This is a genomic window from Chromobacterium sp. Ag138, assembly GCF_055181315.1.
In genome coordinates this window covers 264,151-349,542 of sequence record NZ_JBUPWA010000001.1, presented here as the reverse complement: position 1 = coordinate 349,542, position 85,392 = coordinate 264,151, and the positions used below count along the sequence as shown (strand labels likewise).

The window sequence follows — 85,392 nt, the reverse complement described above, 5'->3', positions numbered from 1 at the left end:
GGCGGCGTCGAACTCCTCCCGGCTGCGGTACAGCGTCAGGTTGCCGTGCCGCCGCCAGAGGTGGCCAAGACCGGCTTGGGCGATCAGCCCGGCGTAGTCGTCGTTGACCCGGCCCAGCAGCGCGGCCAGCGCCTGCGTCAGCTCCGCCACGCGGCGCGGCCGGCTGGCGGCCAGGAAGCGCAGCAGCCAGGGCGCCAGCGTGGGCAGGTAGCGCCAGCGCAGGGCCAGCGGCCCCAGCGGGTCCAGCATCCAGCCGGGCACCTTGCGCAGCACGCCGGGTTCGGCCAACGGAATCACGTCGCTGACGGCGAAAGCCCCGGCGTTGCCGTAGCTGGTTTCCATTGCTGGCTCGCCGCGGTCCAGCAGCGTCACCTCGAAACCCGCCAAGCGCAGCTGCAAGGCGGCGGCGATGCCGACCACGCCGGCGCCCACCACGATGACGGCTGCGCCGGGCGCGAGAGCGGGCGCCATGGCTCAGCCCTCCCGCCCGCCATCCAGCAGGCGGCGCAGCGCCAGCGGGTTGGCCTGTTGCAATGCCTGCGGCAGCAGCGCGTCCGGGAAGTCCTGGTAGCAGACCGGCCGCAGAAAGCGCTGGATGGCCGCCGTGCCCACCGAGGTGGCGCGCGCGTCCGAGGTGGCCGGGTACGGCCCGCCATGCACCATGGCGTCGCACACTTCCACGCCGGTGGGCCAGCCGTTCGCCAGAATGCGGCCGGCCTTGCGCTCCAGCGTGGGCAGCAGCGCGTGGGCCAGGTCCAGATCGCCTTCGTCCAATTGCAGCGTGGCGGTGAGCTGGCCTTCCAGCTGCTCGGCAAGTTGGCGGAACGCCCCCGCGTCCCGGCATCGCACGATCAAGGCGGCGGCGCCGAACACTTCGGCCCGCAACGCCGGCTTGGCCAGGTAGTCCCCGGCGTCGGCCAGCCACAGTTGGGCCTGGCACTGGTTGGGCCCAGTAGCCGGCAGGCCAGCCACCAATTGCCGGGCATGGCCGGACAGCGCGTCCACGCCGGCCTGGTAAGCGCGGAAGATGCCGGGCGTCAGCATGGTTTGCGCCGGGCTCTGCCGCAGCAGCGCGGACGAGGCGGCGATGAAGCCGTCCAACGCCGGGCCCTGCTCGGCGATGATCAAGCCGGGATTGGTGCAGAACTGTCCCGCGCCCAGCGTCAGCGAGCCGACGAAACCCTGCGCCAGCGCCTCGCCGCGCGCCCGCAGCGCCGCCGGCAGCAGAAACACCGGATTGGTGGAGCTCATTTCCGCAAACACCGGAATCGGCTCCGGCCGGCTTTGCGCCAGCCGGCACAAGGCCAGGCCGCCGCCGCGCGAGCCGGTGAAGCCTACCGCCTTGACGCGCGGATCGGCCACCAGCGCCTGCCCCGCCTCGCGGCCTTCGCCGAACAGCAGCGCGAACACGCCGGCCGGCAGTCCGCATTTTTCCGCCGCCCGCGCGATGGCCCGCCCAGCCAGCTCGCTGACGCCGGGATGGGCGCTGTGGGCCTTGACGATGACCGGGCAGCCGGCCGCCAGCGCGGAAGCGGTATCGCCGCCAGCCACTGAGAAAGCCAAGGGGAAATTGCTGGCGCCGAACACCGCCACCGGTCCCAGCGCCACCTGGCGCTGGCGCAGGTCGGCGCGCGGCAGCGGCTGGCGCTGCGGCAAGACGGGGTCTACCCTCGCGTCCTGCCACTCGCCGGCCCGCAGCGTGCGGGCGAACAGCCGCAGCTGGCCGCAGGCGCGGCCGCGCTCGCCCTGCAAGCGGGCGCGCGGCAGGCCGGTTTCAGCCATCGCGCGTTCTATCAGCGCATCGCCCAACGCTTCGATCTCGTCGGCGATGGTTTCGAGAAAGCGCGCCCGCGTTTCCGGCGCGGTTTCGCGGTAGGCGTCAAACGCCTCCCAGGCCAAGGCGCAGGCCTGCTCCACCTGTTCGCGGTCCGCGCCGGGGTAGTCCGGCTCCAGTGCTTGATCGGTGGACGGGTCTATCGCCCGGATCACCTCGCGGCGGCCTACGACGGCCTGCCCGCCGATGAGCATCTTGCCTGTCAGATTCATCATGTTTCCTGCGCAATAAGGGGCTGGCCGCGCCGCAATGGCGCGGCGGGGATGGGATGTCAGGCGACGTTCTGCTCGGCCGACCAGTTGCGGTACCACTCGCGGAACAGCGCGTACTGGGTTTCGGCATAACGGCGCTGGGCGGCGCTCAGCGCGTCGCTCTCGTTGAAATGCAGCGCGTATTCCTTGTCGCCGTTCAGCACCATCAGGTGCTTGTAATACAGCACCAAGTCGCAGCCCTCGTCGAAGGAAGACAGCACGGCCAGCGCCGATTCCAGCTCGCCAGCGCGGCGGCGGGCCACGGCGTCGCCCATGGCCGCCGCCCGGCTCAATGCCACCAGATGCAGCACTTCGCGCGGCAGCGCGTTGCCGATGCCGGTGATGGCGCCGGTGGCGTTGCAATTGACGAAGCCGTGCACCACCTGGGTGTCCACCCCCACCATCAGCGTGACTTCGTCATCCTGGGAGGTGATGTGCTCGGCGGCGTAGCGCAGGTCGGCGGCGCCGCCGAACTCCTTGAAGCCGATCAGATTGGGATAGGCGCGGCGCAGCTCGAAGAACAGGTCGGCGCGGGTGGCGAAGCCATAGTAGGGGCTGTTGTAGATCACCGCCGGCAGCTTGGGCGCGGCGGCCAGAATGGCCGAGAAATGCGCCTTTTGCGCGGCCGGCGACGCGCCGCGCGACAGCACGCGCGGGATCACCATCAAGCCATGCGCCCCCACCCGGGCGGCGTGGGCGGCATGGGAAACCGCCTCGCGGGTGTTGACGGCGCCGGTGCCCACGATGGTCGGCACGCCGGCGGCCGCCAGCCGCGCCACGCCCTCCTGGCGCTGGGCTTCGCTCAGCAGCGGCCAGTCGCCCATCGAGCCGCAGTACACCACGGCGCTCATGCCCAGGGATACCAGCTCCTTGCCCTTGGCCACCAGCGCGTCGAAATCCGGCTGGCGATCGGCGGTGCACGGGGTCATCAGCGCCGGGATGCAACCGGTGAAAATGTTATCGCTCATTGTCTTGCTCCTTGCGGCATTCATTCAGGTGGTAAAGGTAACGAGAGGCGCGGGCTCAGATGCCCCACGCGAAGGGGTCTTGCTCGTCGATCAGCAATGTGGCGCGCGCCGTGATGTGGGCGCGGCCGGTGATGTAGGGGCGGATGAAATCGCCTTCGCGCTGGTAACGGCCGATGAAACGGCTGCCGGTGATGCCGGCCTGCACCCACTCTTCGCCTTCAGCCAGCGTGCCGTCGGCGGCCAGGCAGGCCAGCTTGGCGCTGGTGCCGGTGCCGCAGGGGGAACGGTCGTAAGCCTTGCCGGGGCACATGACGAAGTTGCGGCTGTCGGCGTGTTGGTCGTCGGCGAACAGCTCCACATGATCGATGCGCGCGCCGTCGGCGCCGGTGACGCCCTGCGCCTCCAGCGCCTGCATCGTGGCGCAGCTGAACGCGCTCAGCGCCTCGACATTGTCCAGCCGCACGCTCAGGCCGTGCTCGGCCATCAGAAAAAACCAATTGCCGCCCCAGGCGATGTCGCCGGCCACCGTTCCATGCCCGGGCACCGCTACCGATACCTGCCGGCGGTAGCGATAAGCCGGCACATTGCGCAGCGTCACCGCGCCATCCTCATGCAAGACGGCGTCCACCGGCCCCACCGGGGTGTCGATCTTGTGGGTGCCGGGCGCGATGCGCCCCAGGTAATGCAAGGAGGCGATCAGGCCTATGGTGCCGTGGCCGCACATGCCGATGTAGCCGGTGTTGTTGAAGAAGATCACCCCGCAGGCGGCGTCGGGCGAAACCGGCTCGCAATACAGCGCCCCCACCAGCACATCGCTGCCGCGCGGCTCCAACAGGCAGGCGCGGCGCCATTGGTCGTGCAGTTCGCGCAACGCATCGCGCTTGTCCGCCATGGAGGCCCCCGCCAGCGCGGGAAATCCGCTCAGCACCAGCCGGGTGGGTTCGCCCCCGGTGTGGGAATCGATGATCTCCACCTGTTTCATTCGCTTGTCCATTTTCAAACCCATCCAGTCCGGCCGACCGCGCCGTCATCTCGCAGGCCGTTGATTCCATTGAATCTCCGCGCCGCGTCGGTATTCGCTTCCACCCCGCTAGCATGGCGGCGTTGTCGCCGACAATCTTGATGGTTATCATCAGTTGCGATGACGAAATCGGCATAGTTTGCGTTTCAGAGGGCTTGGCGAGCGGGATAGGCTTGATGCTTGGCCAGGCGGCAGAGCATTCGGGATGGCGAGGCGGCGATGGACGCCGACGGTCAGGCGCGGCGCTTGGCGCGCCAAGAAAGGCGGGAGGGATGACGAGCGAGACCGTGGAAAAAATCGCCCGCTGGCGGGACGAAATCCGCCCGGCGACGATAGACCAGCTGCTGGCGGGCATCGCCCCGCTGTTGCCGGTGCTGGACCTGATCCCCAATGCGGCCATCTTCATCAAGGACAGGCAGGCGCGCTATCTCTGCGCCAACCAGACGCTGGTGCAGCGCTGCGGGCTGAAGGATTTGCGGCCGCTGCTGGGCAAGACCAGCGCGGAAGTGTTTCCAGCCCAGCTGGGGCCGGCGTATACGGCGCAGGATCTGAAGGTGCTGCAAGACGGACTGGTGCTGGAAAGCCAGCTGGAACTGCATCTGTTCAAGAACCGGGAGCCGGGCTGGTGCCTGACCTACAAATGGCCGTTGCGCGACCGGCAAGACGAAATCATCGGCCTGATCGGCATTTCGCTGGACCTGCAAGCGGCCAGCAAGACCCACCCGGCGTACAAACGCCTGGTGGCGGTGGACGAGTTCATCCGCCGCAACTTCAGCCAACCGGTCACCATGGCGGAGCTCACCGGCATCGCCGGCATGTCCGCCGCCCAGCTGGAGCGCTACTGCAAAAAGGTGTTCCACCTGTCGCCGCGGCAGATGATACACAAGGCCCGGCTGGAGCACGCGCACCGGCTGCTGCATGAGGACATGGCCATCACAGAAGTGGCGCTGCGCTGCGGCTATGCCGATCACAGCGCCTTCAGCCGGCAGTTCAAGGCCTTGACCGGCCTCACCCCGCGCCAGTACCGCCAGCAGCTGGGCAGAAGCGATGCCGGGCCGGCTTCGGATGCCGAATAGCCAACGCGGGGTTCTGAGACCGGCTGCGTTTGTCGCGGCCGTGGGCCTGGCAGCCAGTCCACGCAACCTCTGGCGGCGGCCTCGGTCATAATGCGATGAGCCACATCCTGAACATGGAGCGTTTGATGAAGTTTCTCCTGCCCGCCGCCGCCTCGCTGCTGGTTTCCGCCGCGGCCATGGCCGATGCGCCAAGCAAACCCGTCATCACCGGCAACATCCTGCGTCTGGATTCCGCCTGCGATTTCACCGAAAGCAGCCTGAACATCCAGCGCGACAACCTCTCCCTGAGCGCCACGCTCAACAAGCCAGCCGCCGCGCGCCTGCAGCAGGCCACCGGCGACTTCCTGAATCAAAGCATGGTGGTGGTGATCAACGACGTGCCCGTCAGCGCCCCGGTAGTCCGAGCCGTGATCAACACCGGCAAGGTGCAATTCGCGCTGGGCCGCGACGCCGCCGACAAGCTGTTGCCCACCCTGCTGGAAACCACCTGCTACCAGGAAAAGCCGCAGGCCAAGTAAATCGGCCGCCAGGCCTTGCGCGTGGACAGCGGAATGCTGGTTTCGCTGGATGCGCATCCAGCCCCGGATGCGCCTGGCTGCCAACTCCGGCTTCACCGTCGCCGTATAGCCGACGACCACCCCGCTCTCTTCCAGCCTGGCGATGCGATGCTGCGCCATCGCCCGCCGCACGCCCAGTTTCTCCGCCAACCCGGTGACGGAGATCGGCGCGTCGACACGCAGCAGCCGCCTCCGGCAGTCTTGCCGCCGGATCATGCTGTCAGCTGGGCGCATCCAAGAACGCTGCCGGCTTCCATGACGTTCCTCCCCGCCCATCCTGCCGCGCGCGCCCTGCCGCAATATCGGTAAAAACACTTAAATATCAATACCTTATCAAAAGTACAGGTTTCATGAGCGTCCAGCCGGCAGATGATAATGGCTTGTAAACAATTTGTTAGGCGTTGTTTACAAATATCGTTGCCATCTGCGCGCCGCCCACTCATCACCGGTCCAAGCGCTTGCGTTTCCATTGCGGAAAGCGCGTTCGCCGTCCAGCCGGAAGACTTCGGTGCAGGAGGGAAATCATGTATCAAACAGCTGTTGCAGCCGGTTCGCCGGTCAACACCGCCCCAAAGTCCAACGATACCGCCCAGGCGCAGCAGACGATGAGGCGGCTGGTGACCGGCGCCTGGCTATCCCAAGCCATCGTGGTGGCCGCCGAGCTGGGCCTGGCGGATCGCCTGGTCGAAAAAGAACAGTCGGTCGACGAACTGGCCGCCGCCTGCGGCGCGCAGCCGGATGCCTTGTACCGCCTGCTGCAGACTCTGGGCTGCGCAGGCCTGTTCCACGAAAGCGAAGGCCGGCGATTTCGCAACACCCCGCTCAGTGAAACCTTGCGCAGCGATATTCCCGGCTCCCTGCACAGCCTGGTCCGGCAGATGGGCATCGACGCGATCTGGCGCGCCTGGGGCCACATGCTCTACAGCGTCAGAACCGGTCGGAGCGCCTTCCATCACCTCACCGGCCAAACGCTGTTCGAATACATCGGAGAACACCCTGACGCCGCCGAAATCGTAGACAGCGCCATGGTCAATCTGAGCGAACAGGAGGCTCCGGCGCTGGTTGGCGCCTACGACTTCCCCGACGCCGGGCTCATCGTCGATGTCGGCGGCGGACGCGGCCTGCTGCTGGCCGAAATCCTCGCGGCCGCGCCGTCGGCGCGCGGCATCCTGCAGGAGCTGCCGCATGCGGCGGAGGCCGCGCGCCGCCTGCTAGCCGAGCGCGGCCTGGCCGAGCGGACTGAAGTCGTCATCGCCGACGCGCTGGAGTTCGTGGTCCCCGGCGGCGATCTCTACATCATGAAGCACATCGTTCATGACTGGGACGACGAACACGCGCTGCGCTTCCTGTCCAACTGCGCCGCGGCAATGCGGCCGGACAGCAAGCTGCTGCTGGCTGAAATGATACTGGCGCCGCCTAACGAACCTCATTTTTCCAAGCTGCTCGATCTGCACATGCTGGTCAACTATCCCGGCGGGCGGGAACGCACGCAGGAAGACTTCCAGCGCCTTCACCTCGCCAGCGGCCTTCGACCAACCCGCATCCTGCCCACCGCGGGACCATTAAGCCTGATCGAAAGCGTCAGGCGCTGACCCCGGCCAGACCAGCTCCGCCCCGCCCTCGCGGGTCTGACAGCCATTTTGCCCATCGTGTCGAGGAGTTGAACATGAATGCCTCACTTGCCCCGGTGCCGCGCTCCGCCCGCGAGACGGAACAAGCCACCCCGACCCACATCGGCGAATTGCTGACGCGCGCCGCCTGCGCGCAGCCCGCGCACGGTCTGCGGCTGATCTCGGATCCCCGGCGCGGCCCGGAGGAAATCAGTTATCCCGCGCTGCTCGATGCCTCGCTGCGCCTGCTGGCGGGCCTGCAGGCCAACCGCCTGGAACCCGGCAGCCGCATTGCGCTGCTGCTGGAGCAAGCCCGAGATTTCATTCCGGCATTCTGGGCCTGCGCGCTGGGCGGCTATGTGCCTTGCCCGCTGGCCCCCATCAGGAACGATCCGGAGCGCTGGGAAAAACACCTGGGCCATATAGACCGGCTGCTGGAACACCCCGCGCTGATGGTCAAGACGCCCGCCGGCTTGCACACCCATGGCCTGGACACGCTGGAGTTCGACCAACTGCTGCAAAACGAAGCCGCGGGCAAGATCCAGACCCCATCATCCGACGCGCCCGCCGTTCTGGTCCTGACCTCGGGTTCCACCGGCAACGCCAAGGCCGTCATCCTCAGCCACGCCAATCTGCTGTCCAGCCTGGCGGCCAAAACGGAAAGCCTGGGCCTGACGTCCGACGACATCGGCTTCAACTGGATTTCCTTCGATCACGTCGCCGCGCTGATCGAGGCGGTGCTGCTGCCGGCGCATGCCGCCATGAGCCAGACGCATGTCGACGCCGAGCATATTCTCAGCAGCCCGTTGACCTTCCTGCATCTGTTGAGCGAACAACGCGCCACCCTCACCTTCACGCCCAACTTCCTGTTCGGAGAAATCAACCGCGCTCTCCTCCAGGCCCGCCCTCCGCTGCCAGCCTTCGATCTATCCCGCCTTCGCCGCATCATCTCCGGCGGCGAGGCGGTAGTGGTGGAAACGGCAAGCCATTTCCTGCGCCTGCTGGCGCCGCATGGCCTAGCCGCCACGGCGATATCCCCTGCATTCGGCATGACCGAAACTTGCGCAGGATCGGTGTTCTCCCACAGTTTTCCCGCGGAGGACGCCGGTTTCGAGCTCGCGGCTCTGGGCACCCCAGTCCGGGGAATGGAGTTGCGCATCGTCGACGAAGCCGATCAACCGCTTCCCGACGGACAGGCCGGGGAGCTGCAATTGCGCGGCCCCATGGTTTTCCGGGGCTACTACAACAACCCCGATGCGACGCGCGCGGCCTTCTCCCGCGACGGCTGGTTCCGCAGCGGAGACATCGGCCAACTGATCGACGGCAAGCTGCGCCTGGTCGGCCGCAGCAAAGACAGCATCATCGTCAGCGGCGTCAATTACTTCAGCCAGGAATTGGAGCTTGCCATCTCGCAGCTGGACGGCGTGGAAAAGCTGTTCATCGCCGCCTTCCCCACGCGCCCGCTCGGAGCCGAAACCGAGCAGCTGGTGCTGGCCTTCTCCCCATCCTTCCCCATTGAGAATGGGCTTCGCCTGCATCAAACGATGATCGCCATCCGCAACACCACGCTGCTGCTTTGGGGCTTCCGGCCCGCGCTGGCGCTCCCGTTGCCCAAGGAGGCCTTTCCCAAAACCAGCTTGGGCAAGATCCAGCGCGCGCTGCTGCGCCGCCGCCTGGAAGAAGGCGCGCTGGACGCGCATATCCGCCATGCCAGGGATGTGGCCGCGCATTACTTCGGCAAGCTACAACCAGCCGAGGACGAAACTGAGCAGACCGTCGCCGCCATCTTCGCGGACATGTTCAGCCTGCCTCGCGACACCATAGGCGCAAACAGCAGCTTTTTCGACCTGGGCGGCAGCTCTCTGGACATCTTGAAGCTCAAGCACATGCTTGAGCAACGCTTCGACAACGGCGCCTTGCCCGTGCTGGCCATCTTGACCCATCCCACCGTTCGGGAACTGGCGGCGCGGCTGGATGCCCGCGATGAGCGCGGCGAAACCGGCAGCTATGATCCCATCGTCACGCTGCAAGCCAGCGGCGCCAAAACCCCGCTGTTCTGCGTGCACCCTGGAGTCGGCGAAGTTCTGGTTTTCGTCAGCCTGGCGCAATATTTCGTCAACGAGCGCCCTTTTTACGCGCTGCGGGCGCGGGGCTTCAACGACGGCGAAAGCCATTTCACCGACTTCAACGACATGGTGGCCACCTATGTCGCCGCCATCCGCAAGCGGCAGGCGCGCGGCCCTTACGCAGTCGCCGGCTACTCCTATGGCGGCGCGGTCGCTTTCGAGATCGCAAAGGCGCTGGAAGCCGCCGGCGAACGGGTGGATTTTGTCGGGATCTTCAATCTGCCGCCGCACATCCGCCACCGGATGAGCGAGTTCGATCCGGTCAAGGGAGCGGTCCACCTCGCCTTCTTCCTGTCGCTGATCGACCGCAAGCAGGCGGACGAGCTGCCAGACAAGCTGCGCGCGCTGCCCGACCAGGATTTCCGCCGCTGGCTGATAGCGCGCGCGCCGCCTGAACGCTTGGCCGAGCTGGACCTTGATCTGGAAAAATTCACCGCCTGGTCGCTGCTTGCCCACTCGCTCACGTCGATGGGGAGCCGCTATCAACCCAGCGGCAATGTCCGCTCGCTGAGCGTGTTCTACGCCCACCCGCTGTACGGAAACAAGGCCGACTGGCTGAGCAACGAGCTCAGGCGCTGGGACGACTTCTCCCGCGAGCCGAATCGCTATATCGAGGTGGACGGCGAACATAACACCATGCTGGACACACGACACGTGGCCGGCTTCCAAGCCGCGCTGAGGCAGGAGCTCGACCGCGCGTTGAGTGGTCTGTGATCCGGAAGGGAGCGGCGTCAGCGGAGGCCGCCCTCCCTTCAATCCAGACGGCAGGACAGAAAAAAGGCCGCGCAAGGCGGCCGCAAAGGGGTAGATGGTTGAATGTCACGAACACGATCATTCAATTAATAACAATTTAGCACATAGGCATTCTCTGGCAAGCTTGCTTGACTTAATTTTTATTAAGAAAAGCTTGATTATTTACAAAGCAATTACATTAAATTTGGCAACTTTACTGACTTTTATGCCGATTACTTGGCAATCAATGTCCAAATTTCAATGAAAACAGGATGTCGCTGACCAGGGCCGATCCCAGGAAGGTGCCGCTGAACACCAGGATGGCGATCACCAGCAGACGCAGGCCGTCGCGCTTGAAGATGGCCGCTTCGCGCCGGGTCACAGCCAGGCCGGCATAAGCCAGCACCAGCGTCGCGCAGGCCAGCACGTCCACCTGGCTGAAGCACTGGTTGCGCCACTCGCCGCCTGGCAAGCCCGGCAGGCTGGCCAGCACGCCCAGGATGGACAGCCAGATCAGGGTGGGGATCTTCAGCGGCAGCCAGCGATTGAGCAGGCGGCTGGCGAAACAGATGCCCAGCACCATCGCCACGCCCGGCAGCACCGCGGCCAGTTCCTTCTTGGGGCCGATCAGGTGGCTGAGCACGATGATGGCGCCGGCCATCAGCAGGTTGGCGGCGAAAGCGCCCAGGCCCAGCTCGGGCTCTTCCGATTTCAGCAGCTCGGCGTCGGCGGCGTCCATCCGGATGGCGGCTTGCGGCCTGGGCGCGCGCAGGCGGCTCAGCAGCGCGTACAGCTTGTTGGCGAACGGCAGCGCCACGTAGATGCCGAACAGCACGCCGGTGGTAGTGGTCAGCAGGTTGCTGGCCGCCGCCAGCGCCATCAGCGTGTCCTTCTGCTCCGGCAAGGCGGTGATCAGGGTGCCGGCGCAGGCCGCCATCATGCTGCCGCTGCCGACGCCGCAGGCGATGGCCAGCGCCTTGTCGCTGAACAGGTTCCAGGAATGCACCACCGGTACGATCAGCGAGAAGAAAATGGTGCCGAACATGGTGCCGATCGCGTAGACGCTGAGCGCACCCATGCCTTCCGGGCTGCGCAGGCCGTAGCGCTCGGAGATCACCGCGATATTGGGTTCGCGGTCGATGGAAAACGTCGCCCCCACCGCCTCGCGGCCCATGCGGAACAGCAGCACCGCCACCGGCATCGCCACCAGCGCGGTGGCGACGTTGCCCAGCTCGTGGAAGATCAGCACCGGCCCGGCCGCGACGATGGCCTGGAACTGCGGCCCCAGCAGCGTGGCCAGCTTGGCCACCAGCGGCAGCACCGCGATGATGATCACCTGGCTCAGAGTGGCGCTGACGTCGCGGCTCACCCAGCGGCCGGCCAGCGGATTGACAGCCGGGTTGCACATCATGCCCAACACGAAGGCGTACAGCAGCGGCAGCAGGATGACGCTGCCCTTGCCCACCGAAAACTTCTGCACGTAAATCAGTTCGGCGACGATCACGATGCCTATCGCCATCAGGTGGGCCAGACGGTTGAATCCCGCGCCCGCGGCCACCCCGCCGCCCTGCAATTGCCCAACACCCGCATGCGCCATGCTTTTCTTCCCGTTATTGTTTTGCGGCCGCGGGGGCCAACGTGGTTTCCACCAGCTTGATCCAGTACGCCGCGCCTATCGCCAGCGCCTGGTCGTTGAAATCGTAATGCGGGCTGTGCAGCCCCGCGCTGGGCGCCGGACCGTCCACCCCCAGCCAGGCATAACAGCCGGGACGCTCCTGCAGCATGAAGGCGAAGTCTTCGGACGCCATCGACGGCCGCATATTGGTGCGCACGTTCGCCTCGCCCAGCAATTCGGCGGCGACGTCGACCGCCCGCCAGGTTTCCGCCTCGGCGTTGATGGTGGCCGGATAGCGGTACCAGTAGTCCATCTCCGCCTCCACGCCCATCGCCAGCGCGATGTGGTCGACCAGCGCGCGCATCCGGCTCTCTATCACCGCCTGCACCGCGGGATTGACGTAGCGGACCGTGCCGCGCAGCAGCGCCTGCTCGGGGATGATGTTCCAGGTGGAGCCGGCCTCCACCTGGGTGACGGACAGCACCGCGCAATCCAGCGGATCGACGTTGCGGCTGACGATGCTCTGCAGCGCCGTCACCAGCTGGGCCTGGGCGGCCACCACGTCGCGGGTGCGCTCCGGCATCGCGGCATGGCCGCCCTGGCCGCGCAAGCGGATCTCGAACAGGTCGAAAGCCATCATCATCGGGCCCGGATGCATGGCCATCTGCCCCAGCGGCAGGCCGGGCCAGTTGTGCATGCCATAGATGCCGTCCACCGGAAAGCGCTCGAACAAGCCGTCTTCCAACATTTCCTGGCCGCCGCCCTCGTTCTCCTCGGCCGGCTGGAAGATGAACTGGACGGTGCCGTCGAACGCGCGGCTCTCGGCCAGATGCCTGGCGGCGCCCAGCAGCATCGCGCAGTGGCCGTCGTGGCCGCAGGCATGCATGCGGCCGGCGTGCAGCGAGCGGTAAGGCGCGTCGCCCTCTTCATGCAGATGCAGCGCGTCCATGTCGGCGCGCAGGCCGATAGAGCGCTCGCCGCCGCCGGCGCGCAAGGTGCCCACCACGCCGGTGCGGCCGATGCCGGTCGCCACCTCCAGCCCGAAGCTGCGCAGCAAAGCGGCGATCTTGCCCGCGGTGCGGTGCTCGTCGAACGCCGTTTCCGGATGGCGGTGCAGATCCTGCCGCCATGCCGCCATGTCCTGCACGGCGGCATCGGACAGCATCGCGAATCCGCCCAACCGCCCTTGCCTGTCTGCCTGCATACCCTTCTCCCGATTCGCGGCAGCCAAATCCAATGGACTGAATGATCAAGCCGCGAAAGTACCTTGTCATTATGAGCGGCGATTGTAAGCAAATGACAAACAATTCTCCAACATCATAGAATGGTTTCTTTGTTGCCTTTAAGGCAACACAACTAATCAGGATGAAACATGGAGTTCAATGATCAGCGCGTCCGCTACTTCTTCGAAGCGGCCCGGCTGGGCGGCGTGCGCGCGGCGGCGGACCGCATGGACATCGCCGCCTCCGCGGTCAGCCGGCAGATCCGCCAGCTGGAGATGGAGCTGGGCGCCACGCTGTTCGAACGCCACCGCCGCGGCTTCCAGCCGACCGAAGCCGGCCGGCTGCTGCTGGACTATCACAGCAAGCAGCTGAGCGAGCAGGAAGCGGTGATGACGGCGCTGCGCGAGCTGAAAGGCATACACCGCGGCCATGTGTCGGTGGTGACCGGCGGCGGCGTGATCAACGATCTGATCGACGCCATCCACCCGTTTTCCCAGCGTTACCCGCAGATCACGGTAGGCATAGACATCCGGGGCACCAACGACATCGTGCGCGCGGTGCTGGAAGACAGGGCGCACATCGGCATCGTGTTCTACACCGCGCCCAACCCTTTGCTGAGGGTGCATCGCAGCTCGGTCCAGCCGCTGTACGCGGTGGCCGCGCCCGGCCACCCGCTGGCGCGGGCGAAGCGCCCCATCGGCCTGGAAGAGCTGGCGCGGCACAAGCTGGCGCTGCCGGACGTCAGCTTCGGCGTGCGGCAGATCCTGCGCGACGCGGAAAGGGCCGAGCAATGCCAGCTGGAGCCCGCCATCGTCACCAACTCCTTCCGGGTGATGGTGGAATACGCGCTGACCGGACAGGCGGCGACGGTGCAGCCGTGGTTCTCGGTCCGCCGCGAGCTGGAAAGCGGCCAGTTGCTGGCCATTCCGATCGAACAACGCAATCTGCAGCAAGCCGAGGTGCACCTGATCACCCATCAGGGCCGGCGGCAAAGCCCGGCCGCCGCCAGGCTGCTGGAGATGCTGGCCGGCTCCATGCCGGCCTTCCGCAACGCCGCCGTTACGGTATAGCGTCGGCGAACGCTCGCGCCAGTTGCGCGAAGGCGCGGGCGGCGGCGCTGCGATAGCCGTCGCGCTTGGTCAACAGCGCGGCCTGCCGCCCCGGCAGGGCCGGCTCCAATGCCAGCACCGCCAGCCCCGGCTGGCTGGCGGCCACCGCCGCGGGCAGGATGCCGGCCAATCCGCCGTGGCGGATGATCTCCACCGCCGCGCCCATGCCGTTCACCTCGATCGCCGCCCGGGGCCGGATGCCGTGGCGGAGGCAGTAGTCGTCGACATGGCGGCGCGTGATGAAATCCGCGCTCAGCAAAACCAGCGGCGTCGCCTCCAGTTCCGCCAGGGACAAGGCGTCCCTCCTCCCCGCCAGCGGGTGCGCCTCTCCCGCCACCAGCGCCAGGCGCTCGTCCAGCAAGGGTGCCGCCTCCACTTCCAGCGTGCCCGGGGGCGCGAAGCCAATGCCGATATCGAAAGCGTCGTCGGCCAGCCCGGCCTCCATCGCCTCTTGCGACATCTCGCGCACGGTCAGCGTGATGCCGGGATGGCATTGATGAAAACGCGCCAGCAAGGGCCCCGCCAGCCAGGCGGCGAAGGTAGGGGTCATCGCCAGGCGCAGCTGCCCGCGCTGCAACGAGGCCACGTCGTGCAAAGCCCGTTTGCCGGCCTCCAGGTCCCGCAGCGCGCGGCGGGCGTAGACCCGGTAGGCGTCGCCGGCGTCGGTCAGCCGCAGCTGGCGGCCGCCCCGGTCGAACAACTCCGCGCCCAGCGCCTCTTCCAGCTGGCGTATCTGCTGCGACAGCGTTGGCTGGGAGACATGCAGCGCCTCGGCCGCGCGGGTGAAATTGAGATGTTCGGCTACCGCGAGGAAGTAGCGGATGTGTCGTAACAGCATGGATTCAAACTATTGGTTATTCCTATGAAAGTCATAATTTACCAGTCTTGGACCCAATAATAAAAGCGGCGCATCATCCGTTCATCGTTTCACCACACGGAGAACCGCCATGCAGGACATCATCGCCGGCACCCTCAAATTCCAGCGCGAGGCCTATCCGGAACGCGCCGAGCTGTTCCGCCGGCTCGCCGGCTCGCAATCCCCCGCCACGCTGTTCATCGCCTGCTCCGACAGCCGGGTGGTGCCGGAATTGCTGACCCAGCGCGAACCGGGCGAACTGTTCGTCATCCGCAATGCCGGCAACATCGTGCCCGGCTACGGCCAGGAGCCGGGAGGCGTGTCCGCCTCCGTGGAATACGCGGTCGCCGCGCTGGGCGTGGCCGACATCGTGGTCTGCGGCCATTCCGACTGCGGCGCGATGACGGCCGTCGCCTGCGGCAAGGATCTGACGGGCATGCCCGCCGTCGCCGGCTGGCTGCGCCACGCCGACTGCGCCAAGGCGATCAGCGACGCCGGCGAGCACGCCGGCCACGACGCCAAAGTGAGTGCCATGGCCCGCGAAAACGTCATCGCCCAACTGGCCAACCTGCGCACCCATCCCGCGGTGGCGCTGGCGCTGAGGCAGGGCCGGTTGCGCCTGCACGGCTGGATGTACGACATCGCCAGCGGCGACATCCAGGCCCTGGATCCGGAGCAAGGCCGCTTCGTGCCGCTGCGGGATTGCCCGCAGACGGCGGCCATGCTGGACGACGCCGTCCGCCGACCCTGAAACCGAAACCATCCCCCGCGCGGCGGCGCGCCCGGCCTTTCATGGCGTCCCCAGCCGCGCTCCACCCCAAGCAAGGAGAATCAATATGCAATCCCAATGCCAGCAAGCCCCGCGCCAAGCCCTGACCGACGCCATCATCGCCGCCAAGGCGCGCAAGCGCCTGAGCTTCGAGGAGATAAACCAGGGCACCGGCCTCAGCATCGCCTACACCACCGCCGCGCTGCTGGGCCAGCACGCGCTGCCGGAAGCGGCAGCCCGCCTGGTGGCGGACCGTCTGGAACTGGACGACGATGCCGCCGCGCTGCTGCAGACCATCCCGCTGCGCGGCAGCATTCCGGGCGGCGTGCCGACCGACCCCACCATCTACCGCTTCTATGAAATGGTGCAGATCTACGGCACCACGCTGAAGGCGCTGGTGCATGAGCAATTCGGCGACGGCATCATCAGCGCGATCAACTTCAAGCTGGACATCAAGAAAGTGGAAGACCCGGACGGCGGCCAACGCGCGGTGATCACGCTGGACGGCAAGTACCTGCCGACCAAGCCGTTCTGATTGTCCTTAAGGAACCGCAAGAGCGAGCCGCCGGCATTGCGTCGGCGGCTGAGCCGGCGACGCTAGCCGCGCGCGGGCTCCGGCGCGCGCTCGGCCAGCATCAGCGCCACCGTGGCCATGCCCAGCATGGCCGCCACGGCCCCGGTCAGAAACACCGCGCCATAGCCGAAGCCGTCGGCGAACAAGCCCGCCACCGGCCCGGTCAAGCCATAGGCCAAATCCTGGAAAGCCGCGAAGCCGCCCAGCGCGGAGCCGCGCAGATGGGCGGGCACGCGCTTGATCACCTCCACGCCCATGCCCGGAAACACCATGGAGCAGCCGACGCCGGTCAGCAGCGCCCCCAGCAGGGCGGCGGCCGGCGTGGCCGCGCTCCAGATCAGCCACTGGCCGACGGCCTCCACCGCAAGCGAGGCCAGCGCCACCTTCGCGCCGCCGATGCGGTCCGGCAGGTGGCCGCACAACACGCGCACCAGCACGAAGCCGACGCCGAAACCGGTCAGGCCCAGGCTGCCCCAGGCCCAGCCTCGGCTGGAGAAATATAAGGCGAAGAAGGCGCCCAGGCCGGCGAAGCCGACTCCTTGCAGAAAGACCGCCGCGCCCGGTTTGCCGATGCGCCCCAGGATGCGCAGAAAGGACTCCCGTTGGCCGGCATGCGGCGCGATGCGCGGAAACCTCCGGATCAGCAGCAACCCGGCCAGCGGCAGCAACGCGCAGGTAGCCATCAGCGGCTGGAAGCCCGCCTGCTGGAACAGCAGCAGTCCCAAGGGCCCGCCGGCGGCGAAAGCGCCGTACATGCCCATGCCCACCAGCGACATCACCTTGCCGGAATGGGCCGGCCCCATCAGGCCGATGCTCCAGGCCGCCATGCCGACGATGGCCAGACTCTCGCCCAGACCCAGCAGCAAGCGCCCGGACAACAGCACGCCCAAGGCCAGGGCCGGCTGATCGGCCAGCCAGGACGAAGCCAGGCAAACCGCGCCGGCCAGCATGTATAGGTACAACCCGCGCCGCATGCAGGCCTTGCCGCCCTGCTGATCGCACAGGCGCCCGGCGTAGCCGCGGGTCAGGATGGTGGAAAAGAAGGTGATGCCCACCGCCAGCCCGCCCAGCGCGTTGCCGTAATGCAGTTGGTCGATCACATAGATGGAGGTGACCGGCAGCGACATCGCCACCGCCAGATAAGACAGGAACAACGCCGCCGTCTTGGCCAGCAGGCGGCGGTAAGCTTGAGAAAATGTCAGGACTTCGGGCATGGACAGCGGTCTCCGCGCAGATCCCGGCCCGTGCGGCGGTCGCTTCAAGAAGGCAACGCACCGCGCCACGGCCGGGTGGCTAGGGTGCGTTGCTTGACGTAAACGCTTACGGCCGCAGGCTTGCGCCTGACGGCGGATATAGTTCGCCTAACTTATCATTTGCGCCGCCGTCACGCAAGCCCGCGGCCTCCCCGCCTGGCTTCATCCTGGCTCGCCGGCGGGCCCGGCTTCATTTCCGGCTGCTGAAGCAGCTGGCACATGCCGCCCATGCTGGGCACCAGGCACAAAGGGGTGCCCGGCGGCAGCCCGGCGTCCGGCGTTCCTTCCGCCACGCTGTCCGCGCCGCGGCTGGTTTCGAGCGGGGTGTAGTCCAGGCGCGGCAGCAAGGTCGGCGCCAGCACTTTCAGCACCTGCACCGGCAAGGCGCTGGTGAACCGGTAATCGGCCGCCTTGGGTCCCGCCACGTAGGCGACGATGGTGCCGAAGTAATGGTCGCCGATATAGAACACGAAGGCGCCGGAGCGGCTGACCACCCGCGCCGAGGTCAAGCCGCCGCCGCGCGAGAAGGTCTTGAAGCGGTTGTCGCCGGTGCCGGTCTTGCCGCCTATCAGCGTGTGTTCGCCCTTCTTGCGGTCGAAGGAACCGGCCACCCGGTGGGCGGTGCCCTTGTCCACCACTTCGGACAGCACTTGGCGCACCAGTTGCGGAATCTCGGGCGGCAGCACCCTCACCCCGCGCGTCGGCGCCTGCGCCAGCGAAGTCTCGTACGGCGTGGCCTCGGCGAAACGCATCTTGTCGATGTAGACGGTGGGCAGGCGCACGCCGTCATTGGACAGGATGCCCATCAGCTCGGCCAGGGCCGCCGGCCGGTCGGCCGAAGCGCCCAGCGCGGTGGCGTACGACGGCACCAGGGAGTCGAAGGGATAGCCCATACGCTTCCACGCCGCGTGTATCTTGCGGAAAGCGTCGGTTTCCTGGATCTGGCGGATGCGGTTGTCCTGGCCGCCCTTGTGCTTGCTGTTGAACAGCCACTGGTACACTTCCTGGCGCTGGGCGGCGCTGGCCTGGACCATCTCGCTCCAGCCCGCGTCGGGATGCGCGTGCAGATAGGCGACCATCCACAGCTCCAGCGGATGGACGCCGGCCAGGTAGCCGCGGTCGGCCAGATTGAAGCGGTCCGGACCCAGCTCGTCGTACAGCTTGGCCAGCGTCGCGGGCTCCAGCTTGGCCGGCGGATTGGCGTGCTTGGCGATGAAGGCCGCCATCGCCTGCTGGCCTTCCGTCGGGCGGATGCTGCGGAAGATCACCGCCAGCCGCTTGGGACTGCGCCGCGCCTTTTCCACCAGCAGCGCGTCGATCTGGTCCACGGTTTTGCCGCGGTACTTGTGATAGAAGCCGGCCATGAAGGTCTTGCCTTCCTTGTCGGCAAAGCGCTGCAGGTATTCGCGCCGGCGCGGGTCCTCCTTGTCGCCCATCAGGGTGTCGTCGTAGCCGGCCGGGTACATGTAGTAGCGGACGATGTCGCGCATCACCCGGATATAGACCAGGTTCACCGAGCGCTGGGTCGCCTCGCGCAGGGTCAGGATGCGGCCGTTGTCGTTCTTGTCGAAGTTCTCGAAGGTGTGGCGCCCGCCGCCGGTGAAGAAGCTCTCTCCCGGGCTGGCGCTGTACTTGCGCTCCAGGGAGGCGGCCAGCATCGCGGGCAGGCTGCGGTCGTCGCTCTGGCGCAGGTAGTCTATCGCCCAGCGCCGCAGCACCGGCTCATGCTCGCCCGACTTGATCTTGCCGAGTTCCTCGCGGCTCAGGCTCGCGTATTGCCGGTGCAGATCGGCGATCACTTCCAGGTAGGTGACCAGCGTGCGCAGCTTGGAGGTGGAGCCCAGGTCCAGCTTGGTGCCCTCGTTGATGTCGAAAGGCTGGTCGAAATTGTCGGCCTGCACCCTGACCTTGTTGCCGAACGGCGTGCGTTCGATCAGCGTGAAGCTGTAGGTCACGCCCTCCGGCGAGCCCTGCTGCAGCAGGAACTTGTCGCCCAGACCCACCGACTTGGCGTACTCGGGGTCGCGCAGCTTCATCAGGTGGTCGGTGACCGACTGCTGCAGCTGCGAATCCAGCGTGCTGTGGACCTCGACGTCGACATGGTCCAGATCGTACAGCCTGGGCATGCCAAGCATGCCGGCCAGCTTGATCCGCACCGCGTTGGCGCCCTTGCGCTCCACCAGCGACTTGACCGCCGGATTCACTTTTTCCTTCTGCTGCCGCAGCGACACCTTCAGCGCCGCGTCGCACAGCTCCTGCGAAATCACCTTGTCGCGCGCCATCAGCCTCAGATAAGAATTGGTCAGGTCTTCCAGCACCTTCATGTCGCCATTCAGGTAAGCGGATGGGCCACGCTGGGAAATCATCAGGCTGAACGCCTCCTTGAACACGGTGGCCTGCTCGTCCACCGTCAGCGGAGAGTCGTTGTCCAGCGTGCGGTTCATCTCGTCGAAGGAGCGGCCATACCAGGCCCACATGCCGTCGCCGATGCCGGATATCTCGCCGAAACCGGCGCGCGCCGCCAGCGGCACCGTGTTCAGATACTCCACCACCAGCTGGCGGCGGAAGGCGGTAGTGTCTTCGCCGTTGCGGTAAGCCCGCACCGAGGCCGACAGCATCTGGCGCAGCTTTTCCTTGGGCGAGCCGGTACGGCCGCCGGGGGAATGGCGGAACTTCTCGATCTGGGTGGCCAGGGTGCTGGCGCCGGCCGAATGGTAGCCGGGACGGAACAGGTGCAGGCTCTCGTCGGCCAGCGCCTTGCCGAAGCGCGACCACTCGATGGCCGGGTTCTGCTGCGGATTGCTCTCATCCAGCAGGGTGTGGTTTTCGATGTACAGCAGGCCGGCCACCAGCAGCCGCGGCAGCGATTCAAACGTGCCGTATATCCGCTGCGGATACTGCGCCTGGTAAATGGGCCTGCCGTAGCCGTCACGCACCAGCAGCCCGGCCTGATCCTTCTCGCGGTACGGCGGGAACAGGCCCAGCGGCAGCAACGGGCCGGTGACGCCTTGGTCGGTCAGCTTGATCAAATCGGGAGACTGCCTGGCCTGCGCGTCAATCGCGTAGCCGCGCTGTCCCAGCCGCTGCAGGAAGCGCGGCAGTTCGACATAGCCCATGCGCTGGTCGTAGGGGCCGCCGGGAGAGGGAAAGCGCATTTCCTTGCTCGGCCCCTGCTCCACCGCGAAGGTGGCGTGGCGGCCGGCGCGGCTGAAGAACATCGACTGGAAGTGGGATGTGTGGATCTCGTTCAGCAGCAGCGAGGCGCCCAGGCCGAACAATGCGATGCCAAGGCCGGCCAGCGCCCACCAAACGGAAGAAGACGGTTTGCCCTTGCCCAATCCGAGTTTGGCTTCCGAAGTGTCTATCATGATCAGTCGGCCCTCAGGGCCGCCCCCTTAGCAGGAACTGGAGAATGTCGCCGCCGCTCCGCCCCCGGGCGGCATCCTCTCGGATATCTCGCGCCAGACAGGCTTTATCTCACTATCGGACAGCCTTACGGCTTTACAAGCCCGGGACAACTCTACTCACAATTCCCCAGCGCCGACGCCCGTCCTCTTCGCCCCCCGCGGCCCTTCGGCTCAGGCCAGCACCCCCGCCGCCAGCGCGGACGCCTGGCCGGCGAACTTCACCACCTTGGCCACAGCCTCGATCGAACCCGCGGTCTGATCCAGCGCCGCGGCGGCCGCGTCGGCTTCCTGCGTCGCCTCGGTCAAGGCGTTGACGGCGGCGGCGTACTGGGCGGTGGTATGGTCCAGATCTCTGGCGATGGCGGCCAAGGCCTGGCCGGTCAGTTGTTCCTGCAAATCGGAACACTGGCGGCTGACGACGCCCGAGGTGTCCACCATCAGGTTGTTCAGGCGCGACGCCAAGCCGGTCAGCAGCTCGGCCAGATCATGACTGTCCATGGTTTGCCTCCTCGTCAACTATTCGGCAGGTCGCGGTACAGCGCCCGCAGGCGCCGCGCCTCCGCGATGAAATCATGCAGGCGGTCAAGCGGCTTGCCTGGCTGATCCAGGCTGGCGCGCAGCTGGCGATGCAGCTCCGGAAAGTCCCGCACCGCCTTGTCGGTGGAATCCAGCGCCTGCTCCAGCCTGTCGTAGCCGGCCAGCTGCGCGGCGACCTTCTGGTCGAAGCGATAACGCTCCCAGCTGTGATAAGGCGGGCGCACGCCGTCGCGGTTGACCAGCCCCAGATAGCGCAAGCGGATATCGAGCACATAGAGCTTCAAATCCTCGTCGACCCGCCCCATCATCTGCGCCAGCGCGTCCAACCCGGGCTGGGCGCGGTCCATCACGCGGCGCAAGCCCTCGCGGCGCTGGGCCGCGAGCATGGCCTGGCCCAAGGCGTCCACCGCGACGGCGACGCCGTTCGCCGCCTGGGCGTCCAGCGTCCCGGCCGGGAGGCCTCGCAGGCTGGCCGCCAAATCCTGCGACGCGCGGTCTATGTCCTCCATCTTGCCGCCGCCCGCCAGCTTGGCCAGCGCTTCCGAGTAGCAGCTGAGCGCGTCCAGCGCCGCCGTCACCCGGGACAGCGGCGCGCTCAGGTCGTAGCTTTCGCCCTGCGCGTTCACCAGCGGGAAGCCCTGCGCGCCCACCTTGCGATCCGGGTAGCCAAGCACGGCGCTGTCGCGCGCGTCGCGCTGCAATTGATCGAAGCTCGCCTGGGCGCCGCGGTTCACCTGGACGGCGGCGTCTCTCAAGGCGATGAATTTTCCGCTGTCGACGCTGCCGGCGCAGCCGGCGAGCAGCGCCAGAAGCAACGCGGCGGGCAACAGGAATGAAGGAGTGGACATGGCGCGACTCCGCGATGGACGATGACGGCCCGGACCGCCTGGCGGGGCCGGCGATGACATGTCTTCCAGATATAGTCCGCCATCAAACCAAGGCAAAGCGATAGCCGGCCGCTTAAGTAATACGCCGTATCCCCCTCTTGCCCATGAACGCCAGCGCCATGCCGGCGTGAACCGTCAGCGCGGACGCCACGGCTGGCCGCGCACCGCCAGCCGACGCGCCAGCAGCGACGCCGCCAGCGAGGCCAGCGCCGAACTGAGCACGATCAGCGTCGCCATCGCGGCGGCGGCGGCGGTGTCGCCGGCATCGTCCATGGTCACGATGGCCACCGCCGCCAGGCTGCGCTCCGGCCCGGCGATGAACACCAGCGCCGACAGCGTGGTCATCGCCGACACGAACAGGAAGCGCGACACGTCCAGCAGCGCCGGCAGGCAAACCGGCAGCGTCACCCGGCGCAGCGTGATCCAGAACGGCACCTTCAGCGCGGCGGCCACCGCTTCGAACTCGCCGTCCATCTGCTTGAGCGCGGTGGCGATGGTCAGATGGGCGGTGGTGTAGAAGTGGACGACGGTGCAGGCCGTCATCAGCGCCAGGCCGCCATACAAGCCGTTGAGCGGATTGTCGGGGTGGTTGAAGAAGAACACGTAGCCCAGGCCCAGCACCAGGCCGGGCACCGCCATCGGCAGCATCGCCAACAGCCGCAGCGCGCCTCTCGCCAATGGCGCCGCCGGCAGCTTCTCGCAGCAGTAGGCGCCCAGAAATGCCAGCGCCACGCCGATCAGCGCGGTGGCGGCGGCCATTTCCAGGCTGTTGAAATACGCGCCCCAGCCGCCGCCGTCCACTTGGTCGAAACGGTAGTGGGCCAGCGTCAGGCTGAGGTCGTACGGCCAATACTTGATGAAGGAAGCCGCCACGCCGACGCCCATCAGCGCCAGCAACGGCATGGCCATGATCGCCAGCATGACGAGCGAGGCCGCGTCCCGCGCCGGGGTCCTGGACGGCGAAAACGGCGTCGACCGCGCCGACATGGCCGCGCGCTGGCGGCGCGACATCGCGCGCTCGATGAAACAGGACAGCACCGCCGGCAACAGCAGCATCAGCCCCACCACCGCGCCGCGCGGGAAGTTCTGCTGGCCCACCACCTGCTTGAACGCCTCGACCGCCAGCACATTGCAGTCGCCCCCCACCACCTTCGGCACGCCGAAATCGGTGAGCACCAACGTGAACACCAGCAGCGCCGACGACGCCAGGCCGTAGCGCGCGCCGGGCAGCGTGATGGTGGCGAAGCGCCGCCAGGCGCCGGCGCCCATCGCCCGCGCCGCCTCGTACAAGCGGGCGTCGGCGACAGACAGCGAGGTGAAAAGCAGCATGAAGGCATAGGGAAAGGCATAGAACGCCTCGCCGGCGACTATGCCCCAGAAACCGTAGATAGACCCGCCGTCCAGCCAGCCTTTCAACAGGCCCTGGTTGCCGAACAGGTAAACCAGCGAGATGGCCGGCAGCAGCGACGGCGCCAATAGCGGCAGCAGCGCGATCTGGCGGAACATCCCCCTGCCCGGCGCGCGGCTGCGGCATAGCGCCCAGGCGAAAACGAAAGCCGACGGCACCACCAGCGCCGACACCGTCAAGGCCAGCAGCAAGCTGTTGCCGGCGGCGCGCATCAGGCCGGGCGAAGCCAGCACCTCGGCGAAATTGTCGAGTCCGGCGAAACCGCCGTCCATGGTCAGCACCGATTTGCCGAGGATGAACAACAGCGGCAGGCCCAGCGCCAGCGCCAGGCATCCCAGCAGCGTCCAGGCCAGGACGGCGCCGGCCAGGCGTTCGCCATCCACGCGCAGGGCGGCGGGCAGCCATCGTCTCGCCAGGCTCAGCATGCCGCTTCTCCCGAATAGGCGCGCAGCTGCGCGGCCGGCAGCTCCACTGGCACGATCTCGCCCGGCAGCAGCGGCTGGCGGTTCAGCATCGACGGGCATACTTCGGCGCGCAGAATCAGGCCGGGCATGCCTTCGGGGCGCAAGCGCAGCCGCGTCATCGCGCCGCCGAAGGACACATCCTCCACCCGCGCCAGCAAGGTATTGGCCGCCGGTTCCCAGCGCGGCTTGACGATGATGTCTTCCGGCCGGATGAACAGCGTCAAGGCCGCGGCATCGGGCAGATCCCGCGTCAGGCTCAGCACGCAGCCGCCGACCGCCGCCTCCCGGCCGCCACGGCGCTCGGCCGGCAGCCAGTTGGCGTCGCCGACGAATTCGGCGACGAAGCGGCTGGCCGGGCTGCGGTAGATCTCGGCCGGCGTACCCGTCTGCTCGATCCGCCCGGCATTCATCACCACCACCCGGTCGGCGATGGACAAGGCCTCTTCCTGATCGTGGGTGACCATCAGCGTGGTGACGCCCAGCCGCCGCTGCAGGCCCTTCAGCTCCTCGCGCAGCTTGTCGCGCACCCGCGCGTCCAACGCCGACAACGGCTCGTCCAGCAGCAACAGGCCCGGCGAGGTGGCCAGCGCGCGCGCCAGCGCCACCCGCTGCTGCTGGCCGCCGGACAGCTGCGACGGGTATTTGCCTTCCGAGCCCGGCAGGCCGACGATATCCAGCAGCTCGCGCACGCGGCGGGCATGGCCGGCCTTGTCGCGGCGCGGCGTCAGGCCGTAGGCGATGTTGTCGGCCACGGTCAGATTGGGAAACAGCGCATAACTCTGGAACACGATGCCGTAGTCGCGCTTGGCCGGCGCCGCGCGGGTGATGTCGCGGCCGGACAGGCGGATCGCGCCGGCGTCCGGCTGGTCCAGCCCGGCGATCAGCCGCAGCAGCGTGGTCTTGCCGCAGCCCGAGGGGCCAAGCAGACAGACAAACTCGCCCTTGCGGATGGAAAGCGAGGCTTGATCCAAAGCGGTGAAGGCGCCGAAACGGCGGCTGAGCGCATGAACGGATAAATGCTCGGACAAGCCGGACAGGCTATCGACCGGTTTCATCGGGTGCTCCAGTAAGCTGAGACAATGCGTGAAACAAGCCGCCCCCGGCATGGGGGCGGCTGCGGGGCGGCAGTTCACTCCTTCGGCGCGGCCTTGCTTTCATAGCGGCGCGACCATTCCTTCAGGATGGCGTCGCGGTTCTTCGCGGCCCAGCCGAAGTTGTTCTTGGACAGCCGCTGCGAGTAGTCGACCGGGATGAAGGGGTTCTGCTTGGCCACGCCCGGCATCGCCAGCACCGCGTAGTTCTGCTCGTACAGCTTCATCGCCGGCAGGCTCACCGAAAAGTCGGCCAGCTTCCTGGCGGCTTCCAGGTTCTTGGTGCCCTTGATGATGGCGGTGGCTTCCAGATCCCAGCCCAAGCCTTCCTTCGGATAGATCAGGTCGATCGGCGCGCCCTTCTCCTTCAGCTGCGCGCCGCGATATTCGAAGGAAATGCCGATAGGATACTCGCCGGCGGCGGCCATCTTGCACGGCTTGGAGCCGGAATGGACGTACTGCGCCATATTGGCGTGCAGCCTGTCCATGTAGTCCCAGCCCTTCTTCTCCCCCAAGGTCTGCAGCCAGGCGGACACATCCAAATAGCCGGTGCCGGACGAGGCCGGATGCGGCATCACGATCTGGCCCTTGTAGACAGGTTTGGTCAAATCGGCCCAGCTCTCCGGCTTGGGCAGATTCTTTTTCGCCGCTTCCACCGTGTTGAAGCAGATGGCGGCGGCCCATACATCCATGCCCGTCCATTTCGGCGGTTTGGCCTTGTCGACGAACTGCGGGCTCAGCTTCTCCACGCCCTTGGGCGCATAGGCCTGCAGCATGCCCTGCTGGTCCAGGATCATCAGGCTGGTGGCCGCCAGGCCCCAAACCGCGTCGGCTTGGGGATGGTTTTTCTCCGACAGCAGCCGCGCGGTGATCACGCCTGTGGATTCGCGCACCCAGCGGATGTCGATGTCCGGATTGGCCTTCTCGAACGCCTCCTTGTAATCCTTCACCTGGTCCGCTTCCAACGCGGAGTAGACGGTCAGCGTGGTCTTGCCCAGCGCCAGCGGGGACAGCAGCCCGGATACGGCCAGGGCGGCCGCGACAGCCATCTGCTTTTTCATCGACAATGCTCCTAGGGTTAGACGTATAGACAAATTTATCTACACATCGGACTGATTGAAACAAAACAGCGCAACGATAAGCGCCGGCGATGACAGGGCGGTGAATCCAGCATGAAGCTTGTCTTGCCGCGCTAGACCTATGCGGACGGAAAGCCCCGCGGCTCTTATCTATAGTGAAGGCAGGACACAGGCGACGACAGATGAATACAACCCCGCACAGCCATACGGCGCGACAAATTTCCCGCTCTCAGGAAACCGCGCTTCGCTCGGTTTCCGCGAGAGGGAGCGATGGTTGACTACGCGCGATGAAAACGGCGGCCTGAGTCCGGGCGAAATCCGAGCTAACGGAGCGAAGCAGACATGAAGTCGAGACGCCTGTCGGACAGCATCATCATCCGCCTGCTGGCGCTATCCCTGGCGATCATGATCTTCGGCGTGCTGTCGCGTTACTACGCGCTGAGCTCGTTTCTGCGGCAGGATCTGGGCCAGGTCGTATCCGAGCAGCAACTGGCGCTGGCCGGCTACGTCGCCCACGACATCGACGACAAGATCAAGCAGCGCAAGGCCTTGCTGTCCCGCCTGGCCACCGCGCTGCCTCCCGAGCTGCTGGACCAGCCAGACGCCCTGCGCGCCTGGCTGAAGGAGCGTTACCAGTACCAGCCGCTATTCTCCATCGGCTTGTTCGTGGTGCGGCCGGACGGCCGCTCGATAGCCGATTACCCGGAAGTGCCGCACCGGATGCAGGTCAACTACGGCGACCGCGACTACATCCGGCAATCCCTGCAAGGCCGGTTCTACATCGGCAAGGCGATCACCGGCCGCAACTCGGGCGTGCCGGTGCTGCCGATGTCGGCGCCGGTGCAGGTGGGCGGCGAAGTGCAGGCGGTGCTGGTCGGCGTCACCGCCATCGCCGCGCCGGGTTTCCTCGACTTGCTGCAGGAGTCCCGGATCGGCGACCACCGCGACAGCTTCCTGCTGATTTCCCCGCGCGACCATCAGATCATCACCGCCTCTCAAAGCGAGCTGACGCTGCAGCCGACGCCGGAGCCGGGGCGCGACCCGATGCACGACAAGGCGATGGCCGGCTATCGCGGCGCGGCGGTGGCGGCCACGCCGCAGGGAGAGGAGGAAGTCCGCGCCATCGTGCAAGTGCCCAGCACCGGCTGGCTGGTCGTCGCCAAGCTGCCCGGCCGGGACGCCTTCGCCACCGTGGCCCGGGTGCAGAGCTTCACGCTGCGCCAGGCGCTGATCGCCTTCGTCGTGTTCTCGCTGCTGGCCTGCGGCGGCATGTACATCGTGCTGCGCCCGCTGTTCCGCGCCGCCCGCCACGCCGACCGCATGACGCGGGGCGAGTTGCCGCTGGAGCCCTTGCCGATACATCGCAAGGATGAAGTCGGCTATCTGATCGCCTCTTTCAACCGCCTGCTGCGCAAGCTGGAAGAAAAGCAGACGGAGCTGGCGCAGATGGCCCACCACGACCCGCTGACCGGCCTGCCCAACCGCTTGCTGCTGTCCGACCGGCTGCACGTGGCGCTGGCGCAGGCCCAGCGCCGGGAGACCCGGCTGGCGCTGCTGTTCATGGACCTGGACAACTTCAAGATGATCAACGACACCCTGGGCCACAAGGCCGGCGACAAGGTGCTGTGGCAGGCGGCGCAGCGCCTGGCAGGCACCGTGCGGCAGAGCGACACCCTGGCCCGGATAGGCGGGGACGAATTCGTGCTGCTGTTGAGCGACCTGGACGACAAGGCCGAGGATATCGCCCACACCGTGGCCGGCAAATGCCTGGAAGCCTTCGACTCGCCCTTTCTGGTCTCGGGCACCTCTTGTCACTTGGGCATCTCCATCGGCATCGCCATCGGCGACGGCTACAGCAATCCGGACAGCCTGCTGCAGGCGGCAGACCAGGCGATGTACCGCGTCAAGAAAACCGGCAGCAGCGGCAGCGCCACCATCCACCTTTAAGCATCAGGCGCAACCGCCGTCATATTCCAGACGTCATCCCGACCAATCGTTTTGCAATCCGCGAGATCTCTGTCATGAGGCTACTGCAAACAATCAAGGTAGGACCCAGACTTACCGTCTCCTTCATGGTGCTGCTGGCTTTCCTGCTGGCAATCGCCGCCAGCGTGTGGGCCGGGCTGGCCCGCATCGAACAGGCCACCCGCGTCATCGTCAGCGAGGATGCCAGCAAACAGCAGGCGGCGGCGGATCTGGACCGCTACTCGCAAAGCGCCGCCCTGCTGCTATTGCAGATTGTGTCCACTCCGGAGCAAGCGCAGCGCGTGCCGCTGTACGCGGCGATGGACAACGCCAACCGCAAGAGCAACGATGTGCTGCAAAGGCTGAAAGCGCTGCCATGGAGCGCGGAGCAGGCTGGCGCGCTGCAAAAGCTGGCCGATCTGCGCGCCGCCTACGTCAAGGCCTTCGGCGCTACCGTGGATTTGGTCGAAGCCAACGACCCGGCGGCCCTGGCCAAGCAATACGACAGCCAGACACGGCCTGCGCTGCAGGCGCTGCTCAGCGCCACCGCTGATCTGGCGGCAGTCCAGCAAAGCCACATGAACGCGGAAATGGCCGATGTGCTGTCGCTGATGGGCGCCACCCGCGGCTTGCTGCTGGGGTGCTGCGTCGCGGCCGCGCTGGCTGGATTGCTGCTCGCCTGGGGCGTCACCCGCAGCATTACCCAGCCGCTGGAGCACAGCGTGGCGGTATTGGGCTTGATGGCCCAGGGCGATCTGCGCAGCGAAGTCCATGCCGCCGGCAACGACGAAACGGCGCAAATGCTGCGTCGCATGGGTCGCATGCAGGCGGAACTGGCCACCCTGGTGCGCGAGCTGCGCACCTCGGCCGACGTGGTGGCGGATACCGCCTCCTCCACGCGCGGCAGCGCCGCGGAAGTGGCCGGCGGCGTAGAACGCCAGCAGGCGGAAATCCATCAGATCAACGGCGTGGTCGGCGACTTCGCCGCCAAGCTGGACCACGCCGCCGCCACCGCCGATCAAGCCAGGCGCCAGGCCAGGAACGCCGCCGAACTGGCGGACCGAGGACAAAGCCTGATCGAAACCGCCTCGCGCGAGATTGGCCTGATCGCCGAACAGATCCAGGGCAGCGCTGAATCGGTGGATACGCTGCGCCAGCGCGCCAATTCGATGCACGGCATGATTGAGTCGGTCACCGACATCGCCGAGCAAACCAATATGCTGGCGCTGAACGCCGCCATCGAGGCCGCCCGCGCCGGAGAAATGGGCCGCGGCTTCGCCGTGGTGGCGGACGAGGTGCGCAATCTGGCCGGGCGCACCGCCCAGGCCACGCGTGAAATCAATCATGTGATCGCCGCGATGGACAGCCAGACGTCCGAAGCGATGGCGCGCATCCAACAAGGGCATCGCGAAATGGCGCGCGGCGTGGCGCTGATCAGCGAGATCGTCGAGCCGCTAACCGAGCTGAAACGCGGCGCCACCGCCACGGTGGGCGAGCTGGACCGGCTGGCCGTCGATATCGAGCAACAAGTGCGGGAAAGCCAGGCCATCGCCGGCAGCGTGTCGAAAATCGCCCGCTCCGCCGACGAAAGCCTCAAAGCCAGCCAGGATGCCAGTCTCAGCAGCGGCCGGCTGCAGGAGGTCAGCGCCGCGTTGCAAACGCAGATTCGGCGCTTCGTAGTGGACAGCTGATCAGACCGGCTGGCGCGCCAGCAGGGCCAGCAAACACTCGCCGGCCTCGGCCAGCTGGCCGTCGTTCCACAGCACCTCGCACGCGGGCGGCGGCGCAAAGCTGCCCGCCTCCACCAGCCGGCGGGCGATTTCCTCGACCGACTCCCGGCCGCGCGCGGCCAAGCGCGCCGCCAACACGTCAGGACTGGCGGTGATCCACAGCGGACGCAACGTGGGAAAACAGCCAGCCGCCAGCGGCAGCATCGAACGCGAACCGTTCACCACCACGTCCAAGCCCTGCGCCAGCCACATCGCTACCTCCACGCCCAATCCATAAGCCAGGCCGTGCCGCCGCCAGCACAAGGCGAAACAGCCTCTCGCCTCGCGGGCAGCGAACTCTTCCGCGCTCAGCGCCACGTGGTTCTCGCCGCCGGCATCAGCCGGCCGGGTGATATAGCGGTGGGCGAACATCACGCCCGCGCCTGGCGGCAGATGCTGTCGCGCATAAGACAGCAGGCTGTCCTTGCCGGCGCCGGACGGACCGATCACATACCACAGCCTCCCCGATTCAACCGCCATAACGCATCACCTCGCCGTCAAAACCGCAGTAAGCCAGATAATGGAAGGGGCCGCCCTGCTCGCGCTCAACAAACACAGCGACGCCATCGACTGCGAGCGCGTGCAAAACGTCGGCGAAATGGCGGCGCGCGCCCTGCTCCAAGGCCTTGGCCTGCGGCGATTCCTTGGGCAGCGCATCCGATAGCGTCATGTGGAAGCGAAACTGTTCGAACACATAGGGATAGCCCCAACGCCGATGCAGCGCTTGCTGCCGCGCATCCAGGCCAGCGCGCGCCTTGAGCGGCGCGGTTCGGTCGGCCAAGGGTTCCAGCGCCACGGTGCAGGCCGCGGCCAGCTCGTCCAGCTCAGGCACCGCGCCCCCAGGGCGCAATGCCAGGAAACGATCCAGCCAATCCACTTGCAGACTCAACGCAAACGGCCGGAACGTGGCGGCCAACTCGGCCACATGCCGCAGCAGCGTGTCTGCCCGGACATCGATCCGCAGCAGAAACGGCGCTTTCAAGGTGGCGTGCCAGCCATAGCGGGCGGCATCCCGGGTCAGCGTCGCCAAAACGCCGGCATCGATGCCGTCGATCTCAGGCTGCGCCAGCGCCTTGCCGCTGGCGGCATCGCCGCCCAGCCACTGGCAACCGGCGCGCCACAGCGGGCTGCCGGGTTTGGGCGCGTAATACACGGCGTAGCGCGTCATTCCTGCTCCATCACCAGTTGCACCAGGTCGCCGTTGAAGCAGGTGACGCCGTACTGCACCGGCGCGCCGGCCGCATCGACATTCAGCGACTTCACGTGCAGCACCGGACGATTCTTGGGAATGCCCAGGTAGTCGACTGTTTCCGTGTCCGGCAAGCGGGCGGTAACGCGGGTGAAGCGGCGGGTGTAATCGGCCACGCCGCACTCGGCCAGCGCGCGCGTCACCGAGCGATGCCTCAGATAGGCTTCCGGCAAGCCAGGGAAACGGGAGGCGGGGAAGAACAGGGTCGCGTAATCCACCACCCGTCCCTCCACCTTGCTCAGGGTCTTGATGCGGTACAGCGTATCGCCCGCCGCCACCTGCAGCAGCTCCGCCAGCTCGGCATTGGCCGGCACGGTGTCGCTGTTCAGGATGTCGATGTCCGAGCTGAGATTCTGCCGCGCCATGTTCTGCGAGAAGCGCGTGCGCTTGCTGATCGCGTAGTCGATGGCGTTGTCTTGCACGAAAGTGCCGCGGCCCTGCTCCACCCGCAGCAGGCCGCGCTCCACCAGCGTGGCCACCGCGCGGCGTATGGTGTGGCGGTTGACGCCGAAGCGGTCCGCCAGCTGCAACTCGGTGGGCAGCTGCTGGCCAGCCTGCAATACGCCGCCGGCGATATCCGCCGCCAGCGTTTCTTCTATCTGTCGCCACACGGCGACGCCGGAACCCCTCTCAATCATCACCTTCCTCCGTTTCGGCTTTCATCTGCGCCCGCCTTGGAAATGTCACAAAAACTTCATCGCCGCGTGCTGTTTGTCCTTCGATGCCCGCCATTATCATGCATACGTCTATACGTTTATATGAATCTTTCTTGAACCATGAGGCACACGATGGACACCTCCACCCGACAGCGTTGGCTCTCCGCGCTGGCCAACAGCCCGCTCCCGCGGCTGCAGGGGCTGCTGGCGCCTGCCCTGCCTCCCGATGTCCGCTGGCTGCGCCGCGCCGAAACCGGCCTGATGATGCTGCAAGGACGCAGCGGCGGCAGCGGCGCCCGCTTCAATCTGGGCGAAATCAGCGTCAGCCGCGCCAGCTGCCAGATTGGCGGCCATGTCGGCCACGGCTGGGTGCGCGGCGGCGACGGCCGCCACGCCGAGCTGATCGCCCAGGCCGACGCGCTGCTGCAAGACCCGGCCCGCCAAGGCGAGCTGATGCTGGCGTGGATTGCGCCGCTGGAAAGGGAACTCACCGAGCGCCGCGCCGCCCGCTCGCGCGAGGCCGCCGCCAGCAAGGTCGAATTCTTCACCATGGTGCGGGGGGAATGACCATGCGCAGCGCTTTTGCCCACCCGGTGGACGATGCCCAGCAGACTTTCCGCGCCGTATTGAGCGCGATGGCCGAACCCTTGTCGCCGCGCGTGTTGCCGGTATTGCCGCCGGCGCTGCCCGGCCTGAAGGCCTCCACCGCCGCCCTGCTCTACACGCTGGCCGACCAGGACGTCTGCGTCTGGCTGCCGGCGCTGCCGGACGACACCGTCGCCAGCTTGCGCTTCCACACCGGCATGCGCGTGGCCGAGCTGCCGGAACAAGCCGACTTCATCGTCATCGCCGCCGGCATGCCGCTGCCGGACCTGATGTGCCTGAAAGCCGGCAGCGCAGAATATCCGGACCGCTCGGCCACGCTGCTGATCGAGGTGGATGGCTTCGGCGCGGACCAAGTGGAAGGCAGCGGCCCCGGTTTCGCCGCGCCGCGCCGCTTCAGCGCCGCCGGACTGCCCCGAGACTTCTGGCACGCGTGGCAAGTCAACCACGCCCGCTTCCCGCTAGGCGTGGACGCCGTGCTGATTTCCGACACCCACATCGCCGGCCTGCCGCGCAGCGTCCACATCCGGGAGGGTTGAGATGTATGTAGCCGTAAAAGGCGGAGAAACCGCCATCGCCCGCTCCTGGGACTTGCTGGCCGCCGCGCGCCGCGGCGACGAGGCCGCGCCGGAGCTGACCATCGATCAGATCCGCCAGCAGCTGCGCCTGGCCGTGGCCCGCGTGATGCAGGAAGGCTCGCTGTACGACGAGGAGCTGGCCGCGCTGGCGCTGAAACAGGCCAGCGGCGACAGCATAGAGGCCGTGTTCCTGCTGCGCGCCTTCCGCACCACCTTGCCGCGCTTCGGCCAGACGCTGCCGCTTAACACCGCCGCGATGCGGGTGCGCCGCCGCGTATCCGGCACCTTCAAGGATGTGCCGGGCGGCCAGATCCTCGGCCCCACCGCCGACTACACCCAGCGCCTGCTGGACTTCGGCCTGGCGGCAGCCGCGTCAAAGATCGAACTGGAGCAGGCCGCCGCGCCGCTGCCGGACGCGCTGCCCGGCGTGCTGCAGCTGTTGGACCGCGAGGGCCTGATCGAGGCCGACCAGCCCCCGGAAGGCGACCCGGAGCCGGTGGACCTGACCCGCGAGCCGCTGATGTTCCCCGCCGGCCGCCCGGCGCGGCTGCAAAATCTGGCGCGCGGCGACGAGGGCTGGCTGCTGGGCCTCGCCTACTCCACCCAGCGCGGCTATGCCGAGAGCCATCCCTTCGCCGGCGAGATCCGCATGGGCGAAGTCAGCGTGACGGTCTGCCCGGAGGAGCTGGGCTTCGAGATCGACATCGGCGAGATCACGCTGACCGAGTGCCAGATGATCAACCAGTTCGCCGGCAGCAAGACCGCGCCGCCGCAATTCACCCGCGGCTACGGCCTGAGCTTCGGCGAGGCCGAGCGCAAGGCGATGGCGATGGCGCTGGTAGACCGCAGCCTGCGCGCCGAGGAGCTGGGCGAAACCGCCCACGCGCCGGCGCAGCAAGGCGAATTCGTGCTCTATCACAGCGACAACGTCGAAGCCTCCGGCTTCGTCCAGCACCTCAAGCTGCCGCATTACGTGGACTTCCAGGCCGAGCTGGCGCTGATCCGCCAGCTGCGCGCCGCCGCCGATCAGGAGAAGACCGATGACTGACGCCCGCGACGATCGCTACAACTTTGGCTTCCTCGACGAAAACACCAAGCGCATGCTGCGCCGCGGCCTCTTGAAAGCCGTGGCGATTCCCGGCTACCAGGTGCCGTTCGGCAGCCGCGAAATGCCGCTGCCCTACGGCTGGGGCACCGGCGGCATCCAGCTGACCGCCAGCGTGATCGGCCGCGACGATGTGCTCAAAGTCATAGACCAGGGCGCCGACGACACCACCAACGCCGTCAACATCCGCCGCTTCTTCGGCCGCGTGGCCGGCGTCGCCACCACCACGGCCACCCGCGACGCGACGCTGATCCAGACCCGCCACCGCATCCCGGAAACGCCGCTGAAACCTGGCCAGATCATGATCTTCCAGGTGCCGGAGCCGGAGCCACTGCGCACGCTGGAGGCCAGCGAGGTGGAGACGCGCAAGCTGCACGCGCACCAGGAATACGGCCTGATGCACGTCAAGCTGTACGAGGACATCGCCCGCTTCGGCCACATCGCCACCAGCTACGACTACCCGGTGATGGTGAACGACAGGTATCTGGCCTCGCCGTCGCCGATCCCGAAGTTCGACAACCCCAAGCTGAACATGAGTCCGGCCTTGCTGCTGTTCGGCGCCGGCCGCGAAAAGCGCCTGTACGCGATTCCGCCCTACACCAAGGTGGAAAGCCTGGCCTTCGACGACCATCCGTTTACCGCGCAGACCTGGGAGCAAGGCTGCGCGCTGTGCGGTTCGCATGACAGCTACCTGGACGAAATCGTCACCGACGACGCCGGCAGCCGGATGTTCGTTTGTTCCGACACTGATTATTGCCAGCGGGAGAAACAAGCATGATGGCGCCCATCCTCACGGTGAGCGGGCTGAGCAAGGACTACGGCAACGGCCAGGGCTGCTTCGACGTCAATTTCGAGCTGTACCCGGGCGAGGTGCTGTGCATCGTCGGCGAATCCGGCTCCGGTAAATCGACGCTGCTGTCCACCCTGGCTGGCCGCCTGGCCGCCGACGCCGGCAGCGTGCGCTTCGCCGACCGCGACGGCGCGACGCACGAGCTGACCCGCCTGCCCGAGGCCGAACGGCGTCGGCTGGCGCGCAGCGAATGGGGCTTCGTCACCCAGCACGCCCGCGACGGCCTGCGCATGGGCGTCTCCGCCGGCGCCAACGTCAGCGAGCGGCTGATGGCGCTGGGCCAACGCCATTACGGCCGGCTGCGGCAAACCGCCGGCGACTGGCTGGAAAAAGTGGAGATAGACCGCGCGCGACTGGACGACAAGCCGTCCGCCTTCTCCGGCGGCATGCAGCAGCGGTTGCAGATCGCCCGCAATCTGGTGACGCAGCCGCGGCTGGTGTTCATGGACGAGCCCACCGGCGGCCTGGACGTGTCGGTTCAGGCGCGCTTTCTCGATCTGACCCGCCGCCTGGTGCGCGACGCCGGCATCGCCGTCATCATGGTGACGCATGATCTGGGCGTGGCGCGGCTGCTGGCCCAGCGCACGCTGGTGATGCAGAAGGGCCGCGTGGTGGAGGCCGGCCTCACCGACCAGATCCTCGACGACCCGCAACACCCGTACAGCCAGTTGCTGGTGTCTTCCATCCTGCAGGCCTGAAATCATGAATCTATTGATAGACGCGCAAAATCTGAGCAAGACCTTCACCCTGCATCAACAGGGCGGGCTGCGGCTGCCGGTACTGACCGATGTCTCGCTGCAGGCGGCCGCCGGCGAATGCGTGGCGCTGGCCGGCCCATCCGGCGCCGGCAAGAGCACGCTCCTGAAGGCGCTGTACGCCAACTACCTGGTCGAAAACGGCCGCATCGGCGTGTTCCACCAAGGCGCATGGGTGGACATGGCCCGCGCGCTGCCACATGAAATCGCTGCCGTGCGCCGCCATACGCTGGGCTATGTCAGCCAGTTTCTGCGGGTGATTCCGCGGGTGTCGGCGCTGGATATCGTCGCAGAGCCGCTGCGCGAATGGGGCGCCGCCGACGCCGAGGCGCGGCAGGCCGCCGGCGAATGGCTGGCGCGGCTGAACATCGCCGAGCGGCTGTGGGGCCTGCCGCCGGCCACCTTCTCCGGCGGCGAGCAGCAGCGGGTCAACATCGCGCGCGGCATGATCGCGCCGCGGCCGATACTGCTACTGGACGAGCCCACTGCATCCCTCGACGCCGCCAACCGCGAGGTGGTGGTCCAACTGATGCGCGAAGCGCTGGCGCGCGGCGCGGCGCTGATCGGCATCTTCCACGACACGCCCACCCGCGACGCCATCGCCAGCCGCGTGTTCCAGGTCCCCTTGGCGCAACAAACGGAAATCGCAGCATGAAACAGATTCTGAACCATGCCCGCATCGTGCTGGCCGACCGCGTGATCGAAAACGGCGCGCTGGAAATTGAGAACGGCCTGATCGCCGCCATTCACGAACAGCCGCAGCCTGCTGGCGAAAACCTGGCCGGCGCGCTGCTGCTGCCCGGACTGGTGGAAATCCACACCGACAATCTGGAAAAACACCTGATGCCGCGCAACGGCGTGCTGTGGCCGATTCTGCCGGCGGTGATCACCCACGACGCCCAATGCGTGGCCGCCGGCATCACCACCGTGCTGGACGCGCTGGCGGTGGGCGATCTGGAAGGCGAAAGCGTGCGGCTGGACACGCTGCACAGCTCCTTCCAGGCGATAGATCAGGGCATGCGCGAAGACGCGCTGCGCGCCGACCACCTGTTCCACCTGCGCTGCGAGCTGGCCTATCCGGGACTGCTGGACGAGCTGGCGCCGCTGATCGCCCACCCGGCGGTGAAGCTGGTTTCGGTGATGGACCACACGCCGGGCCAGCGCCAGTACCGCGATTTGGAGCAGTACAAGAAGTACTACGGCAAGAAGAAAGTCGGCTGGAACGAAGACACCTTCCTCGCCGCCGTGGCGGAGCGCAAAGCCAAGCAGACCGAATTCGCCGGCCGCCACAAGCAGGCGGTGGTGGAGATGGCCCGGGCGCGCGGCATCGCGCTGGCCAGCCATGACGACACCGACGAGGCGCATATCGAGGATGCGCTGCGCGACGGCGTGGCGATTTCGGAATTCCCCACCACGCGGGAAGCGGCTGCGGCGGCCAGGCGGCATGGCCTCGCCACCGTGATGGGCGCGCCCAATGTGGTGCGCGGCGGCTCCCACTCCGGCAATGTGGCGGCGCTGGAGTTGGCACGACACGGCCTGTTGGACATCCTGTCGTCCGATTACGTGCCGGCCAGCCTGCTGCACGGCGCCTGGCTGCTGCACACGCAGGCGGGCTGGAACCTGCCGCGCGCCATCGCCGCCGTCAGCCTGAACCCAGCGCGCGCGGTGGGCCTCGCCGACCGCGGCGACATCGCCGTCGGCCAGCGCGCAGATCTGGTGGCGATGACGGCGCGCGGCGATGTGCCGCTGGTGCGCAGCGTATGGAAGCTGGGCGGGAGGGTGTTCTGATGTTCGACGCCATCGCCGCGCTGCGGCAACTATACCGCGAACACGGCGCGCGCCATTACGGCGAGGCGGTTTCGCAGTTCGACCACGCGATCCAGGCCGCCGCGCTGGCGCGCGACGCCGGTTGCGACGATGAGCTGACGCTGGCCGCCTTCCTGCACGACGTCGGCCACCTGCTGGAGCACGACGGCGTGGACACAATGGGCGACTACGGCGTGATGGCCCACGACCAGCTGGCGCGCGACTACCTGCTGCAGCTGGGTTTCTCGCCCCGGCTGGCGCGGCTGGTCGGCATGCACGTCGAAGCCAAGCGCTACCTGTGCGCGGTCGATCCGGCGTATCTGGCGGCGCTGTCGCCGGCCAGCGCCGCCACGCTGGGCTACCAGGGCGGACCGATGCGCGCGGACGAGGCCGACGCCTTCTCGCGCCTGCCGGACCTGGCCGACATCCTGGCGCTGAGAAAGCTCGACGAGGCGGCCAAGGACGGCGGCTGGAGCTTGGACGCGGCCGACTGGGTGTGGCCGCTGATGGCCGGCCATCTGGCCAAGCAGCGCCCAGGCGCGTAGTCGCCGTTACCCACTCACCACGCCAGCGGCCCCTTCTCGCCGTTGGCGTGCTCGCCGTAGTACAGCGAAGGCAGGAAGCGCGCCAGGCTGCTGAATTCATTGTAACAATGCTGCATCAGGCCCAGCCCCAGCTCGTCCGGCACCGGCGACGCGCCGCCCAGCACGAAGCGGCTGCGCAGCACCGCGCCATGAGGCTTGTCGCGCGCCAGATGGATCATCTCGCCGTCCAGCGGGTCGCCGTCGGCCGCCAGCCTGGGTTCGTCGCCGAAAGCGATCCGCGCGCACACCAGCCCGGACACCGCCTGCTCGCGCCTCGCCCGCGCCAGCGCGTCGGCCGTGAAGAAGTCCGCCGGCTCGTGAAACTTCAGCACCGCCGTCACCGGCGGGAAATCGCCCAGCGACTCTTCGGCGCGGACGCAGGCGCCGACATAGCTCTCGCCCCGCCGCCAATGCTGATCCCAGCCATGCATTCGGTGATGGTCGTGCGGATGCCACCAACGGATGTGCTGGGTGGTTTCAAAGAACTTGAACCACCACTCCAGCATGCGACCGGCGCAGCCGGGCAGCTCGGTTCTCACTGCCACCAGCAGCCGGCCGTCGTCCAGCCGGCGGATGCCGGTTTCCAGCGGCAGTGGGCGCGGCGACAGCATTTCATCATGCGTGGATATCCGATTCTGAGCGTTCACAGTACACTCCTCGCTGTTTGATCGTCGTAACCGGCGGCAGTGCCGGAAAATTAGGAAACGATATACGTTTCCATACTCAAACAGCATGAGAAGCCATGTCAAGCTCACCAGACCTTTCCCTGTCCTCCAGTACGGTTCCCCGACCACGCGGACGCCCCGCGTCGCCGGAACTGGCGCTGCGCCGCCAGATATTGCAAGCCGCGACCGAGCTGCTGCTGGGCGACGGCTACCGGGCATTGAGCATAGAGGCGGTGGCCAGACGCGCCGGCGTGGCCAAGAAGACGGTGTACCGTTTCGCCGACAACCGGGAGCGGCTGCTGGCGGCCATTGTCGACGACTGGACCGCCGGGCTGGTCTGCGCGGTGGATATGCCGCAAGACGACACCGATCTGCCTCGGGCGCTGGAAGCGCTGCTGCTGTCCATCGCCGAACGGGTGCTGTCGGCGGAAGCGGTGGGAATGTTCAAGCTGCTGATCAACGATTTTCCCGGCCGCGGACAGGCGCTGGCGGCGTATACCGGGCACGGCATCCGCCACAGCGCGTCGCTGCTGGCAGACTGGCTGGCCGAATACCGGCGCCGCGGCCTGCTGACAATGGACGATCCGGCAACCTGCGCCGAATTGATGCTGGCGATGGCCATCGCCGAGCCGCTGCGCCAGATGGCCCTCGGCCTGACCGCCCCCGGCGTCGACGCAGCCCTGCGCGCCCGCATGCGATCGGTGGTGCGGCTGTGCTACGAGGGGATGCGGCCGGCAGGCTAGCCGGTGGCGATCACCGCGGCCAAGGCCAGCTCCTCAGCCGTGGCCGGTTCGAACCGGGCCTCCATCGCATCGAACATCGCCGGCGTCACCTCGAAGGAGAAGCTACCGCCGCAGGCGACTGGATCAGCGCTTGAGCAGCGCCATGCCCTCCGACCGAGGCGCGGTGGGCTCGAAACCGAACTGGGCGTACAGATGCTTGGCGTCGCCGTCGGCGATCAGGCTGACGTAGGCGCTGGCCGGCAGTTCGCGGTCGATATAGCCGCGGATCGCCGCCATGATCCGCTTGCCCAGCCCACGGCCCTGATGCGCCGGCAGCACGGCGATGTCGACCACCTGGTAGAAACTGCCGCCATCGCCTATCAAGCGGCCCATGCCGACGGTTTCACCGCCATGGCGCAGCTGCACCGCGAACCGCGTGCCGGCCAAACCGCGGCGGGCGGCCTCCTCGGTCTTGGGGCTGAGGCCGGCTTCGGCCCGCAAGCGGCGGTAGGTGTCGACATCGGGCACCGCCTCGATCAAGGCGTAATCATCGCTGTTCGAAATAAAGGCCGGCACGGCGGCGGAAGATGAGAAGTTCAGCGGGCGCTGCATCAGCACTTCGTCCAGGCTGCGGCCATCCAGCATCACTGCGCCGGGAATCAGCCCCACGCGACGGAAGCCGAACGACTGGTACAAGGCCTTGGCCGGCGCGTTTTCCGCATGCACCACCAGCTCCAGCGACAACAGCCCCGGCAGCTTGGCGGCCTCGTCCAGCACCGCCTGCATCAGGCCGCGCGCCACGCCCCTGCCGCGGCACTCCGGCCGGGTGAACACACCTTGCACCGTCGCGCGGTGGCGGATCTTGGGCCGAACATCGCGCCGCAGCGCGGCCACGCCGACCAGCGAGCCGTCGATGAAAGCGCCCACCACCCGCTGCGCGTCGCCGGGCTCGATCTGGCACTGGATGGCTTCCCGGCTCAGCACCGCGATTTCGGCGGCATCGGCGTGGATGGACGCCGGATCGTGGCTGGCGGCCGCGACGCGGATCGCCTGGTAGGCGTCGGCGTCGGCCGCGTTCAGCAGGCGGATCGACAGCCCGCCGTTCACAGCGGCAGCCGCCATGCTACTTCGCCGCCGTCGCTTCGCCGGCCGCGCAAGTGAAGCTGCTATAACTGACCGACTTGACCTTGCCCTGACCGCAGGTCTTCAGCGCCTGCTCCGTCATCCGCTGCAGCTGGGCCGCGTCGCGGTAGCCGTCGGTATTGCCGATCACGCAGGCGGACAAGCCCCACGCGCACATCATTGCCAATGCCAGTTGTTTCATTTCGCCTCTGCCTGGATATCGAGTCATGCAATTGACCGGACGGTCAAAAATGCAAACATCCTAACAGGCGATGCCCGACAAAGCCACCTCGCGCGCCGCGCGCTGCCGCTTCAGCCGCTCCGACAACAGCGGGCCCGAACAGTGTTCGGCGCCCATCCGCTGGGCCAGGCCCAGCATGTTCTGACAGACGATGTCCTCCACCGCCAGCGCGAAACCCTGCTCCACCAGCTGCGGGGCCAGCTGCAGCAACTGGTCGCGCACGCGGGGATACATCACCGCCCGGCTCATGAAGCGCGGGGCCAGCGCCAGTCCGTCCGGCTCCAGCCGCCACAGCCGCAGCAAATCCTGTCCGCCGGCGCCGAAGTCGCCCAGCGCCAGCCGATGGCCGTGCTGGCGGTAGCGCCGCAGCAGCGACAGCCCCAGCTCCCCGGTGCGCTCGTCCAGGAACAGCAGCATCTGCGACAGATTGGCCGGAAATTCCAGCATTTCCAGCAGGCGGGCGGTGAAGTCGACGATGCGGTCGCTGTAGGCGTGGCAGATGCGCGGGTCGACGTCTATCCGCAGCGGCAGGTGGCGACCATTGCGCCCCAGATGGTTGAGCACGTGCAGCACGCGGATCAGTTTGAGCAGCGCCACCGCCTTGGTCTCGCCGTAATTCATCGCGAACAACCAGTTGGCCGGCAGCGCCTGGCCGAACTGGCCGAAGATGCGCAGCCGCGCCGCGTACTGCTGCAGCTGGCAACGCCCGTCCCTGACCTTGGCTTGCGGGATGAAGCTGCTGCACAGCCACCAGCCGTCGAAGCTGGCGAAGACTTCCTGTTCATTCCACTGCAGCTTGATCTGCACGCCCTCCTGCTGCAGCAGTTGCTGACAGGCGGCCAGCATCGCGGGCGCAAAGCCGGCTGGCAGGGCTTTGGCGGGCTTGAATCGTTTCATGACCGGACCCCGAGTGGTGGAATTGGCGCCACTATAGCCCCGGCCGTGACAAGGTCATATACGATTTGCCGATAAGCCTATCTGTTTTTCCGGAATGGCTCTTTTGCCGTATTTTCGATATCGATTGCAGATTTTCTTGTTTCCCGGCTGCGGCGAGCCCTGTCTACAGTGATCCCCATCAAAACATTCACCATCACGGGAAAGAAAGCCATGCGCCCCCTGCACCGCCTCGCCATCACCCTGCTGCTCGCCGGCAGCGCCTCCGCCTTCGCCGATGTCACCCTGCTCAACGTCTCCTACGATCCGACGCGCGAGCTCTACCAGGACTACAACGCCGCTTTCGCCAAGTACTGGAAGGCCAAGACCGGCGAGACCGTCACCGTCAAGCAGTCTCACGGCGGCTCCGGCAAGCAGGCGCGCTCGGTGATAGACGGCCTGGATGCCGACGTGGTGACGCTGGCGCTGGCCTACGATATCGATGAAATCGCCAGCCAGGCCAAGTCCATCGCGCCCAACTGGCAGAAACGGCTGCCCAACAACGCGTCACCCTACTCGTCCACCATCGTGTTCCTGGTGCGCAAAGGCAATCCCAAGCACATCAAGGACTGGAACGATCTGGTCAAATCCGGCGTGGAAGTGGTGACGCCCAACCCGAAGACCGGCGGCGGCGCGCGCTGGAACTACCTGGCGGCCTGGGGCTACGCGCTGAAGCAGCCCGGCGGCAACGACGCCAAGGCCAAGGACTTCGTCAAAAAACTGTACGGCAACGTCAAGGTGCTGGACTCCGGCGCGCGCGGCTCGCTGATCACCTTCACCCAGCGCGGCATCGGCGACGTGCTGTTGTCGTGGGAGAACGAGGCCTTCCTCGCCACCAAGGAGCTGGGGCCGGACAAGTTCGACATCGTCACCCCGTCCGTCTCCATCCTGGCGGAACCGCCGGTCAGCGTGGTGGACAAGGTGGCGGACAAGCGCGGCACCCGCAAGGCGGCCGAAGCCTATCTGCAGTATCTGTACAGCCCGGAAGGCCAGGAGCTGGCGGCCAAGCACTACTACCGTCCGCGCGATCCCAAAGTAGCGGCCAAGTACGCCGGCCAATTCAGCAAGGTGAAGCTGTTCACCATCGACCAGACCTTCGGCGGCTGGCAGAAGGCGCAGAAAACCCACTTCGCCGACGGCGGCGTGTTCGACCAGATCGTCGCGCGCTGAGGCACACCCCCTTAAGCCGAGCAACGTCTTAAGCGCCTATTCAAAGTCACTTTTTCAAAGGGCATAACAAGGCTAGGTGGGGCGAGATGCAAACTGGCGTTGCGCTTCACTCGTAGTGCCACCATGGCTGCCATTTCTGGCTACGTCTAATTAAGCATGAGAATGTTTTTGCAGATGGTTGCCGATTTCTGTAGAAGCGGCGGAGTAGAAGGGGAAATCGGGTCGAAATTAGACAGCGCGGCCTAATATTCTGCCCAAAATGCACCAAGGGCTTACGAAAATTAATTCGTAAGCCCTTGATTTTATTGGTGCCGGCGGCAGGAATCGAACTCGCGACCCCCTGATTACAAGTTAGTGCGCAAAACCGCGCCGAGCATGGATTTCAGGCATGTTTCAGTTCCGCAAAGATAATAAAAGGTTTCCTTAAAAGCCTTGATTTGGCTATATCGGCCACCCTTTTGCGGAACGGTTTTACCTCGTCGGCGTGATGGTATCCCCCTTCCTGTTTCGGATGTACGTTTCGGTCATGGTCACCGAACCATGGCCAAGCAGCCGCTGCGCCTGGCGCACGTCGCCGGCGAGATCTGCCTTGTCCGTTCCGGCCTTGGCCCGGAGGTCGCGCAGCTGGAACTGGGCAATCTCTTCGTCCAGTTCCGGGTGCTTCTCACGGGCCGCCAGGCGGGCATCACGAAACCAGCGGACCAGCGAGGATCGGGACAGCCGGCGGCCCCGTTCGTTGACCAGCAGATACGGCGATGAGTTGGGACGCCCCTCCTTCCAGATCAGCATCATTTCTATCACCACAAGCAGCTCGCCGATCACCAGCACGCGCAGCTTCTTACTTGTCTTGCTCTGCTGGAATATCAGTTCCTGCTTGCCGTCAGGACCAGTCACCAGGTGGCGCGCCAGCTCCCGAGTCACAACGTCGGTGGGCCGCTGGCCGGTCAGATACAGCAGCTGCATCAGGAACCGCAGCGGCTGGCAGGCCTCGTCATAGACGGCCTGGTACACCTCCCGCTCCACATAAACGTCGCGCCCCGTTTCGCTGGCGCCCTTCACTCCGGTGCAGGGATTTGGCTGGTTGGTGTAGCCCCACACCCGGGCCATGTTCCAAACGTGGCTGAACAGCGCCTTTTCCCTGTTGGCGGCCACCGGTACATCTTTGCGCCACTCCAGATACTGTTGGATGTGGACTGGCCAGATATCGTCCAACGGCGCCGGCGGGTTGCCGAAAAACTCCTGCAGCGTTTCCATCTGCCGGATGTTCTCATCCTGGGTTTTTTTCGCCTTGGTCGGCACCACTTCGGCCAGGTAGCGGGTGGCGGCGTCACAGAACGTCGGCCGGGCGTTGCGCGGCACTTTTTGCAGCTGCAGCTCCGCCCACTTCTTCACCGCCAGCGGGTAGTCGCTGCCCAGCGCCAGCTCGCGCCGGGGCCGCTCGCCGGTGTCCAGGTAGTAATAGACGCGATCGCCGCGGCGCCGCCGGCGCATGCCCTTGGGCAGGTTGAGATTGACTGTCGGTTTCCGTCCCATAGCCACCTCAACTCAACACGGCCGGCGTCCAGCCGCCGGCGGCCGGCTTGGGCTTGTCCGCCCTCACCTTCCCTTCCACCGCGGAACGCGGCACCACCGCCTCGCCCCGGGCGTTGACGTAGAAATGCAGCCCCATGCGCCGTAGCTCGGCCACCTGGGCCTTGCGGATCTTGCAGCCGGTCAGGACCGCCACGTCTTCCTTGCTGAGAAACACCTCTGACATATCAGGCCACCTCTTGATCTATTTTTCTGGGCTGGTCATACAATGCCTGCTCGCCTAGCAAGCGTGACAAATGCCATTGCAGCCTGGAGCGCCACAACTCCATTTCCGACGCAGCGAAGTTGATCGGATCGGGATTCGTCCACCACCACGGCCAGCCCATCAGCCAGCACGCGAATGCCGGATTCAGTCGCAGGGGCGAGGAAGGGGAACTGATTGATGATGTCGGCCCACTCTCTTGCATCCGGGCTTGGCGCGAAAAGTCCTGGACCGTATTCGTCAGCGTTGGGCCATTGCTGCGCTCTCGCTCGTCGTAGCCTGACCGATAGTCCCTGGCCGCCGGCGTAGGCCAGTTCTTGGTCATGCAGTGCAGCGTGAAGTGCGCCGACCTGGTCGTGCCGCATTGCTCCGAATCCGACGCCGTGGGCGTTGCCCATTGCTGAGCCTGGCCGGCCAGAAGGAGCTCGTGCTTTCTGCTGCCCCCGCGAGACTTCAGGCCGCCCTTGGGCGTTGCCGGCGTCTGCCACATCTCTACTGCTGTTTGAAGCCCATCTCCCGATGTTGCGCTGCTGCCAGCCCTGTTGTTGTTCCCATGGACTGTCGCGGTAGGCCAGAATGAAGACGCGCTCCCGCTGGTGGCCGGCGCCCACGTCTGAAGCTCGTATGCTGTCCCAGACTGCATGCATCCCGAGCGCGGCCAAGTCTTCGAGTACGGCATCCAGTCCCCCAGAAGATCGCAGCCCGGAGACGTTTTCCAGGAACGCGAATCCTGGTCCAGCCAGGCGAATGGATTCGACAATTTCGGGCCAGGTCCAGCGGTCGTCCTCGGTCCCTTCCCTGTTCCCTGCCATGCTGTGCGGCTGGCACGGGAAGCCCGCAATGATTCCGTCCAGGCATCCAGCCCAACGCTCCCATCTGACATCCTGCAGGTTTCCGGCCCAAACAGGCGCCGGCTCCAGGGCCTGGTCTTCCATCCGCGCCAGGAGGCCGGCCGCAGCGTAGGCGTCCCGCTCAACGTAACCCACAGTTCGGGCGCGGTATCCGAGATAGTCGAGGGCAGCATGGACGCCGATGTCGAGCATTCCGACGCCGGCGCAAAGGCCGACTGTATTGATCGTGGGATGAACCATGTCATGCAACCTCCCGCTTGATCTCCGGCGCCGCCGACAGTCCCAGCGCCTCCAGTTTGTTCAGACTGATGGCCGTCATATGGCCGATCCGCCGCCGGTCTATGGTCTTCTCCACGTCGTCCAGCATCTCGCCCTTCTTCACCGCCACCACGCCGCTGGCCAGCAGCTGGCTCTTGAAGATGCGGCCGGTCTTCACCGGCAGGCCATCGAACTTGGCGCGCAGATGATTGGCCGTGGAGAGGTGGTCCATGATGTGATTCGGCCGGATATAGAGCAGCACGTCCGGGTTACCGTCGTCGTCCTGCGCGTCCTCCCAGCAGAACGGATGCTCGAAACGGCGGGCGTCCAGCTCGGACAGGGCGATTTCCATGATCCGCACCCAGGGCAGCCGCGTGCCGTCGGTCTCGGACAAGTGGCTGTTCATCTCCGCCAGCAAGTCCTCCACAAAATGCCCCTGGGCGGCGTCGATCTCGGCGAACTCGCAGAGAAGATGCCAGGCGGCCAAGATCGCCGCGTAGTTCTCCATCATCCGGTTGCTGGTGGCGTCGGCGTCGCCGGCGCGGCTCTTGGCCTGGCAGAAGCGCAGCATGCTCTTGTGCAGGTCGCGGATGCGCGCCGGCTCCGTACTGGCCAAGAACTGCAGCCACGGCCAAACGGGAAACTGCGGCAGCTCATGCGGGATCATCGGCCCCTGCCGCTCTACCGTCAGCTTGGAGCGGCACACCTTGGACTGCAGGCTCTGGATGTCAACCTCCTCGCCGGCCAGCAGCACCGGCGCGCACATCAGGTACGGCGTCAGCGCGGCGCCGATCCGGGTGAACTCGAAGCGGTATGTGCTCTGCAGCAGGCCATCGATGTCGGTCAGGATGGACTTGGGCAGCTTGGAGAATTCATCCCAGCCCACTGGGTTGGTGGTGTAGGACACCGACGCGCGCCGGCGGTGGTCGGTCTTCAGCATCTGGCCAGACAGCACCTGAAACGAAAAGCTGCGCTGCATGCACTCCATCAGCTTGGACTTACCGGAGCCCTTGTCCGCCTGCATTTCAAAGTGCGGGTAGAAGCCCAGCAGCATCTTCAGGTGCGCCCCCAGCGCCCACACCATGGGAATGGCCGCAGCGTTGTGCTTGAACGTCTCCTGATAGGCGGCAATCACCTGCCGCGCAGCCTGCTTGCCGCCGCGGGGGAATGACAGGTTGTGATACAGGCATTGCCGGGCCGGCTCGGTGAAGTAGCAGTCATTCCCCTCCAGCGCCGCCAGCTCACCGCCGCGCCATGCCAGGCCGACGAAGTTGACAACATCGCGGGCGCCAATGTCGGCGGTGCGTTCCAGTATCGAAATCATTCGGGCGAACTCCTTGGGTTTCCAGATGTAGCCGAATCGGTTTCCCCACCAATCCAGTGAAAAAATCTTGTCGTCGGTGATCACCGCGCGCTGCAGCGTGTTGCCGTGGCGCGCCACCTGGGCGCTCACGCCAAACACCGTTTCCGGCTGGTTGTCCGGCGTGCCGTTGATGGTGGCCAGGTGGCTCTGGATGCGCAGGCGGGAAATGCCGGCGATGCGGAAGGCGCACAGGTCCCCCATCTCCTCGCGGCGGTGCTTCTTGCCGTCTTCCTCCTCGCTATCCTTGAATTCCTGCACGTACTGGGTGAAATCGTCGGTCTGCTTGAACCGCCAGTACACGTTCCAGTCCAGCGTTGGCAGCCACACCCGGCGCCGGCCGTGGGCTTCGTCGGCGCTGCAGGCCGGGTTGCCTGGGATCAGCCAGGGCTCGATGTTCTTCAGCCGCGCGCCAAGCTCTCCGGCGCCGCCGTCCTGCAGCACATCGTTGATGTCCTGGCCTTCTTCCCAGTCCAGCATGTTCACGAAACGGTTGGCGATATCCAGCGCGGTCAATCTCTCGTTCAACTTCCAAGCGGCGTCCAGCCCTGGGCGCTTGCCGGTTTTCTCGTTCACCTTGTCGGTGTGGTCCAGCGCAATCAGCACCTTCTTGCCGCGCAGGAACGAGAAATCGATGGTGTCCACGTTGGCCACACCGCGGACGGCGTAGGCGGCGACACCCTCCGGCCAGTAGCAGCTCTCCACCGACAGCGCGTTGATGGGTGATTCCACGATGTACACCGTATGCGCGCGCTTCAAGCGGTTCAGGTCGCTGTACCAGCCGTAGCCGGACTTCTCCCCCTGGCATTGGGTTTTCACGCCACCATTCAGCGCAGGGTCCTGGTAGCGGAAGTCCACCGCAACAACTCGGCCCGGGTTCAGCGTGCGGACGATGAAGGCCGCGGCCGCGCCGCCGTGGCCGGGATCGCCGGCCGGCACTTTATTGGACGTCCAGTTGTTCCAGCCGATGGCCTTGTTCTTCAGCGCGCGGGCTATCGCTTCTTCGGAGATGCCACGCCCCTGCAGGTATTCCATCACCGGGTCCGTTTCCTTCAGGCAGCGGTCGGCCAGCCATTCCTCTGTGCTCTTGCGCACCGGCGCCGCCGGCGCGTCCGGCGACGGCATCGGGATGCCGAACCAGTCGCCCAGCAGCTTGGCCGCCTCTATGGGTTCGCTGGCCATGCCCGCGTAAATCACCAGGTCGATGGTTGTTCCGCCTTTGCCCGCGGTGTGATCCTTCCAGCCTGGTCCGTAGCGGCCCTTGTCTGCGTCGTAGATCGACAGGCTGGGCTGCTTCTCCTTGCGCGCCGGGCTGAAATAGTTGCCCCGCCCGCCGTCGCGGCGCATGCCCAAACGCGCCGCCACCTCATGCAAATCCAGCTCTTTCAGGCGAGCGAACCACTCCGCCATGCGCGGATTCTGTGTTGCCATGGTGTTCTCGCTTAGTAGGAAGGTGTGGCGCCGGCCAGCGCCAGGTCGGCGGATATCGCCACCCGCACCCCGCAGTCGTGGGCGAACAGCACCGCGCGCAGCGCCGGCAGCGCGGCCATGCGCCAGCCGGTCACGGCCACGTTCGCCAGCCTGGCCACCACGTCGGTGAAATCCGGGTTATCCAGATCCACCTCAGCGCCGGCCGCGTCCGCATCAATCACCGCGCACGCCTCGTCCCACGGCACTGGGCACCCGTCCACAAGCCCCAGCAGCGAACCCTCCAGGGCATGCAGCGGAGCCACCGCCACCAGCCCAGGCTCCGCGGCGATCGCGTGGCCAAAGCTCCGGAACGCGCGCCGATCGGATGAAAACGGGAGAAGAGTCTTGATATTTGCCATTGCCACACCTGTTTGTTTCATGCGCCGATCAGATCCAGCTGCGCGGTTGCTTCGAACGCCGCCAGGAAATGCACAACAGACTGCTCGATCGACATTGGTTTGATACGCTCCGGCAGGGGAGCCACCCCGGCCAGAATCGGCCACTCCACGCCAGACTGCGGCATCAGGTCTCGCCGCTCCGTCGCCAGCAGCACCAGATCGGCGCGGCGGATCTCCGCCCTGTCCTCCTCGCTCAGCTGCAGGCGGAAACGGGCCTCGATCGCCGCGGCCACCAGCCCTTCCACATACTGGTAGCTCGGCAGCTGGCGCTTGAGCGGCGTCACCACGTCGCCGACATAGGCCTCTTGCGCGTCGTGGAGCAACCCGGCCAGCTTCAGCCGCGGCGGCAGGATCTCGGCGACCCGCACCGAATGCTCGGCCACGCTGTAGAACGGGCGGCAGGCGCCGCCGAAGCGGCAGATATGCGCCAGGTGGTGGGCGATGTCGTGGATCTCGATGTCGGCCGGCGACGGGTGCAGCAGATCCACGTAGCGGCCGGAAACGGTTTGGATGATGGATTGGGTCACGGAAAGTCCTTTCTTAGTAGGCGCTGACGTTGCCACAATTCGGGCAACCGCCATACCAGCCGTCAGCATTGACGAAACGCCCGCAAGTCACGCAGTTGTAGCGATCGGGGGCCGGCCGCTTCGGTTTGATCAGCTTGATGCCGGTGCCGCGCAGCGCGATCCCGATGGAGACGTTCTTCTGGCTGACCAACACGCGCGACTTGGACTTGATGTAGCCCATGGGAAGCGGCCGAAGACCATGCGCAACTAGTCCGCGTATATAGAACTCATCAAACACGGTAGCCCTGCGCAGATCGGCCGTTTTCCCATCCTCGCTCTTGAAAATCAGGTCATTGCCGTTGAACTCGCCGGGAAGTGCCGCGTAATACAGCGCCTCGCTCGCCGCGCAGATAGCAGCTTCAGCCAGATCGACATGTTGGTGATCAACACCGATATGCGCTTTCGCATTGATGTAGGCCAATGGCCACGGAATATCGGTTTCTCGCATGCGGTGCTGAACCAGCGCCTCGTCGCGGGTGTAGATCTGCAGCTTGGCCAGATCGGTGTAGTAGCCGTTTCCGCCAGTACCCCAGAACTGCAGGTTGTCACCGATGAGGCTGCGAGAGTCCTGAAGGTAGAAGTGTTGAGGCTGCATCACGGGCTCCCTACCTTTTTGCTATGCGCATCGCAGTCCGTGCAAACGTGCTCTAGCGTCAGCGGGTCGCCGGTATAGCCAGTGTTTTCGCACGCCAGGCATTGCGGTTCCGAATCTTCCTGCTTGTTCTCGCCCTCTCCCGGCCACCGCGTTTCCAGTCCGTACTTGGCGGAGGTCGCGTCGAACTTTTCACGCACCGCCCGTCCCAGGTCTATGCCCAGCGCCATGGCGATCAGGTCCGCGCAGATCACCACGTCGGCCAGCTCCGTCGCGGCATGAACCTTCGTGGCGCGTGATCCGACCATGCCGATTCGTTCGCGCTCCAGCTTCTTCAGCACATTGCAAAGCTCGCCGACTTCGCCGGCCAGCTCATTACCTCGGAACGCCAGGCTGACAGGCTCGTTTCCAACATCCCACTCTGCCTGTCGCTTTGAATTTGCAATGCGCAGGTTCGTGAACCCATCTCCTGACGAAACGGTATTCAGCGCCTGCTTCATCCACTCAACTTCCCGTTCCCTACGGTGGCTCAACAACCGCCACGCCTCGGCATCGCCTTTCAGAACCGCAATGTACTTATTGAGCTTCATTGGTCGTCCCCTTCTGGCCTGCCTCAGCGAGCAGCTTCAACTCGGCAGCGGCTGCCGCCGCCCAGCCTTCGCCATGCTGCTCGTACATGTTGAGCAGGAAGTGCTGCACGGCCGCCTGCTCCGCCTCCGCGCGGTTTTCGATTTCATCGCCGCGCAACCGCAACAGTTTGGCCATGTTGATGCACTCGAAGCACATCAGGCCCAGGATTCGCCTGGTGTGTTCGTTCAGCGGGGTCAGCTTGGATGTCTGCGGCACTACGCCGCCGTTCAGGTCCTCCACAATCTCCTCGGCGCTCATCGGCACACCGTCGCGCAGGATGGCCGCACCGCCGCCCATCACGATGCCCTGGCTGTATTCGGGTTTGTCCATGTCAGTTTTCTTTCTCGGAATTGGTCTCACGGAACGCGCAGCAATCCGGGCAGCCGCAGCTCTCGCGCGGCAGCCGCATCGCTTCGCACTCGTCCACCGGCGCCGCGGGGCGCGGCACCAGGTGGAAGTCGGCATAGTCCTGGTAGGTCATGCCGCAGGGGCCGGTTCCGGGATAGAGAGGCCCGCCTGCATCAGACTGGTGATCAGGCTGCCAACCTGCACCGTCGGCAGCCCTGGGCGCTGGGTGGCATTGCGGATGTGCTCAGGGATGAACTGCGCCAGCTCGGGGGCAACTTCCACAAACTTCTCTACCGTCTTCAGGCTGTGGAGAATTCCGCTCAACTGGGCCTGAAGCTCTTTTTTCTCCCGCACCAATGCTCTTTCAGCATCCAGCTGTTCCTTCACCATTGCAGCAACCTCGCTGCCAGTTCCAGAGGTGTTCAATTTCAAGTTGGGTGTGCTATAGCGGCCCATCGATGCCGGGAATTTCCTGATGCCTGGCAGGTTCATCTCGGAGCGGGATTGGTATGTACCATCGTCGCGCGGCTTTGCATTCAGCGGCATGTAGCACGTGCAACCGTCGATTAGGATATCGACCATGGAGTATTGGAGGAGCCACCCATCCGGCAGGCTCTTGGTTTTCTGGATAAAGCCTTCCGGCATGGCTGCCTCATAGGCCAGCTGGGCCAACCCAGCGTGCTTGCTCTTTAGCTCTTGCTCCCGCCTGTCAAAGGTGGACTTGAGGATGGCGTTGATGATGTCGCCGCGGTTCTGCTTGTTCAGGTTGATAGCCATGGAATTCTCCAAAATCGTTATGCGGGATGCTTGGTCGAGGCGTTCTCGGCAGCGCACTGGCACGTCCCCAGCAAGAAATAAGTAAGTGCGTTCGGCGCGCCCTTTGGCGTCACGGCATCGCGCGCTACCCAGTAAATGCCGCCGCGTTTCACCTTCACCCACAACGCGTTGCCCTGGATGCTCACCACCTCCCCCTCTTTCGCGCTGCAGCGGAACGAGTTGCGCCCGGTTTGCGTGGTGGTGGAAAAACTGACGAAATCGCCCACGCCAATCTTGCTCACGTCCGGCTGGCGGAACTTGCCGCAGTCGTCGCATCTGTAGTTGGTCTCGATCATTGCGCGGACTCCTCGATGCCGATGGACGCGCCGCGGATGCGGCCCAGCAGCTGGTTGGCGTCGCGGTCGAAGTCGCGGGCGCGCTGTTCCAGCTGGTTGGCGGCCAATTGGCGCTCCATCAGGTCGGATACCACCGGCTCGCCGGCCAGCAGCGCGCGCACAGCCGCGGCGTTCTCGGCGGTGATCAGGTCCAAGTCGATCTGGTGGACATGCACCACGTTCAGCAGCGTGCGCACCGGGCGCGGCATGTTGCGCTCGTTCTCATAGCGGCTGCCGCCGGACTGGGTCACGCCAATTCGGCTCCAGAACTCTTGTTGGTTCAGACCCAGCTTGCGACGGATTTCGCGGGGGGATTGGTTCAGTTGGTTTTTGCTCATGGTTCGGTCCTCGAATGGTTTGGAATCAGCTCAAAATCAGTTGGATGGCGGGCAGGTTGTCGTCCGCGTCGCCGGTCGGCGTCAGCAGCCAGCGAAAGGCCGATGTCTTCAACAGCGCCAGCTTGTGGCGTTCGCATATGCTGCTCAGTTGGGCGGCGTCCTCGATCGGCTGGCGCAGGCGGATGAACAAGCCGCAGGTGGGGTGATAGCTGGCCAGCGCCTGCAGCGGGGTCTCGCTGTTGATGTCAGCCGCCACCACGTCCACGCGATCGAACCAATGGTGTTGGCGGTCCAGCGCGGACAGCACGGCACGGAACGAATTGGTGTGGTGCTGAAGGGCCTGGGCGTAGAGTCTGCTCATCGCGCGCCTTCCCCTGCCGTGGCCCATAACGCGGCGGCCAGCTCATCCACCCGGCGGGCATCCGTGGACGTCATCACAAGATGGCGATCCGGCAGCTGGGGGAGCCCGCTCAGCGTCTCCTCCGCGATCAGCACCAGGATTTCAGGGGCCGCCCCGCTTCTCAGCAGGGCATTGAGCGTGGGGATGGCGTTATTGCCCAAGTCATCAGCGATCACGATGCGCTTGTTGTCTCGCTGGCCCAGCAGCCGCAGCTGCCTACCCACTTGGGTCTTGCCGCAACCTTTGGGGCCCGTCACCAGCCACAGAGCCGTGCCGGCTGGCAGTTCTTGCAATAGGGTTTTCATGTCAGTCCTTCCCTTGAAAACGGATGGCAATGCGCTCCTCGGCTGCGCGGCGGGCTGCCACCCGCTGGCGGTTCAGCGCCGCCAACTTCATGCGGCCGTTGGGATCGATGGCGCTGGCCAGCAGCGCGATCGGGCGGCGGTCGGTGTTGTCGGGCGTCCAGCAGCGGACATTGGCGTCGCGCATCACTCGCCCCTTCCGCGCTTGGTGTAGTCCATCACGTTCCAGTCCTTGGCCAGCTGCTCCCAAATCTGGCTGCCGTTTTGGAAGTGGTTGTGCACCTCGCATTCGGCCCAGGAGTCCATCCGCAGCACAGCCAGGCAGTCGTCAAACAGCTCCTGATCCAACGCTCGCAGGTCGGTAGGGTCGAGCTTGAAACGGGTGCCGTTATAGAGACTCAGCAGGAAACCAGCGACCACTCGGCTTTGCCCCGTGTGGTCCCTAGCTATATTCAGCAGACGGCGCAGTGCGGGTACACCGGCCTCACGGTCTGCCTGGCGGCGGGCGCCTTGCTCTTGAATTTGCGCCATGATCTGGCCCATGGACCTTTGAATCGGCTGATCCATCACCCTGCCCTCCTCTGGTAGCGGTTGCGCAGCTGGGCCCGCGTGGTGCGCTTGCCGCCGTTGCCGTCCAGTGCTTCCATCGCCTGCTCGATATCCTCCCGGCTGGGCGCCGTATAGATGGCCGTGCTGTTGAGGCTGGCGTGGCCAAGGGTTTTCTGGACGATCAGCAGCGGCTCCTTGGCCTCGCTGCTGCGCAAGATATCCATCGCCCGGGTATGGCGCATCCAGTGCGGCGACACCGTCAGCGTGATGCCCGCCTCCGTCGCCCAGTGGCGAAACCGCAGTTGCACCGCTCGCACCGTCAGCGCCTCGCCAAACCGGCCGGCGATCAGCGGATCGGCGCCGTTCTGCGACGGGTTCATGTTGAGCAGCGCCACCAGGTGCATGCGCAGAGGTGCGGTCAAAAACACGGAGTGATCTTGCTTGCCGCCCTTCCGGTTCTCCGCCGGGATGTAGAGGTATTTGGTTTTCAGCGCGTCCCAGGCATCGGCCAGGGACACGGCCAGGAACTCGCTGATGCGGCAGCCGCTGTAGTACAGCGCGCTCATCAGGTGGTAGTCCCGTTGGGCCAGGTCGTCGTTGGTTTTGTACGCAGCGCTGAACAGCTGATGCCGTTCCGCCGGCGTGAGATAGCGTTTCATCGTGTTCTCCTTGAATCGTCGTCAGGCTGTGGCGGGCATGACGATCAGGGCCAGGTCGGCGCCCACTTCTTCCGCGGCATCCACCACCACGTGGGTGGCGGTTACCGCCTGGATCCACAGCAGGAGGCGCTTGCCGCCTACCGTGAGCTGGATTTCCTCCCCGGGCATTACCGGCAGGCGCCGGCGGGGTTGCCCTACCGCCATGCTTTCCACTTCCAGGCCCTGCCCGGCGCGGTGAAAACTGATGGATGCGATGTCGGCGGGTCCGTAGATCACCGCGTCCTCGCCCAGGGCGATGCGGAACCGGCCGCTGCGGTTCTGGTAGCCGGGGGTAAAAAGTTGAATCAGGTTGCTGTTGTTCATGCCCGCTTGCTCCTCAACATGGCCAGCGCGATGCGTCTGATGCAGATCGCCAGCGCCGGGTTGTCCATTGCGGATTCGAACGATTGCCGTAGCCTGGCGCGCTGGTGCGCCACGCGCAGCGCCTGCTCGGTCAGCTCGCCAGAGCTGGGGTCGAGTGGGAGAGCGAGTTGCCGTCGCATGGCTTCACCACCAGGCTGCCGAACCGGTTGCGCAGCTCAACGATGGCGGCGATCCACTCCATCGTTTCCCGGTTGAACTCGTTGAACTCGTCCTGGGTGACGATGCCGTCGGCCAGGGCCTCATTCATGCAGCTGTGCACCTCGCCGCCTTCCGCGTGGACCTTGTTGACCAGGTCCAGCAGCGCGGAGTCGGACACGTTGCCCAGCGCCGGCAGCTGGTAACGCGCGCTGTCGAACATCCGGCACAGCGCGTCCAGCGGCGACAGGTCGCCGGTGAAGTGCAGCACCTGGATGAAATCGTCCAGCGTGGTTTTGTGGTGATGGGCGCCAGGCGCCAGTTTGTTGGTCAGCACGCCGGCGGAGACACGCATCAGGTCCGCCAGCTTGGTGATGCCAAAGGATTTGGCTGATAGATGCAGCGCGCCAAACACGTCAGCCGGAGCTGACGGCAGGGTTGCCGCCGTAGAAGTGTTCATTTGTATTAACTCCTGTTGGTTCCCACTTGTCGTGGGTCAAACAGGTGCCGATACTGCAGTTGCCACACCGTAGTAACAGCACCACCCGATCGCACCTCACCTAGCCCGTGAGGTGCGTTCACTTTTTGTGGAACAGCACCTGCTCCACTTTCACGCGCAACAGAACCGCCAATTTTTTGGCGAGCGCCGGGGACGCGTTGTCTATGCCTCGTTCCAGGTTGCTGATATGCGCCTGGCTGCAGCCGATGGCCTCCGCCACGCCCTTCTGCGTCAACTTCAGCTCCTTTCGTCTTGTTGCCAGGTCCATGTCGCCATGCTCATCAGGTATCGATGCCTGCAATATAGGTATCGCCTATATTCATTGTCAATAGCCGATTCCTGTTTTTTAAAAATAGGGATCGCCTTTACACTTCGCTTATGGAAGAAAATGCGAAGTTGGCGATTGGCCGCCGCATCCGCGAGGTGCGCAAATACAGGGGCCAAACCCAGCCATGGGTTGCCGAACGAATGGGGATCGCGCAGGCCAGCGTATCGGACTGGGAGCGTGGCAAAACCTCGCCCACCGTGGCCAATATCTCCACGTACTGCCGCCTGTTCGATGTCAATTTCGAGTACATCGCAACAGGTCGCGGTCCGATGGAAGGGCCCAATCATGCCCCGCCACCTGGTTTCCATCTGGCGGAGCCGGAGCCGCTGCGCTACTCAAATCCGATCGAAGCCGACGAACAAGAACTGTTGCAGATCTACCGCTCGCTGACGAAAGCCCGGCGGCGCGCAATGCTTCAATTCATACGAGACTGGAGTGGAAAGAAATGATCCGATTGGCTATCCTCTCGGCCCTTTTCCTCGCCCTGCCGGTCGCCGCGGCGCCGCGGGACGACGCCCGCGCGCTGCTGAACTGGCTGCACGCCGCCCGCGACGACATCAACCGGGACGGGAAGGCAAAGGACAAGGTGGCGCTGCAGCGCTGGCGGCGCGAGGCGCAGCAGAAGCTGGCCGCGTGGCCGGACAACGAGGCCCACGCGGATTACGCGAACTGCCGCACCGCGCTGGTGGACATGGCGGAATTCCTGGACGCCTATCAGCGCAAGGACTACGCCTGGAGAGACCGGAAGGGCAAACACTTCCGGCAAGACCTGGCCGACTGCGAGCGAGCAGTGGCAGGCAAATGGTAAAGGTGCTGGTTAGCTGGATCATCACATTGTGTCCTTTGTTATGCCAGCTAATTTAGTCCTCCGTTTACATACACGGCAATCGCACAACTGACATCAAAACCAATACAGATAACCAGCACAGCCATTAAATCTGTACTGATATTGGGCTGATGTTGAACAGCCGCCGGACCAGATCAATTCTGTTCCGCGCAGAGTGCAAACCCCTGATTTTATTGAGCCGGTCACGCACCGTCCGCACCGACACCCCCACCTCGCCGGCTATTTCCTCGTCCGTCATGCCGTTTAGTACGTGCTGCAGGATATGACAATCACGTTTATCTAATCCCGACAGATCCGGTTGCTGATAGATCAGCCGCAGCGCCACATCAATCACCGCGGGAGACAGGGCCTCAATCAGCTGTTGAGCCAGCTGGTCTTGCTCCACTTCAACACCGGCGAATGACAGCACCAGCCTCACGTCTCCGCGCTGCTCCACCCAGCTGACGCCGTTCAGCATGTTGTTGTTGGCCGCGGCCTGAATGAATTTCCGTCGTAGCGGGTCGCTGCTGACAGAGAGCAGCCGGGACCAGAACAGCAGCTTGCCCTGCGGCCCATTCCACACCGGGTCCCGCTCATGCGCGCCGCTGCGTGCGTAACCGGTCATCCACTGCTCGGACCAGCCTACATTTGCCAGCGCGAACATCGCCCCGCCACGCTGGGCGGCGAGGACTGCGCGCGTGCCGCCGGGCAATAGCTGGTTCCAGGCGGCGACAAACTGCCGCAGCCCTTCCATGTCATCCACCCTCACCAGGGCTTCCAGAAGCGCAAGCAAGTTTTCGGTGAGGCGTCGTATTTGTGAGATCAGCATGGCATTTCATCGTGGGTCTTAATTCCGTTCTAGTTAAAACTACGTATAAAAAAACCCGCTGGGGAGCGGGTTCTCGTTAAAAATTCCTGCGGCATCAGGCCGGAGCGCTAGGCCAGTCGATTTGCGTTGGGAATTTGGCCTGCTGCGGCACGCGCGACAACAGGACTCGGTAGCGCCGCCAGGCCGTCAGCAGCGCAGTCTCCGCGGTGGTGGCGATGCCGAGATCCACCGCGTCCTGCAGCGGAACAACAGCCGCGTCTGCCTGAGAGCGCCTGACGGCAACCTCGGCCTCGGCGCTGGCCTTCTGCGCCGCTTGCAGCGCGGCAGCGTCTACCACCCAGCCACGGCCATTCCAGACACCGAACTGTGGCGGCTCCAACTCCGTGGCCCCCAGGCTCGCCGGCGTGTCGCCCAGCGCAGCAGCAACCGGTCGCGCGGTAGCCGTGTTCCACAAGGGCACCCCCCGCCAGTCTGGCAGCACGCACCAATCGCCCGCCGCACAGTGGCGCGGTACAGAACCATCACCGGCGCGAAATGTTGCTGCAAGCCGAGCGCCTGTAGTCGGAGGTGCATCTACAGAAGCCCATGCAGGAATCAAGTAGACCTCCCCCTCGTCCAATGGCGAACGCTGGGCCGTGGTTTCGCCGGCATACTCGCCTGTTTCAGAGCTATAGCAATACACAGTTTTCTGGGTAATTTCAGTCATTGTCACGTCCATTCATCAGAATTTGATGCAGGCGAGTAATGCAACGTTTCGGGGACGGGTTTCCGTGCCGCTACCAGAATTTACTCCCGTAACGAGCGGAGCCTGGTTTGCAGATGCAACCGGACCGGCATATGACCAGCAGCTCCCGCTAGAACCAGGAATTGCTAAAGTTCCACCGTCCTGCGGGCGTTTTATCGTGTGATCATGAGGTCCAACAATGTCCGACTGGTTGCTACCTAATGTTCGTCCGGTGTCAACCAAGCGGCCATAGTCCCAGCCACGCACGAACTCGCCGCGGAGGTCGGGCAAGTTGAATGTTGTTGAGCCATCTCCAGCACCGTATATGGTGCCGATAGTGGCGAACAATGCCGCATACGTTGTCCGAGATACCGGCGCGCCGTTGGCACGCAACCAGCCCGCCGGCTCAGCAGGCCCCGCGAAATAGCCAACAAGTCCAGGCGGTGCTGCCGCCACCGCCGCCGCCACGGTGGCTTTACCAGCTAGAGCATTCGCCATCGTTGTAGCAAAATTGGGGTCATCGTTCACTGCATCGCCCAGTTTCCCCAGCGTGTTGAGATTGGCTGGCACTGTCCCGCTCAACGCAGCGACGGCAGCCTGCACAAATGCATGGCTGGCAGGTTGTGGATCACTCGCGCCAAGAGGGCTGTTCGGCAGAATCATCCCATCAGGGCCGAACCGGCCCGCCTCCACACCATTGCAGGCAATGCCGATGAACCCATCCGCGATGTGCCAAAAACCCGTATCGCCAGAACCATCGAGAGCGAATGTGATGCCTGGCGCCTTGACCGTCCCTTCGGGCACGGTGATTCGTCGGGTAAATGTGGGGTTATCCAGCGGAGCCACCGACAACAACGCGTTTTGCAGATCCGCCTTGCTGGCAGCGTCGGTGATCCCGTATCCCGCTAGGGTGGTCGGGCGGCTGGCTGTGTTACCCCACGCGATGGCGCGGATCGCCTGCAAGAGCTGGATATTCTGGTCCGGTTTCAGCGCAAACCCAGCACCTTCCACCACGCTGGCCATCTCTTCCTGCCAGCTGTCGAACAGCTCATATCCCGGCGTCGTCGCCGGTTGCCCGGTTTGCGGATTGCCCGGGCCAAACCCATGTTTGCCCGGACCGAATTTGTCCCGCACCGGATTGCGGTTGTCACCTACTCGTCTCATTGGCCTGCTCCTCCATATGCAATCAAAACCGTGCTGACGGCCGGCGCCTCGCGCCGGATCACGCACTCGATCATCGTGTCGCCCCAGGTGCGAAGGGGCTCCTCGGCGCCGGACTCTGTCGTTGCCTCCACCACCCGCGTGCCGGCTGGCAGGTTCAGCGCCCAGGTATGCCGCCAGCCGATGTCCTGCAGCGGCTCCTCGCAGCTCAATTCGCAGTGGTGGTACCGGAACCGGGTGATGGTGGCGCCGGGATAGCCCAGCCGCGCCGCGAGCTGCAGGAAGCGCGGCACGCGCGTGCCGCCGGCGTCGGTGAGTTTGGCGACCACCGCCTGCTGGCGCGCTAGCAGCGTCTGCTCGCCCACCGTGCACGCGTCCGGCAGGCCCAGGGATGCCTCCCATTCCGGCAGCAGCGCTACCGCGCGGCGCGGGTCGGACTCCTGCAGCAGCAGCTGGGCGCGGGCGTCTGTGTCGGCCAGCTTGGCGGCCAGCGCCGCCAGCAGTGCGGCCAGTTCGCTGCCTTCCTCCGCCATCAGCGCCAGGCCGGGCGGCAGTAACGCCATTAGCTGCTGCTGGTAGTGGGCCGCGGTCATTGCCATGTGATTTTCCCCATCACCACCAACTCGCCAACACCGCACGCCACGTCCGCCGCCGGCGCCAGCAGCTGGTGGTCGTACTCGCCCGGCGCGCCCGAGATCTGTTCTGTGAAGTGGCTGCGGGGAATGGTGACGGGCGTGGTGGTGCCGCTGCGCACCGGCGCGCCCTCGCTGGCCAGCAATGCAGCTAGCGCATCCGTCACTGCCTGGCGGATGGCTGGCGTGTCTGGCGTCAGCCGGATGCGGAAATCAATCGGCCGGCGGATGGGCGCCAGCGCGTAGATCTCGCTGAACGGCGTGCCGGTCTGCTCCAGGTGGGCTTGCACCGCCGCCACCTCGGCGGCGTCCGGGATCAGGTCCGGGTCGCCGTCGCGGACGAAGTAGACGCCGATCGAGCCCGCGCCCAGCAGCTTAGGCGCCGCCCAGGCGCGCGTTACGCCTGGCACTTCTCGCGCCCACAGCTCCCAGTCCTGGGCCCGCCCCACCTGGCCGCTGTTGTAGCGCGCCTCCATCACCCGGGCGCGCAGCTCGTCGATGGACTCCAGATCCCCGCCGCCGGACAGGCCCGGCGCCAATACCTCCAGCTCGCCGCTGATGCCCGGCACCGGGTTGACCAGCCGCAGGCGCGCCCCGGGCTCGGTATTGCCGGCCGCGCCAGGCTGAACGCAGATCAGCCGCACCGTGGCGGCAGCCGGGCCGGCATCCGGCAGCGTCACGCCATCCACCACGGCGAACAGCGCGCCATCCGCCCGCGCCAGCTGCTCGCCGGCAGGCAGCGGGGCCTTGTTGGCGCCCGTGACGCGCGCGCTGCCGCTGGCGGCGGCCGGCGGCTTCCGCCCATCCGGCAGCCAGATGGCGGCGTGGACGGAGACCAGCACGTCCTCGTCGCACTCCATCGGGTGGATCTGCCGGGCAATCCAATCCTGATGTCCATAGAGCCCGTGCACCGCGCCGGCCAGGGCACGCGCCAGCGGGGTGAACAGGTTGCGCCGCAACGGATCGCTGGCTGTCTGCAACGTCAGTTCCGCCTCCACGCGGCGGGCAATCTCGGCTAGGGGTTGGCGGGGAATCATGTGCGTACCTCAAGATTGATGGCGCTGCCGTCCAAGGTGATGGTCAGCAGCAGGTTTTCGTCGCCTGCGGCGCGGGCGGACACGTCCAGGCTGCGCGCCACGCCGTCGTCCACCATCCACTGCAGCGCCTCCCGGGCGTAGTGCGCGGCGTCGCGCAGGGTCTGCGGCGTGTTCTTGGCGCGCTGCGCCAGCAGCCACAGCCGGCTGCCCCAGCGGTCATACGGCACGCCGGCCAGCACGTCGCCCCACCAGCCCCGTGGGTCGGTCTGCCGGTCGTCCGGCAGCGCGCGGGCATCGCAGAACAGCGACAGCACGATGGCGCTGTCGATCGGATCGGCAAACAGCGCCAGCGGCAGCGGCGCGGACAGGTCGATTACCAGGCGGCGGCTCATACCGGCAGGCCTGACAGGTCGCCGCCCTTCAGCACGCCGCCGTGGGCGTGGCTGTGCAGGGTGATGCCGTTGGACGTGAAGCCGCCGCCGCTGTGGGTGAGGCTGCCGCTGAAGAGGCCGGCGCCGGTGCCGTTGATGCCCGCCTTGTATGTGAATAACCCGCCCACCGTCACCGCCTGGCTGAACGTGGCCAATGGCGTGGCCACATCCATTCCTTCGCTGGCGTTGACGATGAAGCGCTTGCACGTCAGCGTGGCGTTGCCCTGGTCGTCAAACAGGAACAGCACGCCGGCGGCGTTGTAGGTGGCGCTCTCGCCCGCCTTCAGCCCCTTGGGCCGGTGTTCCTCGTTGTCCACGGCCACCGCCACCAGGTGGTCGCGGCAGCCGCCCACCGCCACCATCACCGGCACGCTGCCGGCCGGCGGGTGGCTGGTGGCGCCGAAGTTCTGCGCCCTCTCCACTTCATCGCGGGTTTCGCCGTCCAGCGCGGAGATCTGCAGCAGCTGCAGGCCGCCGGCGTCGTTCACCAGGTTGACGATGCCCCGCGCCACCATCAGCCGCATTTTTTGCCACGCGTTCATAGGCTCCCCCAGTCGTCATCGTCGGATTTTTTCTTCTTGCCGTGCTTGTCGCCCTTGCCGCTTGCCAAGCCGTGCTTGCTGGTGCCGTGCGAGCCCAGCTTTGCCGTGCGCACGCCGGACAGCAGGTCAAACGCGCGCGGATCGGCGATCTCCAGGTCACACACCGTGCCGTCGTTGGCGTTTTTCAGGTAGGTGACGCTGACAATCAGCGCCTCAGCGCGGATGCGCAGCCGCGGGGCGTTCACCGTCACCCGCAGCCCGGGCGCCCACAGCGGCCCGGCGTCGCCGGCTTGCCGCCAGCTCTGCACCCGGATGTTGGCGCGGTTGGCGCGCCCGCGGCGCACCGTGCATTCCCATGCCGCGCGTTCGGCGGCGCTGGGGCCGTGAGCGTTGTCCTCCGCCAGCACGATCAGCGGCCGGTGGCGGTTGACGCTCGCGTCCTTGGCGCTGCCCTTCACCGCGTGCTGGGCGTGTCCCCTGGCCTGGCCCTTGACGATGTATTCGCTGTAGCGCTCGCGCCAGCTGAACCGGCCGTCTGCGCGCAGGATGTTGTCGCCCTCGTTGAGCGAGGTCTGGGCGTGGTCGGTGCCGGGCAGATCTATCACCAGCCGGCCGCGGCCGTCGGTCCACATCATCAGCGCCTGCTGGCGCGCCGCCCGCTCCAGGCAGTCGAACACCGTTTCCCCCTCCTCGATGTTGAACGATGGAATGGCCTGATTCGCCGTGCCGGCGCGCCCGCCCACCACCACCTCCACGCCAAACGGCGCCAGCAGGTCGCCGGCGATGCGGGCCATGCTGGCCCCCTTCCACTGGCCGGTTTTGTGGATGGCGCTGCTGTCTACCAGATCCGCCGTTTTGTCCCGGCCGGAGACGTGAAACCAGGTGTTGGACGCGTCATAGCCTGGGTTGCACTCGTCCACATAGCCAGTCACCACGGGCTCGCCGTCTATGGTCAGCACCGCGCGCTGGCCGGGCACGATCGGCCGCGGCTCGTCCTGGCCGGGCCAGCGCTCCGTCACCTGCAGCGAAAACTGGCCGGCCAGCTGCTCCAGCCCGCGCTGGATCTCGATATCTGTCCAGCCGCCGAAAATCTGCCCGCCCACCCGCAGCTCGCACACGTCAGCCATGGCGCAGCACCTCCAACCGCCCGGCCGGCACAAATCCAGGATGGCGCACGCCGTTGCGCGCCACCAGATCCGCAGCTACCTCCACGCCGCCGGTGGCCTGGTAGGCCACCACCAGCGCCGGCAGCGTGGCGTGGGTGGTGAGGATGTCCAGCTCCGCCACCGTCGGCGCCCGCGCCGCCAGGCTGCGCGCCACGGCCTGGCGCAGCGCCTGCATGGCCGGATACAGCGTGTCCGGCGCCGCCTGCAGCTCCACGTTCAGCGCGTCCAGGATCACCTCCCGCGCCTGCTGCAGCTCAGCTTTGCTCTCAAACTGCGCGCGTGGAATGGAACGGGCCGCCTCGATCACCAGCACCCTGCGCACGTAGTCGGTAAGAGACGGCGGCATCAGCGGCAGGGTCTGCGCCTGGCCGGACTGAGCCGCTCCGCGGCTGCCGGTCGGCACGCCGCTGCCGCCCTGCTGGCTGGCAATGCGCTGGGCAGCGGCCACCGCCCAGGCTGGACGGGAACTGGCCGCTCGCGGCGCATCGGCGGGACGCCGGCCGCAGTTGGGCTCCAGCGTCTGGTAGGGGTGTAGCACGTCGCCGCGCAACAGCTTGCGCCAGCTGGACAGTCCGGAAAACGGATTGCGCAGCCGGCCGATCAGCGACTGAATGCGGCCCTGGATGCGCCCCACCAGCGCCAACGGCGCGTTGATGATGCGCTGAACGGCGTTGATGATGCGGTCCACCGCTGCCAGCGCCTGGTCCAGCGGGGCCAGATAACTCTCCAGCGCGGCGCAGGTCTGCTCCACCACAGCCGCGGCCTCTTCGGCCAGCCCGGCAATATCTTCCAGCCAATTGCCGGTCAGCTCGTCCGCGCTGGCGGCCAGGGCCTCGTCCGCCGCCTCGTCCAGCTGGGCGTCGGTATCGTCCGCGGCGTTCGGCTCCAGGTTCTGGCCAGCCTCAACAAACACCATTTCCACTTCGGTGACGCCGCCGATGAAATCCGGATCGCGCACCGTCGCCTTGGCCTGCAGCTGGCACAGCAGCCTGCCGTGGTAGGGGTGGTCCAGCTCGCCAGGCCCCGGGGCCTCCAGGTCGTCCAACAGCAGCTGCAGGTCCTGCTTGGCCGTGGGGCCGATGAACAGCGCGGTGACGCGATACACCCGCGCGGCGCGGCCCAGATCCTCGCCGTAGGGGATGTCCCGGTACGGGTATTCGTGCAGCACGTTGCGCCGGCCCACCTCCGCGCCGGCGCTCTTGAAATAGAACGGCCGGCCGCGCCAGCTGCCATAGATCGGGTCGGGTTTGGCCTCCATTAGTTAGCCTCCTGCATGGTGCGGCCTACCTGGAATTTCATGCGGCTACTAGACGGCGTGGCGTGAACGGTTGTAGTGGTCCCTGGTGCGGTTTCAACCTGGATTTTCACCGTCCCGCCCAGGTCGGCCTGTTTGATTTTTTCCGACAACGCTATCGCCCGCTTGGCGTCCTCTTCGCCATAGCGCTGTAGAACCTTGTTGAGGCGGTTTGTTACGTCAGCATCTGAAGCCTGGCGCACCTGGGCCGCTTTGGCGGCCTGCTTGGCCTCTTGAGCTGCCTTGGCTGTTTGCGCATAGGAGGACGCCGGGAATGGCGACGGGGCCTTTTTGCCTTCGGAAACTTCTCTCGCTGTTTTAACTGCGGGAGATTCAGCGACAGGCCCGCCTCCGTTCTGCTCCTGGATCCTGCGGTTTATCTCGATCGCCGTTTTCGCCTCTACGTTGCCAAACAGCGCGAGCACGTGGGCGATCCCGCCGCCGATTTTGTCAACGATCCAGTCTCCCGCGCTGGTCCCCTCTGACAATTTGTAAGCCCCCGTTCCGACTCCATAGCCGGCGGCCCCAGATGCCAGAACGCCGGCGGCAGTCGTCGCCCAAGCGCTGGCGCCCAGTGCCAGGAACTCTTTCAACGGCAGACCCATTGCCAGCGCAGCGCCTGCCCGCCAGCTTGCCGCCCCGGCAGCGCCGGCGGCGGCACCGCCAGCAGCGCCACCAGGGAGGCCTGGAACGGGAGGAACTGCACCGCCTGGCAGACCACCAGATGGCATATTGACCACGTACACCGGCGTCACGCCGGCAGCTTCCTGCAACGCCTTGCCAGTCGCCACCCCGGCAGCGGTGCCGCCCAGCTTTCCAGCGATCCCTCCGATCAGTTTGCCGCCATATCGCGCGGCCAATGCGGTGCCAGCAACCACGCCCACCCCGCCCAGCAGCATGTCCTTGCCGTCCAGCTCCAGCCCGCCGTTTTTCTTTTTGTCCATTGCCCAGCGGATAGACATTTGCAGGGTGTCGTTGATGGGCCTGACGAAACCGTCGGCAGCCTCTCGCAGCGAGGCCTTCAGCCTGCCGGTCTGGTCCACCGCGTTACTGATAGCTTCCGGCAGCTCGCGCTTCAGCGTGCCAGACGCATTGCGGATGCTGTTGTCGAAATCCTTGACGTTGGCCAGCGACTGTCCGGACAGCAAGATTTTCAAGCCCTTGATGGTGTCCAGGTCGGCCTTGCCAAATGCCTTTTGCAGCCACAGCGCGCGTTCCTTGTCCGTCTTCAGCTTCTGGAATCTGACGCGCAGATCCTCCAGCACCGCCACAGCATCACGTCGGCTTCCGTCGGCGTTGAAAAACTTGATCTTGGTCGCCTTGGCCGCCTCTTTGGCGTAATTCATGTTGTTGAACAGGCGCAGCGTAGACTCAGCCAAAGTTGCCAATCGTTCTGGCTGACGCTCAATCAGCGACAGACCTTCAATGAACGCCAGGGTTTTGGTGAATCCCATTCCTGCTGATGCCGCGCTTGGTCCCACTCGGCCGAAAATATCCGACAGGTTCTCAAGCTCGGCATTACCCTTGCGACCCGCCACCGTCATCTGGTCCAGCAGCTCCAGGGCTTTTCCCTCTTTGGAAAGGTCAAAGTGGAACGCCACACTTGCAACCCCCAGCGCGCTGGTCAATTTGTCGGCATTGGCGCCGCTGACTGCCATGGCGATGTTGGTCGCCTCGATTTCCTGCCGCGCCTCTTTCCAGCCTTGCCCCATCTGGATCAGGTTGTTGAAGCCCTGCTTGAGATCATCTACGCCTCGGCCCGTATCTGTCCCCATGGCGAAAAGGTCTCGCCGCAGTTGTTCCATTTCCGTGTAGGTTGCGCCCGCCGTCAGCTTGATGTTGGTCAGGCTCTTGTCGAGCCCGGCCGAGTCCATTCCCATTTTCAAGGCCGTCAGCCCGCCTGTGAGGGTGAGAATCTGGCCGTGGAGCCCGCCAAACATCGCCTTCGCTTCCGTCAGCTCTTTGCGAACTGCCGCCGAGAACTTCGCGGTTTCACGGATCCCTACGCCCAGCCCTGCCGCGTAGCGGGCGGCGTCGGCCATGATGCGGACGGTCAAAGGCAGTTCGTTATTCATCGTCGGTCTCGGCGGCTTCGATCAGGGTGTCGCGGTAGTAGACAAATTCCGGCACTGGCAGGCGCAAAATCTCGTCACGCCGCCATCCAGTTTTCAGCGCGATCAGCAGGACTCCGCCGAGGAGGCCCTGCCGTCGTCGCTGTCGGCTTCCCCCAGCTGTTGCACCTCATGCAGCCCAGCCGAGAGCGCAGCCCAATCCGCCCCCTTCAGCTTGCCCAGCATGCCAGGCGTCACTGGGACATCGGTGTCACCCAGCTTGACGATTTGGCGGGCTACAAGGGCGCGGCGGTAGGCCAGCGGCGTCAACGCGCTGTTGGCCTCCTCTTCAGCGGCGATCATGTCGTCCAGCAACGGCTCGCGCAGGACAACGGATTTGTGAACGGTGCCCCTCAGCGTGATGCCATGCTTCAGGTTGACGGTGAGGATTGCGAGTTCGGACATGCCAGCTCCTGAAAGAGAAAAGGATGGCGCGGGCGCGCCATGCTGGCATTGTGGGCGGGGTGGGATGGTGGGATAAGGGGTGGATTTGGACGAAAAAAAACCCGCAGAGCGGGTTTCTGATATTGCTTAGATATTGAGAATTGATGCCGCTTTGCCAAGCACCTCATCCAGAACATAGTCTGGCACGTGATCAACAACACGGCTGCCACCCCTGCTAAGAAAATCGCAGTAGCGGACTTGATGCACCAAAATGATACCCTGCGTTTGCAAGCCCGTTCCCATCAACGAGACCGTCAAACCTTCTTCACGGGCCAACTCTTGCGCCCCTTGCGTAATGGGACAAACCCACCCAGCCCCAGTAACGTTAAGGTCACTACCCGAAATTACCAACCCAAAATGTGGGCCTTGCATTTCCACCCCGACAGCCGGGGAAAAGTTCAAATGAACGATGTCGCCTTGTACATAAATCATGGATTACCAGATCTCCTGGCCCTCCGGTCGTACGTCATCCCATACCGGTTTCAAAAATACAGGGTCGGTGTTAGCCACAAGCTCTTTCAAGTTGTAGCGTTTCAGCTCCCGCCTTTTCCGTTCCGCCAGCACGGTCATACTGGGCCCGTTTATGTTGAGAACCACGTTATCACCGGCAGATAAGTGATTTTGCTCTGCAAACGCCGAAGGGATTGTCATGATAAGGGACCCCCCCGAGCGACGAAGCGTAGCGATTGTCATATAACTTCCTGATCGTATATTCAGCGCAAGCTTTACTCGTAGACACGATTGCGACTGAAATTGGTAGTTAGAGGAAAGTCGTAAACCGACTGCTCCACTTTCTTGCATGAAAAAGCCATTGATGGTTCTACATATCACACCTCCTCATAGCCACCCCTATTGATGGCGAGTTGTATTCTAGTAAAACATTTTGTTTTACACAAGTAAAACATAGGCCCCGCATCTGCGGGGCCTATGTGTACGTTCAATGGAACACCTGCCACTACGCCCCGCCGTCGCCGGTGAACCGCTTGCCGTACTCGTTCAGCCTTTGTTGCTTGGTCATCTTGCTGTCCGCTATCTGCTTGCGCTGCCCGGCCAAGTCCAGATCCAAGCCGTAGCGGCTTTTCAGCAACGCGGCGGCAGCTTTGTTGCCTTTGCCGAACTCCTTGACCAGCATTTCCAGGAATGGGTCTCTCGCCGGCGGCGGCGGGCTGACGCCTGGCTTGATAGCCATGCCGGTGGTCCAGTACTGCCACAGCGCCTCGTCGCACTCGTTCTGATAGGCCACGATGCGGTCGCGGATCTCCGGCTTCACCTTGTTGGGGTGGATGGTCATCAGCCAGCCGGCAAGCTTGCGCAGGGGCATGCACAGCATGTCCTGCTCGCCACCCTGTGAAGGTATTGAGATCATCTCAATACCCCAGCGCGCAAGATTGGCCTTCAACTTGGTGTACTGCCCTGCCCAATCGATTCCCATCCCTTCAACAATCGGTTTCATAGGCGTGTAGGGCTCGCTGTTGCGCTCCACCAGATAGAGCGTGGCGCCGCGGAACGGCACCGGGGCGAAATTCAGCTGTTGCATGTTCGTACCCTCCCCGCTCAGTTCAGCGCCTGTTCCATGCTCTGGTGCAGGCCGCGCATACGCCGGTCCACGCAATCCAGCAGGAAGTACAGATTCTCGGTGGGCAGCACGCTGTCGCCGCGAAACTCCCCCACTAGCGTCATCACCCCCTCCAGCGCTTTGCAGCACTGCAGCAGGTCGTCCGCGCTGTCCAGCATCAACTCGTTCAGGTCAGTCGGTTCGTTGGGAACGACGGCCAGCGACGTTTGCTTGCGGCCTCTCATGCTGCACCGCCAATCTGGCGCACGGCCCAGCCGGCGGCGGCCGGCGCGACGGACAGGCGCTCCCGGCCTTCCGCCAGTTTCTGGCGGGCATAAGACAAAGCCTCAAGCTGGGAAGGGAAAACGGCAAGGGTGCGGCACGTAGTGGGAAACACTTGCACCAAGACATACAACAAGGAAAGCGCCAGTGCGGACGCGCCGGCGGAATGGTGAGCAGCCATGATGGCCTCCTTCTAGAACCTTTTGAGGGTTCCGCCCCTTTTGATAGGGCGGCCGGGTGCTCAAAACCGCTAGAAGTCGGCGGGCATATTCCCCTTGCGGGTATTGTATTAGCCGCACACCCGGCCATAGGACGCACATTGTCCCACATATGGGCCAATGCAAAAACTATGGACGCAAAAAAACCGCAGGGCTGACGGGTGCGGAAGCCGCTTCTAGATGGTGTTTTGAGCACCGGATATGACGATAGCCCGCTGACGCGGGCTATGTCAAGTGAAAAGCGAAGTGAATCATTCGGCGTTTGTCGCAGATATCACATCCCCATCCCTATTTAAAACAAATATCTTGTTTTCAATCACTTTCGCACCCAAACTATTTTTCGCTCGAAACTTATGGCGAACTACATACAACTTACCAACTAGAGAAACTTTACTCCACTCAACACTCTCGTAAGAGTCTGGATCATTCAGATTATCCTTCAAGTAATCCTCCACTTGCCGCACTCCACCATTCCAACTGTTATTCTGAACAGAGACCGGCGAAGGGTTTTTTCCTATATCTTCTTGCACCTGTGCATTTTCATTTTTTGTTATGTAATTATATGGCAACCCTATAATAATTACGCACACCACGCCACCCAAAAACCCAGCAGCACCTACCATTATACGCTGCCTTAAAGTCAGCGATCCAGGATAGGATAGCTGTCGGTACTTAAATCCGAAAAATAATGCGCCTAAAACAAAAGCCAAAAGTAGAAAAAACCCCATCCCGCCCCCAAAAATTTATTCATCATCATTTCAATCACTTCGCTTCAGCACTAGACCGAACCCAACCATTCTATTTCGCGGCTTTATCTGCTGCTTTTTCTTTAGGTGGGCGCCCTTGTCTTTTGGGCACCTTGTCTGCGATATCAAGCGCTACTTTACCAACAATAAAAGTCCTTACAATAAAAGCCTCTAAAGGCTTCAACAATTCTTGGAACTCAACAAGACTCGGCACCCATCCTCTGTGAGCTGCAGCGTTCCCAGCCTCAACAACGACTTTTAAAATATCTGCCTCTGTCGCCCCTACATATCCATTCTCCAATAGCATCCTTACTTTGTTTTCCAAGGTATTACCAGGATCAATCTTCAAAAGCTCAGTCGCACGATCCAGTGCAGTTCTCAAACCAACAGATGCCAGAATTAGCCCATCATCCTTATAGGCATTATAAGTTTGCATTAAAATAGCGTGCAATTGATAATCAATTTTTTCGATATTCCACACCCAGTCTGGCTGAACATCCTTTCCTTTAGCAGCGGGGAAGGTTTCAACACTGATAGGGCAATATACTTCCACCTGACCATCTTCTCCATAGCCATGCTCGCATGACTCAGAGTCCCAACTATTGGACTGATAAAAGACATTTTCACAGCCCATACACTGCAATATAAAGTGGTCAATATTTCCATGCATATGATGACACCCATCTGTCCATTCCCATGGCTCTGCAAACGCACCATGAACGATACAGTTCCTTTCACCACCGCATCTTGGACATCTCCCCTTCATCTTCCCAACCGTCTTATCGTCCAACAAAGTTACTCCCGTGATCGTCGCATTTTCCACATGACATTCTCCTAAAAAGCGAAGTCGCAAGCAATAAAAAACCCCAGCCGCCAGGCCGGGGTTTGGGTCGGTTGCCACACCGTAGGACTACAAGAGGAGAACGCCATGAAGCGCAGGGCCAGTATGGTCTGTGCCAGGCGGTGCAAACAGGGGTGGAATCAGACCAGCTCGGCCGGGTTGCCGGCCATGGTGACGTCCACCTTGTTGCCCTTCAGCTCCACCTCCCCCACCGTGCCGGCGCTGGCCACCAGGTAGCGCTGGCCGCTGTCGGTTTCAAACAGCAGCGTCACTTCGTCAAGTTGCTGCAGCGCCACCACGTCCTCGTCGCTGCCGTGCCGCAGGGTGAATTTCACTTCCGCACCGTTCACTTCCTTGGTAGCCAGGCCGCAAGGGCCGTTGGCGTCTTTGATTTGCTCGCGGATCTTGCCGCCCACCTTGAGGCTGGCGTCGCCCTCGCTGCGCTTTTTCTGGCCATTGAGCGTGATGTACACCACGCCGGTCATGCGTGCCATATCGGTTTCCTTTACAGACGGTACTGCACTGCTGCAGCGAAGGTGACGAACTGGTTGACCAGGTTGGGCGGCAGCACGGCGTTGACGCGGTCCACGTCAGCGTCGCTGCGCATCACGATCAGGTCTTTCTTAAACTGCTCGGTGTCCTCCACGATGCCGGCGAATTCCAGCTCGCGGTGCAGGGCGATCAGCTCGGCGCGGATGATGGACGGCGTAACCAGCGCCTGGCCGGGGGCGACGTTGGTTCCATCGTTGGCCAGCTTGTGGCGAGGAAAACGCAGGGCGATGCGGCTGCGCACGGCGTAGCGGTAGTAGTCGGCCGTCCATTTTGTTTCCAGGCGCAGCAGGCTTTCGTCGTCCATGCCAAACGGGCTTTTCTGGTAAGTGGTGATCACCCGTTCCAGGATGATCTTGCCGCCGCTGTCCACGGTGGTGGAGCTGATGCCGTCGCGCAGGAGCAGCTCGCGCTCGTTGCGGCCAAAGCGGTCTTTCAACCGCGGAGCCAGCACGCCGGGCACTTCCACAGCGCGCAGCGGCAGCGCGGGGTCGATCGCGCCGTGGAATTCGCACACGCCGGCCCAGGCAGCGGCGCGCACCGGCGCCCAGGTAGGGCAGCCCTTCAGGCCCCAGGCGCTGACGTGGGGGCTGTTGCGGGCCGCGCCCCAGGTGGTGAGCTGGGCGTGGGTGCCGTCCCGCGCGGTAAACACATGGCCGGTGCGCATGTTCATGCCGCCCCAGCGGCCGTCCATGTCGGCCTCCAGCGACGCGAGGCTGGCGCTATCGCTGTAGGCGCTGACGATGCTGTAGAACCAGTCCTCCGCCACGGCGGCCAGCGCCGCGCCCACGTCCGGGTTGCCGGCGCCGCCGGCGAGGTTGGCGCAGACGGCGGTAATACCCTCCGGCAGCGCGTCCTCGTCGTAGTAGGCCACGGCCAGCTCCATGCCATTGCCGGCGTCGCCCTTGTGGCGGCAGGCCACGGAGACCACGCCGGCGGCGGCGCTGGCGGTCACGGGCAGGTCCGCGTTGGCGTTGATGGCGTCGGCCAGCTTGGCGGCCAACGCGGCGTTGGTGTCGCCGATGCTGGCGGCGACCCGCACCCGCTCGCCGCCAACCCAGGCCGTGAGCACGCCGGGCTTGGTGACGGCGCCGGTCAGGGTGATGGTGCCTTTCGCCGCCACGCCGGCGTCCAGATCATCCAGCGCCACGGCGTAGACGTCGATCAGGCCGTAGCGCGCCTTCACCGCGTCCAGGGCACGCGCCATGGCGTGCAACATGGAGCCGCGGCCGAACTGGGTGGCGGCGTCGTCGGCGTTGAGGATGCGGGACGGGACCAGCGCCGCGGTCTTGCCGGCCGGCAGGCGCTGGCCCAGCACCAGCAGCTTGCGCTCCATCTGCGGCAGGCCACGCGTGGCCTTGGTGTGGTCGATCTCAACGTAGACGCCGCCGGTGCGGACGCCCACGGGGATGGACATGAAGGTGATGTTGTCGGGCATTTACGCCTCCGCTTTCTGTTTCGCCGGCTTGGCCGGTTCCGGTTCGGGCTGAACTTCCGCCGCGTCGCCATCGGCCATGCGGCGGCGGTAGTAGGCGGTGAGCGGCACCGGCTGGCCAGCGGCCGGCAGGTAGCCGCTGCCGTCCTCCAGCCTTACCAGCAGGCCGTCAGCCGCCGGTTTCAGGTTGATCATGATCGGGTCCATGATGCTGGGTCTCCAGGGTGAGTTCCGGCCGGCTGGCGCTGTAGTCGCCGTGCAGCCATTTGTTGTGCTCGTCGCGGGTTTCGTGCGGCGCCAGGTCCACGTCCATGTGGGCGCGCAGCAGGCGGCCGGGCTGTTGGTTGGGCGGGTAGGTTTCGCTGTCCGGCGCGTCGGCCTCGTCCAGCGGGCCCATGTCCAACTCCAGCGCCACCCAGCCATAGGGGAATTCCAGCTGGGAACTGAAGCGGGTGCTGCGCAGCGTCAGCCGCGGCACGGCCGGGCCGGGGTTGCGCAGCCAGGCGCGCAGCTGGCCGTACAGCGCCAGCTCGGCCGCCTCCACGTCATGCGGCTGGCTGACGTGCTTGCGCACCTGCAACTGGCCCACCACGCGCAGCCTCAGCGTGCTGTCCCAGTCGCCGGGCTCTATCTCCGGCAACAGCGCCGTCACCACGCCCTGCTCCAGCTCGGCCGGCTGGCGCTGGACGTGGTCAACCAGTGACGCGGTGTGGATGCGATCGGGCAGCGCGGCGGCCAGGCTGGCGCGCAGCGCGCCCATGGCGCGGCTGATGGCGGTCATTGCGGCCTCCGCATATCCAACTGGCGCTCAACCAGCTTGTCCAGCTTGGAGTCCATGCCCTTCAGTTGGTCCTTCACCTCGTTTGTCTGCTCGCGCTGGCGTTCATCCTGCTGGCGGTCAATCACCACCTGCTGGGTCTGTTTCTCCTCCACCACCGTCAGGCGGCGGTCCAGCGTCAGCATGAAGCCCAGCAGCGTGCCCACCAACGCCAGGGTAGTCAGCACGTCCCCCAGGTTGATGCGTTTCTCAAAATGCCAGCTGGGCGCGCGCGATTCATTGGCCATGGGCGGCCTCCGCATGGATCTGGATCAGCGCGCCGCGGCCGGCGGCGACAGACTGGCACCAGGCGCCATAGTCGCGGGCATGGGCGAGGATGTCCGCGCGTGATACCCCGCTGTCAGCGGCGGAGGCGGCGGCATTGTCCGCGTCAGATTGGCCGGCAGCGGGGGCGCTGGCGTCGGCGCGCAGGCCGAGGGCGTCGTTATAGACCCGCAGCCCGTCAACAGAGAGCAGGCCAGGATTATCAGCGCCGGCAACCGGCGCAGGGCGTTGAGCGGCACGGGGAATCCTCCGGGTGAGCTGGTCGCGCGCGGTGTCCAGCGCGGTCAGGGTGACATCCAGCTGTCCGGACACGTCGGCCAGCTGGCGGGTTTGTTCCTGGTAGCGCTGCAGGGCGGCGGCGCCGTCAATGCGCCGCTGTTCCGCCACCTGGGCGCGGTAGGCGGACAGTTCGGCCCGGCCGACGGCCAGGCCCTGCTGGTATTGGCTATGCCCGTACCAGAACCCGCCAATGGCGGCGGCCAGCGCCGCCAGCAGCGCGGCGTCGAGGAGAGCGTTATTCGGCATTGCCCCTCCTCTCCGGCAGCAGCGCGCCCAGCAGGCCGGAAACAGCCAGGCCAATGGCGATAATGGCGTTTTCGGTGTCCGGCGAAACGGTGATGCCCAGGGCGGTAGCCAGCATCACCGCGCCGCGCCAGGTGGATGGTTCCTGCAGGCGGGCCAGCAGGAACTGTTTCAGTCGTTGAGACATAGCGCCCTCTCTGCCTCGCGGCGGCGTTGCAGGCCGGCAAGCACTTTTCCGCCAGCCTTGTTGAATTGCAGCAGCCTGTCGCAGGCGGCGCGCCATTTACCGGTCCGCTCCAGATCCACAATGCTGGTCCCCGGCCGCGGCTGGCCGTCCGTGCCGGCGCTGCGCCGGGTGAGCGCGCCCACGCCCAGGTTCCAGGCGGCGTCCGTGTAGGCGATCCGGCGGTTGTCCGGCAGGCCGGGCATCAGCTTGTCCACCGGGCCCAGGTAATCCGGCACCCGGCGCGCCATCTGCTCGGCGCATTGCTGGTGGTTCATCCGCATGCCGGGCTTCACGCCCTGGGTTTCCCCCATGCAGATGGTCCAGACGCCCACCACGTCCTGATACGCTATGTGGCGCTCGCCCTCCCACGGGGAGGTGAAGGCGATGATGGCGGCGATGATGCCGCCACCGACTGCGACTCTCTTGGTTGCCATTACAGGGCCCCTCCATAGCTGCCGGTGAATGCATAGTGGCCGCCCATGCCCGTCACAGCGCGCACGCCGGCCTCTGCGCCCTCGCGCAGAATGGCAAACAGCCGGGATTGGGATTCGTCGTATGCGGGTTTAAAAAACGGCGCGGCCTTGGTGCCGTGGTCACGGAAGAACCGCGCCAGGCCGCCGGCGCGGCGGCGGGATTGGGATTCGTCCAGCCCGTGCTTGATGCGCAGCCACTCGGCAAGCGGGCGGATGGGCGGCAGCCCCCGGTAGCCCGGGGCGGTGCCATCTTCCACGAAACGGGCGTAGCGCACGCCGGCCACCACGTCGCGCGCCATGGCAAACGGGCGTTGAACGTGAATGGCGTTCATCAGCGTGGTGAAGCCCATACTGCGGTTGCTGCGCAACTTCTGGCGCACGGCACGGTTCAGGTACTGGCCGGCGCGCTCCACCTTCGGCTCCATGGCCCGCGCCATGGCCTGCGGCGCCCGCTCAAACGCAGCGCGCACCACGTCGTCGTTGACGTATACGTTGCCGATCACAGGCAGATCCTCCGCTCGAACTCCTCCATCAGCACCGTGTGCAGATAGGACGGCGTGCCATTGCGCGGGGTGGCGCTGATGCCATCGCGCACCTGGTAGGGCTTGATGGTGTTGGAGATGGACAGCTCGCGCATGGCCTCGGCTTGAGCGCGCAGCAGCACCAGCGGCTCATCGCCGGCCGGGATGGTGCTGCCCTGCTCGTCCAGCGTGTGGCGCGCACGGTAGCGGTAGCTGGCGGCGCTGCCCAGCAAGCCGATCTGACGCGCTGACGGGGCCGGCATCAGGTACAGCACGCGGCGGTCGCCGTCGCAGCTGACGCGCATGTCCGGCAGGCGGCCCGGCCAGCCGTCCGCCCACACCGGCAGGCGGGCCTTGTCCGCCCGGCCCCAGTCAAACGCCTGCACCGCAACCAGGTCCGCAGGGCAGTCGTACACCACGCGCTCGGCTTCCAGCTGCAGGCGGCCCAGCACGATCAGCGGCCGGCGGCGGCTGTAGTCGTCCAGTGCCACCTGCAGCAGGCGCTGGAACTGCGCCAGGCTGCCCCGTTCCGGTTCGCGGTCGAACTCATCCGCGGCGCCCAGCATGCTGGCGCGCAGGGACTGGGCCAGGGCGGACAGGGTGGTCACTTTTGCTTGCCCTTGGCGGCCTTGGGCTCCACAACCAGCGCGCCGGCATCGCTCGCCAGGACATCGACGGTCGCGGTATCGGATTCGCCGGCGGCCAGGTCTGCGCCCAGGGTCTCGGCATGCTCGCCGGTCGCGCCGCCTTCATCTTCCGGCGGCGGCAGGGTCTCGCCCGGCACGCCCAGCGACTCGCTGGCCAGGGTGAGCAGGCGTTCGGACACGGCGGCCAATACGTCCTTGCGGCGGCCCTCGGCCTGCTCGCGCTCGCCCAGCTGCTCCAGATCTTCGCGGGCCAGCACGGGGATAGCAGACAGCAGCTCGGAAAGCGGGCCGGCCAGCAGCGCGTCCACGATATGGACCGGGGCATCTTCGTCCAGGGCGAGATCTGCCGCCGCATAGTTGGGCACCATGCTGACGTCCACCTCGCGGGTTTCGCCAGGCGGCACCAGCATGGTGCCGACGGTTTGGTAATGTTCGGTGTCGTTGTAGAACGGAATTTTCATCTGTCGCATCCGGTGATGCGGCCCGCCGGCGGCGGGCCGGTTGGGTTACAGCGCCGCGCGGGCGGTGCTGGAGTACACGATTACGCTGGTGAAGCGGTTGCGGACCGGGCGCGGCACGGCGATGGCGTTGTATTCCTCGCCATAGGCCGCTTTCTTGCCAATCGGGTGGCCATCCTGCCCCGTCAGCTCGAACGGCTCGCCCGTCACGAACGGCTTGGCGATGGTGTAGCCCAGCACGTTTCGCTGGCCCATCAGGATGCGCTCGTCGCCCAGGTCCACGCCCGGCGCGTTGGTGCCATATGCCGGGATATCCTTGATTGCCTCCAGGTCGCCCTGGGCGTTTGTGTCGCTGCCGTTGCGCTTCATGCTGGCCACGAACTGCTCGGCGTTGGTGGCGGTGTCGTTCAGCGTGGGCGACATCAGCAGAAACTCCGGCGCCACATAACGCTGGCTGTTCATCATGGCCTTGCGGCTGCCTACCTTTTGGATCAGGCCATTCAGCCACTTTTCCGTCGTCACGCCGCCCTGCGGGTCAAGGTCGAACTTGGTGACGTTGGTGGCCATGGAGTAGCTGATGGCATTGGTGCCGGTGGCTGCCGGGGCCACGGGCTGGCCGGCTTGGTCCACAAACTGCAGCGTGCCCAGGTTGAAGCTGAGCATCCGCCAGTAGGTGCCGGTTGCCTGCTTGCCGCTGCCGTCCCACTGCTTGATCTGCACGCTGTTCAGCGTGACGGTGATCGGGTTTTCCGGCAGGCCTACGGCGTTGCCCTGCATGTCCCGCGCCTGGAACGGGCGCACCACCGGCCACTGCGCCAGTTTGACCAGCGATTTGCCGCTGCCCAGCTGGGCGGAGAGGTTTTCATTGTTCACCGGCACGGCCAGATAGCTGTCCGATGCGCGCTGCAGCTCGTTGCAGATGCGGCGCGCCACCAGCTCGCGCAGCACGCGGGCGTTGCTCTCGATGTTGCGGCCCAGCGCGTCCCAGTTCAGCGCGGAGGCGCGGGTGAAGAACTGCACCTCGTTGGTGATCGACAGCGCCAGCTTCATGGGCGTGACGGACACGGTATCCATCGCCTGGGTGATGCCGGCGAACGGGATCGACTGGCCCTCGTAGACCACGCCATCGTTCATCACCTGGCTGACATCGCGCAGCTCATACGGAATTTGCGTGGTCGCGGCGCCGGAGAAGTCGGTCAGGGTCTGCACCAGGGACAGCACGTTGAGGTCGGACAGCGCCTCGCGGATCACCTCGCGCTGCACGCCCAGCGGCAGCGCGGTGTTGCCCATGTCCAGCGTACCCTGGCCCTGCGCCAGCACACGGTATTCGGCGTCCAGCCGCGGCGCGTGGATGCGGTCGTATTCGGCCAGCACGCGCTGGCAGAACGGCGGCAGCGCCTGCTTGGCGTCCAGATGGAGCTGGCCGGCACTGGCCGATTTGGCGAGGTTCTCGCGGAAAAACTCGCTGAGCTTCTTCACGCCGTCGGCAATCACGGTGATCTGCGGCGAGCCGGCCGGACCATAGCCCAGCTGGGAAAGCTGCCGGGCGGCGGCAACTTCGTTGGCGTTCTTGATCTGCATCTCCGCCAGCGCGCGCACTTGGTCGTCGGTGGTGTCGGCGGTGATCACGCCAGCGGCGGCCTCAGCCAGCGCCTTCTTGGTGGCGTCGTCCAGGCCCGCGGCGGCGGCGATGGTTTCCGCCAACAGCTTGCGCTTGCCTTCGGTGGTTTCGGCCAGCAGCTTGGCGGCGGTGTCCCGCTCGGCCAGCGCTTTGGCCACGGCCGCGCCGACGGCGGTGTGGTCCGTGCCGCCAACAGACAGCTGGATCACCGGCGCCGGGCCGTTCGCCGGCAGCTTGGACAACTGCTCGGAAAGTTGGATGGCCATTTGCTCCAGCTGCTCGCAGAGCATTTTGGCCTGTGCCTCGTCCGTGATGCCTTCCAACTGGGCCTCGGCCAGGGTTTTGATGGAGGTCACCGCCTGCTCGGACAGTTTGCGCGCGGCCAGGGCCTCCAGCAGCGCCTTCAGGTTCTTGTTCATCGTGGTTTTCGCCTCGGAAAGAAGAGTTCGCGCCAGCTCCGGGTGGAGCAGCAAGGGGATGTCCGCGCCGGAATCGCACGACAGCGTGACGGGGTCCAGACGCTTGATCACCGGACGCACGGTGAGGCCTGCACCCAGCAGGACGGGGCCGTGGAGCCGGCCCTGTTCGTTGTCCTGCCAGTTTTCGGAGAATTCAGCGGAGAGATAACGGAAGCCGCGGGCCTTGACCGCAGCGCGGCCAAAGTCGGTCCATTCCACCAACGCGCGTAGCCGGCCGCCCTCCACCGCCAGCCGGAGAATCTTGGCGGCGGCGCCGTCGCCGGGCTGGTGGTTCACATCCAGGAAGATGTCGGTGCCCACCACGCCGGCCTCGAAGTTCTTGACCATGGCCAGCAGCATGTCGCGGGTGATCTCGAAGCGACCGTAACGCGGATCGGTAAACGAACCCTCGCGGGTGATCGTCACCCAGCTGGTGGGCTTGGCGTCCGGCACGTCGGCCATGCCGGCCAGCAACCGGACCACTTGGCCCGGCCGTTCAGAAAGTTGGAAGTGTCGAATTCGCATCGCATACCCTGCCTGCGCGCGGTTGCGCGGTTTCTAGCAGGTTACGCATGGGGGGATGGTGGGATAAGGGGTGGATTTGGACGGTTGCTCAGAAAATAGGCAGCGACAGGCAGGCACCGCAGAGATGCATAAACGCCGCCCGTCTACCCCATGTTATCCACAGAAATGGTGAATAACCCGCGCCTCACAGCTCGTCCGCAAACACCACCTCCACATAGCTGAGCGTGTTGGGATGCGCCGGCCACGGGCAGGCCTCGCGGCTGGGGTAGACACCCGGCCCCAGCCCGTAACGGTCGGCGGTGGCGTGGGTGTCGCAAACGTCGCGGACGCGATGGTTGGGCGACAGCCGAAACTTCACGCCGGCCACGCCATCGGTCTGGAACGCCGCACCCATATAGGCCTCGCCGTGGGCGCGGTTGATCTCGCTTCTGAATACCCGCTCCGCTTGGTACACCACGCCCTTGCCGTTGACCGGGTCCGCCTCGCCCGTCATCAGGCTGCGCACCCTGCGCCCCAGGTTGCCGCCGCGGGCGCCGTTGTAGGCGCTGGCGATGTCGGCCGGCACGCCCTCGCCGCGGCCCATGCTGCGCAGCATGGCCTGGTGGGCGCTCTCGCCGTTGATCACGGCGAACTGGATATGATCGGTCAGCACCTGGGCGGCGTTGCGGTTCAGCCGCCACAGGCGATCCGACAGCTGCAGGCCGTCGGCAGCGGTGAAAGAACGGACAAAGGCCACGGCGGAATGGTTGACGGCGAACAGGGTGGATTCCGGCAACGCGCCGGTGAACACGCCGGCCCCGACGCGGGCGGACTGCTCGATGCGGCGGTACAGCTGGCCGTCTCTCCTATCTTGTAGCCGGCGCAGCTCCTCGCGGACATGTGACAGCACGTTCTGCAACTGGTCCAGCTTCACCCGGTCGTCCTGGCCGGCCGCGCGTTGGATGTGCTGCACGATCAGGTCGCCGGCGTCGTCGTAGGTTTCGATCAGCTCGCCCACCGCCGTGTTGTTCAGCCGGTTCCGCTGCTCCACCGCGGCCAGAGTGGCGGCGCGGATGGCGGCGGCGCGCTCCAGGCTAGTTGGCATGGCCTAGATCCGTTGCGCTCTCCCCTTTGCGGCCGTTGCCGGGGGTGATTTTGACCGTAGGCGCGGCGCTGTCTTCCGGGTACGGGTCGTAGTGGGCGGCGTCGCTCTCTCGGCGGGCCTCTACCTCGGTTGCGTTGTAGCCCACCTCCTCCCATACCATCGATTTCGGCAGGCCCAGCGCGGACAACTTGAGGGCGCGGTCCACCGTTTGGGTGGCGGTTTCGGTGCGGCGCTCGGCAAATGTCACCTTGAATTCCTCCGCGTCCGGGTTGATGCCCTTGAGCAGCAGCTGCAGGCGGAATCCGAACTCGTACACCCAGGCCAGCGTGTCCTGCAGCTGGTCCACCTCGTCGTAATAGTCCCGCTTGAGGTCCTCCAGGATGTCCCGCGCCATGCCGTCGGTGTAGCCCATCAGTCCCTTTGGCAGTGGGGTGCCGGCGAAAAATGAATCCAGCAGGTAGGTCACATCGCCGATGTCGCCCAGCGTGGCGTCGCCCTGCACCGCCGTCACCGCGCCTTTCTTGTTCAGGTAGAAATCGGTCTGGATCAGCTCGGCATTGGCTTCCACCCGGTCCTGGTAGGCCTGCAACTCCGCCTCCGTGGCCCCTTCCAGCACGTGGGACAGTCGCAGCGGCGCGCGGTGTTTGCGGCGGATCACCAGGTCGGTGTCGGTCATGCGCAGCTTGCGCCAGATCTCGCGGCTTGCGTCCAGGAACGGCCGGCCCAGCGCTCCCATGTCGTCGAAATTCTCCGGGTCCAGCCTGGCCAGGGTGAGCTGCCACAGCGGAAAGCTGGCCAGCTCCAGGCCGTTGGCCAGGTCCATCTGGGTGTAGGCGGCGCGCGGGTCCAGGAACTGGCCGTTAATGCCGACATTGGGCCGCATTGTCTCGGTGGGCATGCGCACGGCGGACACAACGTTGCCGGCGGCATCCAGCACCCACTGCATGGGGAGATTGCCCTCTTTCAGCAGGCCGCGGGCGTCGGACTTGAGCTTTTCCGCCCGGTTCAGCTGCAAGCGGCTGACGAAGCGGCCCCACTCAGCGCGCAGCGGGCTGGTGGGATCGGTCTGCAGCAGCACCAGGCCGCCGCGGGTGACGTCCCGCGCTACGCGGGCATGGATGCGTTTCACCCGGCCGTCCGCCTGGTCCATCTGGCGGATGTCATGGATTGTCGCGCGCAGGTCGTAGTCCACATAGAACTGCCGGTACATGGCCCGGATCTGGTTCTCCGGCGTGGAGCGGCGGCCTGTTTCGCTGGTGGCGCCGGCGGTTTCGCCGGGGAGCGTAGGCGTCGAGCCCTCCGGGTCCGTCCGCGGCGGCGTGGACTGGCTGGTTGCGGACGGTGTCGGGCGGCGGCCAAAACGGGCCAGCAGTGAATCAAGAATCGGCATCGGGGGCCTCGATCGGGGTAACGGACACAACATTGCGCCAGCCATGGATCATGCCGGCGTCCAGCAGGTCGCGGATCAGTTGGTCGTCGCCAAACGCCTCGCGCCAGTCGTCGCGCATCTGTGCGGCGCGCTGGCGCTGCGCCGGGGTCAGCGGCGGAGGCGGCGGCAGGGTGTCGTCCAGATGGGCGCGCTTGTATTTGCCGTAGCTCATCGCATCCCCAGCAGTTGGTCGGTGGTCATGCCGCGGCTGGCGATCACCGTCGGGGTGTAGCTGGCCACGCCGCGGGTGAGCAGCGCCCAGACTCCGGCGCTGGCGGCGTCGAACAAGTCATCGCCGATTTTCGGGTTCGCCATTTTGTAGCTGTTGTAACTGGAGCCCTGCACGGGCTTGGATTTGATGTTGCCCAGCTGACGGATGAACCTGCCCCAGTCGCTGGCGTCGGCCTGCACCTGGTCCAGCGCTGACGGGCCCCAGTTGGTGTTTGCGTGGTTCTTGGCGCGAAGCGCGTCGGTGCCGTCGTCCACGTAGGGAATGGCGGCCTGGCCGTTGTGAAAGGCGGCGCGCAGGGCGCTCACCATGGAATGCTTGGTCATACCCTCGAATCGAATCGGCGCGAATGGCCAGTGTTGCCAGGTGCTGGCGGTGGACTGACCCTCGCCTATGCCACGGCGGTCCACCTCGGTGAGGCCCAGGGCGAACAGCTTGTCGTTGAGGCTGGTGAGCATACCCAGGCCGTAGGCGTCGCCCATGGCGTAATCCGGACGGAAGTACTCCCAGTAGCCCAGCAGGTCGCGCTCCACCACGGCGTCGTCTGTGCCGGCCGGCCAGGTGCGGACAAAGGGGAAGGTCACGAAGCTTCCCACCTGCTCGCATACCACCAGCGCAGAGCATGAGGCGTGGGCGCTTTCGCCGTGTCCGCTGTGGTCATAGCCGAATGAGAGCAGCCCATTTTTGCGGTAGCGCTGGCCAGGCAGCGGGCCCGCGGCCTGCAGATTGCCCTGCAGCCCCACCGCCATGGCGCGGCGGATGTATTTCTCCCAGATCCAGTTTTGCGCGGCGGCGTTGATGCACAGGAACTGGCGAATATATTCCGCCTCGGGCAGCTGGGACTGCATCTCAAGCACAAAGGCCTCGTTCAGGATGCCCAGCTCGATGCCCAGGTACACGTCCACCGGCGGCAGAATGTGATAGCCGCCGGTTTTGATCAGGTGGCTGAGCACGTCCGCGCCCTTGTGGACACCGGTAATGCGGATTTGCGGCTTGAAGCTGACGCCCTGGTCTACGCCCAGCCGGCGCGCGGAGCCCAGCATTGGCAAGAACCGGCTGAAAAGTCGTTCCGCCGGCATGTCGTCCGTTTCTTCCAGGCTGGCAAAGGAAATGCCGTCGCCGTCGATCTGGCTCATGATCCCGTAGCAACTTGCCTTGCTGCCGTTGTGAAACTGGTATTTCAGGTCTGCAATCTGGCGCCGGCCGCTCTTGTACGCAATCCAGCCGGTCAGGATCTCGGAACGGCGGATAGCGTCGAGGTGATAGGTAATGTTGGTCTGGCTCTGCTGTAGCCGCGGCGCCACGATGCCCTCTTCCTGAAATGAAGTCGTGGCCAGGAATTCCAGCGCGTACATCTCCTTGACTGCCGTTTTGCCCGTCCGCCGGCAGCTGAAATCCACCGTGTTGGGGTTGGCGTCCATCTCCAGCATTTTCAGCACTTGCATGGCGTCCAAATCGACGTTGTGCACATGCTTTGCCCATAGCGCATGGGGCTTGATGCCGGTGGCGGGGTCCGGCCGGGCGTAGCGCATCACTTCGGCCTCGGCGCGGTGCTGGATCTTGATGCGCTGGGCGGCGCCGATGCGCTCGCCGCTCACTGCTCGACCCCGTTCTGCTGCTGGTACTCGATCAGCACCGGATCACGCTGCCGGCGGGCGTTGGCGCGGTCGGTCATGGCTTTGAGTGCAACCAGCGATGCGGCCTGCTTTTCGGCGTACTCCGCCATTGTCAGCGTTTTCTGGCCGTCGCCGGCCGGTGCCAGGCGGCCCATCTGCTGCTCTTCTTGCTCGATGGCCTTCGGCGTCATGCCCATGTCGGATAGCGCCAGGTTGTTGCGGGACAGGAACTCTTGCAGCGGCTTGAGCAGCGGGTGCGCCTTCGTCTCCATGATGATGCGCTTCTCGCCGGTATCGAAATCGTTGTATTCGCCGATCACGATATCGCCCTCGCGCGTCACCGCCCAGGCCGGATGCTCCAACTTCACGCCGTCGGCAATGATGGTCTGCAGAATCTGCTGGATGATGGCGGTGATGCTGGCCTGGATGGACGAATAGATGGGCGTCAGGTGCTTGGGGTTGCGCTGCTCAAACGCCGCGTGGTGGACCATGAAGAGCTGGGTTTGCCGAATGCAGGCCGGCTGCGCCCCGCAATAGTCGCGATCTACGTCGCAGCTGCTGCAGGCAGGGTACTTGCCCGGCCGGGCCGGGAAGTACTGCGCCGTCTCCGCCGTCATGCCGTGCTTCAGGGCGTTGAAGCGGGTGCGCAGTGCCTCCTCCGGTGTCGGGTGCCCTTCCAGGTTCTTGGCGCTCGCGGCTTTGCCGGCCGCCGTGCGCGGCCCGGTGGCGCTCGCCCAGGCCTTCACCAGCGATTTGTGGAACGGCGCCTGCGCCGCCTCCTCGCCGCAGCGGGTGCATTCCGCGAAATAGGCGAAGGGGTGGTGTTCGAGGCTGGGCTCGTCATCCACGCGCGCAGGAGCGGCGTCAAACGTGCTCCCGCACGCCGGGCAGCGGAAGGTCAGGGATTCGAGCTGTTTGGAAAGGTCGCGCTTGGCCATGCTGGTATTTCACAGCATGGCCGGGGGTGGGATAAGGGGTGGATTCAGTCACGGCCAATGATTTTCTTGATCCGCCCCGACTCCAGATCAATTCCCATCGCCTCTCGCAGGCGCTCGCGGATCGTTGTAGTTGCCACACCGCTGCGAGCGAGTTGTCGAATATAGGCATCGCGCTGGAAATGCTCATAACTGCGATAACGGCGCAGCCGCACCTCCATGCCGCCGGCAGAATGGTGCCATTGTTCCTCGGCGTCCAGGATGCGCCACATGGCAAGGAATGCATCCATGCCGATCTCCTCGGCAACCCTCTGCCAGCTGTGATGCATGCCCATCCGGCGAAGATCATCCAGGCGCGGATCGCGCGCGCGGTTTTTTTTGGCTCCATCGGGAAGTTCATAAACATTGCAGACATCCAGGTACCCGCCCCCCCCTGCCGGGTGGTGCCCCTGCC

The 85,392-nt window shown here is 65.3% G+C and carries 99 protein-coding genes; 21 read left to right on the top strand and 78 right to left on the bottom strand.

The window, feature by feature from the left end:
- The 4 genes from ACY3GB_RS01770 to ACY3GB_RS01755 form a co-directional block, all read right to left on the bottom strand.
- A partial coding sequence (locus ACY3GB_RS01770) for an FAD-dependent oxidoreductase (protein ID WP_463087205.1) occupies positions 1-471 on the bottom strand: 471 nt, incomplete at its 3' end.
- A 3-nt stretch (positions 472-474) separates the two neighbouring features.
- Positions 475-2,049 carry an aldehyde dehydrogenase (NADP(+)) gene (locus tag ACY3GB_RS01765; protein WP_463087204.1) on the bottom strand — a complete coding sequence of 525 codons (1,575 nt, stop codon included), beginning with the start codon at positions 2,047-2,049 and terminating at the stop codon, positions 475-477.
- A 56-nt stretch (positions 2,050-2,105) separates the two neighbouring features.
- A complete protein-coding gene (locus ACY3GB_RS01760) occupies positions 2,106-3,053 on the bottom strand; it encodes a dihydrodipicolinate synthase family protein (protein ID WP_463087203.1) in 948 nt (315 codons plus the stop codon).
- 55 nt (positions 3,054-3,108) lie between these two features.
- Complete coding sequence (locus ACY3GB_RS01755; RefSeq protein WP_463087202.1) at positions 3,109-4,035, bottom strand: 4-hydroxyproline epimerase; 927 nt, start codon at positions 4,033-4,035, stop codon at positions 3,109-3,111.
- A gap of 311 nt (positions 4,036-4,346) precedes the next feature.
- On the opposite strand from ACY3GB_RS01755, the gene ACY3GB_RS01750 reads away from it, so the two are divergent.
- The 4 genes from ACY3GB_RS01750 to ACY3GB_RS01735 all read left to right on the top strand — a co-directional run bounded on the left by ACY3GB_RS01750 (position 4,347) and on the right by ACY3GB_RS01735 (position 10,157).
- Positions 4,347-5,150 (top strand): PAS domain-containing protein, encoded by an 804-nt coding sequence (locus ACY3GB_RS01750; RefSeq protein ID WP_463087201.1) that lies wholly within the window; start codon positions 4,347-4,349, stop codon positions 5,148-5,150.
- Between the two features lie 125 nt (positions 5,151-5,275).
- Entirely contained in the window at positions 5,276-5,668 is a 393-nt protein-coding gene (locus ACY3GB_RS01745; RefSeq protein ID WP_463087200.1) for a hypothetical protein, read from the top strand.
- A 563-nt stretch (positions 5,669-6,231) separates the two neighbouring features.
- Positions 6,232-7,299: a methyltransferase gene (locus tag ACY3GB_RS01740; RefSeq protein WP_463087199.1), complete on the top strand. Its 1,068-nt coding sequence runs from the start codon at positions 6,232-6,234 to the stop codon at positions 7,297-7,299.
- Positions 7,300-7,373: 74 nt separating this feature from the next.
- A complete protein-coding gene (locus tag ACY3GB_RS01735; RefSeq protein ID WP_463087198.1) occupies positions 7,374-10,157 on the top strand; it encodes an alpha/beta fold hydrolase in 2,784 nt (927 codons plus the stop codon).
- Between the two features lie 262 nt (positions 10,158-10,419).
- Here ACY3GB_RS01735 and ACY3GB_RS01730 read toward each other — a convergent pair whose 3' ends face one another.
- Both ACY3GB_RS01730 and ACY3GB_RS01725 read right to left on the bottom strand, forming a co-directional pair.
- A complete protein-coding gene (locus ACY3GB_RS01730) occupies positions 10,420-11,772 on the bottom strand; it encodes a DUF3100 domain-containing protein (protein ID WP_463087197.1) in 1,353 nt (450 codons plus the stop codon).
- Between the two features lie 13 nt (positions 11,773-11,785).
- Complete coding sequence (locus ACY3GB_RS01725) at positions 11,786-12,994, bottom strand: M20 aminoacylase family protein (protein ID WP_463087196.1); 1,209 nt, start codon at positions 12,992-12,994, stop codon at positions 11,786-11,788.
- A 168-nt stretch (positions 12,995-13,162) separates the two neighbouring features.
- On the opposite strand from ACY3GB_RS01725, the gene ACY3GB_RS01720 reads away from it, so the two are divergent.
- Complete coding sequence (locus tag ACY3GB_RS01720; protein ID WP_463087195.1) at positions 13,163-14,083, top strand: LysR family transcriptional regulator; 921 nt, start codon at positions 13,163-13,165, stop codon at positions 14,081-14,083.
- Here ACY3GB_RS01720 and cynR read toward each other — a convergent pair.
- Positions 14,073-14,960 carry a transcriptional regulator CynR gene (gene cynR, locus ACY3GB_RS01715; RefSeq protein ID WP_463087194.1) on the bottom strand — a complete coding sequence of 296 codons (888 nt, stop codon included), beginning with the start codon at positions 14,958-14,960 and terminating at the stop codon, positions 14,073-14,075. The genes ACY3GB_RS01720 and cynR overlap by 11 nt on opposite strands.
- 109 nt (positions 14,961-15,069) lie before the next feature.
- Between cynR and ACY3GB_RS01710 the strand changes: the two genes are divergently transcribed.
- Positions 15,070-15,729, top strand: coding sequence for a carbonic anhydrase (locus tag ACY3GB_RS01710; protein ID WP_463087193.1), 660 nt, complete (start codon positions 15,070-15,072; stop codon positions 15,727-15,729).
- Between the two features lie 85 nt (positions 15,730-15,814).
- Complete coding sequence (gene cynS / locus ACY3GB_RS01705) at positions 15,815-16,282, top strand: cyanase (protein ID WP_463087192.1); 468 nt, start codon at positions 15,815-15,817, stop codon at positions 16,280-16,282.
- A 62-nt stretch (positions 16,283-16,344) separates the two neighbouring features.
- Here cynS and ACY3GB_RS01700 read toward each other — a convergent pair whose 3' ends face one another.
- The 7 genes from ACY3GB_RS01700 to ACY3GB_RS01670 all read right to left on the bottom strand — a co-directional run bounded on the left by ACY3GB_RS01700 (position 16,345) and on the right by ACY3GB_RS01670 (position 26,429).
- Complete coding sequence (locus tag ACY3GB_RS01700; protein WP_463087191.1) at positions 16,345-17,535, bottom strand: MFS transporter; 1,191 nt, start codon at positions 17,533-17,535, stop codon at positions 16,345-16,347.
- Between the two features lie 170 nt (positions 17,536-17,705).
- Positions 17,706-20,942 carry a transglycosylase domain-containing protein gene (locus tag ACY3GB_RS01695; RefSeq protein ID WP_463087190.1) on the bottom strand — a complete coding sequence of 1,079 codons (3,237 nt, stop codon included), beginning with the start codon at positions 20,940-20,942 and terminating at the stop codon, positions 17,706-17,708.
- A 210-nt stretch (positions 20,943-21,152) separates the two neighbouring features.
- A complete protein-coding gene (locus ACY3GB_RS01690) occupies positions 21,153-21,479 on the bottom strand; it encodes a hypothetical protein (protein WP_463087189.1) in 327 nt (108 codons plus the stop codon).
- Positions 21,480-21,493: 14 nt separating this feature from the next.
- On the bottom strand, positions 21,494-22,366 hold the full coding sequence (locus ACY3GB_RS01685; RefSeq protein WP_463087188.1) for a hypothetical protein: 873 nt from the start codon (positions 22,364-22,366) through the stop codon (positions 21,494-21,496).
- 174 nt (positions 22,367-22,540) lie between these two features.
- Positions 22,541-24,238, bottom strand: coding sequence for a putative 2-aminoethylphosphonate ABC transporter permease subunit (locus ACY3GB_RS01680; protein WP_463087187.1), 1,698 nt, complete (start codon positions 24,236-24,238; stop codon positions 22,541-22,543).
- Positions 24,232-25,332 carry a putative 2-aminoethylphosphonate ABC transporter ATP-binding protein gene (locus tag ACY3GB_RS01675; RefSeq protein ID WP_463087186.1) on the bottom strand — a complete coding sequence of 367 codons (1,101 nt, stop codon included), beginning with the start codon at positions 25,330-25,332 and terminating at the stop codon, positions 24,232-24,234. Before ACY3GB_RS01675 ends, ACY3GB_RS01680 begins: the two co-directional genes overlap by 7 nt.
- A gap of 74 nt (positions 25,333-25,406) precedes the next feature.
- Positions 25,407-26,429, bottom strand: a complete 1,023-nt coding sequence (locus ACY3GB_RS01670; protein ID WP_463087185.1) for a putative 2-aminoethylphosphonate ABC transporter substrate-binding protein — start codon at positions 26,427-26,429, stop codon at positions 25,407-25,409.
- A gap of 360 nt (positions 26,430-26,789) precedes the next feature.
- On the opposite strand from ACY3GB_RS01670, the gene ACY3GB_RS01665 reads away from it, so the two are divergent.
- Both ACY3GB_RS01665 and ACY3GB_RS01660 read left to right on the top strand, forming a co-directional pair.
- Complete coding sequence (locus tag ACY3GB_RS01665) at positions 26,790-28,394, top strand: diguanylate cyclase domain-containing protein (protein WP_463087184.1); 1,605 nt, start codon at positions 26,790-26,792, stop codon at positions 28,392-28,394.
- 74 nt (positions 28,395-28,468) lie between these two features.
- Positions 28,469-30,103, top strand: coding sequence for a methyl-accepting chemotaxis protein (locus ACY3GB_RS01660; protein WP_463087183.1), 1,635 nt, complete (start codon positions 28,469-28,471; stop codon positions 30,101-30,103).
- Here ACY3GB_RS01660 and phnN read toward each other — a convergent pair whose 3' ends face one another.
- The 3 genes from phnN to phnF are packed head-to-tail and all read right to left on the bottom strand — an operon-like array spanning position 30,104 to position 32,068.
- Positions 30,104-30,661: a phosphonate metabolism protein/1,5-bisphosphokinase (PRPP-forming) PhnN gene (gene phnN, locus ACY3GB_RS01655; RefSeq protein ID WP_463087182.1), complete on the bottom strand. Its 558-nt coding sequence runs from the start codon at positions 30,659-30,661 to the stop codon at positions 30,104-30,106. It lies immediately after the preceding gene.
- Positions 30,651-31,349 (bottom strand): DUF1045 domain-containing protein, encoded by a 699-nt coding sequence (locus ACY3GB_RS01650; protein ID WP_463087181.1) that lies wholly within the window; start codon positions 31,347-31,349, stop codon positions 30,651-30,653. The genes phnN and ACY3GB_RS01650 overlap by 11 nt, the downstream gene beginning before the upstream one ends.
- Positions 31,346-32,068, bottom strand: coding sequence for a phosphonate metabolism transcriptional regulator PhnF (gene phnF, locus ACY3GB_RS01645; protein WP_463087180.1), 723 nt, complete (start codon positions 32,066-32,068; stop codon positions 31,346-31,348). The genes ACY3GB_RS01650 and phnF overlap by 4 nt, the downstream gene beginning before the upstream one ends.
- A 150-nt stretch (positions 32,069-32,218) precedes the next feature.
- Here phnF and phnG point away from each other — a divergent pair, with 150 nt between their 5' ends.
- From phnG to ACY3GB_RS01605, 8 genes are read left to right on the top strand one after another with little or no spacing between them, the layout of a single operon-like run.
- Positions 32,219-32,653, top strand: coding sequence for a phosphonate C-P lyase system protein PhnG (phnG, locus tag ACY3GB_RS01640; protein ID WP_463087179.1), 435 nt, complete (start codon positions 32,219-32,221; stop codon positions 32,651-32,653).
- 2 nt (positions 32,654-32,655) lie between these two features.
- Positions 32,656-33,228, top strand: coding sequence for a phosphonate C-P lyase system protein PhnH (gene phnH / locus ACY3GB_RS01635; RefSeq protein ID WP_463087178.1), 573 nt, complete (start codon positions 32,656-32,658; stop codon positions 33,226-33,228).
- Between the two features lies 1 nt (position 33,229).
- A complete protein-coding gene (locus tag ACY3GB_RS01630) occupies positions 33,230-34,315 on the top strand; it encodes a carbon-phosphorus lyase complex subunit (RefSeq protein WP_463087177.1) in 1,086 nt (361 codons plus the stop codon).
- Complete coding sequence (locus ACY3GB_RS01625) at positions 34,308-35,150, top strand: alpha-D-ribose 1-methylphosphonate 5-phosphate C-P-lyase PhnJ (protein ID WP_463087176.1); 843 nt, start codon at positions 34,308-34,310, stop codon at positions 35,148-35,150. The genes ACY3GB_RS01630 and ACY3GB_RS01625 overlap by 8 nt, the downstream gene beginning before the upstream one ends.
- Positions 35,147-35,920: a phosphonate C-P lyase system protein PhnK gene (phnK, locus tag ACY3GB_RS01620; RefSeq protein ID WP_463087175.1), complete on the top strand. Its 774-nt coding sequence runs from the start codon at positions 35,147-35,149 to the stop codon at positions 35,918-35,920. The genes ACY3GB_RS01625 and phnK overlap by 4 nt, the downstream gene beginning before the upstream one ends.
- Positions 35,921-35,924: 4 nt before the next feature.
- Entirely contained in the window at positions 35,925-36,632 is a 708-nt protein-coding gene (gene phnL / locus ACY3GB_RS01615) for a phosphonate C-P lyase system protein PhnL (RefSeq protein WP_463087174.1), read from the top strand.
- Positions 36,629-37,765, top strand: a complete 1,137-nt coding sequence (locus ACY3GB_RS01610) for an alpha-D-ribose 1-methylphosphonate 5-triphosphate diphosphatase (protein ID WP_463087173.1) — start codon at positions 36,629-36,631, stop codon at positions 37,763-37,765. The genes phnL and ACY3GB_RS01610 overlap by 4 nt, the downstream gene beginning before the upstream one ends.
- Positions 37,765-38,328, top strand: coding sequence for a phosphonate degradation HD-domain oxygenase (locus tag ACY3GB_RS01605; RefSeq protein WP_463087172.1), 564 nt, complete (start codon positions 37,765-37,767; stop codon positions 38,326-38,328). Before ACY3GB_RS01610 ends, ACY3GB_RS01605 begins: the two co-directional genes overlap by 1 nt.
- 14 nt (positions 38,329-38,342) lie before the next feature.
- Here ACY3GB_RS01605 and ACY3GB_RS01600 read toward each other — a convergent pair whose 3' ends face one another.
- Positions 38,343-39,014, bottom strand: coding sequence for a DAPG hydrolase family protein (locus ACY3GB_RS01600; RefSeq protein ID WP_463087171.1), 672 nt, complete (start codon positions 39,012-39,014; stop codon positions 38,343-38,345).
- 95 nt (positions 39,015-39,109) lie between these two features.
- On the opposite strand from ACY3GB_RS01600, the gene ACY3GB_RS01595 reads away from it, so the two are divergent.
- On the top strand, positions 39,110-39,775 hold the full coding sequence (locus ACY3GB_RS01595; RefSeq protein ID WP_463087170.1) for a TetR/AcrR family transcriptional regulator: 666 nt from the start codon (positions 39,110-39,112) through the stop codon (positions 39,773-39,775).
- Between the two features lie 123 nt (positions 39,776-39,898).
- On the opposite strand, the gene ACY3GB_RS01590 is transcribed toward ACY3GB_RS01595, so the two are convergent.
- Genes ACY3GB_RS01590 through ACY3GB_RS01580 form a run of 3 tightly spaced genes read right to left on the bottom strand, consistent with a single transcriptional unit; the run spans position 39,899 to position 42,014 of the window.
- Positions 39,899-40,876: a GNAT family N-acetyltransferase gene (locus ACY3GB_RS01590; RefSeq protein ID WP_463087169.1), complete on the bottom strand. Its 978-nt coding sequence runs from the start codon at positions 40,874-40,876 to the stop codon at positions 39,899-39,901.
- Position 40,877: 1 nt separating this feature from the next.
- Positions 40,878-41,078, bottom strand: coding sequence for a hypothetical protein (locus ACY3GB_RS01585; protein ID WP_463087168.1), 201 nt, complete (start codon positions 41,076-41,078; stop codon positions 40,878-40,880).
- Positions 41,079-41,138: 60 nt separating this feature from the next.
- Positions 41,139-42,014, bottom strand: coding sequence for an EAL domain-containing protein (locus tag ACY3GB_RS01580; RefSeq protein WP_463087167.1), 876 nt, complete (start codon positions 42,012-42,014; stop codon positions 41,139-41,141).
- A gap of 210 nt (positions 42,015-42,224) precedes the next feature.
- On the opposite strand from ACY3GB_RS01580, the gene ACY3GB_RS01575 reads away from it, so the two are divergent.
- Positions 42,225-43,220, top strand: a complete 996-nt coding sequence (locus ACY3GB_RS01575; protein WP_463087166.1) for a sulfate ABC transporter substrate-binding protein — start codon at positions 42,225-42,227, stop codon at positions 43,218-43,220.
- A gap of 471 nt (positions 43,221-43,691) precedes the next feature.
- Here ACY3GB_RS01575 and ACY3GB_RS01570 read toward each other — a convergent pair whose 3' ends face one another.
- The 21 genes from ACY3GB_RS01570 to ACY3GB_RS01470 form a co-directional block, all read right to left on the bottom strand.
- Positions 43,692-44,753, bottom strand: coding sequence for a tyrosine-type recombinase/integrase (locus tag ACY3GB_RS01570; protein WP_463087165.1), 1,062 nt, complete (start codon positions 44,751-44,753; stop codon positions 43,692-43,694).
- Between the two features lie 7 nt (positions 44,754-44,760).
- Positions 44,761-44,976: a DUF4224 domain-containing protein gene (locus ACY3GB_RS01565; protein WP_463087164.1), complete on the bottom strand. Its 216-nt coding sequence runs from the start codon at positions 44,974-44,976 to the stop codon at positions 44,761-44,763.
- A gap of 35 nt (positions 44,977-45,011) precedes the next feature.
- The gene (locus ACY3GB_RS01560; protein ID WP_463087163.1) at positions 45,012-46,103 is read right to left on the bottom strand and encodes a DNA cytosine methyltransferase; all 1,092 of its coding nucleotides are present in this window, start codon (positions 46,101-46,103) and stop codon (positions 45,012-45,014) included.
- A 1-nt stretch (position 46,104) separates the two neighbouring features.
- Entirely contained in the window at positions 46,105-48,912 is a 2,808-nt protein-coding gene (locus ACY3GB_RS01555) for a toprim domain-containing protein (protein ID WP_463087162.1), read from the bottom strand.
- 11 nt (positions 48,913-48,923) lie between these two features.
- Positions 48,924-49,214 (bottom strand): hypothetical protein, encoded by a 291-nt coding sequence (locus ACY3GB_RS01550; RefSeq protein ID WP_463087161.1) that lies wholly within the window; start codon positions 49,212-49,214, stop codon positions 48,924-48,926.
- Between the two features lie 113 nt (positions 49,215-49,327).
- Positions 49,328-49,876 carry a phosphohydrolase gene (locus ACY3GB_RS01545; protein ID WP_463087160.1) on the bottom strand — a complete coding sequence of 183 codons (549 nt, stop codon included), beginning with the start codon at positions 49,874-49,876 and terminating at the stop codon, positions 49,328-49,330.
- Positions 49,877-49,889: 13 nt separating this feature from the next.
- The gene (locus ACY3GB_RS01540) at positions 49,890-50,510 is read right to left on the bottom strand and encodes a hypothetical protein (RefSeq protein ID WP_463087159.1); all 621 of its coding nucleotides are present in this window, start codon (positions 50,508-50,510) and stop codon (positions 49,890-49,892) included.
- On the bottom strand, positions 50,510-51,097 hold the full coding sequence (locus ACY3GB_RS01535; protein ID WP_463087158.1) for a hypothetical protein: 588 nt from the start codon (positions 51,095-51,097) through the stop codon (positions 50,510-50,512). Before ACY3GB_RS01535 ends, ACY3GB_RS01540 begins: the two co-directional genes overlap by 1 nt.
- Positions 51,084-51,467: a hypothetical protein gene (locus ACY3GB_RS01530; RefSeq protein ID WP_463087157.1), complete on the bottom strand. Its 384-nt coding sequence runs from the start codon at positions 51,465-51,467 to the stop codon at positions 51,084-51,086. Before ACY3GB_RS01530 ends, ACY3GB_RS01535 begins: the two co-directional genes overlap by 14 nt.
- A gap of 1 nt (position 51,468) precedes the next feature.
- Positions 51,469-51,618, bottom strand: a complete 150-nt coding sequence (locus ACY3GB_RS01525; RefSeq protein ID WP_463087156.1) for a hypothetical protein — start codon at positions 51,616-51,618, stop codon at positions 51,469-51,471.
- Complete coding sequence (locus ACY3GB_RS01520) at positions 51,615-52,262, bottom strand: Nmad5 family putative nucleotide modification protein (protein WP_463087155.1); 648 nt, start codon at positions 52,260-52,262, stop codon at positions 51,615-51,617. The genes ACY3GB_RS01525 and ACY3GB_RS01520 overlap by 4 nt, the downstream gene beginning before the upstream one ends.
- Positions 52,263-52,279: 17 nt before the next feature.
- Complete coding sequence (locus ACY3GB_RS01515; RefSeq protein ID WP_463087154.1) at positions 52,280-52,597, bottom strand: hypothetical protein; 318 nt, start codon at positions 52,595-52,597, stop codon at positions 52,280-52,282.
- Complete coding sequence (locus ACY3GB_RS01510) at positions 52,594-52,974, bottom strand: helix-turn-helix domain-containing protein (RefSeq protein ID WP_463087153.1); 381 nt, start codon at positions 52,972-52,974, stop codon at positions 52,594-52,596. The genes ACY3GB_RS01515 and ACY3GB_RS01510 overlap by 4 nt, the downstream gene beginning before the upstream one ends.
- Positions 52,975-52,999: 25 nt before the next feature.
- The gene (locus tag ACY3GB_RS01505; protein WP_463087152.1) at positions 53,000-53,335 is read right to left on the bottom strand and encodes a hypothetical protein; all 336 of its coding nucleotides are present in this window, start codon (positions 53,333-53,335) and stop codon (positions 53,000-53,002) included.
- Positions 53,332-53,679, bottom strand: a complete 348-nt coding sequence (locus tag ACY3GB_RS01500; RefSeq protein WP_463087151.1) for a hypothetical protein — start codon at positions 53,677-53,679, stop codon at positions 53,332-53,334. Before ACY3GB_RS01500 ends, ACY3GB_RS01505 begins: the two co-directional genes overlap by 4 nt.
- Before the next feature lies 1 nt (position 53,680).
- Entirely contained in the window at positions 53,681-53,863 is a 183-nt protein-coding gene (locus tag ACY3GB_RS01495) for a hypothetical protein (protein ID WP_463087150.1), read from the bottom strand.
- Positions 53,863-54,243, bottom strand: a complete 381-nt coding sequence (locus tag ACY3GB_RS01490; RefSeq protein ID WP_463087149.1) for a DUF7673 family protein — start codon at positions 54,241-54,243, stop codon at positions 53,863-53,865. The genes ACY3GB_RS01495 and ACY3GB_RS01490 overlap by 1 nt, the downstream gene beginning before the upstream one ends.
- Positions 54,243-54,884, bottom strand: coding sequence for a tyrosine-type recombinase/integrase (locus ACY3GB_RS01485; RefSeq protein ID WP_463087148.1), 642 nt, complete (start codon positions 54,882-54,884; stop codon positions 54,243-54,245). Before ACY3GB_RS01485 ends, ACY3GB_RS01490 begins: the two co-directional genes overlap by 1 nt.
- A 21-nt stretch (positions 54,885-54,905) precedes the next feature.
- Positions 54,906-55,247, bottom strand: coding sequence for a hypothetical protein (locus tag ACY3GB_RS01480; protein ID WP_463087147.1), 342 nt, complete (start codon positions 55,245-55,247; stop codon positions 54,906-54,908).
- 130 nt (positions 55,248-55,377) lie between these two features.
- Positions 55,378-55,902 (bottom strand): phage regulatory CII family protein, encoded by a 525-nt coding sequence (locus ACY3GB_RS01475; RefSeq protein ID WP_463087146.1) that lies wholly within the window; start codon positions 55,900-55,902, stop codon positions 55,378-55,380.
- 118 nt (positions 55,903-56,020) lie between these two features.
- On the bottom strand, positions 56,021-56,209 hold the full coding sequence (locus tag ACY3GB_RS01470) for a helix-turn-helix transcriptional regulator (protein ID WP_463087145.1): 189 nt from the start codon (positions 56,207-56,209) through the stop codon (positions 56,021-56,023).
- 110 nt (positions 56,210-56,319) lie between these two features.
- Between ACY3GB_RS01470 and ACY3GB_RS01465 the strand changes: the two genes are divergently transcribed.
- Positions 56,320-56,718, top strand: coding sequence for a helix-turn-helix domain-containing protein (locus tag ACY3GB_RS01465; RefSeq protein WP_463087144.1), 399 nt, complete (start codon positions 56,320-56,322; stop codon positions 56,716-56,718).
- Positions 56,715-57,077, top strand: coding sequence for a hypothetical protein (locus ACY3GB_RS01460; RefSeq protein WP_463087143.1), 363 nt, complete (start codon positions 56,715-56,717; stop codon positions 57,075-57,077). The genes ACY3GB_RS01465 and ACY3GB_RS01460 overlap by 4 nt, the downstream gene beginning before the upstream one ends.
- Before the next feature lie 124 nt (positions 57,078-57,201).
- On the opposite strand, the gene ACY3GB_RS01455 is transcribed toward ACY3GB_RS01460, so the two are convergent.
- The 36 genes from ACY3GB_RS01455 to ACY3GB_RS01280 all read right to left on the bottom strand — a co-directional run.
- A complete protein-coding gene (locus tag ACY3GB_RS01455) occupies positions 57,202-57,924 on the bottom strand; it encodes a response regulator transcription factor (RefSeq protein WP_463087142.1) in 723 nt (240 codons plus the stop codon).
- Positions 57,925-58,018: 94 nt separating this feature from the next.
- The gene (locus ACY3GB_RS01450) at positions 58,019-58,630 is read right to left on the bottom strand and encodes a tail fiber assembly protein (protein WP_463087141.1); all 612 of its coding nucleotides are present in this window, start codon (positions 58,628-58,630) and stop codon (positions 58,019-58,021) included.
- Positions 58,631-58,645: 15 nt separating this feature from the next.
- Entirely contained in the window at positions 58,646-59,812 is a 1,167-nt protein-coding gene (locus tag ACY3GB_RS01445) for a tail fiber protein (protein ID WP_463087140.1), read from the bottom strand.
- A complete protein-coding gene (locus tag ACY3GB_RS01440; protein ID WP_463087139.1) occupies positions 59,809-60,408 on the bottom strand; it encodes a YmfQ family protein in 600 nt (199 codons plus the stop codon). Before ACY3GB_RS01440 ends, ACY3GB_RS01445 begins: the two co-directional genes overlap by 4 nt.
- The gene (locus ACY3GB_RS01435) at positions 60,399-61,478 is read right to left on the bottom strand and encodes a baseplate J/gp47 family protein (protein WP_463087138.1); all 1,080 of its coding nucleotides are present in this window, start codon (positions 61,476-61,478) and stop codon (positions 60,399-60,401) included. The genes ACY3GB_RS01440 and ACY3GB_RS01435 overlap by 10 nt, the downstream gene beginning before the upstream one ends.
- Positions 61,475-61,870, bottom strand: coding sequence for a phage GP46 family protein (locus ACY3GB_RS01430; protein ID WP_463087137.1), 396 nt, complete (start codon positions 61,868-61,870; stop codon positions 61,475-61,477). The genes ACY3GB_RS01435 and ACY3GB_RS01430 overlap by 4 nt, the downstream gene beginning before the upstream one ends.
- A complete protein-coding gene (locus ACY3GB_RS01425; protein ID WP_463087136.1) occupies positions 61,867-62,451 on the bottom strand; it encodes a phage baseplate assembly protein V in 585 nt (194 codons plus the stop codon). The genes ACY3GB_RS01430 and ACY3GB_RS01425 overlap by 4 nt, the downstream gene beginning before the upstream one ends.
- Positions 62,448-63,578, bottom strand: coding sequence for a phage baseplate assembly protein (locus tag ACY3GB_RS01420; protein WP_463087135.1), 1,131 nt, complete (start codon positions 63,576-63,578; stop codon positions 62,448-62,450). Before ACY3GB_RS01420 ends, ACY3GB_RS01425 begins: the two co-directional genes overlap by 4 nt.
- On the bottom strand, positions 63,571-64,875 hold the full coding sequence (locus ACY3GB_RS01415; protein WP_463087134.1) for a DNA circularization protein: 1,305 nt from the start codon (positions 64,873-64,875) through the stop codon (positions 63,571-63,573). The genes ACY3GB_RS01420 and ACY3GB_RS01415 overlap by 8 nt, the downstream gene beginning before the upstream one ends.
- Positions 64,875-66,986: a phage tail tape measure protein gene (locus ACY3GB_RS01410; RefSeq protein ID WP_463087133.1), complete on the bottom strand. Its 2,112-nt coding sequence runs from the start codon at positions 66,984-66,986 to the stop codon at positions 64,875-64,877. Before ACY3GB_RS01410 ends, ACY3GB_RS01415 begins: the two co-directional genes overlap by 1 nt.
- Positions 66,987-67,088: 102 nt before the next feature.
- A complete protein-coding gene (locus ACY3GB_RS01405; protein ID WP_463087132.1) occupies positions 67,089-67,427 on the bottom strand; it encodes a phage tail assembly protein in 339 nt (112 codons plus the stop codon).
- A 126-nt stretch (positions 67,428-67,553) separates the two neighbouring features.
- Positions 67,554-67,898: a type II toxin-antitoxin system PemK/MazF family toxin gene (locus tag ACY3GB_RS01400; protein WP_463087131.1), complete on the bottom strand. Its 345-nt coding sequence runs from the start codon at positions 67,896-67,898 to the stop codon at positions 67,554-67,556.
- Between the two features lie 3 nt (positions 67,899-67,901).
- Positions 67,902-68,159: an AbrB/MazE/SpoVT family DNA-binding domain-containing protein gene (locus tag ACY3GB_RS01395; protein WP_463087130.1), complete on the bottom strand. Its 258-nt coding sequence runs from the start codon at positions 68,157-68,159 to the stop codon at positions 67,902-67,904.
- 262 nt (positions 68,160-68,421) lie between these two features.
- Positions 68,422-69,003, bottom strand: a complete 582-nt coding sequence (locus ACY3GB_RS01390; RefSeq protein WP_463087129.1) for a phage antirepressor N-terminal domain-containing protein — start codon at positions 69,001-69,003, stop codon at positions 68,422-68,424.
- A 17-nt stretch (positions 69,004-69,020) separates the two neighbouring features.
- A complete protein-coding gene (locus ACY3GB_RS01385; protein ID WP_463087128.1) occupies positions 69,021-69,266 on the bottom strand; it encodes a hypothetical protein in 246 nt (81 codons plus the stop codon).
- Positions 69,263-69,484 (bottom strand): hypothetical protein, encoded by a 222-nt coding sequence (locus tag ACY3GB_RS01380; RefSeq protein WP_463087127.1) that lies wholly within the window; start codon positions 69,482-69,484, stop codon positions 69,263-69,265. The genes ACY3GB_RS01385 and ACY3GB_RS01380 overlap by 4 nt, the downstream gene beginning before the upstream one ends.
- A gap of 288 nt (positions 69,485-69,772) precedes the next feature.
- On the bottom strand, positions 69,773-70,249 hold the full coding sequence (locus tag ACY3GB_RS01375) for a hypothetical protein (protein WP_463087126.1): 477 nt from the start codon (positions 70,247-70,249) through the stop codon (positions 69,773-69,775).
- Between the two features lie 70 nt (positions 70,250-70,319).
- Entirely contained in the window at positions 70,320-71,090 is a 771-nt protein-coding gene (locus tag ACY3GB_RS01370) for a DUF4145 domain-containing protein (protein ID WP_463087125.1), read from the bottom strand.
- Between the two features lie 158 nt (positions 71,091-71,248).
- Complete coding sequence (locus ACY3GB_RS01365; protein WP_463087124.1) at positions 71,249-71,602, bottom strand: phage tail tube protein; 354 nt, start codon at positions 71,600-71,602, stop codon at positions 71,249-71,251.
- Between the two features lie 11 nt (positions 71,603-71,613).
- Positions 71,614-73,095 (bottom strand): phage tail sheath C-terminal domain-containing protein, encoded by a 1,482-nt coding sequence (locus tag ACY3GB_RS01360; RefSeq protein WP_463087123.1) that lies wholly within the window; start codon positions 73,093-73,095, stop codon positions 71,614-71,616.
- Complete coding sequence (locus ACY3GB_RS01355) at positions 73,096-73,287, bottom strand: DUF2635 domain-containing protein (protein WP_463087122.1); 192 nt, start codon at positions 73,285-73,287, stop codon at positions 73,096-73,098.
- Positions 73,262-73,873, bottom strand: a complete 612-nt coding sequence (locus ACY3GB_RS01350) for a hypothetical protein (RefSeq protein WP_463087121.1) — start codon at positions 73,871-73,873, stop codon at positions 73,262-73,264. The genes ACY3GB_RS01355 and ACY3GB_RS01350 overlap by 26 nt, the downstream gene beginning before the upstream one ends.
- Entirely contained in the window at positions 73,870-74,157 is a 288-nt protein-coding gene (locus ACY3GB_RS01345) for a hypothetical protein (RefSeq protein ID WP_463087120.1), read from the bottom strand. Before ACY3GB_RS01345 ends, ACY3GB_RS01350 begins: the two co-directional genes overlap by 4 nt.
- Positions 74,147-74,719, bottom strand: coding sequence for a hypothetical protein (locus ACY3GB_RS01340; protein ID WP_463087119.1), 573 nt, complete (start codon positions 74,717-74,719; stop codon positions 74,147-74,149). The genes ACY3GB_RS01345 and ACY3GB_RS01340 overlap by 11 nt, the downstream gene beginning before the upstream one ends.
- Positions 74,709-74,903 (bottom strand): hypothetical protein, encoded by a 195-nt coding sequence (locus ACY3GB_RS01335; protein WP_463087118.1) that lies wholly within the window; start codon positions 74,901-74,903, stop codon positions 74,709-74,711. Before ACY3GB_RS01335 ends, ACY3GB_RS01340 begins: the two co-directional genes overlap by 11 nt.
- Positions 74,888-75,376 (bottom strand): lysozyme, encoded by a 489-nt coding sequence (locus tag ACY3GB_RS01330; RefSeq protein WP_463087117.1) that lies wholly within the window; start codon positions 75,374-75,376, stop codon positions 74,888-74,890. Before ACY3GB_RS01330 ends, ACY3GB_RS01335 begins: the two co-directional genes overlap by 16 nt.
- Entirely contained in the window at positions 75,376-75,918 is a 543-nt protein-coding gene (locus ACY3GB_RS01325) for a hypothetical protein (RefSeq protein WP_463087116.1), read from the bottom strand. The genes ACY3GB_RS01330 and ACY3GB_RS01325 overlap by 1 nt, the downstream gene beginning before the upstream one ends.
- Positions 75,915-76,544, bottom strand: coding sequence for a hypothetical protein (locus ACY3GB_RS01320; protein WP_463087115.1), 630 nt, complete (start codon positions 76,542-76,544; stop codon positions 75,915-75,917). The genes ACY3GB_RS01325 and ACY3GB_RS01320 overlap by 4 nt, the downstream gene beginning before the upstream one ends.
- Positions 76,541-77,044 (bottom strand): hypothetical protein, encoded by a 504-nt coding sequence (locus tag ACY3GB_RS01315; protein WP_463087114.1) that lies wholly within the window; start codon positions 77,042-77,044, stop codon positions 76,541-76,543. Before ACY3GB_RS01315 ends, ACY3GB_RS01320 begins: the two co-directional genes overlap by 4 nt.
- Positions 77,045-77,089: 45 nt before the next feature.
- The gene (locus ACY3GB_RS01310) at positions 77,090-79,645 is read right to left on the bottom strand and encodes a phage protease (RefSeq protein ID WP_463087113.1); all 2,556 of its coding nucleotides are present in this window, start codon (positions 79,643-79,645) and stop codon (positions 77,090-77,092) included.
- 184 nt (positions 79,646-79,829) lie between these two features.
- A complete protein-coding gene (locus ACY3GB_RS01305; protein WP_463087112.1) occupies positions 79,830-80,729 on the bottom strand; it encodes a hypothetical protein in 900 nt (299 codons plus the stop codon).
- Complete coding sequence (locus tag ACY3GB_RS01300; protein ID WP_463087111.1) at positions 80,719-82,119, bottom strand: hypothetical protein; 1,401 nt, start codon at positions 82,117-82,119, stop codon at positions 80,719-80,721. Before ACY3GB_RS01300 ends, ACY3GB_RS01305 begins: the two co-directional genes overlap by 11 nt.
- Complete coding sequence (locus tag ACY3GB_RS01295; protein WP_463087110.1) at positions 82,106-82,330, bottom strand: hypothetical protein; 225 nt, start codon at positions 82,328-82,330, stop codon at positions 82,106-82,108. Before ACY3GB_RS01295 ends, ACY3GB_RS01300 begins: the two co-directional genes overlap by 14 nt.
- Complete coding sequence (locus tag ACY3GB_RS01290; protein WP_463087109.1) at positions 82,327-83,985, bottom strand: hypothetical protein; 1,659 nt, start codon at positions 83,983-83,985, stop codon at positions 82,327-82,329. The genes ACY3GB_RS01295 and ACY3GB_RS01290 overlap by 4 nt, the downstream gene beginning before the upstream one ends.
- On the bottom strand, positions 83,982-84,941 hold the full coding sequence (locus tag ACY3GB_RS01285) for a hypothetical protein (RefSeq protein ID WP_463087108.1): 960 nt from the start codon (positions 84,939-84,941) through the stop codon (positions 83,982-83,984). The genes ACY3GB_RS01290 and ACY3GB_RS01285 overlap by 4 nt, the downstream gene beginning before the upstream one ends.
- Positions 84,942-84,985: 44 nt before the next feature.
- On the bottom strand, positions 84,986-85,392 hold a 407-nt coding region (locus ACY3GB_RS01280; protein ID WP_463087107.1), incomplete at its 5' end, for a hypothetical protein.

What these genes read in the sequence shown, in the direction of transcription:
- ACY3GB_RS01765 (WP_463087204.1), bottom strand. Translation starts at nt 2,049, where the DNA reads ATGATGAATCTGACAGGCAAGATGCTCATCGGCGGGCAGGCCGTCGTA.
- ACY3GB_RS01760 (WP_463087203.1), bottom strand. Translation starts at nt 3,053, where the DNA reads ATGAGCGATAACATTTTCACCGGTTGCATCCCGGCGCTGATGACCCCG.
- ACY3GB_RS01755 (WP_463087202.1), bottom strand. Translation starts at nt 4,035, where the DNA reads ATGAAACAGGTGGAGATCATCGATTCCCACACCGGGGGCGAACCCACC.
- ACY3GB_RS01750 (WP_463087201.1), top strand. Translation starts at nt 4,347, where the DNA reads ATGACGAGCGAGACCGTGGAAAAAATCGCCCGCTGGCGGGACGAAATC.
- ACY3GB_RS01745 (WP_463087200.1), top strand. Translation starts at nt 5,276, where the DNA reads ATGAAGTTTCTCCTGCCCGCCGCCGCCTCGCTGCTGGTTTCCGCCGCG.
- ACY3GB_RS01740 (WP_463087199.1), top strand. Translation starts at nt 6,232, where the DNA reads ATGTATCAAACAGCTGTTGCAGCCGGTTCGCCGGTCAACACCGCCCCA.
- ACY3GB_RS01735 (WP_463087198.1), top strand. Translation starts at nt 7,374, where the DNA reads ATGAATGCCTCACTTGCCCCGGTGCCGCGCTCCGCCCGCGAGACGGAA.
- ACY3GB_RS01730 (WP_463087197.1), bottom strand. Translation starts at nt 11,772, where the DNA reads ATGGCGCATGCGGGTGTTGGGCAATTGCAGGGCGGCGGGGTGGCCGCG.
- ACY3GB_RS01725 (WP_463087196.1), bottom strand. Translation starts at nt 12,994, where the DNA reads ATGCAGGCAGACAGGCAAGGGCGGTTGGGCGGATTCGCGATGCTGTCC.
- ACY3GB_RS01720 (WP_463087195.1), top strand. Translation starts at nt 13,163, where the DNA reads ATGGAGTTCAATGATCAGCGCGTCCGCTACTTCTTCGAAGCGGCCCGG.
- cynR (WP_463087194.1), bottom strand. Translation starts at nt 14,960, where the DNA reads ATGCTGTTACGACACATCCGCTACTTCCTCGCGGTAGCCGAACATCTC.
- ACY3GB_RS01710 (WP_463087193.1), top strand. Translation starts at nt 15,070, where the DNA reads ATGCAGGACATCATCGCCGGCACCCTCAAATTCCAGCGCGAGGCCTAT.
- cynS (WP_463087192.1), top strand. Translation starts at nt 15,815, where the DNA reads ATGCAATCCCAATGCCAGCAAGCCCCGCGCCAAGCCCTGACCGACGCC.
- ACY3GB_RS01700 (WP_463087191.1), bottom strand. Translation starts at nt 17,535, where the DNA reads ATGCCCGAAGTCCTGACATTTTCTCAAGCTTACCGCCGCCTGCTGGCC.
- ACY3GB_RS01695 (WP_463087190.1), bottom strand. Translation starts at nt 20,942, where the DNA reads ATGATAGACACTTCGGAAGCCAAACTCGGATTGGGCAAGGGCAAACCG.
- ACY3GB_RS01690 (WP_463087189.1), bottom strand. Translation starts at nt 21,479, where the DNA reads ATGGACAGTCATGATCTGGCCGAGCTGCTGACCGGCTTGGCGTCGCGC.
- ACY3GB_RS01685 (WP_463087188.1), bottom strand. Translation starts at nt 22,366, where the DNA reads ATGTCCACTCCTTCATTCCTGTTGCCCGCCGCGTTGCTTCTGGCGCTG.
- ACY3GB_RS01680 (WP_463087187.1), bottom strand. Translation starts at nt 24,238, where the DNA reads ATGCTGAGCCTGGCGAGACGATGGCTGCCCGCCGCCCTGCGCGTGGAT.
- ACY3GB_RS01675 (WP_463087186.1), bottom strand. Translation starts at nt 25,332, where the DNA reads ATGAAACCGGTCGATAGCCTGTCCGGCTTGTCCGAGCATTTATCCGTT.
- ACY3GB_RS01670 (WP_463087185.1), bottom strand. Translation starts at nt 26,429, where the DNA reads ATGAAAAAGCAGATGGCTGTCGCGGCCGCCCTGGCCGTATCCGGGCTG.
- ACY3GB_RS01665 (WP_463087184.1), top strand. Translation starts at nt 26,790, where the DNA reads ATGAAGTCGAGACGCCTGTCGGACAGCATCATCATCCGCCTGCTGGCG.
- ACY3GB_RS01660 (WP_463087183.1), top strand. Translation starts at nt 28,469, where the DNA reads ATGAGGCTACTGCAAACAATCAAGGTAGGACCCAGACTTACCGTCTCC.
- phnN (WP_463087182.1), bottom strand. Translation starts at nt 30,661, where the DNA reads ATGGCGGTTGAATCGGGGAGGCTGTGGTATGTGATCGGTCCGTCCGGC.
- ACY3GB_RS01650 (WP_463087181.1), bottom strand. Translation starts at nt 31,349, where the DNA reads ATGACGCGCTACGCCGTGTATTACGCGCCCAAACCCGGCAGCCCGCTG.
- phnF (WP_463087180.1), bottom strand. Translation starts at nt 32,068, where the DNA reads ATGATTGAGAGGGGTTCCGGCGTCGCCGTGTGGCGACAGATAGAAGAA.
- phnG (WP_463087179.1), top strand. Translation starts at nt 32,219, where the DNA reads ATGGACACCTCCACCCGACAGCGTTGGCTCTCCGCGCTGGCCAACAGC.
- phnH (WP_463087178.1), top strand. Translation starts at nt 32,656, where the DNA reads ATGCGCAGCGCTTTTGCCCACCCGGTGGACGATGCCCAGCAGACTTTC.
- ACY3GB_RS01630 (WP_463087177.1), top strand. Translation starts at nt 33,230, where the DNA reads ATGTATGTAGCCGTAAAAGGCGGAGAAACCGCCATCGCCCGCTCCTGG.
- ACY3GB_RS01625 (WP_463087176.1), top strand. Translation starts at nt 34,308, where the DNA reads ATGACTGACGCCCGCGACGATCGCTACAACTTTGGCTTCCTCGACGAA.
- phnK (WP_463087175.1), top strand. Translation starts at nt 35,147, where the DNA reads ATGATGGCGCCCATCCTCACGGTGAGCGGGCTGAGCAAGGACTACGGC.
- phnL (WP_463087174.1), top strand. Translation starts at nt 35,925, where the DNA reads ATGAATCTATTGATAGACGCGCAAAATCTGAGCAAGACCTTCACCCTG.
- ACY3GB_RS01610 (WP_463087173.1), top strand. Translation starts at nt 36,629, where the DNA reads ATGAAACAGATTCTGAACCATGCCCGCATCGTGCTGGCCGACCGCGTG.
- ACY3GB_RS01605 (WP_463087172.1), top strand. Translation starts at nt 37,765, where the DNA reads ATGTTCGACGCCATCGCCGCGCTGCGGCAACTATACCGCGAACACGGC.
- ACY3GB_RS01595 (WP_463087170.1), top strand. Translation starts at nt 39,110, where the DNA reads ATGTCAAGCTCACCAGACCTTTCCCTGTCCTCCAGTACGGTTCCCCGA.
- ACY3GB_RS01590 (WP_463087169.1), bottom strand. Translation starts at nt 40,876, where the DNA reads ATGGCGGCTGCCGCTGTGAACGGCGGGCTGTCGATCCGCCTGCTGAAC.
- ACY3GB_RS01585 (WP_463087168.1), bottom strand. Translation starts at nt 41,078, where the DNA reads ATGAAACAACTGGCATTGGCAATGATGTGCGCGTGGGGCTTGTCCGCC.
- ACY3GB_RS01580 (WP_463087167.1), bottom strand. Translation starts at nt 42,014, where the DNA reads ATGAAACGATTCAAGCCCGCCAAAGCCCTGCCAGCCGGCTTTGCGCCC.
- ACY3GB_RS01575 (WP_463087166.1), top strand. Translation starts at nt 42,225, where the DNA reads ATGCGCCCCCTGCACCGCCTCGCCATCACCCTGCTGCTCGCCGGCAGC.
- ACY3GB_RS01570 (WP_463087165.1), bottom strand. Translation starts at nt 44,753, where the DNA reads ATGGGACGGAAACCGACAGTCAATCTCAACCTGCCCAAGGGCATGCGC.
- ACY3GB_RS01565 (WP_463087164.1), bottom strand. Translation starts at nt 44,976, where the DNA reads ATGTCAGAGGTGTTTCTCAGCAAGGAAGACGTGGCGGTCCTGACCGGC.
- ACY3GB_RS01560 (WP_463087163.1), bottom strand. Translation starts at nt 46,103, where the DNA reads ATGGTTCATCCCACGATCAATACAGTCGGCCTTTGCGCCGGCGTCGGA.
- ACY3GB_RS01555 (WP_463087162.1), bottom strand. Translation starts at nt 48,912, where the DNA reads ATGGCAACACAGAATCCGCGCATGGCGGAGTGGTTCGCTCGCCTGAAA.
- ACY3GB_RS01540 (WP_463087159.1), bottom strand. Translation starts at nt 50,510, where the DNA reads ATGCAGCCTCAACACTTCTACCTTCAGGACTCTCGCAGCCTCATCGGT.
- ACY3GB_RS01535 (WP_463087158.1), bottom strand. Translation starts at nt 51,097, where the DNA reads ATGAAGCTCAATAAGTACATTGCGGTTCTGAAAGGCGATGCCGAGGCG.
- ACY3GB_RS01530 (WP_463087157.1), bottom strand. Translation starts at nt 51,467, where the DNA reads ATGGACAAACCCGAATACAGCCAGGGCATCGTGATGGGCGGCGGTGCG.
- ACY3GB_RS01525 (WP_463087156.1), bottom strand. Translation starts at nt 51,618, where the DNA reads ATGACCTACCAGGACTATGCCGACTTCCACCTGGTGCCGCGCCCCGCG.
- ACY3GB_RS01520 (WP_463087155.1), bottom strand. Translation starts at nt 52,262, where the DNA reads ATGGCTATCAACCTGAACAAGCAGAACCGCGGCGACATCATCAACGCC.
- ACY3GB_RS01515 (WP_463087154.1), bottom strand. Translation starts at nt 52,597, where the DNA reads ATGATCGAGACCAACTACAGATGCGACGACTGCGGCAAGTTCCGCCAG.
- ACY3GB_RS01510 (WP_463087153.1), bottom strand. Translation starts at nt 52,974, where the DNA reads ATGAGCAAAAACCAACTGAACCAATCCCCCCGCGAAATCCGTCGCAAG.
- ACY3GB_RS01505 (WP_463087152.1), bottom strand. Translation starts at nt 53,335, where the DNA reads ATGAGCAGACTCTACGCCCAGGCCCTTCAGCACCACACCAATTCGTTC.
- ACY3GB_RS01500 (WP_463087151.1), bottom strand. Translation starts at nt 53,679, where the DNA reads ATGAAAACCCTATTGCAAGAACTGCCAGCCGGCACGGCTCTGTGGCTG.
- ACY3GB_RS01495 (WP_463087150.1), bottom strand. Translation starts at nt 53,863, where the DNA reads ATGCGCGACGCCAATGTCCGCTGCTGGACGCCCGACAACACCGACCGC.
- ACY3GB_RS01490 (WP_463087149.1), bottom strand. Translation starts at nt 54,243, where the DNA reads ATGGATCAGCCGATTCAAAGGTCCATGGGCCAGATCATGGCGCAAATT.
- ACY3GB_RS01485 (WP_463087148.1), bottom strand. Translation starts at nt 54,884, where the DNA reads ATGAAACGCTATCTCACGCCGGCGGAACGGCATCAGCTGTTCAGCGCT.
- ACY3GB_RS01480 (WP_463087147.1), bottom strand. Translation starts at nt 55,247, where the DNA reads ATGAACAACAGCAACCTGATTCAACTTTTTACCCCCGGCTACCAGAAC.
- ACY3GB_RS01475 (WP_463087146.1), bottom strand. Translation starts at nt 55,902, where the DNA reads ATGAACACTTCTACGGCGGCAACCCTGCCGTCAGCTCCGGCTGACGTG.
- ACY3GB_RS01470 (WP_463087145.1), bottom strand. Translation starts at nt 56,209, where the DNA reads ATGGACCTGGCAACAAGACGAAAGGAGCTGAAGTTGACGCAGAAGGGC.
- ACY3GB_RS01465 (WP_463087144.1), top strand. Translation starts at nt 56,320, where the DNA reads ATGGAAGAAAATGCGAAGTTGGCGATTGGCCGCCGCATCCGCGAGGTG.
- ACY3GB_RS01460 (WP_463087143.1), top strand. Translation starts at nt 56,715, where the DNA reads ATGATCCGATTGGCTATCCTCTCGGCCCTTTTCCTCGCCCTGCCGGTC.
- ACY3GB_RS01455 (WP_463087142.1), bottom strand. Translation starts at nt 57,924, where the DNA reads ATGCTGATCTCACAAATACGACGCCTCACCGAAAACTTGCTTGCGCTT.
- ACY3GB_RS01450 (WP_463087141.1), bottom strand. Translation starts at nt 58,630, where the DNA reads ATGACTGAAATTACCCAGAAAACTGTGTATTGCTATAGCTCTGAAACA.
- ACY3GB_RS01445 (WP_463087140.1), bottom strand. Translation starts at nt 59,812, where the DNA reads ATGAGACGAGTAGGTGACAACCGCAATCCGGTGCGGGACAAATTCGGT.
- ACY3GB_RS01440 (WP_463087139.1), bottom strand. Translation starts at nt 60,408, where the DNA reads ATGGCAATGACCGCGGCCCACTACCAGCAGCAGCTAATGGCGTTACTG.
- ACY3GB_RS01435 (WP_463087138.1), bottom strand. Translation starts at nt 61,478, where the DNA reads ATGATTCCCCGCCAACCCCTAGCCGAGATTGCCCGCCGCGTGGAGGCG.
- ACY3GB_RS01430 (WP_463087137.1), bottom strand. Translation starts at nt 61,870, where the DNA reads ATGAGCCGCCGCCTGGTAATCGACCTGTCCGCGCCGCTGCCGCTGGCG.
- ACY3GB_RS01425 (WP_463087136.1), bottom strand. Translation starts at nt 62,451, where the DNA reads ATGAACGCGTGGCAAAAAATGCGGCTGATGGTGGCGCGGGGCATCGTC.
- ACY3GB_RS01420 (WP_463087135.1), bottom strand. Translation starts at nt 63,578, where the DNA reads ATGGCTGACGTGTGCGAGCTGCGGGTGGGCGGGCAGATTTTCGGCGGC.
- ACY3GB_RS01415 (WP_463087134.1), bottom strand. Translation starts at nt 64,875, where the DNA reads ATGGAGGCCAAACCCGACCCGATCTATGGCAGCTGGCGCGGCCGGCCG.
- ACY3GB_RS01410 (WP_463087133.1), bottom strand. Translation starts at nt 66,986, where the DNA reads ATGAATAACGAACTGCCTTTGACCGTCCGCATCATGGCCGACGCCGCC.
- ACY3GB_RS01405 (WP_463087132.1), bottom strand. Translation starts at nt 67,427, where the DNA reads ATGTCCGAACTCGCAATCCTCACCGTCAACCTGAAGCATGGCATCACG.
- ACY3GB_RS01400 (WP_463087131.1), bottom strand. Translation starts at nt 67,898, where the DNA reads ATGATTTATGTACAAGGCGACATCGTTCATTTGAACTTTTCCCCGGCT.
- ACY3GB_RS01395 (WP_463087130.1), bottom strand. Translation starts at nt 68,159, where the DNA reads ATGACAATCGCTACGCTTCGTCGCTCGGGGGGGTCCCTTATCATGACA.
- ACY3GB_RS01390 (WP_463087129.1), bottom strand. Translation starts at nt 69,003, where the DNA reads ATGCAACAGCTGAATTTCGCCCCGGTGCCGTTCCGCGGCGCCACGCTC.
- ACY3GB_RS01385 (WP_463087128.1), bottom strand. Translation starts at nt 69,266, where the DNA reads ATGAGAGGCCGCAAGCAAACGTCGCTGGCCGTCGTTCCCAACGAACCG.
- ACY3GB_RS01380 (WP_463087127.1), bottom strand. Translation starts at nt 69,484, where the DNA reads ATGGCTGCTCACCATTCCGCCGGCGCGTCCGCACTGGCGCTTTCCTTG.
- ACY3GB_RS01375 (WP_463087126.1), bottom strand. Translation starts at nt 70,249, where the DNA reads ATGGGGTTTTTTCTACTTTTGGCTTTTGTTTTAGGCGCATTATTTTTC.
- ACY3GB_RS01365 (WP_463087124.1), bottom strand. Translation starts at nt 71,602, where the DNA reads ATGGCACGCATGACCGGCGTGGTGTACATCACGCTCAATGGCCAGAAA.
- ACY3GB_RS01360 (WP_463087123.1), bottom strand. Translation starts at nt 73,095, where the DNA reads ATGCCCGACAACATCACCTTCATGTCCATCCCCGTGGGCGTCCGCACC.
- ACY3GB_RS01355 (WP_463087122.1), bottom strand. Translation starts at nt 73,287, where the DNA reads ATGATCAACCTGAAACCGGCGGCTGACGGCCTGCTGGTAAGGCTGGAG.
- ACY3GB_RS01350 (WP_463087121.1), bottom strand. Translation starts at nt 73,873, where the DNA reads ATGACCGCCATCAGCCGCGCCATGGGCGCGCTGCGCGCCAGCCTGGCC.
- ACY3GB_RS01345 (WP_463087120.1), bottom strand. Translation starts at nt 74,157, where the DNA reads ATGGCCAATGAATCGCGCGCGCCCAGCTGGCATTTTGAGAAACGCATC.
- ACY3GB_RS01340 (WP_463087119.1), bottom strand. Translation starts at nt 74,719, where the DNA reads ATGCCGAATAACGCTCTCCTCGACGCCGCGCTGCTGGCGGCGCTGGCC.
- ACY3GB_RS01335 (WP_463087118.1), bottom strand. Translation starts at nt 74,903, where the DNA reads ATGTCTCAACGACTGAAACAGTTCCTGCTGGCCCGCCTGCAGGAACCA.
- ACY3GB_RS01330 (WP_463087117.1), bottom strand. Translation starts at nt 75,376, where the DNA reads ATGGCAACCAAGAGAGTCGCAGTCGGTGGCGGCATCATCGCCGCCATC.
- ACY3GB_RS01315 (WP_463087114.1), bottom strand. Translation starts at nt 77,044, where the DNA reads ATGAAAATTCCGTTCTACAACGACACCGAACATTACCAAACCGTCGGC.
- ACY3GB_RS01310 (WP_463087113.1), bottom strand. Translation starts at nt 79,645, where the DNA reads ATGCGAATTCGACACTTCCAACTTTCTGAACGGCCGGGCCAAGTGGTC.
- ACY3GB_RS01305 (WP_463087112.1), bottom strand. Translation starts at nt 80,729, where the DNA reads ATGCCAACTAGCCTGGAGCGCGCCGCCGCCATCCGCGCCGCCACTCTG.
- ACY3GB_RS01300 (WP_463087111.1), bottom strand. Translation starts at nt 82,119, where the DNA reads ATGCCGATTCTTGATTCACTGCTGGCCCGTTTTGGCCGCCGCCCGACA.
- ACY3GB_RS01295 (WP_463087110.1), bottom strand. Translation starts at nt 82,330, where the DNA reads ATGAGCTACGGCAAATACAAGCGCGCCCATCTGGACGACACCCTGCCG.
- ACY3GB_RS01285 (WP_463087108.1), bottom strand. Translation starts at nt 84,941, where the DNA reads ATGGCCAAGCGCGACCTTTCCAAACAGCTCGAATCCCTGACCTTCCGC.